Source organism: Caballeronia sp. INML1 (genome assembly GCF_023631085.1).
Classification (GTDB): domain Bacteria; phylum Pseudomonadota; class Gammaproteobacteria; order Burkholderiales; family Burkholderiaceae; genus Caballeronia; species Caballeronia turbans.
This window is the reverse complement of record NZ_JALQDT010000055.1, coordinates 1-114595: the sequence shown is the minus strand read 5'-3', so window position 1 is coordinate 114595 and position 114595 is coordinate 1. Positions and strand designations below refer to the sequence as shown.

The following is a 114595-nucleotide window of genomic DNA, read 5'->3' as shown; positions in this document are numbered from 1 at the left end:
TCATCCCCGGCATTGCCGCCATCGCAGCGCAATTCGTCGAAGTACGCCGGCGCATCCACGCGCATCCCGAGCTTGCGTACGAAGAAACGCAAACGAGCGATCTCGTGGCGGGACTGCTCACTCAATGGGGCTACGCCGTGCATCGCGGGCTCGGCAAGACGGGCGTCGTCGGCGTGTTGAAGGAGGGCGCGGGCAGCAAGCGCATCGGCCTGCGCGCGGACATGGATGCCTTGCCCATCGAAGAAGCGACCGGCCTGCCGTACGCCAGCAAGCACGCGCGAACGATGCACGCATGCGGCCACGACGGCCATACCGCGATGCTCCTGTGCGCGGCGCGCTATCTTGCCGAGAGCCGCCAGTTTTCCGGCACGCTGATCGTCATCTTCCAGCCCGCCGAGGAAGGCGAGGCGGGCGCGCGCGCGATGATCGAAGACGGCCTCTTCGAAAAGTTTCCGTGCGATGCCGTGTTCGGCCTGCACAACATGCCCGGCCTGCCCGCGGGCGACATGTTCTTCACGCCGGGCCCGGGCATGGCTTCGTCCGACCGCGTGAACATCACCGTGCGCGGCGTCGGCGGTCATGGCGCGATGCCGCATGTCGCATGCGATCCGATGCCGGCCGTCGCGTCGATCATGCTGGGCCTGAACAGCATCGTCGCGCGCGAAGTGGATGCGCAGAAGCCTGCCGTCGTCACCGTCGGCAGCGTGCAGGCAGGCGAGGCGTGCAACGTGATTCCCGAGACCGCGCTGATGAAGCTCTCGGTGCGCGCGCTCGACGCGGGCGTGCGCAAGCAGCTCCAGGAACGCATCACGGCGCTCGCAAATGCGCAGGCGCTTGCATTCGGCTGCACGGCGCAGATCGATTACGAACTCGGCTATCCGGTGCTCGTGAATCACGAAGAGCCGACCGCCTTCGCCACCGATGTCGCGACGAAGATGCTCGGCGCGCAGCGCGTCGAGCCGGCCGCGCGGCCGCTGATGGGCAGCGAGGACTTCGCGTTCATGCTCGAAGCCTGCCCCGGCACCTATGCGTGGATCGGCAACGGCGTCGGCTCGAAGGGCGGCTGCATGGTCCACAACCCGGCCTACGATTTCAACGACGACATCCTCGCTATCGGTGCGAGCTACTGGGTGCGCCTGGCCGAAGCCTGGCTCGCCGACTGATCCCTTCGGAGCACATCATGAACGCACCCACCATCGCCCGCGCGCCGGCGAATGTATCGACGCCCACGAGCCGCGCAGCGCGCACGCGGCTTGTCATGGCGGCGGCAGTCGGCAATGCGCTCGAGTTCTACGACTTCACGGTCTATGCGTTCTTCGCGCTCGTCATCGGCAAGCTGTTCTTTCCGGTGCACGATCCGGTCGGCCAGTTGCTCCTTGCCGTGGCGAGCTTCGGCGTCGGGTTCTTCACGCGGCCCGTGGGCGGCCTGTTGATCGGCATGTACGCCGACCGCGCCGGACGCAAGAAAGCGATGCTGCTCACGCTCGGCCTGATGGCGCTCGGCACCGCGATGATCGCGGCCGCGCCGACGTTCGCGCAGATCGGCATCGCCGCGCCCGTCATCCTCGTGATCGCGCGCCTGATACAAGGCTTCTCGGCGGGCGGCGAAGTGGGCGCATCGACCACGCTGCTGCTCGAACAGGCGCCGTCGAATCGACGCGGCTTCTACGCATCGTGGCAGTTCGCGAGTCAGGGACTCTCGGCGCTCGCGGGCGCGCTGACCGGCGTCGTGCTGACGGCATCGCTCACGTCCTCGCAACTGGAGAGCTGGGGCTGGCGCGTGCCGTTCATCATCGGCACCGCGATCGTGCCGGTCGGCTGGTGGCTGCGCCGCACGATGGAAGAAGCGCCGCGCGAAAGCGTGGCCGCCGCGCCGAAAGCGCCGAAGCTCCCGCTCGTCACCGTGCTTCGCGAGCATGGCCGCGCGGTGCTCAACGGTTTGGGTCTCACGATCGGCGGCACGTCGGCGCACTTCATCATCGTGTTCTATCTGTCGATCTACGGCGTGAAGACGCTCGGCCTGCCGGGCTGGACGTCGATGCTCTCCGGCTGCGTATCGGGCGCGATTCTCTTCATCGTTGCGCCGATCGGCGGGTATCTGTCGGATCGCATCGGCCGCAACAAGCTCGCGCAGACGACGCGCATCCTGCTCATGCTCGCGATCTGGCCGGCGTTCGCGCTCCTGAACATGTCGCCGACGACCGAAACGCTGCTCGCGGTCGTCACGGCGCTCTCGATCGTGCATTCGCTCAATGTCGGCCCGACCGGCGCGATGCTCGGCGAACTGTTCCCGCGTTCCGTGCGGGCGACGGGCGCGGCGATCGTCTACAGCCTGGGCGTCGCGATCTTCGGCGGCTTTGCGCAGTTTTTCGTGACTTCGCTCATCGTCATCACGAAGAGCGTGATGGCGCCCGCGTGGTACGTGATCGGCTGCGGCGTGTTCTCCGTGATCGCCGTGGCGTGCATGCGCGACAGATCGAAGGACGCGCTCGACTGATCGTCAAATCTTGCGCCTGACGCGCGCCGGATGCGAAGCGAGGTGTATAACTCGACGTATCCGGGTTTTGAAAAAGGCCGCTCGCGCGGTCTTTTTCACTGGATCCCACACTATGAAGAAAGCGCGATAAAGGGGACATCCATGCGCAAGCTACGCTCGCAAAGCTGGTTCGGCGGCAACGACAAAGACGCCTTCATCCACCGCTCGTGGATGAAAAATCAGGGCATCCCTCACGATCAGTTCGATGGCCGGCCGGTCATCGGCATCTGCAATACATGGTCGGAACTCACGCCTTGCAACGCGCATTTCCGCGAGCTCGCCGAGTATGTGAAGCGCGGCGTGCGCGAGGCGGGCGGCCTGCCGCTCGAATTCCCGGTGATGTCGCTCGGCGAATCGAATCTGCGGCCCACGGCGATGCTGTTTCGCAACCTCGCGTCGATGGACGTCGAAGAGTCGATCCGCGGCAATCCCATCGATGGCGTCATTCTTCTCGTCGGCTGCGACAAGACCACGCCGGCCCTGCTGATGGGCGCGGCGTCGTGCAATCTGCCCGCGCTCGCGGTATCGGGCGGACCGATGCTGAACGGGCGCTTTCGCGGCGGCACGATCGGTTCGGGCACGGGCGTATGGCAGATGTCGGAGGAAGTGCGCGCGGGCAAGATGACGCAGGAGGAATTCGTCGAAGCCGAATCGTGCATGAACCGCTCGCGCGGCCATTGCATGACGATGGGCACTGCGTCCACGATGGCGTCGATGGTCGAATCGCTCGGCATGGGCCTGCCGCACAACGCCGCGATTCCCGCCGTCGACGCGCGCCGTCAGGTGCTCGCGCATATGGCGGGGCGGCGCATCGTCGGGATGGTCAAGGAGGATCTCACGATGGACAAGATCCTCACGCGCGAAGCCTTCGAGAACGCGATCCGCACGAACGCGGCCATCGGCGGATCGACGAATGCGGTCGTGCATCTGATTGCGCTGGCGAAACGCATCGGCGTCGAACTGAAGCTCGAGGACTGGGAACTCGGGTCCGACGTGCCGTGCCTCGTGAACCTGCAACCATCGGGCGAGTATCTGATGGAAGACTTCTATTACGCGGGCGGCTTGCCCGCGGTCCTGCGTCAGCTCGGCGAGCAAGGCTTGCTGCATCGCGATGCGCTCACGGTGAACGGCCGGACGATCTGGGACAACGTGAGCGAAGCGCCCAACTACGACGATAAGGTCATCACCCGGTTCGAGAAGCCGTTCAAGCCGCACGCGGGCATCGCGGTGCTGAAGGGCAATCTCGCGCCGAACGGCGCGGTCATCAAGCCATCGGCGGCGACGCAATCCTTGCTGAAGCATCGCGGGCGCGCGGTCGTGTTCGAAAACGTCGAGGACTTGCACGCGAAAGTCGACGACGATTCGCTCGATATCGACGAGCACTGCATCATGGTCCTGAAGGGCGCGGGGCCGAAGGGTTATCCGGGTTTCGCCGAAGTCGGCAACATGCCGCTGCCGAAAAAAGTGCTGCAAAAGGGCATCACCGACATGGTCCGCATTTCCGATGGCCGCATGAGCGGCACCGCATACGGCGCGGTCGTGCTGCACGTGTCACCGGAGGCCGCGGCGGGCGGCCCGCTTGCGCTCGTGCAGACAGGCGACATGATCGAGCTCGACGTCGAGGCGCGCCGTCTGCATCTCGAAGTGTCGGACGAAGAACTGGCAAAGCGCCGCGCCGCATGGCAAGCGCCCGAGCTGCCGAGGCGGGGCTATTACCGCTTGTACGTGGAGCATGTCTTGCAGGCGGATCAGGGCGCGGACCTGGATTTCCTCGTCGGTTCGAGCGGCGCGCCGGTGCCGCGCGATTCACATTGAGCGGAGACGATCGATGTCACAACATCAAACGCCGCCGTCCGGCATGTGGCCGGTGCTCTACGCCTACTTCGACGCGCTGAACCGGCTCGACGGCGACGCCACGCGCAGACAGATCGACGCGACCATCGCGGCGGGCGCGCCCGCGATCGTCACGCTCGGTCTTGCAACTGAAGTGAATCGCCTGTCCGACGCCGAAAAGCGCACGATGATCGACGACTGTGCCGCGCACATCGCGGGCCGCGTGCCGCTCGCGGTCACGATCACCGGCGACAGCATCGAGCGCCAAGTCGCGCTCGCTGACTACGCGCTCGAACGCGGCGCATCATGGCTCATCCTTCAGCCGCCATCGATACGCGGCGAGCCCGAAGCCTTCTATTACGAGTTCTTCGCATCGGTGCTCGAACGAACCGGCGCGAACGCAGGCATTCAGAACGCGCCGGAATATCTCGGCGTTGGTCTGTCCGCCGAATCGATCGCCGCGCTCGCGGCCGAGCAGCCCAACTTTCGTTTGCTGAAAGGCGAAGGCCCGGCCGGGACGATCCGCGCGACCATCGAACGCCTGCGCGCGCTCGAACAGCCTCTCGCGGTGTTCAACGGACGCGGCGGTCAGGAACTCGTCGACAACCTGCGCGCGGGCTGCGACGGCCTGATCGTCGCGCCGGATGCGTTCGATCGCCAGGTGGCGATCCATCAGGCGTTCGTCGAAGGGCACGAGCACGACGCCGAATCGCTGTATGCACAAACGCTGCCGGAAATCGTCTTCGTGATGCAGTCCCTGGAAACGCTCACCTGTTACGGCAAGCGCATCGCGGCATGGCGCATGGGCTTCGATGTCGTGCACGATCGCGGCGCGCGACCGACCCCGTTCGGCATCGAATGCGCACGGCGGTTCGCGCAACGCCTCGGGCCGGCGTCGCGCGTTTTGCGTGGATGAATCATCGAACCGGGCGGCGCGCGAAGCGCTGCTCGATCACCGACGTCCCCCATTGCGTGCCTTCGGCTTCATCGGTCAAGGTGAAGCCGAAGGATTCGTACAGATGGCGCGCGGCGTCGAGGCTCTTGAAGGTCCAGAGATACGTCTCGTCGTAGTGGGCATCGACGAAATCCATCGCGCGCGCCATCAGTTGCCGGCCCACGCCGCTGCCGCGCAATGTATCGTCGATGATGAACCAGCGCAGATGCGCGACGCGCGTCTTCGCATCGCCGTCGATGGCGAGCGAGCCGAGCGTGCGTTCGCCGTCCATGACGAGCCACAGCGCCTTGCCGGGCGCGGGCAGGCTCTCGGCGAACGCGGCCAGTTCGGTGGCGACCTTGCGCTCGAAGTAGACGCCAAAGCCCGCATGATGCGCATAGAAGCGCGCGTGCAGGCTCGTTACATCGCCGATGCAGCCCGGCCGGTATCCCTCGACGACGCGCGCATTCGGCGCCTGCGCGGCGTGCGCCGTCTTGTGGTCGTGACCGTGCGCGAGCGCATCGGCGTAGAGCGCGAGCGAGCGCACGAGCGTCTGCTGATCCTCGGGCACCATGCGGCGCAGCGCATCGGAGACCTGATCGGTCGCGAACTTGTCGATCTTTCTGCGCAGCTTCTGGCCTGCCGCCGTGAGATAGAGCTCGGACGAGCGCGCATCATCGCTGGATGTTTGCCGCGTGACGAGCCCCGCCGCTTCGAGCCGCGCAATCTGCCGGCTCGCGTTGGACTTGTCCAGTCGCAAGATCTGCGCGATGTCGCGCGCCTGAATGCCGGGTGTCGCGCCGATCTCGATGATCGCGTGCACCGCTGACGGCGGCAGGCCGCTCTCGGCGAGCGTGTTGCGCATGAAGCCCAGTTCGCGCACGAGCTTGCGCGAGAACTCGCGCAATTCGAGGATCGTTTTATCGCGGGATTGAACGGGTGTGTCGATGAAATCCATGACGGCTCCATCGGTTGCAAAGCGCAACCATGTCCGTTCAATTTAGTTGCGGCATGCAACTTTCGCAAGAAAAATCGTGCTCCCGAAAATGCTCACCTTTAGCCGCGATCGCGTGCGAATGGATCTCCACAGTTGCCTTGCACAGCGCAGTGATTCGAATGCGTGTCGAGAACCGAAGCCTGCCTTCGCAAACCTTAAGAGATGCTTAGACAAGCGAACGCATGCGCATTGAAATTGCGATGAAAGGCATGTGTATCGTCGCGTGAGGAAACTACCGTGGACGAAAAAAAAACCCGGCGGAGAGGCCGGGCGAAGGTGGTCGGGCGAGTTCCGAGTTCACGCCCGACCGCGTGGCACTCTGCAGGACGCCGCGGCGCGCGGACAGGTCTGCGCGCCGCTGAGCCGGGAGCCGGCGGGATGAAGTTCCACATGAAGCTGCACGAGCCAGTCGCCCGGGCAGGCTCCGTCGATCACGAGCTTGTCCGAAGCCCAGGCGATGCGGCGTGCCGAACGGGCGGCATCGAATGCGAGCCTCGCAATGCGCCGCACGACGAGCACGATGCCCGCGGCGCTCGCGAGAGTCGCAAGGCGCACCGCGGTACTTCCGAGCGCATTCACGTGGCCCGCGCAGCCGCAGACCGTGAGCCACGCGGCATCCGACGCGGCGATGCACCAGGCGATCAGCACCGCATTCGCACGCAGGGAAGCAAGAGTGGACGATCGCATCGGCATCTCCGGGCCGCACGGCCGCGAATCGGCGCGCTCGACGGTATAGTGCGGGGACGAAGCTTATGCAATGCTTAAGCAGGACGCGCACGACGCCGATAACGGGGCCACGATGTGCGGCAGCGCGCAAAACTTAAGTGGCGCTTAAGCATGCAGGCCGGACAATCGGTGCGACCTGTTCGAGCCTGGAGAAAGCGCATGCGCCTGTTATTGGTGGAGGACGACGAGATGATCGCGGAAACCGTGCTCGCCGCGTTGCGTCGCGGGGGTTACACCGTCGACTGGGCGCAGGACGGCCGGGCGGCGGAGCTTTCGCTCGGCAACGGCGTCTACGACCTCGTACTGCTGGACCTGAATCTGCCCAAGCGCGACGGTCTCGACGTGCTCGCCACGTATCGCAAGAACGGCGGCGATGCGCCCGTGATGATCCTGACCGCGCGCGATGCCGTCGACGACCGCATCCGTGGCCTCGATGCCGGCGCGGACGACTACCTGATGAAGCCCTTCGATCTCGACGAGCTCGCCGCCCGCGTGCGCGCGCTTCTGAGACGCCGCACGGGCCACAAGCATCCGGTGTATTCGCACGGCGAGCTGACCCTCGATCCCGCCGCGCACGAAGCAGGCAAGGGCGGCGTCGCGCTCAACCTCGTGCCGCGCGAGTTCGCGCTGCTGCAGGCGCTGATCGAGGAGCCGTCGCGCGTGTTTCGCCGCTCGGAGCTCGAAGAAAAGCTGTACGGCTGGGGTGAGGAAGTCGGCAGCAACGCGATCGAAGTCCATGTGCACAGCTTGCGGCGCAAGATCGGCGCGGAGGAAATCGTGACGGTGCGCGGTGTCGGTTATCGCCTGAAGAGGATCGGATGACATCAATTCGCCGATGGCTGCTCGGATGGCTCTTATGCGGCCTCGGCGTCGCCTGTCTGATCGCGGGTATCGGCATTTTCAGCACGGCGCGGCTTGAAGCGGGCGAGCTCTTCGACTACGAGCTGCGCACCGTCGCGCTCTCGCTGCCGCACAACATCAACGCCGACGATGTCGCGCAAGGGCGCGATCACGAACTGCATGGCATTGCGGATGACAGGCTCGTCATCGACATTTGGGACCGGTCCGGCCGGCTCATCTATCACTCGCCTCACGAGCCCGCGCTGCCGCGTTTTGGCGTGGGTTTCGGCTCCGCCGAGCGCGAAGGCTATCGCTGGCGCGCGTTTGGCGTCGCGCAGCAAGACCGTTTCATCCAGGTGGCCCAGCCCTATTTCATTCGCGACGATCTCGCCATCTCGCTCGCGCTGCGCACGATCTGGCCGCTCGCCTTGCTCATTCCGGTGATCGTCGTGATCGTGCTCTTCGTCGTCGCGCGCGGGCTTTCGCCGGTGCGCTGGCTGTCGCACTCGCTCGCCGCGCGCTCGCCGGAATCGCTCAAACCCATTGCATTCGACAAGCCGATGCCCGACGAACTGCATCCCCTTGTCAACGCGTTGAATGATCTGCTCGGGCGCCTCGGTGACGCGTCGCAGGCGCAGCGCACGTTCGTCGCGGATGCGGCTCACGAGTTGCGCACGCCGCTCACGGCGCTCAAGCTGCAAATCCAGGGCGCGATCGGCGACGGTTCGCTTCAGGTCGATGCCGCGACGCTCGCGAAAATCGATGGCCGGCTGAATCGGCTCATCCATCTCGCGCAGCAACTGCTCAGCATGGCGCGCGAAGATGCCGCGCGCGAGGCGGCTATCGCGCCGATGAGCCTGCGCGCGCTGTGCGAACTCCGCGTGAGCGATTTCTCCTTGCTGGCCGAAGCGCGCTCGATCGATCTCGGCCTCGAGCTCGAACAGGCGCGGGACGAACACGACGCGTTCACCGTCATGGGCGACATGCACGCGCTCGCCGTGCTCGTGAACAACCTGCTCGACAACGCGATCCGTCATACGCCGCACGGCGGACGCGTCGACGTGACGTTGCGGCGCGAAGCGGAAGGCATCGCGCTGACCGTGCTCGATTCCGGTCCGGGCATTCCGGAAAGCGAGATCGATCGCGTCTGCGACCGCTTCTATCGCTGCGTGGGCACGTCGGGGCATGGCAGCGGGCTCGGCCTCGCGATCGCGCTGCGCGTCGCACAACGGCATCACGCGACGCTCGAAGTCACGAATCGCGACGATGCGAGCGGACTCATCGTCCGGGTGCGCGGCTTGCGCGCGGTTGCATCGGCGCCGCACGCGAAGGACATCGTCAGCGGAATGCATGTGTGAATGAAAGCGCAAGAAGCGGGGCGTCATCCGTTCCAGGCGCGACGATGCTTGTCGTTTCATCTCTCCATGCCGGGCCTATCATGAAGAAGCTCGTCCTTTGCGCATGTCTCGCATGGACCTGCGCCGTGCTTGCGGCCAATGTCGACGCGCCTGCTACCGCTTCGGCCGCGGCGTCCGAACCGAAGACGCTGAAAGAGCGCCTGGGCGACAAGGCAAGCGACGAGCAACGGGTCGACAATTGCCACGTCCCCGCCGATCAGCGCGGCACGAAGATTCGCCCCGACAGGTGCGCGCCCTGAAGCATGGGCGGATGTGTTACCTTTCGAGAATGAACCATTTGGTACAAACTCAAGGAGCCCGCCTTGTCTTCCACTCAAGCATCATCCGTCCTGCGCCTCGGCATTCTCGGCGGCGCGAACATCGCCAGGCAGTTCGCGCGTGACGTCAGGCCGAGCGAGCGCGTGCGCGTCGTGGCTGTCGCGAGCCGCAGCGACGAAAACGCGAAAGCCTTCGCGCAAGCGAACGGCATCGACACATGGTTCGGCAGCTATGATGCGCTGCTTGCGAGCCCGGATATCGACGCCGTCTATATTCCGCTGCCCAACAGCCTGCATGCCGAATGGGCGATCAAGGCCGCGGACCACGGCAAGCACATACTGTGCGAAAAGCCGCTTGCGCTCGACCGCGACGAAGCCGTGCGCATGTTCGAGGCCGCCGATCGCAACGGCGTGATGCTGCTCGAATCGTTCCCGTATTACTTCCAGCCGCAGACCGCCGCGATGATGGCGCTGATCGGCGAAGGCGCGATCGGCGAGGTGCGCGCGATTCAGGCGAGCTTCGGCTTCACGGTGGGCAATCCCGGCGCGAACATCCGCATGAAGCCCGAGCTCGGCGGCGGCGCGCTGCTCGACGCGGGCAGCTATCCGCTGAGCCTCATTCGCCTCGTGATGGGATGCGCCCCGCAACGCGTCGATGCAATCGCGACGTGGGCCGACAGCAAGGTCGACATCAGTCTCATGGCGACGCTCGTCTATGCCGATGGCCGCCGCGCGCAGGTCTCGTGCGCGATGGATGCGGCGAATCATCGTTACGCGACGATCATCGGCTCGCAAGGCACCATCGACACCGAGTATCTCAATCATACGAGCGCAGAAACGGCCGGCGACCAGTACGGCTATCTGCCGAGCCAGATGCGCGTGCGGCGCGGCATTCCGAATTCGGTGCCGTTCGAGCCGGTCGCATCCGATGTGGGCAGCGGCTTCTTCTTCGCGGCGGAAAGCTTCGCGCGCATGGTTGCGACGCGCGACGCCGCCGCGATCGAGTACTACGCGCAGGTGAGCCTCGACAATGCCGCGACGCTCGCGGCGATCAGCGAAAGCGCGCGCAGCGAGAAGCCCGTCACGCTTTGAGTGGCCGAAGCGATTCACGCGCCGGCCGGACGCGTGAATCGCGCGTCATGCGCCGCACATCAACGCTTGACGATCACCACTTCCATGTACTCGCTCGGCACCACGAGCGACGACGTTCCCGCCACATTGCAGCGTTCGAGCAGGCCGGTGATATCGCGTTCCAGTTCCGCCTGCTTCGCGGAATCGAGCGTGGCGAACGCGCGGTGCACCGGTCCGTAAAAATCGCGGAACACCTGAATCCAGTGCGCGCCCGATTCATAGCGCATGTTGAAGTGCTTGCGCACGCAACGAATGTCCGCCGCCTCCGACCCGAACAGCGCGACGAGATGCGGCTCGGTGCCCCAGAGCGCGGGCGATTGCAGGCCCGCGGGCGGCGGTACATAAGCGCCGATGATCTTGAACAACTGCCCGATGAAACCTTCGGGCGTCCAGTTCGCCATGCCGATGCGCCCGCCGCTCTTTGCCACACGAAGCATCTCGCTCGCGGGACGCTTGTGATCCGGCGTGAACATTGCGCCATAGGTGGACAGGACGACATCGAAGCTGCCGTCGTCAAAGGGCAGGTCTTCCGCATCGGCCACCTTGAAATCGACCGCGAGCCCTTCGGCCTGCGCGCGCGCCCGGCCCTTTTCCAGCAACGCGGGCACGTAGTCGGTCGATGTCACGTGAGCGAAGCGTCGTGCCGCGGCGAGCGTCGCGTTGCCGTTGCCGGCGGCGATATCGAGGACGCGTTCGCCGGCGCGCACGTCGACCGCTTCGGCAAGCATCTCGCCGACGATCTGCAACGTCGTGCCGATGACCGCAAAGTCTCCGCTTGCCCAGGTGGCCTGTTGCCGGGACTTGATCGCGGCGAAGTCGGGCTGCGGATTGATCGGCTCGTTGCGAACCGCGGATGTATTCAACGCATGCATGGTTCCTTCTCCAGATTCCAGATGATGTGTCGAGCAACGCCCTGATGGCGGGCAACGGCAGTATCCCGTTACCATCGCTTCGACGCCTGTCCGCGAGTCGCCGCGAATTGCCCATTCGTCCGCTTCGTCTTCGCGCCGCGTTCCGGCGATGCTTTCGAACGGCGGGAGCCGACATGAGCCACGACATCCTTTCCGATGTGCTGCGCACGGTGCGCCTGCGGGGCGCGCTCTTCTTTCACGTGAGCGGCAATCGAAGCTGGGCGGCGGAGGCGCCGCCCGCGCGCGACATCGCGAGCATCGTCATGCCGGAATGCGAGCACGTGATGGAATATCACGTCGTGACGCACGGCAACTGCTGGGGCGCGATCGTCGGGGAAGCGCCGGTGCGCCTCGCGAGCGGAGACATCATCGTGTTTCCGCATGGCGATGCGCATGTGATCTCCAGCGCGCCCGGCGTTCGCGCCGAAGTCGACGTGGCCGCGCTGTCGGCGAAGATCGATCAGTTGCCGTTCACGCTGACCTACGACGCGGTCGAAGCGCGCAACAATCCCTGTCCCGACGATCCATATGAAACGATGCTCGTATGCGGCTTTCTCGGCTGCGATCTGCGTCCGTTCAATCCGCTCATCGCCACGTTGCCGCGGCTTTTGCACCTGAAGGAGACGGGCACGCAGGGCTGGATCAATCACTTCATGCACCAGGCCGTGCTGGAATCGCGTCACAAGCGGCCAGGCGGCGAGGCGATGCTCGAACGCATGAGCGAAATGATGTTCGTCGATGCCGTGCGCCGCTACGTCGATGGACTGCCCGATGAAAGTCGCGGCTGGCTCGCGGGCTTGCGCGATCGTTTCGTCGGCCGCGCGCTCGCCGTCATGCACGACGCGCCCGCGCACGAGTGGACGGTCGAAGAGCTCGGCGAGCGGGTGGGTCTGTCGCGCTCGGCATTGCATGAGCGTTTCGTCGACATGATCGGGCTGCCGCCGATGCAATACCTCGTCAACTGGCGCATGCAGGTCGCGGCCGGACTGCTGCGCAACACGAACTCGACGATCGCGGCCGTGGCGCAGGAGGTGGGCTACGCATCCGAGGCGGCCTTCATTCGCGCGTTCAAGCGTCTCGTCGGCAAGCCGCCGGCAACATGGCGTCGTGAGAAGAGCCGCGCGGAAGCCGTGACCGAGGCCCCACACGCGAATTCGGATTGACGCGGCTGGAATCTCTGACTAACGTCAGAGATATGAACCCGACCGACATCAGCCAGATTCGCAGCTTCAATCGCACCGTTGCCGAGGGCATCGGCGCGCTCAACGATCATTTTCTCGGGCGCGGCCGTCCAATGGGCGAGTCTCGGCTGCTCTGGGAGATCGGAGCACAGGGCGTCGATCTTCGCGTGCTGCGCGAGCGCCTCGGTCTCGATTCGGGCTATCTGAGCCGCACGCTCACGGCGCTCGAGCGGCAGGGGCTCGTCACGGTCGAGTCTCGTCCCGAAGACCGCAGGGTGCGCCGCGCCAGTCTGACCGAAGCCGGTCGCGCCGAACGCGAGGAACTCGAACGGCTTTCCGATGCCGTCGCGGGCGGCATGCTGGCGCCTTTGAGCGAGGCGCAGCGCCGGCGGCTGATCGCAGCGATGGCCGAAGTCGAGCGCCTGCTGCTGCCTTCGCTGATCCGCTTCGCGATCGAAGATCCTGCGAGCGCCGATGCGCGATGGTGCATCGACCAATATTTCGCCGAGCTGAACGCCCGCTTCGATGCGGGCTTCGATCCGTCGATCAGCCTGTCCGCCGATGCGCGCGAATTGACCGCGCCGCAAGGCGCGCTGATCGTGGCGAGGCTTCGCGGTGCGGCGATAGGCTGTGTCGCCCTCAAGTTTCACGGCACGTCGCCGGCCGAGCTGAAACGGATGTGGGTGAGCGCCGACGCTCGCGGACTGGGCGTCGGACGGCGATTGCTCGAAGAGGCCGAAAGGCACGCGCGGCAAAGCGGCGCGAAGGTCGTGCGGCTCGAGACGAACAAGGCGCTCGCGGAAGCCGTCGGACTCTATCGGCGGTCGGGTTACGTCGAGGTCGCCGCGTTCAGCGACGAGCCTTATGCGGATCACTGGTTCGAGAAAGCATTGCGTTGACGCGTATCGTCAGCGCGTGCCCGTCAACGCGATGACGAGATCCAGGAACGCGCGCGTCTTCGCCGGCGGATGATGCCGCGACGGATAAAACGCATAGAGCGGAAAGCGCTCGTCGGGCCAGTCGGGAAAGAGGTCTACGAGCTTTCCATCGGCAAGCAGGTGCTCGTGGCCGAGCAGGAGTATCTGCGCGATGCCATAGCCCGAAAGAATCGTGCTCAGCATCGTGCCCGGATCGTTGAGTGTGAGGCGGCCGTGCGTCTGCACGCTCAGGCGCTTCTTCTTGCGATGAAACTCCCACGCGAACGGCCGTCCCGTTTCGGGATCGCGAAACTCGATGCACGTGTGCGTGTCGTCGGCGAGTGCCTGTGGCGTCGCGGGCTTGCCGTGCCGCTTGATATACGAAGGCGCGGCGACGGTGCGCACCGGCGTATCGAGCAGCTTGCGCGCGACGAGGCTCGAATCGCGCGGCTCGCCGAAGCGCACGGCGAGGTCGAACCCGTCCGCGATGATGTCGCCGAGACGATCGCTCGTGATGAGCTCCAGTTGCAGATCCGGATGCGCGTTCAGGAACGCATCGAGCTTCGGGCCGAGCAATAGCCGCGAGAAGATCGGATCGACGTTTACGCGCAGGCGGCCGCGCACGGCCGTTGCACCCTCCGATGCGGTGGCCGCGGCTTCCTCCAGTCCCGCGAGATGCGGCATGACGTGTTCGAAGAAACGGCGGCCGTCATCGGTGAGCGAGACGCTGCGCGTGGTGCGATCGAAAAGACGGATCTTCAGGCGCGCTTCGAGGCGCGCGATGGCGCGGCTCACGCCGGGCTGCGACATGCCGAGACGTTCGCCCGCCGCGGCGAAGGTGCCGGCATCGACGATCGCGGCGAACACGCTGATGCCGTTGAGGATGCGTTCGTTGAAGCCGGCCATTCATGCCTCCGCGTCATGGATAAAAGGGCATTCATGTTATCGCGATGCGGGGGAAGGAGCGAATGCCAGCCGGATCAGCAAAAAAAAAACGGGCCCCGAAGGGCCCGGCAAATCACTCCAATACGGTCAGCTTCATGCGTGGTGGGCCTTGGCGACCTTGTCCACGGACATCGAATCGGCGCGCAGACGCTCGTACTCTTGCTCGCTCATCGGCACGGCGTCCTTCTTGCCCAGATCGTTCAGACGGATGCGATACGTCTCACGCGCCGAGTACGCCGCAATCGCCGCGATGACCGTCACGCCGAAGGCAATGGCGCCGACCGTCAGCGGGATGTTGCTCGATCCCGGGGGCGCAACCGCCGCGAACAGGGCGGGCAGCAGCGCGGTGATCGTCGTGCCGATGTTCTGCGCAATCGCCATCGCCGAAACACGCGAGCGGGTCGGGAACAGTTCCGGATAGAAGCTCGGGAAGATCGCGTTGTAGCCCTGGTACACGACACCCCACATGAGCAGCGACATCAGGAATGCGAGCGGGACGCTGTGGATGCTGATCGCATAGAGATACGCGAAAGCCAGCAGACCCGAGATCAGCGAGCCGCCGATCATCATCGGGCGACGGCCGATCTTGTCCGACAGGTTGCCGACGAACGGAATCACCAGCACCGCGACGATGTTGCCGACCACCGGAATCCACAGATACACGCTCTTGTGGAAGCCGATGCCGTACGAAGACTGCACCGCATACGCCGCACCGAAGATCGTCGCGACGACGGGAATCACGTTCATCAGCGCCATGCAGACGACGCGGATCATGTCCGGCGTGCTGTTGGCGAACGCTTCCTTGATCGGCGACTTCGGCAGATCGCCGTGCGATTCTTCGGACGTGAACGCTGGCGTCTCATGCACTTCCTTCCGGATGATGTAGCCCGCAACCAGCACGAAGGCCGACAGCAGGAACGGCACGCGCCAGCCCCAGGAGTTGAACATGTCTTCCGGCATGAACGTGGCGAGCGGGAGGAACACGGCGGCCGCGAGAATCTGGCCGGCCTGCACGCCTTGCAGCGTGAAGCTCGCGTAATAGCCGCGACGTCCGAAGGGTGCATGCTCCAGAATCATCGAGCTGGCGCCGGAGATTTCACCCGCCACCGCGAAGCCCTGAATCAGGCGCAGCACGACGAGCAAGGCCGGTGCGAGCATGCCGACGCTGTGATACGTCGGCAGCAGACCAACGGCCATCGTCGAGAAACCCATCAGGAACATGCAGATGAGCAGCACGTTCTTGCGGCCGTGCGTGTCGCCCAGATGGCCGAGCACGAATGCGCCGATCGGACGGGCGACGTAACCCACGCCGTACGTTGCGAGCGACGCGATGATCGCCACCTTCGGATTGCCCGACGGGAAGAACAACTGCGGGAAAATGAGGGCTGCTGCCTGGGCGTAGATGAAGAAGTCGTAATACTCCAGCGCCGAGCCGATCCAGCCGCTCGCGGTCGCTTTTTTCGCCTGGCGGCCGCCGTGCGCGTCTTCCTTAGGGCTAGCCATAGAGATGTCTCCGAACAATGGGTTTATAGAGTTGAGCTTGATACCTGGTCGAGCGGCGGGGCATTCGGAAACAGCGGAATTGCGCGTCGCTCTGAAAGTGATTGGAGAATAAAAGCACAACCCCTTTGCATCAATGTTTTATGATTATTTTTGCGCGATTATCGCACGCAAGTGTCCGATAATCGGACGCTTTGGGGGTTAGCACTAGCAAATGGCTTTCGTCGAGCGCCGAAACATCACAATATCCATAACTAAACAGACATGTCAGCATGACTAAACCGGAACTCGACAAGCGCGACTGGATCGCCGGTCTCGAGAAGGGTCTCGCGATCCTCGAAGCCTTCGACGATCAGCACGCGCGCATGACGCCCACACAAGCCGCGATGCGCACCGGCCTCACGCGCACCGCGGCGCGCCGCTATCTGCTGACGCTCGCGCATCTGGGCTACGTCCAGACCGACGGCAAGCTCTTCAACCTCACGCCGCGCGTGCTGCGCATGGGCTGGTCATATTTCGAGTCGGCGCGGCTGCCGCGCATCGTGCAGCCCTACTTGCAGCAATTGAGCGCGTTGATCCACGAATCGGTGTACGTGAGCGTGCTCGACGACTGGGACCTCGTGATCATCGCGCGCAACGGTTCCACGCGCGTGATGACGACGGGCTTCGTGCTCGGCGCGCGCGTGCCGGCCGCGCTGATGTCGGGCGGTATCGCGATGCTCGCTTACATGGACGAGGCATCGGTGCGCGGATGGCTCGACGCGACCGAGTTCAAGCCCTTCACGCCGCTCACGATCACCAACAAGGAAAGGCTCTACGAGAAGATCCGGCAGGCGCGGATCGACGGCTACGTCGAGATCGAGCAGCAATTGCAGATGGGCGTGCGTGGCATCGCAGTGCCGATGAAGAACCGGCACGGCGAAGTGGTGGCGGCATTGTCGGCGAACATGCCGATCGGAAAGGAAACGGGCGAGGCCGCGCTCGCTCGCGTATTGCCGCCGTTGCAGGAGACCGCGTTGTCGATGTTGAACGTGATCTAGTTATGCCGTGCTGTGGGTAAAGGTGAGGGTTTTCGGGATCATGTGGTCTGGGCGCTCCCGAGGCCCGTATTCAAAGGCCTTTTTGCGAACGCGGACGGTTCAAAGGTGAGGGTTTTCGGGATCTTCGCTATTCGCCGTCGGCTGGAAGAGGACTACCGCTGATACGCGACGTGCGTGACTCGTCGGGCACACTCTCACTTCGGCTAATTCCGCGTCCCTACACGCCTTTCCATGGTTAATCGCCAAAGGAAAGGGGAACGAAATGACCCAGTTCAACGCATCGGCGAGCGCGCGCAAGGCACGGCGCAGCGGCTCGCTTCTCAGGCTTTCGGCGGTCACTGTCCAGAAGACCACCTTCAGCGATGCGATTCGCCCGCAGTTCGAGAACATCGCGCGTCATCCGGCGGGCCCCTATGATCCGAGGACGGGACTCTGACGCGCGCGGCTCAGGCTCACGCTCCGCCCGTGAAGATCGGCCCTTGTCCGCCCGGCATGAAAGCGCGCGGCGCATGATCGGCGTTCGCGCCTGACTGATCGCGCGTGGCCGCCGCCGGCGCGGGATCGCGCAGCGTGACGGCCGTCTCCGACGTAATCGGCACGCTCGGTTGCGCGAGCAGTTCGGTCTTGCGCATCGAGCCCGCCGACGTCCCGAAGTAATACCCGATGATGCTGATCCATGCGGTCCCGAGCGCGCCGACCACGACGTTTACGAGATCGCGATTCGCCTCGGGCAAGGCGCGCAGCGCCATCAACAGCAGGATGCCGAAGAAGCCGCCCGTGACGCACATCGCGAGGACCTTCGGCACCCAGTCCTTGTTCGCGATGCCCATTGCGCGCGCATCGGCGCGGTCGCCCGCCGCGATGCGCGCCATGTCCGCTTCGAACGACAGCCGCGCCTGCGCCGCCGCGACCACCAGTTGTTGCAACTGCAACGAGTTCGCGCTTTCCGCCTGCCTGATCTTGTCGAGCGCGGCGGGATCGTTGAGCGCGGTCTCGACGACATCCGGATCGCTCGGCGTGCCGAGCGCATGCGAGATGATCGCGGCGGCCGTCGTGACGCCGAGCCCGACCGGCCCGCCGATGAGACCCGCCAGAAGAGGCGCCTTCGCGCCGATCGCTGCCGCCACTTTGGTCCAGTCCATCATGCTGCTCCCAAGAGAAGATTCGTCGCCATGCGGTCGGTCCAGCCGCGGCTGAACGTCGGCCAGGCATGCAGGCCCTTCAGATAACGCAATCGATAGGCAATGAAACGCAGGACGAAGCGCATCGGATCGGCGGCTTTCACGGCATCGACGGTATCGGGGCCGAACTTGCCGTCTTCCTTCGCGCCCGATGCCTTCTGCATCCACAGCACGACGAGACCGCCGTTGTAGTTCGCATCGAAGATCTGGAAGGCGACGCGCGGATCGAATTCGTCGAGATGCAGCGGATCCCAGTACTTCTGCTTGGCGATGCGCTTGGCGAGTTCGAGCGGAAGGTCCTTCATCGCGCCGGCATAGCCGTAGCCACGCGCGACGCGCGCCGTCACGCCCCACATCGTTTCGCCGCCCGGGTCCGCCGGATGGAACGAGTAGCCGCCTTCGCTGCCGATCAGCGCTTCGAAGGCGTTATCGAAACTGTTCATGGTGATCTCCTTGGCGCCTGCGCGTGCCGCCGGTAGCTCGCGTGACGAACAGCGCGGCGCCGGAAGGAACGGGCCGGCGCACGAGGCGGCCGGCCCGGTCGCGTCAAACAGTGGCAGGCAGTCATGACGCGACGGCAATGCCATATGCATCGGCCGTGCCAGTCGATCGATGAAACGCGCCTAAGCCTTGTCCTGCAAGGCTCAGGTGGAGCACGAAGGCAAGCCGGGGAAAGTGAACTGTCGTGCGACGGCCAACGCTTTCAAGCGCAATTGTTCGGGCCGCTCAGACATCGGAAGTGCATACCGGCACGCTCATTCGATGCTCATTCTCCCTTCCTACGATGCAAAGCATCCAGGCGGCGCGGTCCCGATCGAACCTATCGCACTGCCTTTCGTTGACCACGTTTCATCGAGGAGAAATGCCATGCGTCACTATCCAACGGACAGTCCCCGCGCGGCCGCGCGCATCGTCGTGATGTCGCTGATCGCGGACGGCCATATCGGCAGTGCGGAAATCGAAGAGCTCGAACGGCGCGGATTCTATGCGCGGCTCGGGCTTCATGCAGGGGAGTTGCATGAAGTCGTGCGCGAGGTCTGCGAAGACCTCACGCGCTGTTCCTTTCTCACATGGGACGACGCGTGCCGGGTCGATCCACGCGTCATGCAACGGCTTGCGGAAGAAGTGCGCGACGAGCGCATGCGACGCGACGTGCTCACGCTCTGCGAATCGGCCGTCGTCGCGGACGGCGTGATGACCTGCACCGAAGCCGCCGTGATCGATGCGGTGAAGCACGCGTGGCGCGTGCATTGAAGCGCGCGAACCATCGAACGGAGACGACATCATGCAACAGCACATTCTCGTCGCAGTAGGCCCGGATAACAGCCATGCCGCGCTCGCGCTCGGCATCGCGCGGGCCCGCGAATGCAATGCGCGCCTCACGGCGCTTCATGTGGTGGACCGTACGCCATTCTGGGCGCTATCGTCCGCGCAGTACGACTTCGGCGCGGCGCTCGCGCACGTCGACGAACGCGCGCGAGAGATCGAGAAGCGCACGCTTCAGGCGATACGCGCGTCGAGCATCAACGGCGTGTGCGTGACGATGGACCTGCCCGCCGGCACGACGCTCGCGCGCGTGATCGCGCAGGCCGCGCGCGAGTTCGATGCGGACCTCGTCGTGATCGGCCGCACGAAGGCCACGCACTGGCGCTTCTGGGAAGAGCGCGTGTCGGATGCGGTGAGCCGTCACAGCAATCGTCGCGTGCTCATCGCATCGAACCGCGCGGACGATGAAGCGCCCGTTGAAACAAAAGCGACACCGTTACGCTTTACCATCGTCGATTCGACGCAGCGCGTCACCCCATCGTACAGCTCGAGAGGAAGCTCGCCATGCCGGATCGTATCGTCAAGCCGTCCCGACGCACCTTGCTGAAGGGTCTCGTTTCCGGCACGGGGCTCGCGCTCACGGGCGCGGGTCTCGCCGATGCCCTCGCGCAAGGCGTCGCGCCCGCCGTCGTCACCGCCGACAAGTTGCGTCCGCAACTACCCGGCGGCGTGATGAGCGGCGACGTCACGGCGACGAGCGGCATCGTATGGAGCCGCACGGACCGGCCGGCGCGCATGATCGTCGAGTACTCGACGAGCGAGCGCTTCGATACGTTCCAGCGCCGCATCGGGCCGGCCGCGCTCGACAGCAGCGACTTCACGGCACGCGTCGATCTGACCGGCCTGCCGCCGGGCGCCGACGTGTTCTATCGCGTACGCTTTCAGGATCTCGTCGATGGCAAGGCATACAGCGAGCCGATGACGGGACGCCTGCGCACGGCGTCGCTCGAGGCGAGCAAGCCGATCACCTTCGTCTTCTCCGGCGATGAAGCGGGGCAGGGCTGGGGCATCAACGAACGCTTCGGCGGCTATCGCATCTATGAGGCGATGCGCCGCGAAGCGCCGGACTTCTTCATCCATCAGGGCGATCAGATCTACGCGGACAGCGTGATCGAATCCGAAGTGAAGCTGCCCGACGGCACGCTGTGGACCAACATCGTCACCGAGGGCAAGTCGCATGTCGCGCAGACGCTCGACGACTATCGCGCGGCTTTCGCCTACAACCAGCTCGACAGGAACAAGCGCCGCTTTGCCGCGGAAGTACCGTTCCTCGTGCAATGGGACGATCACGAAGTGCGCAACAACTGGTATCCGGGCCAGAGAATCGGTGACGCGGAGAAGCGTTATCAGACGCGCGCGATCAACCTGCTCGAAGCGCGCGCGAGACAGGCGATGTTCGAGTACAACCCGTATCGCATCAATCAGCTCGATCCAGAGCAGGTCTATCGCGGCTTTCAGTTCGGTCCGCTGCTCGATGTCTTCATGCTCGACGAGCGATCGTATCGCGGCGCGAACTCGCCGAACCGGCAGACACGTCTCGATGCGGATTCCGCCTTTCTCGGCTCGCAGCAGACGGCGTGGCTGAAGGCATCGTTGAAGGCGTCGCGTGCGACGTGGAAGGTGATCGCGAGCGACATGCCGATCTCGCTCGTCGTCCCCGATGCCAACCCCGATGTGCCGAAAGGCACGTTCGAGGCATGGGCCAATGCGGAGAATGGTGCGCCGCTCGGGCGCGAACTGGAGCTCGCGGAGATCCTGCGCTTCATCAAGCAGGAAGACATCAGCAACGTCGTGTGGATCACGGCGGACGTGCATTACGCTCAGGCGACGCACTACGATCCCTCGCGCGCGAAGTTCGCCGAGTTCAAGCCGTTCTGGGAGTTCGTCGGTGGGCCGATCAACGCGGGCACGTTCGGGCCGAACGATCTCGACATGACGTTCGGTCCGGAACTGCGCTACGTGAGCGTGCCGAAGGACAACCCGCAGAACCGCTCGCCCGCGTCGCTGCAACAGTTCTATGGCCGCGCGAAGATCGACCCCGTCAGCCGCGCAATGACGGTCTCGCTGCACGATCTGGACGGCAAGTCGCTCTACGAAGTGAAACTCGAGGTCGAAGCCTGAACGCAGCGTCGATCGCGCGGCTATCCGGCGAGCTTCGTCGCCAGTCCGGCGACATGCTTGCCCTGATAGCGCGCAATGTCGAGTTCGTTCTGCGAAGGCTGGCGGCTGCCGTCGGCGGAGGCCATCGTGGTCGCGCCGTAGGGCGTGCCGCCTGAGATCTCGCTCATGTTCGTGAGCCCGGCGCATGCATACGGCACGCCGACGACCACCATGCCGTGGTGCAGCAGCGTGCTGTGAAACGACGTGATCGTGGTTTCCTGGCCGCCGTGCTGGGAAGCAGTCGACGAAAACACGCTGCCGATCTTGCCGACGAGCGCGCCTTTCACCCACAACCCGCCGGTCTGGTCGAGGAAGGTGCGCATCTGGCCCGCCATGTTGCCGAAGCGCGTCGGCGTGCCGAAGATGATCGCGTCGTAATCCGCGAGTTCGTCGACGGTGGCGACGCTCGCCTGCTGATCGAGCTTCACGCCGATCTTCGCGGCCTGGTCGGCGGGGATCGTTTCGGGCACGCGTTTGACCGTGACTTCCGCGCCCGCGACGCCACGCGCGCCTTCGGCTATCGCCTGCGCCATCGTTTCGACGTGGCCGTACATCGAATAGTAGAGAACCAGTACTTTCGCCATGATGTGTCCTTGTGTGAGGGTGCATCGGATGGAGACACGCGGCTGCCTGCGCGCACTCAAAGATAGCACCGCCGCGTCCATGCGCAATGAATTGGCCTGCCCGCGCGAGCGCCAGGCGTTCATGGACGTGCGCGGCTTTCTCCGCTCACAATGGCGGCAATTCAAACGGAGACACGACCGCCATGAACGGCCACGCCTTGCTCAGCGCGAATCTGCTCATCGCTTACTCGGCTTATTTCGTCGGCACGGCGAGCCCCGGGCCGAGCAATCTCGCGATCATGTCCATAGCCAGCACATCGGGCCGGCGCGCGGCATTCGCATTCGCGGCGGGTGTGATGTCCGGCTCGTTCTTCTGGGCGATGCTCGCGGCGCTCGGCCTTTCCGCCGCGCTGACCGCGTATTCGGGGTTTCTCATCGGCGTCAAAATCTGCGGCGGGTTATATCTGCTGTGGCTCGCGTTCAAATCGGGGCGCGCGGCGTTGAAGCCTCCGCTGCGGCGCTCGTCGGCGGATGCGCAGGGGCAAAGCGGCCGCAGGCTCTATGCGCGCGGCGCGCTCTTGCATCTCACCAATCCGAAGGCGATTCTCGTGTGGATGTCGGTGGCGGCGCTCGGCTCGTCGGCGGGGGAAGGGCCGGGGCATATGCTCGTGGTCGTCGCGGGATGTCTGTGCATCGGCGCGTGCGTGTTCGGCGGCTATGCCGCGCTCTTCTCGATGCCGTCCGCGCGGCGCATCTACATGCGCATCCAGCGCGGCCTCGATGCGTGCCTCGCGCTCGTGTTCGGCGCGGCGGGCATTCGCCTGCTGACTTCGCGGGTGTGATGCACGAACCGGCTCGCACGCGCAACGCTGCTTTCGGCCGAGTGGGCGTTCGTGTGGCTGACGCGTCTGCCGGCGCCCGTTCTCATCGCCGTCGAGCAGGAAAAGCGCGGCGCGCGGTTCCGGGTCGTGACGACCGTGCATGCGTTCTGACAACCTCATCGTGTCGTTCGCGCTCGCGCAGCGCGTGTAGCGGATTTGCCGCATCGCGCGCGGTTCGGCTTTGCATCCGGACGATCGGCGGCTACGCTCAAACCAGACGCCCCTATCGCCAGAACAATGCCGACCGACGATTCTTCCCGACGCGCCCGCCCGATTCCGCCCGAAAGCGCCGAAGCCGTGGTCGCGTATGTGCACATCATCCGCGACGCATTTGCCGCGCTCGGGCGCGAACTCGTCGCGATCAGACCGACGCCCGCCCGCGCGCTTTTCGCGACGCAGGCGATGCTGTCCGTCGGGCTCGCTGTGGCGCTCGCGTATGCGTTCCACCTGAGCAACATCTGGTGGGCGGCGATCAGCGGCTTCGCGGTGATGCAGTCGAAGTTTTCCGCGTGCGCGCAGCGCGGCGTGCAGCGGGTGGTCGGCACGGTCGCGGGCGCGATCATCGGCGCGGTGGCGGGCGTCATGGTCGGCGATGTGCCGTGGCTCTTCGTGCCGCTGCTCGGCGTGATCGTGGGCGTGTCGGTGTATCGCGCGCTCGTGTCGGATGCGGGCTACGCGTGGGTGCTGGGCGCGGTGACGTCGTTGATGGTGACGTTCGAGGCGCATCGGCTCGTCTCTGCCGCGGCGACGGCGTCGTTCGCGTTGCTGCGGGTCGCGGAAGTCGTCGTCGGGACGATGGCGTGCGTGGCCGTGTCGGCGCTTTTTCATGCGGGCGTGCAGCACTATCGCAAGTCGCGGGGCGCGCCGCCGGTGCCGCGCGCGCAGGCGGCATCCACGGTGGATCGCATCGATGGCGTCAACGCGCAAGCCGTCACCGTGATTCCGTCCGATGCCGCGCGGGCCGTGCAGGCGCTCGACGCGACGCACGTCGCCCGCGCCGAGCAGATCGCGCTCGCGATGCGCAAGCGCCTCGCATGGCAGGGCGCGTGGTCGGTGACGATCCTGGCATCGCTCGCGTACACATGGAATCTGAGCGGCTTCGCGCAGGCGATGGTGACGGCGGTCGCCGTGCTGATCCTGCCCGCATCGGCGCTCGGCAAGCCGACGCGCAAGCCGGTCGCCGAGCGCATGATCCAGCGCTTCATCGGCTGTCTGCTGGCGGGCGCGGTGAGTCTCGCGCTGCTGCCGTTAGTGGGCGATAACGCGCTCGCCTGCATGGTCGCGCTGTGCGCGGGCGTGTGGATGGGCTGTCACGTGCAGACCGGCACGCAAGGCGCGAGCTATGTCGGGCGGCAGTTCAGCATCGCGTTCATCATGGTGTTCGTGCAGGACCACCACTGGTCGTCCGACCCGATGCCGGCGCTGATGAGGCTCGTGGGGATTCTGGGCGGGATCGTGGTGTTGTCGGCGGTGATGGCGCTGGGCGCCGCGTGGGCCGCGAGACGAACGTCGCGCGTCGCGATGCGGTGACTCCAGCCAGCCGCATCGCGCGATGACTTAAGCCTCTTCCGCCCAGGCCTGATTTTCCCGCGCCATCAACGCGCTCGACGCCGCCGGTCCGAACGTCCCCGCCGTGTATCCGCGCGGCCGGTCGCCCAGTTCCTTCCAGCCGTTGAGAATTGGCTCGACCCACGTCCACGCGGCTTCCAGTTCATCGCGTCGCATGAAGTGCGTGAGCCTGCCGCGAATCACGTCGATCAGCAAGCGCTCGTAAGCCTCCGCGCGCCGTTGCGTCATGGCCTGTTGCAGATCGAGATTGAGCGTGACCGGCTGCATATGCATGCCGCTTCCCGGTTCCTTAGCCAGCATCTGCAACTGGATCGACTCTTCGGGCTGCAGTGTGATCGTCAGCCGGTTGCCGTAGTGACGCGGACCGTCCGGAATGATCGAGAACGGCAGATCCGCGAAATCGATGACGATCTCCGAGCGGCGATTCTGCATGCGCTTGCCGGTGCGCAGGAAGAACGGCACATTCGCCCAGCGCCAGTTGTTGATATGCGCGCGCAATGCGACGAACGTCTCCGCGCGGCTGTCGGGCGGCACGTTCTGTTCTTCGAGATAGCCCTTCACCGCCTCGCCGCCGACCGCGCCCGCCGTGTACTGGCCGCGCACCGTGTCGCGGGCGATATCGGCGACGGTCATCGGCCGCAGCGATTTCAGCACCTTCAGCTTTTCGTCGCGCACGGCGTCCGGATCGAGCGACACGGGCGGTTCCATCGCGACGATGCACAGCAGTTGCAGCAAGTGGTTCTGCACCATGTCGCGCAACGCGCCGGTGTGATCGTAGAAGCCCGCGCGGCTGCCCACGCCGACTGTCTCCGACACCGTGATCTGCACGCTCTTGATATACGGCGCCTGCCACAGCGGCCCGAAGATCGCATTGCCGAAGCGCAGCACCATCAGGTTCTGCACGGTTTCCTTGCCGAGATAATGGTCGATGCGATAAATCTGCTCTTCCTTGAAGTGCTTGCCGACGGCATCGTTGATCGCGCGCGCGGAGGCGAGATCGTGGCCGAGCGGCTTTTCCAGCACGACGCGCGCGTGATCGTCGAGAATGCCGGCGTTGTCGAGGTTTTCGCAGATGGTCACGAACAGTTCAGGCGACGTAGACAGGTAAAGCACGCGCTGCGAGCCGGGGCGCACCGCTTGCGCGAGACGCTCGAAATCGCCGGGATTCTCGATGTCGACGCGCACGTAGTCGAAGAGCGCGAGGAATTTGTCCCACGACTGCGCATCGAAGGCTTTGGCGTCGATGAACGGACGCGCCTGTTCTTCCATGAAATTCTTGAGGTAGTCCTCGCGCGTCCAGTCCTTGCGGCCAATCGCGAGAATGCGCGTGTCGGCGGGCAGGTTGCAGTGCATGTGCGCCATGTAGAGCGCCGGCAGCAGCTTGCGCGCCGCGAGGTCTCCGCCGCCGCCGAAGATGATCATGTCGAGCGGGCGTTCGTTTGAGGGAGAAGTTGGATTCGTCATGGTGCGTGAGCCGGTAAAGGTTCAGGAAAGCCGAAAGCGCGCCGATCGGTGCGATCGTTCGAGACAGCTATGTTGCATGTTTTGCCGGCACTTTGCACGGCAGTCGTGCTAACGGGCGTTCGATTCGCCGGCCGGTGGACGAAATGTCACCGACAGTGCGTAATGTTTAGCGCGGGTTAGCGCAACGAAACGTCCGCGCGCAGCGTCGTCACGGCGAGGTCGAGGAACGCACGCACCTTCTGCGTGACATGACGTCCTTCGCGATGCACGAGATGGATCGGCAAGGGCGGCGGCTCGAATTCCGGCAGCACGATCGCGAGACGCGCGTCGGCGACATGCCGTGCGACCTGATACGACAGGAGCCGCGCCATGCCGAAATCCGCGAGCGCGGCGGCGATCGCGGAATCATTGGTCGTCGTCGTGAAGCGCGGATGTGCGCGCACGAGAAACTGCCGCTCGCCGTCGTGCAGGCGCCATTCCGGCGGCGACGACGAGCCCGTCGACGCGATGATCACATGTTCAGCGAGATCGTCCGGATGACGCGGCGTGCCGTGCTTCTCGAGATAGGCGGGCGATGCGCACAGCACGCGCCGCACGCGCCCCACGTTGATCGCCTGCAACGATGAATCCGGCAATTGCGCGATGCGCACCGCCACGTCGATGCCCTCGTCGACGAGATTGACCACACGATCGACGAACCAGCAGCTCGCATCGGCTTCGGGATAACGGCGCAGATAGTCGAGCACGATCGGTGTGACGTGCAGCCGGCCGAACATCACCGGCGCGGTGATCGAGAGCAGGCCGCGCGGCGACGAATGCGTGCCCGTCGCGGAGAGCTCGGCGATATCGATCTCGCCGAGGATGCGCCGGCAATCCTCGAAATAGCCGCTGCCGGCATCGGTGAGACGCACGACGCGCGTCGTGCGCGTGAGCAGGCGCACGCCGAGACGCTCTTCGAGCTCGGTCACGACACGGCTCACGACCGACGGCGAGACATCGAGCTTGCGCGCCGCCGATGCGAAGCCGCCGGTCTCGACCACCGTGACGAAGGTCGTCATTGCCTGTAAACGGTCCATGAGAAAACACGAGGCACGCGAGCATGAAGATGCCGTGCATTCTCGGGGATATGTGCGCGGGGCACAATCCACGACCGCTTGACGTCCTGGTCAAAGGTCGAGTTCCAGCTTGCCGCCGTCGTCCGCGGCGGGCATTGCGCAGCAGATCAGCGCTTCGTCGTCGGCGACGCGGAAAGCCGGCTCGCTTTCATACGACACCGCGCCCTGCACGATGCGCGTTCTGCATGTGCCGCACGTTCCACCCCGGCAGTTGAATTCCGGCGAAAGGCCGTTCGCTTCCGCGAGTTCGAGCAAGGTGCCCGCACCGGGTTTCCATTGCGCGTCTTTGGCCGACTTCGAGAAACTGACTTTCACCGGCTCGGTCGCGGCGGGGCGCATCGGCTTCACGTCGGCGCCGCGATCCGCCGTGCGCTTGAGCGCCGAAGGACCGAACGCCTCCGCATGAATGCGCCCGTCGGAGACATTGAGCGCGCGCAGCCTGTCGTAGATCGACTGCATGAACGCGCCGGGGCCGCACAGATAGAAGTCGTAGTCGTTGAAGGGCATGCGGCTCGTCAGCAGGTCGATGTCGATGCGCCCCGATGCATCGTAGTCGCGCCCGAGCTCTGCGCCGTTCGTGTCGCTCAGCACGCGGATCACGTTCACCGCACCGCCCGCTGCTTGCGCGAGCGCTTCGATTTCCTGGGCGAACGCGCGGCTCGCGAGCGAATGCGCCGATACGATCATCCACACCGGACGAACGCGCCGCTTTCTCAGCCCTTCATACACCACGTGCCGGAGCATCGCGAGCATCGGCGTGATGCCGACGCCCGCCGCCATCAGCACGGCCGGACGATGCTCGAACGGGTCGATCGTGAAGTCGCCGGCGGGCGAGCGCGCTTCGATCACGTCGCCGACTTTAAGCGTGTCGTGCAGATGCCCGGATACGCGTCCCTCGCGCTTCACGCTGATGCGATACCGGCCGTCCGATGGCGCGACCGAAAGCGTGTACGTGCGGATCAGCGGTTTCGCCTCGCCCGGCGGCGTAACGCGAATCGGCAGATGCTGGCCGGCCTGGTGAGGAACGATGCCCGCGCCATCGGCCGGTTCGAGATGGAAGGAGCGGATCGCGTTGCTTTCATCGACGATCTTGCTCACGCGGAAGGTTCGCCACGCATTCGCGAGCGCGGCCGCCTTCAGGCGCTCGGCCGCCTGCTCCCAGTCGCCCGTCATCAACGAATTGGGCGACGCGCCCTCGCTGCGCGCCTTCCACCGCAACGGCAGCGCGCCCGCACGATACACGATGCGGCGCGGCGTGAAGCGCCACAGCCGCTCCGCGCCCTGGAACGCGGCGGTTTCGTGGGAATCGAGCAGTACTTCGGCGTCGCCCGCGAGCTGCAAGACGTCGCCGGTCTCGAAGTCGGCGAAGACGAGTCCCGCGCGGCCGTTCACGAGAATGTTGCCGAGCGTGTTGAAGAAGAGATTGCCCGCGAAATCCGGAATGGTGAGCGAGCCGTCGTCGGTCAGGCGCACGAATCCCGGCTTGCCGCCGCGATGCGACACGTCCACCTGCCGATGCCCGTCTTCGCGATCGAAATACGACGCGACGAAGAACGTGTCCGCGCCCGCGATCATCGCTTTGGCGCGCGGCGAAAGCGCGTCGGACATGACGGGCTGCACGGGCGAGGGCACGGCCGGATCGCGCACGAACTCGAAATCGCGCAACTGGATGTACTGCGGGCAATTGCCGAAGCTGTGCTCGACGGCCACATCGAACCCGACGTTCGCGCCGTCGCGACGGATCGCGCCGTTCATGCGGTTGCGGCGGCGCGTGTGCAACTCGATGCCGAGCAGGCCGATCGACGCGCCATCGTTCATGCCGGCATCGGCGGGATCGAGCGGATCGCGCGCGCGGCTCATCGACAAGGTTTTCGCATCGGGCGCGCGCATGAAGCCGGGCGGCCCCGCGAGCAGCGTTGCCCACGGATCGCCGCGCTCGTCGACCGCGCCCGCCACGACGAACGGCAACTGCGCGAAGAACTGGCGATGCTGCTCCGGCATGTGATCGCGCACGACGCGCCGCCCGACGCCGTCCATGCGCTCATCGACGCCGAAGGCTTTCTGAATGGCGATTTCGCCCGGATGCCACGGCGAAGGCGTGGCGGCAGATGGAACAGCGGAGAGCGCTGAAGCGGACATGATCGGATGCCTCTTCGATTCGGGCGCGGCGGCAGAGCGCAATGCAAGACGCGAAGCCGCCGCGCTCACTTTACGCCGCGAGACCCGCGGCTGTCTTCTGGAAGGGAACGAAGCCGGGCAACGCCTCGACGCGCGCGAGCCACGCATTCACATTCGCGTAGCCGGAGATATCGACATTGCCTTCGGGCGCGCTCGAGATGTAGCTGTAGAGCGCGACATCCGCGATGCTCGGGTGCGTCGCGCCGATATCCGCGATCCAGTCGCGCTGCGCCAGTTCCGAATCGATCACCTTGAGCACGTTGTGCGCGCGGGCGATGACTTCCTGCGCATCGAATTTCGCGCCGAACACGGTGATGAGACGCGCGGCGGCGGGTCCGAACGCGATCTGACCGGCCGCGACCGACAGCCAGCGCTGCACGGCGGCGGCTTCGGCGGGCGTGTCGGGCAGCCATTTCGTGTCGCCGGCTTTCATCGCGAGATAGACGAGGATCGCGTTCGAGTCGGCAATGACGATATCGCCGTCGACGAGCACGGGAATCTGGCCGAAGCGGTTCAGCTTCAGATAGTCGGGCGTCTTGTGCGCGGCGGCCGCGAGATCGACGAATTCTGCTTCGTGGTCGACTCCGAGCAGGTTCAGGAAGAGACGTGCGCGGTGCGCATGACCGGACAGCGGATGGTGATAGATCTTCACGGCAGATTTCCCTGATTCGGTTGATGGCCGGGAGAAGTCCCGTCCTGCGAATCAAGTATCGGTTCTTGCCGTGAGAAGGAGAATAGCGGCGGATTTCAAATCACTATTCTCGTATCGAGAACGGTGAGCGCGCGCGTCGTGCGTCCGCTCACGCAGCGCTCACTCGCCGCGCGGCACGTTCGCCTTGTTGCCCGCGAGCGGCGAGCCGTAGCCGCCGCTGTTGGCGTTGTTCGGAAGACCGTTGACGAGCTGCGCGCGCGGATCGCTCGGATTGAGATTGAGTTCGCCCGCCTGCGCGTTGCCGTGCGTCGGATATTGACTGCCGAGCGGCGCGTACATGTCGGTTTCGACGCTCGGATGCAACTGCGCGAAAGCCGATGTGGCGGCAAAGGCCGATGTGAAAACAAACGCGGCACAAGTCACTTTCATGGCTGACTCCCTGCAAAAGTCCCGTTCAGTGTAGTCCGCGAGCGGGACGAAAGACGCCATCACCCTTTCGCCGACCAGTCCAGCGTTTGTTCTCTCACAACGCCTACTTCTTGTGTTTTTTGAGCTTTGCTTTGCGCTTGGGCCGTTCATCGATGATGCGCGCTCGATGCTTGTCCTTCATCTTCTTCCATTGCTTGCATTCGTTCTTCGTGCGCAGACAACCGATGCACAGGTCGGTCTTTTCATCGAACTTGCAGATGCCGATGCAGGGTGAATCGACTGCCATGATGTCCTTTTCAATGAGCCGCGGCTTTCGCCGATGAACCGCGGCGAAACGTCAATGTCGCACGCGCGACGTTTGCGCATCCAACTGATTGTTCCGATCATGGCGATAGAGCACGGCGCGGCCCGCGCTGCTCCCGTATCTCCTCACCGTTGAACCGATTGCAGGGGAATTCGGCTCCCGAATAGACTCACCTCAATGGCGACGGGCGCGACGCGCACGGCACGCGCCTTGCTTGACCGTCGCTGCTCCCGCGCACAAGCCGGCGCGCCAGCAACACGCCGTGCGCCGCCCGACTTAAATACAGAAAGCGAGCCATTCCCCATGCCGCAAGCACCCGGGCCGCGCCGGCCACCCGCGAAGATCCTGCCGCCCGAAGCGCCCGGCGTGCGTGCGCTGGCGTCACTCGTGACGGGCGTCGTCATCATTTGCGCGCTGTATTTCGGCCGCGCGGTGATGATCCCGATCATCCTCGCGATCCTATTGAGCTTTTTGCTCGCGCCGTTCGTCGACTTCCTGCGGCGGCTGCGCTTCGGTCAGGTGCCGTCGGTGATCGTCGCGGTGGTGATCGCGCTGTCCGTGCTGACTGCGGTCGGCGCCTTGATCGGCGCGCAGGTCGCGCAGCTCGCGAGCGATCTGCCGAAGTATCAGGTCGCGGTCGAGCGCAAGATCGAAAACGTGCAGCGCATGACCGTCGGCCGCGCCGACGAGTTTCTCGGCCGCGCATCCCGTGCGTTGAAGCGCATTTCGCCCGCGCGCGAGCAGGAGCCGAAGAACGAGGACAACCCGGCCGCGTCGCCGATCGATCAGCCGATGCCCGTCGAAGTTCACGAGCCCACGCCGACGCCGCTGGAGCTGGCGCAGCGCTTTCTGTCGCCGATCATCAGTCCTCTGGAAACCACGGGCATCGTGCTCGTCGTCGCGGTGTTCATCCTGTTGCAGCGTGAGGATCTGCGCGACCGGCTGATACGGCTTTTCGGCTCGCGCGACCTGCATCGCGCGACCACGGCGATGGACGAGGCCGCCCGGCGTCTGTCGCGCTACTTCCTCGCGCAGCTCGGCATCAACGCGAGCGTGGGGATCGTCATCGCGATCGGGCTTGCGATCATCGGCGTGCCGGGCGCGCTGCTGTTCGGCGTGATGACCGCACTCCTGCGCTTCGTGCCTTACGTCGGGACGTGGATCGCGGCGATCGTCGCGGTCGTGTTCGCGGCGGCGGTCGGCCCCGGCTGGGCGATGCTCGTGTGGACCATCGTCCTGTTCGGCGTGACGGATATTCTCGCGGGTCAGGTCGTCGAGCCGCTGCTGTACGGGCACAGCACGGGATTGTCGCCGTTCGCGGTGATCGTCGCGGCGATCTTCTGGAGCTGGATCTGGGGGCCGATCGGCCTCGTGCTCTCGACGCCGCTTACTCTGTGCCTCGTGATTCTCGGCCGCCACGTCGATCGGCTCGAATTTCTCGATGTGCTCTTCGGCGACCGCCCCGCGCTCACGCCCGCCGAGAACTTCTATCAGCGCCTGCTCGCGAACGATCCCGACGAGGCGCTCGTGCAGGCCGAGACGCTGCTCAAGGAGCGCTCGCTGATCGCGTATTACGACGAGGTCGCGCTGGAAGGCCTGCGCTACGCCCACAACGACGTGCTGCGCGGTGTCGTGACCGCGGATCAGCTGCGGCGCATCAACGAATCCGCGCTCGACATCATCGAAGGACTGGAGGACGCAGAAGATACCGCCGTGACCGTCGAGCGCAAGGAAGAGCTGCCCGCGAGCTTCGATTCTGTCGACAATGCGCAAGGCCTGGCGCACGAAACCCCGCCCGCGCGCTTCGATGCCGAGAAAGAAGGCCACACGGCGTCGGTGCTGTGCATCGCGGGGAGAAGCGAGCTGGACGATCTCGCGGCGACCATCGCCGTGCAGCTCTTTCGCAAGCACGGCCTGTACGCGGATCTCGCGGGCTACGAGCGCTTCTCGCGCGGACGTTTCGGTGAAGTCGATCTCGCGGGCGTGTCGATCATCTGCGTGGTGTCGTTCGATGCAGCCGAGTCGCCGCCATATTTGCGCAATCTGCTGCGGCGCCTGCATCAGCGTGCGCCATCGGCCGAGCTGATTGTCGGGCTGGTGTTCCCCGAAAGCCCGTTGCAAGGTGAAGTGCTTGTGCGCACGAGCTCGGCGGCGGTGTCGTTCCGGGAACTGGTCGAGGCATGCGTGGCAGCCGCGCGCCGCCAGTCGAGCGACGGCGTGCCGTGGGCCGGTCTCGGCGACACGGGCGGCGAAGCCGCTTTGAGCGGGCCGGGCGAGGACGTGCCTGAATTGCGGAACGCGTGACGCGTGACGCGCTTACCGGTTCCCGTCGAACAGATCGTTGAGCATGGTATCGAAGGCGGCTTGCGCGTCTTCGAGTTCCTGAAGCGCGGCATCGAACGTCTGCAGCGCCATCTGCGACGGCCGGCCGTCGCCTTCGGGCGGAAACTGCGTTTGCAGCGCCAGGAAGGCGGACTGAACCTGACGCGTCGCGTTGACGATACGTTCCATCGCTCGCGCTTCTTCCGCGCGATTGTTCTCAGCGGTCATCGGACACACTCCTCGTTGGCAATGTCCCGATAGTACCAAGCGATGCGCTCTTCGACGCTGCCCGATCTCAAGCTTTCGCGACCGTGAAGAGCCGCACGGCTTCGTCGAGCACCACGGCGCGTTGCGCGAGGCGCTGCGCGGTAGCCGCCGCCTGCTCGACGAGCGCGGCGTTCTGCTGGGTCGAGTCGTCGAGATGCGCGACCGCCTGATTCACCTGCGCGATGCCCTCGGCCTGCTCGCTGCTCGCCTTCGCCACTTCCATGATGATCGTCGACACGCGGTTCACCGCTTCGTCGATGGCGCGCATCTGGCTCGTCGTGCGCGTGACGAGGCTCGTGCCTTCCGCGATTTGCGCGACGCTCGTCGCCACCACGCCTTCGATTTCCTTCGCCGATGCCGCGCAGCGCTGCGCCAGATTGCGCACTTCGGTCGCGACGACCGCGAACGAGCGGCCCGCTTCGCCCGCGCGCGCCGCCTCGACGGCCGCGTTCAGCGCGAGGATGTTGGTCTGGAACGCGATGCCGTCGATGACATCGGTGATGTCCGCGATGCGCCGCGACGCCGCCGTGATGCCCGCCATCGTCTGCTCGACCTGGCTCGCGATGCGCCCGCCGTCATCCGCCGCGGCCTGCGCTTCCCTGACGAGTTCGAGGGCGCGCACGGTGGCGTCGGCGTTGCCTTGAACGGTGGTGGTCAGCTGATCCATCGTCGCGGCGGTCTGTTCGAGCGACGCCGCCTGCATTTCCGTGCGGCGCGACAGGTCCGTGTTGCCGCTCGAAATCTCGGTGGCGGCTTCGAGCATGCCGCCGATCTGCCCGCGCACGTCGAAGACGATCGCCGCGAGATTCGCCTTCAGCTGGCCGAGCGCGCGCTGCACATCGCCCAGATCGTCGTGGCGCGCGTCGGGCATGTCGACGGTCAGATCGCCCGCCGCCATGCGCGCGGCGAAACCGGACATCGTCCGCACGGGTGCATCCACCTGACGCGACAGCGCGAGCCAGCCCGCGAAGCTCGCCGCCGCGCCGACGGCGAGCGCGATCCAGAACGGCAACGGCGGCGCGCCGCGCCAGCCGGCCAGTGCGGCGATCGACATGCTGACGGGCACTGCCGCGAAAGCCGTACCCAGACGCGCGCTGACCGGCATGTTCGCGATCGCGGCGAGCTTGCCGGCGATGCCGTGTTTCACGAGCGCGCCGCGCACGAGCTTGTGCGACGCGTTGCCGGTCTTGATCTGCGCATAGAGCGCCGTTGCCTCGCGCACTTCGTCCAGCGTCGGCTTCACGCGCACGGAGAGATAACCGACGACCTTGCCGTGCTCCATCACCGGCGTCACGTTCGCGCGTACCCAATAATGATCGCCGTTCTTGCGCCGGTTCTTGACGAGCGCGGTCCACGAGCGGCCGGCGCGGACCGTCGCCCAGAGATCGGCGAAAGCTTCGCGCGGCATGTCGGGGTGACGAATGATGTTGTGCGGCTCGCCGATCAGCTCCTCGCGCGAGAAGCCTGACACTGACACGAACGCCGGATTGCAGTACTGGATGTTGCCGGAGAGATCGGTGGCGGAGACGAGCATCTCCGAGGCGGGGAATTCGAACGCTTGCTGGGTGACGGGCTGGTTGTTGCGCATGATGTCCTTGCTTCTTCCGATTCGCGCGCCGCCTTCGGGAAGGCGGCGCACGCCTGATTACAAGGACATAACGGCCAGAACCCCCACGATCTTTAGGGGATTCCGAGTGAAACACTCAAGTGTGGCGGAATGTCGCCGATAGACGCGCGTCGCTCACTGCGCGCTCCATCCTCCATCGATCTGCAGCGCCGAGCCGCGCATCTCGCTTGCGGCATCGGAGCAGAGAAACACCGCCATGTCGCCGATCTGCTGCGCGGTCACGAACTGCGCGGACGGCTGTTTGTCGCCGAGCAGCTTTGCGCGGGCGGCATCGGGCGTGAGCGAGTCGCGCGCGGCGAGATCGTCGATTTGCTTCTGCACGAGCGGCGTGAGCACGAAGCCCGGGCAGATCGCGTTGACGGTCACGCCGGTGCGGGCGTTTTCGAGCGCGGCGACTTTCGTCAGCCCGAGAATGCCATGCTTGGCGGCGACATAAGCCGACTTGCCCGCCGAGCCGACGAGCCCATGCACCGACGCGATGTTGATCACGCGGCCCCAGTTGCGGGCGCGCATCTGCGGCAGCGCGACGCGCATCGTGTGGAACGCCGAGCTCAGATTGATCGCGATGATGGCGTCCCAGCGGTCGACCGGGAATTCGTCGATGGTCGCGACGTGCTGGATGCCGGCATTGTTCACGAGGACGTCGACGGCGCCGAATGTTTCGTTCGCGAAGGCGATCATCGACTCGATTTCTTCGGGCTTCGTCATGTCGGCTGCGTGGTGGACGGCCTTCGCGCCGGTCGCTTCGATTTGCTTCAGGGTGCCTTCGATATCGCCGAAGCCGTTTAGCACGAGATTCGCACCGGCTTGCGCGAGCGCCGTGGCGATGGCGAGGCCGATGCCGCTCGTCGAACCGGTGACGAGGGCCGTTTTGCCGGCGAGCGATTTGTTCGATGCGGTTTGGATCATATGCGGTGCGTTCCTTTGGCTTGGGTTTTTTATGGCCTTTGAATGGCCGGCGCTTTTTTGTCCTGCTTCTGGGGCTTGCGTAGAGTTTGGCGTGCTGTCGCCATTGGCGGAATTGGGGTTGGCGCTGGCTTTCGGTTTGTTTTTGCTTTGGCTTTCGCTTTTGTTTTCGCCGGATCCCGTTTTCTTTTTGGTTTATTAGCGTTGCCCCCGCGTGGGGCAGTGCCAGTAGACCGACACGAAATCAGGATTCCGCGCGAAAAGAAGGCCCACCGGCACCGCCTCAAGCAAGACGGATCAAACGATCCCCGTCAGGTAATACACCGCGATAACAAAGAACACAGCGAGCGTCTTGATAACCGTCACCGCGAAAATATCGCGATACGACTCCCGATGCGTAAGCCCGGTCACCGCGAGCAGCGTAATGACCGCGCCGTTGTGCGGCAGCGTATCCATACCGCCGGAGGCCATCGCCACCACCCGATGCAGCACTTCGAGCGGAATATGCGCCGCCTGCGCCCCAGCGATAAACGTATCGGACATCGCGGCGAGCGCGATACTCATGCCGCCCGACGCCGAACCGGTGATCCCCGCGAGCGCACTCACGGAAATAGCCGCATTGACGAGCGGATTCGGAATGCTCTTCAGCGCATCGCTGACCACGATAAAGCCCGGCAAAGCCGCGATCACACCGCCGAAGCCATACTCGGAAGCCGTGTTCATCGCCGCGAGCAACGCGCCCGCGACAGCCGCACGTGTGCCGACCGCGAACCGCTCCTTCACACGCGGGAACGCCGTCAGCAAGACGAGCACGATACCCAGCAACAACGCACCCTCGACCGCCCAGATCGCCACGACGGTCTTCACAGCCGTGGTCACCGGCGCATGCACGCCCGGCAGCACCTCCGGCGGCACCGTGTAACTCGCGCCGTACCACGTCGGAATCCACTTCGTCAGCGCGAAGTTCGCCACGCCGACGAGAATCAGCGGCGCAATCGCGAGCACCGGATTCGGCAGCGACGTCGATTCCACGCGCTCCGGCTCGTTCACGAGCGAGGTGCCGTAGCCTTCACCCTTGGCCATCGCCGAGCGGCGGCGCCATTCGAGGAACGTCAGGCCGACCACGATGATGAACACCGAGCCGATCACGCCGAGCCACGGCGCGGCCCAGCCGGTCGTCTTGAAGAACGTCGTCGGGATGATGTTCTGGATTTGCGGCGTGCCCGGCAGCGAATCCATCGTGAACGAGAACGCGCCCAGCGCAATCGCGCCCGGCATCAGGCGCTTCGGGATATTGCTCTGCCGGTACATCTCCGCCGCGAACGGATACACCGCGAACACGACGACGAACAGCGACACGCCGCCATAGGTGAGCAGAGCGCACACCGCGACGATCACCGCATTGACGCGCGACTTGCCGATATAGCGAATGGCGGCAGCGACGATCGACTCCGAGAAGCCCGACAGCTCGATGACTTTCCCGAACACCGCGCCGAGCAGGAACACCGGAAAGTACAGCTTCACGAAGCCGACCATCTTCTCCATGAAGATGCCGGAGAACACGGGCGCGACGGCGGCGGGATCGGTGAGGAGCACGGCGGCGAGCGCCGCGATCGGGGCGAAAAGAATGACGCTGTAGCCGCGATAGGCGGCAAGCATCAGGAACGCCAGGGCGGCGAGCACGATGAGGAACGACATTGAGTCTCCGTGAGTGGTTGTTCTTTGAAACGTTGTGCGCGTCTTCTGGAAGCGCCACCGGCGCGTCGATAACGCACCGCGCGGGCACAATGCAGGTTCCGTGCCAAGAAGCCGAAACGCAACGCTGACGGGCATCGGGCCAGCATGCCATCGCAACGTTTCAGTCCGATGTCTCCGGATCGAGACATTGCAAAGGCATCGCGCAGCCATGCAACTCGTCAAGACTAGTACAGATGCGGATTGCCGGCGCGTCTCCGAATGGAGATATTTGTCTCGGTTTAGAGAATTGGAGACCTGGGCGCCATGCGCAACGACTGGATCAACGTGCCCCTCGACTATAGCGACGTCATGCGTCGCGCGATGGAGTCGCTTTTCAAAACCTTCGAGAATCTGAGCGAGGGCACTTTCATCGTCGATGCCGATGCGCGCGTCGTGTGGATCAACAAGCGCTATGCGGCGCGTTTCGGATTCGACGATCCGCTCGACGCGATCGGCCTCGACTGCGAAGCGGTGATTCCAAACAGCCTGATGCGCGAAGTCGTCGCTACAGGCAAGCCGATTCTGCTCGACGTGCTGGAAACCGATCGCGAGCCGCTCGTGGTCACGCGCCTGCCGCTCAGGGACGAGTCCGGCGCGATCATCGGCGCGATCGGTTTTGCGCTGTTCGACGAGATGAAGGCGCTCACGCCGCTTTTCGCGCATTACTCGCGCGTGCAGCAGGAACTCATCGCGACGCGTCAGTCGCTCGCGCAGGCGCGACGCGCGAAATACACGTTTTCGAGCTTCGTCGGCACGAGTCCGGCCAGTCTCGAAGTGAAGCGCCAGGCGCGGCGGGCGGCGCTCGTCGATTCGCCGGTGCTCCTGCTCGGCGAGACCGGCACCGGCAAGGAACTGCTCGCGCATTCGATCCACGGCGCATCGACGCGCGCCGGCAAGCCGCTTGTAACGGTCAATGTCGCGGCCATTCCCGACACGCTGCTCGAAGTCGAATTTTTCGGCGCGGCGGCGGGCGCATACACCGGCGCCGAGCGAAAGGGCCGCGTCGGCAAGTTCGAGCTGGCCGACGGCGGCACGCTCTTTCTCGACGAAATCGGCGACATGCCGCTGCCGTTGCAGGGCAAGCTCCTGCGCGTGCTGCAGGACAAGGAGTTCGAGCCGCTCGGCTCGAATCGCATCGTGCGCGCGGATGTGCGCATCATCGCGGCGACGTCCGCCGATCTGCCCGCGCTCGTCGCGGCGGGCCGCTTTCGCGCGGACCTGTTCTATCGCCTGAACGTGCTCACGATTCACGCGCCGCCGTTGCGCGACCGGCTCGGCGATATCGAGGCGCTTGCCTACGCGATTCTCGAAGATCTGTCCGCCGACACGCGACCAGGGCATGTCGGCCATTTCGTGCTGCATAAGGACGGGCTGCAACTTCTCGAGGCGTATTCCTGGCCGGGCAATGTCCGTGAGTTGCGCAACACGCTCGAGCGCGCGCTGATGCTTTCGGAAACCGAGCACATCGACGCCCGCGCGTTGAGCGCGTTCATCGACGCGGGGCGCGTTGCGATCGCGGCCCAGGCGGAACCGGCGGCGCAGGAAGCGGGCGGCCCGCCGAGCCTGTCCTATGCGGACGCGATGACCGATTTCGAACGGCGCTTTCTCTCCGATGCCTTGCGCGCAAGCGGCGGACGCGTCGCGGATGCGGCGGAGAAAATCGGTATCGGGCGGGCGACGCTGTACAAGAAGATCGCGGCGCTCGGCATCGCCGTCTGAAGGGCTTTTGCGCACCGGCCAAACGGCGCGAAAGCTTCGCGTGGCATACTCCCGAAATCGAAAATAACGACCAGAATCAAAGGGGTACGGGATGAAGCGCGGGATGAGAATCGGCAGGGCAATCGGCCTTTCAGTCATGCTTGCGGGCAGCGCGTGGGCGCTTGCCGGATGCAGCAGCGCACCGCCGCTTTTTTCCGCCGATGGTCGCCCGACACAGCAGATTCAGTGCCCCACTTACAGCGGCTGGAGCAACTGCACCGACAACGCGAAGGCGCTCTGCCCGAGCGGTTATGACGTGCTCGGGCAGTCGACCGAGAACAATCAGAACGCGCTGCTCATCGCCTGCAAGGGAAGTTGACCGCTCAGCCTTGCTGCGTCTCGCGCAGCATCGTGACGTCGTACCCGAGCGCGCGCGTGCGCTCGATGAGCGTGCGGCGCAACTCGGCCGAAGGCTTCGCCTCGCGCGTCAGGATCCAGAGATAACGCCCGGTGGGCTCGCCGACGATGGACCACGTGTAATCGTCGGCGTGATCGAGGATCCAGTAGTCGCCGACATAGAACGGGCCGAAGAACGACACCTTCAACTTCGTCCCGTTCGATCCCGGGACGATCTTCGCGCGCCCCTCCGCCGAGCGGTACGGACCGTTCACGTCGCCTTGCCTGCACGCGTTGACGACGGATATGAGCCCGTCCTCGCGACGCGCGTAATTCGCCGTGACGGCTTCGCAGTTGCGTTCGAAGCGGTTCTCGTAGCGCGCGAACTCGTGCCACTGACCGAGATAGCGGTCGAGATCGACGGCCTTCGACGGTTCGGGCACATCGTCGTTGCCGCTCTTGCGCGCTCCGTTCGATGCGCACGCAGCGAGCGTGACGATGCCGCCGATCAAAGCCAGCGCCGCCGCGCCGTATGCCCAGGGTCTTCCGATTTTCATGTCGCCGATGAGTGAGAAGTGCGAGGGCAGAACGAGCAGCAAGCTTCGTTCCGTCCATATGTGACTCCCGAATTTCCTCACCGTCCGCCGCGTATCGTGTCGTGGGCGAACATCGGCGCGAGGCGCAAGTGGCTGTCCTGATTGGGTTTTATTCGATAGCCGCGACCCAGCGATAACGCATTGGCGCGGCTCCCGAATCACCTCACCTTTGGCAAAGCATGCCGATATCTCTGCAAGCTACGCCGGTTTTTGAAGACCGGCCGCACGGTGCGCCGGATACAGACCGCTGCGACCTAGAGAAAAGCCGAATGCGTTAAAGAACAATGACTTGCATCGTCCACTTGATACTGTGAATGAGCTGCTGGAAATGCTTCGCGGTCCGGATGATCCGGCCAAGAGTGAGCCACGCGTTCACACAGCGGCTCACCGTCGCCACACTCCCGAAACCTCTCACCTTTTTGTCCCGGGGTATCCTCTCGCTCTTCATACGCCCAAAGCAGCCGCCTCATGTCTTCGACGGTTTCCTTGCCTCAAGCATTCGTATCACTGCCTTCGCTGCTTACTCCTCTCGTCACGATCATCCTGCCGGTCTTCGGTCTCATCTTCGCGGGCTACGCCTGCCGCAAGCTGAACAAACTCGGGCCGGGCGCCGCATCCGAACTGAATCGCTTCGTCGTCTATCTGGCGTTGCCCGCGCTGCTCTTCGACACCATGGCGAAGACGCCGTGGAGCATGCTCGATCAGCCTGCGTTCATCGCCGCATTCGGCATCGGCTCAGCGGTCATCTTTCTGCTGACGCTCGTCGTGCGGCTGATGCAGTCGCGTCATCTCGCCGATGCGAGCATCGACGGATTGAACGCGGCGTATCCGAACACCGGTTTCGTCGGCTTGCCGCTTTGCCTGCTCGCGTTCGGCAAGGAGAGTCTCGCGCCGGCCGTGATCGCGACGATCATCACCGTCTGCGTGCTGTTCTCGGTGGCGATCGTGCTGATCGAGCTCGGACTGCAAAAAGAGAAGCACATCGGCGCAACGCTCGCGCATGTGGCGAAGTCGCTGGGGAAGAATCCGTTGTTGATCGCGCCGGTCGCTGGCGCGTTGTTGAGCGGTTCGGGCGCGCAGGTGCCCGAAGGCGCAGAAGCGCTGCTCAAGTTGTTGGGCGGCGCGGCGAGTCCTTGCGCGCTCGTCGCGCTCGGTCTTTTTCTCGGCGCGAAAGGCGAGGCGCGCGCCGTCGGCACGACGAGCGCGCTCGTGGCGCTCAAGCTCGTCGCGCAGCCGCTTTTGACATGGTGGCTGGCCTTCCATGTATTCAACTTGCCGCCGCTCTGGGCGAAGACCGCCGTGATTCTGAGCGCCCTGCCGACCGGCACCGGCCCATTCATGCTCGCCGAGTTTTATCGACGCGAAGGCGGGGTGACGTCGAGCGCGATTCTCTTCTCGACCGTGGCTTCGCTCGTCACGGTGACGCTTTGTTTGACTCTGATGCTCTGAGCATGCAAAAAAACGCCCGGCGCGGGGCACCGGGCGTAACCACCTTCTGTTCGACGGTGGAGGAGGACCAGTTCAGACTGCTTCCTCTGATTCCTTCAAGTTGCCGCTGGTTACCGCGTGTTGCTGCCGCCGTGAGCGTCGGCGCGCAGTTGTGCATGCCGTTCCTGATACGGACGCAACTGCGGGTAGCTCAGCGAATTCACGGCGTCGAGATCGCCCGCACGACGCGCGCTCGCGAGTTCCGCCTTCACTTCCGCGCGAGACTTGCCCACCGATGTCGTCTGAGCGAAAGCGGGTGCGGTAGGGAGAAGCGCGGACAGAACCAGACCGCCGAGCAATGCGTTTTTCATTTGAAGCCTCCTGAATGCTTGCGCGTCGACCCCGACGCTTGAAGGGCAGTCTAGGAGCATTCCTATTGGACAAAAATACCGATTGAGCCAACACATTGTTGTCAAGAGTGGATGAATGCTGGTCCTTAACACCAATTAAACGTTGGCTTCACACGGCGGATTGTTACGATATCGACAAGAAAGCCGCCACGATGCCTGCTTTTACGGACATTTGGCGCGCACCATGTTTCGTGTACGAATCAAAAACTGAACGGAATGGGAGTTACTCTCGACTTATCCACAATTTCTGTGGATAACCGTGGGGATAGGTCACCGCGAACCGCATGGCGTCGCGGCGAAAGGTAGATTGCTCGATTCGTCGCAAAAATAGTCCGTAACGTGTCGGCGGGCGTCGAAGACTGTAACCTTGCGATGCGCCTGACATGTGCACGCGTGTCGTTTCGAGAGCGGCGCTTCCGGACCGTTCATCGTCCGGTCCGTCTATTTTTCATCCTTTCACGGGGAAGATTTCATGGCCTTGAAGATTGCGGTGGTCGTTGGCAGCCTGCGGCGGGAGTCGTTCAACAAGCAGCTCGCGCATGCGCTCGTCTCGCTTGCGCCGAGCGATTTTTCCTTCGAGTTTCTCGACATCGGCACGTTGCCGCTCTACAGCCAGGACTACGACAGTGACTTCCCGGAAGTCGCGCGCGCGTTCAAGCAGAAAATCGCCGATGCCAACGGCTTGCTGATCGTGACGCCCGAGTACAACCGCTCGATTCCCGGGGTCTTGAAGAACGCGCTCGACTGGGCCTCGCGTCCGTGGGGGCAAAGCGTCTGGGGCGGCAAGCCGGGCGCGATCATCGGGACGTCGGTCGGGGCCATCGGCACGGCCATCGCACAGTCGCATTTGCGCGGCGTGTGCGCGTATCTGGACATCGTGCTGATGAATCAGCCGGAGATGTACATCAAGCACGATGAGAAGCGCATCGACGCGAGCGGCAATATCGTGAGCGAGGACACGCGCAAGTATCTGCAGACGTTCATGGACAAGTACGCCGCATGGGTGCGTGATCGGGCGGCGTAAGCGCTCACCTTTCCCGATGCGACTACGGCCCGCTGAGAGCGGGCCGTAGTCGTTTGCTGCTGTTTCACATGACGAGACTCAGACGTGATGATGTCCCGTCACGCGATCCCATCCGTGGCGGATGGCGGCCTTGAAGCGGTCCCACGTATCGCCTTCGGGATGCTTGCTTTCCCAGTCGCGACGCGTTTCATATTCCATCTGCTCATCCCACGCGCGGCTGCGGAAGCGATCGTCGTTGCCGAGCGTCGCGCCGTAGCGATACGCACCCTGATAGTCCTCATAAGGCTCGCCCGTCGCCGAGTACTTTGATTCGTAATCGGCGCGGAAGTCTTCTTCGTACTCCATGTACTCGTTGGGCACCGTTGCCGGACCGGCTGTGGGCGCACCCACCGGACCGGCGGCTTGCGTGCCCGCCGAAGCGACCACCGGATCAGGCGACGATCCCGCCGCGCGCGCCGCACCGGGCTGATAGGGCGCCGCCGGTTCGTCGAGCGGTCCGAGCGGTTCGACCGAGCGCCATTCCGAAGCCGTGTCGGTGCGCACGCCGGGTAGCGGGTCACGTTCGGACGCAGCCGCGCCCGTCGTGCGAAGCGGATCACGGCCGGCAAGCGCGTCGCGTTCCGATAGCGATTCGCCCGTGAGTCCGTCGCGCGCCGCGAGCGGATCGGCGGGCGTGCCGGCGAGCGGATCGGCAAGCGGGTCGATGCCGGTCGTCGCGTACGGATCGCGGCCCGTTACGGGATCGCGTCCGGCGAGCGGATCGCGCGTGGTGCCCGCGGCTTCGCTCATCGTCGACTGGGACTGCGACTGTGACTGCGATTGCATGCCGCTGCGCGGCATCAGCGGATCGTCGGCGGGATCGCTGACGTAATCGCGCGGCGTCAGGGCAGCCGGATCGCCGACGTCCGCGTGCGGATAGGCGCGCGCGCGCATCGGCGTCGTGTCCGGACCATTCACCGGCTCGCGTCCCGGCACGGCGCTGCCGCGTCCTAGGCCGAGCTCGTCGAGCACCGAATGGTCGCGGTCGTCGGCGGCCGTCGCGGACATGCCCGGCGTGCCGTGTTCGAGCGTCGTCCAGCTCGCCGCGCGTTCGTCGATATCGATCGCGCCCTGGTCGCTCAGTGTCGCGCGCGCGACGTCGGCCTGCTCGGCGCTCGGTGTATCGACGGCAACGAGGATCGCGCCGCGCCGCACGGCCTCCGAATAGTGCGCGACTTCCGGCGGGTGATCGCGCCCGCCGAAGAGCATGCTGAAGAAACGCTCGATGTTCGCGAGCATGCCTGGTTCCCGATGCGTGACGGCGTCGGGCATGTCGGATTGCGCGGCTGCGTCGTCGCGTTTGGGATTGGCCTGCAGTTCGATATCCGCGCGCGGGAAGCCAGCGGCGATCAAAGCCGAGCGTGCGTCCTCGGCTTGCGCAAAGGTATCAAAAACTCCGATGACGGTGTGTCGCATGTACGCCTCCTGCGGTGGGCGGATTCCGGAAATCGGCGACGTCGTCGCCGCGCCTGGAGGCAATTACGCAACTCGCGTGCCGGATGCGTGCGGGCCGTCGGGCGCTGGAGAGCATGTGACCGGATGGCGGCGCTTTTACAAACGGGCGTGCAAAAGTCGATCGGATTGCGGGCGCTTCAACGATCGGAGGAACGCGCCGCATGCATATCGCGCGTGGCGTCCACGCGCTCGCGGATCGCGCGCAGGAGCGAGTCGAGCAGCGCGATATCGAATGGCTTCGACAGCACGCGCGCGCCCATTTGCCGCGCGCGGTCGAGTTCTTCCGCGTAACCCGTGACGAGAATCACCGGAATGTGCGGCTCGAAGCGCTGCAACATCTCGGCGAGATCGATGCCGTTCATCTGCCCCGGCATGTGGATGTCGGACAGCACGACGTCGAAGGGGAAGTCGGTGGCGGCGTCGGCGCGCGCGGCTTCGAGCACGGTGGCGGCGGTATCGGCGTTGAAGACATAGGTGACGTGGTGGCCCATCATCGTGAGCAGGGCCTCGGTGCCGGCGGCGACTTCCTCATTGTCTTCGACGAGCAGCACGCGCAAGCCGTCCGCCTCTCCCGCCGCGGCCTGTTCTTCCGCCACGGCCGCGCCCGGTGCGCCCGCCGCGCGCGGCAGATACAGGCGCACCGCCGTGCCGGCGCCGATCGCGCTGTCGATGGTCGCGAGCCCGCCCGCACGTTCGCAGAACGCAAAGACCTGCGGCAGGCCGAGGCCCGTGCCCATGCCCTTCGGCTTGGTCGTGAAGAGCGGTTCGAACGCGCGCCCGAGCACGTCGGAACTCATGCCGGAGCCGTTGTCCTCCAGCATGATCTGCACGAATTCGCCGGTGATCGGAAAGCCGTCTTCGTGGCGAAAGCGCACGTTGTCGGCGCGCACGGTGAAGGTGCCGCCGTTGGGCATCGCGTCGCGCGCATTCACCGCGATGTTGATGAGCGCGAGTTCCAGTTCCGCCGGATCGACGCGGATCGCCCACACGTCCGGCGCGACCTCGACGTTGAGCGCCACCTTCGCACCGAGCGACGCGCGCAGCAGCTCGCGTCCCGCCGGCACCCATCTGCCGATAGCGATGATCTCGCTTCTCAACGGCTGCTTGCGCGCGACGCCGAGCAACTGCCGCGTCAACGACTGGCCGCTCTTCAACGCGCGTTCCATCGCCGTCAGCTCGCGGTCGAGGCCGGGCGCGCCGCGCCGCCGCGCGATCTGCACATTGGTCGAGACGATCATCAGGAGATTGTTGAAATCGTGCGCTACGCTGCCCACGAGATTGCCGAGCGCTTCCATCTTGCGCGCCTGGCGATACGCGGATTCGATCGAACGGCGCATCGACGCTTCCGCCTGCCAGCGCTCCCACGCGTCTTCTTCGGTCGCGAGCCGCCGCAACGATTGCGCGATCACGCCCCACAGCACGACGCACGGCGCGAATATCGAGAGCGCCAGCACGCTCAGATGCTTCCACCAGGCGGACCAGATCGTCGCGATCGGATAGCCGCTCGACACGTAGACCGGATAGGCGCCGACGCGCCGGAACGCGACGATCTTCAATTGATTGTCGAGCCCGGACACCATCTTCACGACGCCGCTGCGGCGCCCCTCGACGTACGCTTCGCGCAACGGCGAGCTGGCGGCGAGCGCCATGCGCTCGGGCGGGCGCGGCGGATACCAGGCGAGCACTTCGCCATCCGAGCGTGATAATCCGAGCGAGACGCTCGGGTTGTCGCCGATGAGCTCGCGGTAGAACGCGCCGAAGTACGCGGGCCGCAACGCGATCGACACGATGCCGTCGAACTTGCCCGACGCCGTGCGGCGCGCGACCGCCGTGTTGAACACCTGCTCGCCGGCGACCCGTCCCACCATCACGCGGGAAATCTGTTCGATCTGCTGGCCGGCGCGCAAGCCGCCGAAATCGTCCCGGTCCGCGACCGAAATGTCGGGCGCCGGCCAGGTGCGGCTCGTCGCGAGCAGCCTGCCGTCGGAACCGAACACCGAAGCCGCCGCGACCTGCTGATAGCTGCTGCTGATCGTCCTGAGACGTTGATGAATCGTGGCGCTCTCGCGACGGATGGCGGCGGCGTCGAGGTCGTCGAGCAGATCGACGATGCGCTCGTTGAGCGTCACGTTCAGATCGAAGACCTTGAGGGCGTGCTCCTCGGCGACGCGGGCATTGCGCGCGACGAGATCGGAGGCATCCGCGACGCGCGCGTGGTAATCGGTGAAGGCGGTGACCACGACGTATACGCACGGCAGCACGATCGCGGCGACGAGGAGCGCGTAGAGCGTAAGCCGCTGCGCGGCGAAGTTGCGTTCGGGAACGACCGGAAACGGCGGTTCTTCCTGCCATGATTCCCCGGCAGGATCGGCGTTGGACTCCTCACGTTGCAGCGTCATTTTTGGCAGCGAATTGGAAAACTTACTCGACGCCTGCGCCAGGCGCCCGTCGTGACGGGCGCGTGGTAGGAAGTTGCCGAGCCTGACCGGTGCAACCGCAAGTAGAACGCATGAAGCATGCCGATCGGGGAGTCAAGCTGCACGCGACACGTGGAGGAAAACCTCGGTCACGCGCGAAGTTAGCGAGATTATCGGAAGCGCAAACGTACACAAAAGCAAGAGAACGTATCACAACAGAAGGTGGGGCGTAGAATCTTCCTGATTAACGACTGTTTTAATCATATTAATTCTCGCTTCGCACTCTCGCGAGTTGCTTTGACATTCTGATGGGCAGACAATGCAATCCTCCGACCTGATACGCCACTTAGAAGCGTCGGCCGGAGGATACAAGCAGCCTTGCGGCGCGCGCCGGGGAGCAGTACCGCTTGTCCGGCCAGTCGCCGGCGGGCAGCGCGACCAAGCGAGGATAAGAAGGCCACGGTCCGGAACTTTTTTCGGACCACGCACGGGGCAGTCAACATGACGCCGATCGAGAGCCAGCATGCATCGCGCGGAGTGCGCACGCTGATCACCCAGCGCTCGCCCGCGGGTTGGCGCGCCTTCGTCCACAAGCGCCGCGCCTGGCTCATCGCCGCCGAGCTGCATCTCCGACAGCGCCCGCATTCCCGCCGGGCGAGAGGGCTCGTACCGGTTCTGCCGTGAAGATCGCTTTAAAGATCGCCGCGCGGATGCCGTAATCAAATACGAGAGCCTGCCGTGTCTGCCGACGCGCCGCCGCCCTCAGCCCGAAAACAGCCCAAAAAGATCCTGCCGACCATGCCGTTGCCGATTGTCATTGCCGATGATTCCCTGCTCGCGCGCAAGGTGCTGACGCGCGCGCTGCCCCCGGACTGGGACGTCGAGATCTCCTATGCGACCAACGGGCGCGAGGCGCTCGAGCATTACCGGGCCGGCCGCGCCTCGGTGATGTTCCTCGATCTCACGATGCCCGACATGACGGGCTATCAGGTGCTCGACGCCTTGCAACACGAGGACCTGAACACGTTCGTGATCGTCGTGTCGGCCGACGTGCAGCCGATGGCCCAGGAGCGGGTGCGCGCGCTCGGCGCGATCGCGTTCCTGCCGAAGCCGGTGACGCCCGAAGCGCTGCGTCCTGTTTTGAAGGAGTACGGACTCCATGGTTGAACCCGCCCTGAACGAAGATCAGCGCGACGCGCTGCAGGAAGTCGCCAACATGGCGATGGGCCAGGCCGCGACCCGACTCTCGAAGCTGCTCGGCACATTCATCGAGCTGTCGGTGCCGCGCGTGCGCGTCGTGAGCGTGGCCGAGGCATCCGCGGCGCTCGCCGAGATGACCGGCATCACCGATACCGTGACGGCCGTGCGCCAGGGCTTTCGTTCCGACATCAAGGGCGAGGCGATCGTGCTGTGCAAGAGCGGCAGCGTCGATCAGCTGTGCGCGCTCGTTGACGATCCGTACACGAAATCCACCTACGAGGCGACGACGCGCACCGAACTCGTCTTCGACGTCGCGACCGTGCTGATGGGCGCGTGCGTGTCGTGCATCCTCGACCGACTCGGCCGCTCGCCCATCTTCTCGCCGCCTGGCATGCTCGGCTCGGAAATCGGGCTCGACGAGGTGTTTCAGCCGGCGATGCTCGCCTGGAAGACCGCACTCCTGCTCGAAGTGAATTTCGCGCTCGAGGACCACAGCTTCCGCGCGCATCTCGTGATGCTGATGGCCGAAGACGCCATCCCGCATCTGAACGAAGCGCTCGACGCGCTTCTGTCGAGCCTCTGAACGGGACGCCATCGTGAGCATGGACGAACTGCGCCACGCGCTCTCCGAACTCGTGATCGAGCGCGTGGGTTTCGGCATTTTCGTGCTCGATCGCGATCTGAACGTGCTGATGTGGAACCGGTTCATGCAGGACCACAGCGGCAGGACGGCCGAACAGGTGATCGGCAAATCCATCTTCGCGAGCTTCCCCGAACTGCCGCGCGTCTGGTTCACGCGCAAGGTCGAGAGCGTGTTCCAGCTCGGCAGCTTCGCGTTCAGCTCGTGGGAGCAGCGGCCGTATCTCTTCAAGTTCGACCACGATCGGCCGATTACCGGCGGCGTCGATTTCATGCAGCAGGACTGCACCTTCATGCCGCTCATGCTCGAGCGCGAGGTGCGCGCCGTCTGCGTGACGATTTCCGACGCGACGCACGCGAGCATGATGCAGCGCGCCCGCGACGAAGCGGTGGCGAAGCTGCAGGAATTCGCGGACCGCGATGGTTTGACCGGCATCGCCAACCGGCGCTACTTCGAATTGCGCCTGCGCGACGAATTCTCGCGCTGGCAGCGCTACGGCGGCGAGCTGTCGATGCTCCTCTTCGATCTCGACCACTTCAAGCGCATCAACGACGACCTCGGCCACCTCGTCGGCGACACGGTTTTGCGCGTGATGGCCGAGCGCGTCGCGAAGAGCGTGCGCGTGCAGGACGTGTTCGGGCGCTTCGGCGGCGAGGAATTCGCGCTGCTTCTGCCGTGCACGAATTTCGAGGACGCGATGATCGTCGCGGAGAAGGTGCGCCGCGAGATCGGCGAGACGCCCATCGACGTGCAGGGCGCACGCGTGCCGGTCACGGCGAGCGTCGGGGCGGCGCGTGCGCGGACCGGCGTGACGTCCTCGTACGAGGCGCTCATCAACGAGGCCGATGCGGCGCTTTATACGGCCAAGCGTGAGGGGCGGAATCGGGCAGTGGGCTTCGCCTGAATCGCCGCTCGATACGCCGGGCCTTGCCCCGCGCGGCTCCGGCGCAATCGGGCAAAGTATTGATATACTCTTTGCCGCTTCCGGCGCAGTCACAGCCGGCTCGCGCGCCGCCTTTCCTCCTCGGTCGTCCCGCTCAGCGCCACGTGGTTCCGCGCGCACCGGCGGCATCGGGACCGGCGCCCGATCTCTTACAAATTTGCCCTTGGGGGCGCCACAGCGGAGTTCGTCTTGGCTGTTTCCAATATCATCGCTGACGATCCTGCTCCAGACGCCGCCAAGGCGTCGTCGGGAAGTTCGTTTTATCTCGCGATGCGCATCCTTCCCGCCGAGCAGCGGGACGCGATGTACCAGATCTACGCGTTCTGCCGGGCGGTCGACGATATCGCCGACGAAGGCACCCTGCCGCGCCGCGAGCGCGCGCTCGCGCTCGATCAGTGGCGCGAGGACATCGACGCGTGCTACGCCGGCAAGCCGAAGAAATCGCTCGAAGCGCTCACCCGCCACATCCAGGCTTTCCAGCTTTCACGCGACGACTTCCAGGCCGTGATCGACGGCATGGCGATGGACGCCGCCGGCGATATCGTCGCCCCCGACGAAGCCACGCTCGACCTCTATTGCGACCGGGTGGCGAGCGCGGTCGGGCGGCTGTCGGTGAGAATATTCGGGATGCACGAGGACGCCGGACGGCGGCTCGCGCACCATCTCGGCCGCGCGCTGCAACTGACCAACATCCTGCGCGACATCGACGAAGACGCGGAAATCGGCCGCGTGTACCTGCCGCGCGAACTGCTCGCGCGCGAAGGCATTTCTACGAGCGATCCGGCGAGCATCGTCGGCGATGCCCGCCTGCCGCGCGTGTGCGCCGTGCTCGCCGAGCGCGCGAAAGGCCATTACGCCCAGTCCGATGCGATCATGGCGGCGTCGCCGCGCGCCCAGGTGCGCGCCCCGCGCATCATGTCGGCGGCGTATCGCACCGTGCTCGACGCCAACCTGAAACGCGGCTTCGACCTGCCACGCACGCGCGGGCGCACGCCGCGTGCGCGCCTGCTGTGGATCGTGGCGCGCAACCTGATCTGATGTCCCGGCGTGTCTTCGTCGTCGGTGCGGGCGTCGCCGGCCTCGCCGCCGCGGTCGAGGCGCAGCGCCGCGGCGCGCGCGTCGTGCTGCACGAGGCGGCGCCTCACGCGGGCGGCCGTTGCCGCTCCTTCTTCGATGCAAAGCTCGGTGTCACGCTCGATAACGGCAATCATCTGCTGCTATCAGGCAATCAATCGACGATGGCCTATCTGCGTGCGATCGGCGCAACCGGCACGCTGATCGGTCCGACGCAGCCCGAGTATCCGTTCTTCGATGTCGCGACCGGCGACGCCTGGACCGTCCGCATGTCGCCGGGGCGCTTGCCGCGCTGGATCTTCGACGCCGAGACGCGTGTGCCGGGCACGCAGCCCGCCGACTACCTGCCGTACCTGCCGCTCTTCTGGGCTAAGCCGGGCCGCACGATCGAGGAATCGGTGCGCCGGAAGGATCGCGTATGGAGTCTTCTCGTGCGTCCGCTCCTGCGTGCGATGCTCAACGCCGATCCGTCCGAAGCGAGCGCGGAGCTCGCGGCCGGTTTGCTGCGCGAGACGGTCGCGCAGGGCGGTCAGGCGTGCCGTCCGCTGATCGCGAGAAGCGGGCTGTCGCATGCGTTCGTCGAGCCGGCGTTGCGGCTTTTGCAGTATGGCGGCGCGGAGATCCGGCTCGGTTCGCGCGTCGCGGGCATCGGGGTTTCGGGCACGGATTCGAAGGAGCGTGTAAGCTCGCTGGCTTTCGAAGGCGCGGCGGAGCCCGTCACGCTCGGCACGGGCGATGGCGTCGTGCTCGCCGTGCCGCCCGACGCGGCGCGCCGGCTGGTGCCGGACCTGACCGCGCCGGATGCATCGCGCGCGATCATGACCGTGCACTTCGCTGTGGACGCGCCGACGGGCTTTCAGCCGCTGACCTGCGTCGTCAACGGCATGTCGGACTGGATCTTCGCCGCCGACGGCCGGCTCTCGGTCACGCTCGCAAGCGCCGGCCGATGGCTCGCGACGCCGCACGAAGAACTCGCGCAGGCGGTATGGCTGGAGACGGCGAAGGCGGTGCGCATGCCCGCGGTGCCGACGCCGCCGTGGCAAGTCGTCGCCGAGGAGCACGCGACGTTTGCCGCCGTGCCGTCGCAGGAAGGCCTGCGGGCCGCCACGCGCACGCGCTGGCACAATTTCACACTCGCGGGCGACTGGACGGCGACCGGCCTGCCCGCGACGATCGAAGGCGCAATCCGCTCCGGCCAGAAGGCGGCGGACGCGCTGTTGAACCCATCGATGGAACGCTGATGAACGATTTATCCCTGTCGGCCGTGGGCGTGCAGGTTTCGGGCGCCTCGCTCGACGCTGCCGTCCACCGCGCCACCGATGCGCTGCTCGCGGCGCAACATCCGGAAGGCTACTGGCTCTACGAACTCGAAGCGGACGCAACCATCCCGGCTGAATACGTGCTGCTCGTCCACTATCTCGGCGAGACCGCCGACGAGAAGCTCGAAGCGAAGATCGGCCGGTATCTGCGCCGCATTCAACGCGCGGACGGCGGCTGGCCGCTCTTCACCGACGGCGCGATGGACGTCTCCGCGACCGTGAAGGCGTATTTCGCGCTGAAGATGATCGGCGATTCGGCCGACGCCGAACACATGCAGCGCGCCCGCCGCGCGATCCTCGCCGCGGGCGGTGCCGAGAAGGTGAACGTGTTCACGCGCATCCTGCTCGCGCTTTTCGGCGTCGTGTCGTGGCGCGCGGTGCCGATGATGCCCGTCGAAATCATGCGCCTGCCGATGTGGTTCCCGTTCCATCTGTCGAAGGTGTCGTACTGGGCGCGCACGGTGATCGTGCCGATGCTCGTGCTCAACGCGAAGCGCCCGCGCGCGCGCAATCCGCGCGGCGTGCGCATCGACGAGGTGTTCACGAATCCGCCGGTCAATACCGGCATGCCGTCGCGTTCGGGGCATCAGAGCCGCGGCTGGTTCGCGTTCTTCCGCGTCGTCGATTCGATCCTGCGCGTCGCCGATCCGCTGCTGCCCAAAGCCGGCCGCGAACGCGCGATCGATGAAGCGGTGCGCTTCGTCGACGAGCGCCTGAACGGCGAAGACGGCCTTGGCGCGATTTTTCCGGCGATGGCCAACTCGGTGATGATGTACGACGTCCTCGGCTATCCGCCCGAACATCCGAATCGCGCGATTGCGCGCAAGTCGCTCGACAAGCTCCTGATCGTCGACGACGCCGACGATGGCGAGGCGTATTGCCAGCCGTGCCTGTCGCCGGTGTGGGATACATCGCTCGCGGCGCATGCGCTGCTCGAAACCGGCATGCCAAAGGCGCGCTCGGCGGTGGCGCGCGGCCTCGAATGGCTCGTGCCGCTGCAGATTCTCGACGTGCGCGGCGACTGGATCTCCCGCCGTCCTGACGTGCGGCCGGGCGGGTGGGCATTCCAGTTCGCGAACCCGCATTATCCCGATGTCGATGACACGGCCGTCGTCGCGATGGCGATGGAGCGTGCCGATCGCGAGAACGGCACGGCGATGTACGGCGAGTCGATCGCGCGCGCGCGTGAGTGGGTCGTCGGCATGCAGAGCAGCGACGGCGGATGGGGCGCGTTCGAGCCGGAAAACACGCAGTACTACCTGAACAACATCCCGTTCTCGGATCACGGCGCGCTGCTCGACCCGCCGACGGTCGATGTCTCCGCGCGCTGCCTTTCGATGCTCGCGCAACTCGGCGAGACGTCGCTCAACAGCGAGCCCGCGCGTCGCGCGTTCGACTACATCGTGCGAGGCCAGGAGCGCGATGGAAGCTGGTACGGCCGCTGGGGCCTGAATTACATCTACGGCACCTGGTCGGCGATGTGCGCGCTGAACGCCGCCGGCGTCGCACCGACGGACCCGCGCATGAAGCGCGCGGCGGACTGGCTCGTCGGCATCCAGAACAGCGACGGCGGCTGGGGCGAGGACGGCGAGAGCTACAAGCTCGACTATCGCGGTTACGAACAGGCGCCGAGCACCGCGTCGCAGACGGCGTGGGCGCTGCTCGGACTGATGGCGGCGGGTCTGGTCGAGCATCCGGCGGTCGCGCGAGGCGTCGATTATTTGCTCAGGACGCAGCAGGCGCACGGCCTGTGGGACGAGACGCGCTTCACGGCGACAGGCTTCCCGCGCGTGTTCTACCTGCGCTACCACGGCTATCGCAAGTTCTTCCCGCTGTGGGCGCTCGCGCGCTATCGAAACCTGACACGCGACGGCCTCACGCGCGTGACGGCGGCAATGTGAACGCGCCCGTCGTCGCCGTGACCGGCATGGCGTTCGAGGCGAAGATCGTGCGCGGGCGGGGCGTCGATGTGGTGTTCGCGGCGCGCGCCGACTGGCTGGAGCGCGCGTTGTCCGATGCGATCGCGCGCGGCTGCTCGGGCATCATCAGCTTCGGCACGGCGGGCGGACTCGCGCCGGATATCGAGCCGGGCGAGTTGATCGTCGCCGAGAGCGTGTGCGGTCCGTTCGGCGAGTTGCATACCGATGCGGCGTGGTCGGCGCGCATCGTCGATGCGTTCGCGGGCACGCCTGTCGGGCGCGTCGTGCGGCGCGGCAGGATGGCGGGCGTCACCGCGCCCGTCAAGACCGAGGCGGAGAAGCGCTCGCTGCATTCGTCGACCGACGCGCTGGCCGTCGATATGGAATCGCATATTGCCGGGGCGATCGCGACGGCGCGCGGCTTGCCGTTCGCGGTGTGCCGGGCGGTCGTCGATCCGGCCTGGCGAACATTGCCGCCTGCCGCGACGGCCGGTTTGCGCGACGACGGCACGACGGCCATCGGTTCGATTCTGCGGGAATTGCTGCGCGATCCGGCGCAACTGGGCGCGCTGTTGCGGCTCGCGTCCGACGCTCGCGCGGCCCGCGCGACGCTCGTCCAGGCGCGGCATGCGCTGGGATCGGCGCGGGCTCTGGCGTTTGGCTGATCATTTTGTTCTCCCCTTGCTTTCTGCGGGTTAACCCTCACTTCGTTATAATCAGGGAAAACCCTTACCCAGCGCGCGTCTCTTCTCTGCACTTCGACGCGCGGTAAAGAAAGCGAGGTACCGCAAATGAATTTCCACACCCGTAAGTGGGTCAAGCCCGAAGATCTGAATCCGAACGGCAGCCTGTTCGGCGGGAGCCTTCTGCGCTGGATCGACGAAGAAGCCGCGATTTACGCGATTTCGCAGCTGGGCAATCAGCGCGTCGTGACCAAGTTCATGTCCGAAATCAACTTTGTGAGCTCGGCGCGTCAGGGCGACATCATCGAGCTGGGCATCACCGCGACGCATTTCGGCCGCACGTCGATCACGCTGCGCGCGGAAGTCCGCAACAAGATCACGCGCAAGAGCATTCTGACCGTCGAGAAGATGGTGTTCGTGAACCTCAACGAGCAGGGCGAGCCCGTGCCGCATGGCCGCACGAAGATTCGCTACGCCGACGAACTGTTCGAGGCGTATCGCCGTGATCAGGGCGGGGTGGAAGCGCCGAAAGTTTCCGACGACGATCTGATGGAGGAAGTGGCGGAAGAGGCCGCGCATTGATAGCGCACCCGCACACTAAAGACAAAACGGGCGCTCGGGCGCCCGTTTCCTTTCCGGCTTCGAGACCTGCCTACTTCCCCGCTGGCTGCGCCGCCGGATCGTCATACTGCGGCAATCCCTGAGCCTTGCTCGAGCTCGGCGACGGCTGCGCCTTCGGCGCGTTCTCCTCGGGCGCAGGCGACTTTCCGCCGACCCCACCCGCAGGCGATGCCGCCGCGCCCGGATCGACATACGTCGGCAAGCCTTGCTCCCTGCTGCCGCCGCCGCTTGAGCCTTCCGGCGCGCTGGCTCCCTCCGGCGCGCTCGCGCCTTCGGGCGCCGATGCGCCTTCATCGCCGTAATCGGGCAGCGAGCTCGCGCCGCCGCCGGTCAGCAAATATTGACGCCGCTGCGTGTATGCGTCGCGCACAAACGCGTATTTGTCGAGCGCGGCGGCCGAAAGCAGGTCGGTCGCGCCGATCAGGTCCGCACGCGCGCTCACGAAGTTCACGCCATAGAGCGGCCAGCGGATGCCCGCATCGGCATAACTGACGGGATTCACGCGCCAGTCGACGAGCCAGGTCGTCGAATCGCGAAACGAGCTCGGGCCGAGCAGCGGCAGCACCAGATACGGCCCCGACGGCATGCCGTAGTGCCCGAGCGTCAGGCCGAAGTCCTGATGGTGCTTCGGCAAGCCGGCGGGCGACGCGATATCGATCAGGCCGCCGATGCCGAACAGCGAGTTCATCGCGATGCGCATCAGATCCTGCGTCGCATCGGTGATCTTCAACTGCAGCAGGTTGTTCGCGAAGTTCGAGAAATCGCCCAGATTCGAGAAGAAATTGCTGACCGCGGTGCGGAACGGGCTCGGCGTGTAATCGACATAGAACTGCGCGACGGGCTTGGCGACGTAGGTATCGAGCGTGTCGTTGAACGTGAAGATCTTGCGGTTCATTGGCTCGAGCGGGTCTTTCGCATTGCGGTCCGGGCCGGTCGCGCAGCCCGTTGTTGCGAGCGCGCCCGCAATCGCCAGGCTCATCCCAAATCTGCGCAGTGCACGAGCGGTCACAGCCGTCGATCCCCACTTCATTCTTCAATTCCTCTTAGGTTGTCATGTCGTTGCGCCGCCCTGAGCTTCGCGCGGGCGGCCGCGCGCACCTTGCGCGGTTTGCCCATCAGGACGGGCTGGAAGACCACCGCGCCGATGAGCGTGCAAAAGAGCGACAGCGCCAGCAGCCGCCCCATGCTGGACGTGCCCGGATGATGAGAGAACCACAGGCTTCCGAACGCCGTCGCCGTCGTGGCCGCACTGAACATAACGGCATGCGTGAGGCTGGACTGAAGCAACCGCGTCTGCCCGGAACGCCACGCCATCACGAAATAGATCTTGAACGCCACGCCGACGCCCAGCATCAGCGGCAGCGCGATGATGTTCGCGAAGTTGAGCGGCATCCTGAAGACGACGCACAGTTCCAGCGTGACGATCGCGGAGACGAGCAACGGTACCAAAGTTCTCAAAACGTCGCCAAAACGGCGCAGCGCGATCCACAGCAGCACGGCGATCGCGATGAGCGAGTAGAGCGCCGCCTGCTCGAACGCCTTGATGATCGTCTCCGCCGAATGGCGCACGGAAATCGGCCCGCCGATCGCGTCGGGCGCGGCCTTCTGCACTGCGTCGGCGAAGCGGGCGAGGAGCGCGTCGTCGTTGGGATCGACCCCGGGCGGGATCCTCGGCGCGATGTCGACGAGCGCTTCGCCCTGCGGCGTCACGAACGACGCGACCATCTGCGGCGGCAGCGTGTCGCGCGTGATTTCCGCAGGCGTCAGGAGCGCGCGCAACTGCGCGAGCGCGAGGCGCAGCGGCTCGGCCATCGCGTGCTCGGCGCGGTCGCGCGTCGCGGCGTCGGCTTGCGCCAGCTTTGCGAGCGTCTCCGAAAGATGCTTCGCTTCCTTGTCGCCGGGGCCGGGATGCTCGTCGGCGGCGAGCGAAAGCTGGTTCGACACGCGTTTGAGCGCCGCGACGCGCACGGCGTCCGTCACGGGCGCTGCCGTCTGCTGATCGAGCGCGGGCAGCAGTTGATCGGCGGCGGCCTTGATGAGCTCGAGTTTCTTCGGCTGATCGGACGGGATGAGCGAGGAGAGCGTCGTCGCGCTCCCGACTTCCGGCAGTTTCCGCAGTTTCGCCGCGATGCCGTCGGCGTCGGCGAGCGAGGGCGCGAGCACCGCGACATCGTTCACCGCGCCTTCCGGCGAGTCCTTGAGCGCGATGAGCGTCGCCATCGACTCGGTATGCGGGTCTTTCAGATGCAGCGGATTGAAGTCGAAGCGCAGATCGAAGAGCAGCGGCAGCGCGCCGATGACGACCACGAGCGTGCCGATGAGCACCGGCTTGCGATGCCGGTCGAGGAACTCGTCGACGGGCGCGAGCACCGGAAAGCCCGGTGACTGCGCTTCGCCCGGCGGCGCGAACACTTTGATGAGCGCGGGCAACAGCGTCATGTTGGTCGCGTAGGCCACGAACATGCCGACGCCCGCGATCAGCCCCAGCTCCGAGACGCCGCGATACGCGGTCGGCAGAAACGAGAAGAAGCTCGCGGCGGTCGCGGCGGCGGCGAGCGTGAGCGGCACGGCGACATGGCGCGCGGTTTCCGCGAGCGAGACGTCGAGCCGCTTGTGCCGGTAACGCTCCTCGCGATACTTCACGCCGAACTGGATGCCGAAGTCCACGCCCAGGCCGACGAACAGCACCATGAACGCGACCGAGATCATGTTGAGCGCGTGGACCATCATGAGGCCGAGCGCGGCGGTGATCGCGAGCCCGACGAAGAGCGTGATGAACACCGCGAGGATCATGCGCTTCGAGCGCAGCGCGACCCAGAGGATCATCAGCACGACGAGGAAGGTCAGGGCGCCATTGAGCACGGCGCCGTCCTGCACGGATGCGAATTCCTCGTCGGCGAGCGGCTGTGCGCCCGTCAGATGCAGCGTCGCCCCATACTTTTTGTCGATGCCGAGCTCGGCGGCCTTCGCGCGAATCTCTTCCGATGTCCCCGCCGCCGCCTTCAGCGCATTGAAGTTCAGTTCCGGCAACACGGTGACGAACGCACGCCCGGGCGCCGCGCTGTTTGGCGAATCCGCGAGGCCGCGCCAGGAGAATGCGGCGGGCTGATTCGCGAGCACGCGGTCGAGCACGGCCGCGCTCCTGCCGAGCAGACCCGCCATCTGGCCGAGGCTGACCTGTCCGAGCGTCAGCGGCAGATTGAGCGTCGTGTTGAGGGTCTGCGCGAGGCCGGTGAGCGTCGGGTCGTGCGCGAGCGTGTTGATGAGCGGGCGCGCCTCTACGAGCTGCTTCGTGACCTGTTCGACCTTGTCCGTCGGCAGATAGAGCAGGCCGTTGTGCTCGAAGAACGCGCCGCCCTCGGGCTGCGACACCGACCTGAAGCGCTCCGGCTCTTTCGCGAGCGCGGCGGCGAGCTCGTTCGCGGCGGCATCGGCGAATTCCTGCGCCGGCGCCTGAACGACGATCAGCAGCGCCGCGCCGCGCTGCGGAAACGCCGCGTCGATCGCCTTGCTGCGCGCAGCCCACTCGGGCTCCGTCTCGATCAGCTGGCTGACATCGGTGCTGATTCTGAAGTGATGGACGACATAAATCGTGGAGAGCACGCCGAGCAGCAGCGAAACGGCGATAATCCACGCCGGCCGGCGGATGGCGAGGGTGACGAAGCGAGTAATGTTGGACGTCAGCATGAAGACGCTACCTGGTGTGCCCTGTTATCTTTTGTGCGTGCGAACGCGCGAATTGCATGATGCCGACCGCCGGGATCCGGATCACTCCATGAAACGACGTGGGAAGCCGCGCAAGTATACCGGGCGCACCGCAACACTCCATGCTTGAACTGTTGCGGCGCGGCGGTGTCGATATACTGACCTCGCAGCCAGCTGGCCGCCGCTGCAATGTCCGAAGGCCGCACAACCCGCGCCACCAAACCTGATTAGAGAACGGGTGCCATGAAACGCTATCTGTCTATTTGCTTCGCTTTCCTCCTAGCCTCGCTGTCCTTCGCGGGCGAGGCACTCGCACAAACGAGTCCCGATGCCGTCGTGAAGAGCGCCGTCGAAGGCACTGTCAACGCGATGAAGGCCGACCCGCAGGCGCGCGGCGGCGACATGGCGAAGATCACGCAGCTCGTCGAAACGCGCTTCCTGCCCGCTACCGACTTCCAGCGCACCACGCGCATCGCGGTGGGCAAGGCCTGGGCGAGCGCCACGCCCGAGCAGCAAAAGCAGCTTTACGACCAGTTCCAAACGCTTCTGGTTCGCACGTATGCGGCCTCGCTCTCGCAATTGCGCGATCAGGACGTGAAGTTCAAGTTCGATGCGCCCAACATCGATGCCAACACGAAAGACACAGTGGTCGAATCGCACGTCATTTCCACGGGCGGCGACAACCCCGTGCGCTATCGTCTGGAGAAGACGCCGCAGGGCTGGAAAATCTACGACATCGACATGATGGGCGCGTGGCTCATCCAGGTCTACCAGCAACAATTCGCCGGCCAGTTGCAAAAGGGCGGCGTCGACGGCCTCATCAAATTCCTTTCCGAGCACAACGCCCGGTCCGCAGGCTGAGTCGCGTCTCGTCGCGCTTCGTGTCTTCCGCCGAGGCCGGGCGTCACGTTCGGCGGTGCTCCACCGCGAACTTGATCAGCTCGGCCTGTCCGTCGATATCCAGTTTGCGCTTCAAATTCAGGCGATGCGTTTCCACCGTGCGCACCGACAGCCCGTGCTGCTGCGCGATCTGCTTGCTCGATAAGCCCTCGGCCAGCGCGTCGAGGACGTCGCGCTCACGCGGCGTCAGGCGTTCGAGCGGCGTCTGCATCGACTGTGCCTGAATCATGCGTGCGGCGAGCCCGGCGCTGAAAAAGGTCTTTCCGGCGAGCACCGCGTCGATCGCCTGAAGGATCTCCGCGGCGGGCGAATCCTTCAGCACGTAGCCGCTCGCGCCCGCGCGCACCGCCTGCTTCACGTACTCCACGTTGTCGTGCATCGACAGCATCAGCACGCGGATGCCCGGATGCCGCTCGTGAAAAAGCGCCGCCAGCTCGATGCCGCTCATGCCCGCCATGCCGACGTCCATCAGCGCGAGATCGGGCGGATTCGATTCGTCGGCGGCGAGCGCGAGCGCTTCTTTTGCGTTGCCCGCCTCGCCGGTCACGCAAAGACGCGGCACGGAGTCGAGTCGGGCGCGCAAGCCGTCGCGCACGAGCGGGTGATCGTCCACGAGAATGATGCGGGCGGGTTCAGCGCTCATCGGTAAGTCCTTGAAGATTGGGTGCGGCGAGCGGCAGCGGCACGCTCGCGGTGATCGACGTGCGGCCGAGTTGCGAGCCGATCGCCAGCGTGCCGCCGAGCGTGTCGAGCCGCTCGCGCATGTTGCGCAGTCCGACGCCGCTCGCCGGATCGGAGAGCGCGCCATGCGCGTCGAAGCCGCGGCCGTTGTCGGTGATGTCGAGCGTGACGGCGTGCGCGGCGATATCGAGCGTGATCACCGCGCGCGATGCCTGCGCGTGCCGCGCGATGTTGGTCAGCGCTTCCTGCGCGATGCGAAAGAGCACGGTGTTGACGGGATCGGGCAGCGTCGTGCGCTGCGTCGCACAGGGCTTGCCGTCGTCCATCGATTCGAAGCGCGCCTCGATGCCGTCCTGGCCGTCGAATTCGCGCACGAGCTGCTCCAGCGCCGCGGCGAGACCGAGGTCGTCGAGCATCGCGGGGCGCAGCGCATGCGAGATGCGGCGCACTTCGCGCAGCGTGCCCGAGAGACGTCCGAGGCTCGTCGCGAGCGCGGCCTCCGCGGTCGGCTCGCGCGCCGTGCCATACTCGAAACGCGCGAGCGCCGATTCGAGCAGCAGCTTCACCGAGACGAGCATCTGGCTGATGCCGTCGTGCAACTCGCGCGAGAGCCGCGCGCGTTCCTGTTCCTGCGAATCCACCACTTGCCGCGCGAGGCGCTTCAGCTTCGCATCGGCGCTTCGATGCTCGCTGATGTTGAGCACCGCGCCGCACACCGCGATGATCGCGAGCCCGGCGAGCGCGATCGCGCCGATCCACATCAGCGTGCGCTCGATATTCGTGGCCGCCTGCGAGTCGATGCGCGCAAGCGTCGTCTCGACATCCTCCAGATAGATGCCCGTGCCCATCATCCAGCCCCAGCGCTCGAGCGGCACCACGTAACCGAGCTTGGGCGCGATCAGTCCGGTGGACGGCCGCCGCCAGACGTACCGGACGTAGCCGCCGCCTTTCGATGCCTGTTCGATGAGTTCCTGAATGGTCAGCGCGCCGTTCGGGTCGCGCATCAGCCAGAGGTCGCGTCCGACGAGATCCGGCTGGCGCGGATGCATGAGCGATGTGCCGTGCATCGTGTAGACGAAAAAGTAGCCGTCCTGTCCGAAATCGAGCCGCTGCAGCGCGTCGAGCGCGAGGCGGCGGCGTTCGTCGTCGCTGCGCGGGTCGGTCGCGGGAGCATCATAGTATGGCGCGATCGCGCTCTTCGCGATCTCGACGTAATGCCGCAGCTCGATCTCCTTGCTCGCCATGTAGGCGGCCTGCGTCGTCTCGTGCTGCGCCTGCGCGAGCGACTGCGCCTGCTGGCGTACACCGTAGGTGATTCCACCGATCGCCAGCGCGAACGGCACGATCGCAAGCAGGAAGATCTTTGCCTTGAGATTCATTGATACAGGGTTTTCCGCTACGTGAAGCCACGTAGTACGCATACGTAGTTATGCGCTTGTAAGCGCCCGGGCGAAAGCGAATACTACCGCCCAATGCGCTATCACGGCGCATCCATCGACCTGACGGGTCAATAACTAAGGAGACGCCATGAATCGGGCTTCCGGATTCCTGGTCTGGATCGCGCTCGCGCTATTGGGCGCGTTCGCATTCGGCACCATTGCACTCGCGCACGGCGAGCGTATCAGCGCACTGTGGATCGTCATCGCGGCGGTCTGCGTCTATCTCATCGCTTATCGGTTCTATTCGCGCTTCGTTGCGGCGAAAGTGCTGCAACTCGACGGCCTGCGCATGACGCCGGCCGTTCGTCATAACGATGGCCTCGACTACGTGCCGACGAACAAGTACGTGCTCTTCGGCCATCACTTCGCCGCGATCGCGGGCGCGGGCCCGCTGGTAGGCCCTGTGCTGGCCGCGCAGATGGGCTACACGCCCGGCATGCTGTGGATACTCGCCGGTGTGGTGTTCGCGGGCGCGGTGCAGGATTTCGTCATCCTGTTCATCTCGACGCGACGCGACGGCCGCTCGCTCGGCGATCTCATCAAGATGGAGCTGGGCACCGTGCCCGGCGTGATCGCGCTTTTCGGCGCGTTCCTCATCATGGTGATCATTCTCGCGGTGCTCGCGCTGATCGTCGTCAAAGCGCTGACCAATTCGCCGTGGGGCACGTTCACCGTCGCGGCGACCATTCCGATCGCGCTCTTCATGGGCGTCTATACGCGCTACATCCGTCCGGGGCGCATCGGCGAGGTGTCGATCATCGGTTTCATCGGCCTGATGCTCGCGATCGTGTACGGCGGCCAGGTCGCGGAATCGGCGACGTTCGCGCCGTATTTCACGTTCACCGGCGTGCAGCTCGTGTGGATCCTGATCGGCTACGGTTTCGTCGCGTCGGTGCTGCCGGTGTGGCTGCTGCTCGCGCCGCGCGATTATCTGTCGACTTTCCTCAAGATCGGCACGATTCTGGGTCTCGCGGTCGGCATTCTGATCGTCGCGCCCGAACTGAAGATGCCGGCGTTCACCAAGTTTGTCGATGGCAGCGGGCCGGTGTGGTCGGGCAACCTGTTCCCGTTCCTGTTCATCACGATCGCGTGCGGCGCGGTGTCGGGCTTCCATGCGCTCATCTCGTCGGGCACGACGCCCAAGATGATCGATAACGAAGTCAACATGCGCTTCATCGGTTATGGCGCGATGCTGATGGAGTCGTTCGTCGCGATCATGGCGCTCGTCGCCGCCTGCGTGATCGAGCCGGGCGTGTACTTCGCGATGAACAGCCCCGCCGCGCTGCTCGGCTCGACGCCCGAAGCGGTCGCGCAGACCGTCTCGAGCTGGGGCTTCGCGCTGACGCCGGACATGCTGACGGCGACGGCGAAGGCGGTCGGCGAGACGACCATCGTGGCGCGTGCCGGCGGCGCGCCGACGCTCGCGGTCGGCATGGCGCAAATTCTTCATCAGGTGATCGGCGGCCCGGCGATGATGGCGTTCTGGTATCACTTCGCCATTCTGTTCGAAGCGCTCTTCATCCTGACCGCGGTCGATGCGGGCACGCGCGCCGGCCGCTTCATGCTGCAGGATCTGCTCGGCACGTTCCATCCGGCGCTGCGCCGCACGGAGTCGCTTCCGGCCAACCTCATCGCGACGGGCCTGTGCGTCGCCGCGTGGGGCTACTTCCTGTATCAGGGCGTGGTCGATCCGTTCGGCGGCATCAACACGCTGTGGCCGCTCTTCGGCATCTCGAATCAGATGCTCGCGGGCATCGCGCTGATGCTCGGCACCGTCGTGCTGTTCAAGATGAAGCGCGAGCGCTACGCGTGGGTCACGCTCGTGCCGACGATCTGGCTGCTCATCTGCACGTTGACGGCCGGCTGGCAGAAGATTTTCGACGCGAATCCGAAGGTCGGCTTCCTCGCGCACGCGGGCAAGCTGAAGGACGCGTACGACGCGGGCAAGGTGATGGCGCCGGCGAAGTCGCTCGCGGAGATGCAGCGCATCATCTTCAACGATTACGTCGATGCGGCGCTTGCCGGGTTGTTCATCTTCGTGGTGGTGAGCATCGCGGTGTACGGCGTGCTGGCCGTGTTGCGCGCGCGTCGCGAAACGAAGCCGACGGTGCGCGAGACGCCATTCGAGGCGATGCCCGCCGGCGCGGGCGCAGCGGTTCGTTCGGGCCACTAGGAGCGCACGATGTTCACCGATCTTCGGCAAGCAGGACGCTATCTCGGCCAGACGATGCGTCTGATGGTCGGAATGCCTGATTACGACGCTTATGTCACGCACATGCAGACGACGCATCCCGACAAGCCGATGATGAGCTATGCGGAGTTTTTCCGTGAGCGTCAGGAGGCGAGGTACGGATCGGGAGCGGGGAAGTGCTGCTGAGCTGATGCGGCTTAGCAGTGGTTGACGAGAACGCGACGGCGAGAGCCGTCGCGTTTTTTGTGCGTGTAGAAATGGCAATGTTCGATCTCGCCGCTCGAAGCGTTGCCGATCCGATGGAACCCGTCGCCGTAGATGATCGGGAGGCCCTCAAAGATCAAGGGCGGCGAACATGAAAGCAAAAAGGGCGGGTGACCCAAGTCACCCGCCCTTCGCATTTCCAAACGTCCGATAAGCGCCTCAGTTCACCGCCGCCGCCGTCTTCGAACCCTTGTTCTTCTGCATGCGGCCGATCTCTTCCAGCTTGATTTCGACGTGCTTCGAGAACACGTATTCGGCCGGACGCTGCTTGTCGATCGGCAGGTCCTTGGCGAATGCGCCCGTCGTGCGCGGACCCGAAAGGGCGATCTTCGCGGCCTTGAGCGGATGCGCCACCGTATCCATCACGGCCGTCGCCTCGAAGCCGCAGTGGACCATGCAGTCCGCGCACTTTTCGTACTTGCCGGTGCCGTACTTGTCCCAGTCGGTGGTTTCCATCAGTTCCTTGAAGGTCTTCACGTAACCTTCGCCGACCAGATAGCAGGGCTTTTGCCAACCGAACACCGTGCGTGCCGGGTTGCCCCACGGCGTGCACTGATACGTCTGGTTGCCCGCGAGGAAGTCGAGGAACAGCGTGGACTGGCTGAACGACCAGTTCTTGCCGTTGTTGCCGCGCTTGAAGATTTCGCGGAACAGATTCTTGGTCTTTTCGCGATTCAGGAAGTGCTGCTGATCCGGCGCGCGCTCATACGCGTAGCCCGGCGAGACGGTGATGCCATCGACGCCGATCGGGCCGAGCGTGTCGAAGAACTTCGCGACGCGCTCGGGTTCGGCATCGTTGAACAGCGTGCAGTTGATGTTTACGCGAAAGCCGCGGCGCTTCGCTTCCTTGATGGCGGCGACGGCCTTGTCGTAGGTGCCCGGCTGCGAAACCGAGTGATCGTGCGCCTCGCGGTCGCCGTCGAGGTGCACCGACCAGACGAAGTACGGGCTCGGCTCGTAATCGTCCATCTTCTTTTCCATCAGCAGCGCGTTCGTGCAGAGATACACGAACTTCTTGCGCGCCATGATGCCCTTCACGATCTGCGGCATTTCCTTGTGCAGCAAAGGCTCGCCCCCCGCGATCGACACGACCGGCGCCCCGCATTCGTCGACGGCGCCGAGACACTCTTCCAGCGACAGGCGCTGGTTCAGGATCGGATCCGGATAGTCGATCTTGCCGCAGCCGTTACAGGCGAGATTGCAGCGGAAGAGCGGTTCCAGCATCAGCGCGAGCGGGTAACGCTTGTTGCCCGTCAGGTGCTGCTTGAAGATGTAGGCGCCTACGCGGGCCTTCTGGAGCATCGGGATAGACAATTGCGTCCTCTCCTTATTCTTCGCGAATCGCGGTTGCCGCAACGGCGGCGACCGGCTGAGTGAGCTTCGCGGGAAGTTTGAATTCGACCTTCTCCTCGCGGCCGTTCATCGTCGTGACTTCGACGTTTCCGAACGCGCGCAGGGCATCGATCACATGTTTGACCATTTCCTCGGGCGCCGAAGCGCCCGCGGTGATGCCGACCGTCTGCACATTGGCAAACCACTCCGGCTTGATCTCTGAACCGTCCGCGACGAGGTAGCTCGGAACGCCGGTCTCGGCGCCGATTTCCCGCAGGCGGTTGGAATTGGAACTGTTGGTCGCGCCGACCACGAGCAGCACGTCCACCTGGCTCGACAGCTCGCGCACGGCGGCCTGGCGGTTTTGCGTCGCGTAGCAGATGTCGCGCGTGTCCGGGCCGACGATATCCGTGAAGCGGCGCTGCAAGGCATCGATGATGCCGCGCGTGTCATCGACCGAAAGCGTGGTCTGCGTGACGTAGGCGACGGGCGTGTCCGGCGCGAGCGTCATCTTTTCCACTTCGGCCTCGCTCTGCACCAGCACGACTTCGGCCGGAATCTGCCCGATCGTGCCCTCGACTTCCGGATGACCCGCGTGGCCGATCAGAATGAGCGTGCGTCCCTGCGATACGTACTGCCGCCCCTGCACATGAACTTTCGTGACGAGCGGGCAAGTGGCGTCCAGCACGTCGAGCCCGCGCGTCTGCGCATCCTTTTCGACGCTCTGCGCGACGCCGTGCGCACTGAAGATCGCGACCGCGCCGTGCGGCACTTCATCCAGTTCCTCGACGAAACGCGCACCCTTGCTGCGCAGGTTGTCGACGACATGACGGTTGTGAACGATCTCGTGACGCACATAGACAGGCGCGCCATGCCGTTCGAGGGCCCGATCGACGATTTCGATCGCACGGACCACGCCCGCACAAAAGCCGCGGGGTTGAGCAAGGATGATACGCATATTCGAACGAACTCCGACTGACGCGGGTTTCGGGATAGCCGGCGCGAAGCTCGCGCTTTCCGTTGATTCGGCGTTCGTGACGTCTCGGAAACGTCAGGAGAGCGCCAGGAAAGCAGACCGGAAAAAAAGACACGGTGATTGTGGTCTGCGCGCCGAAGTTGACCGCGTATTCTAACCCGTTCCCTTTTTGGGTGCTCAATGGCCGCTTCACTGCACAGCCCGTCGCGCGCGTCAGTACGACAATTTTGAGAAGCCAGTAAACTGTCGCGTCTTGCCGTCATGCGGTCCGGGGCGTTCGCCCTACGGCGTTCATCCGTGTCTATTTCCCGCAACGCGCCGTCGACCGCACCTTCCGGCTGCGCCACCGTTTCCAAGCTAATCGTTTATTTCATGCTACTGATCGCCTGGCTGTCTTTTTTGATCTGGATTGTGCTGCTGTTCGCACGCGGCGGCTTCTGGCGCGCGGAACCCGCGCCGGCGCTGTCCGATACGACGGTCCACGCCGTCGGCAACGCGGAGATCGCGCGCCGCGGCGCATGGCCCGCGCTCGTGGCCGTCGTACCGGCGCGCAACGAGGCCGACGTCATCGGGCGGGCGGTTGGCTCGCTGCTGAAGCAGGACTACGCGGGCGCGTTTCATGTGATCGTCGTCGATGACCACAGCACCGACGGCACCGCGAGCGTCGCGCTCGCCGCCGCCCGCGATCTCGGGCTCGAAGATCGTCTGACCGTGCTGACCGCGCAGCCGCTGCCGCCGGGCTGGTCGGGCAAGGTGTGGGCGCAGTCGCAGGGCATCGGCGCGATCGATTCGCTTGGCCTGCCCGCCGAGTTCCTGCTCCTGACCGACGCCGACATCCATCATCCGGCCGATGCCGCGACGCAACTCGTCGCGCGCACGATTCTCGAAGACCGCGATCTGGTCTCGCTGATGGTGCGTCTGCGTTGCGATTCGCTCTGGGAGAAGGTGCTGATTCCGGCATTCGTGTTTTTCTTCGCGAAGCTCTATCCGTTCGCCTGGGTCAACGACGTGAAGAAGCCGACGTCCGGCGCGGCGGGCGGCTGCATGCTCGTGCGCCGCTCGGCGCTCGTGGAGGCGGGCGGGATCGAATCGATCCGTCAGGAACTGATCGACGATTGCAGTCTCGCCGCGCGCATCAAGCATCGCGCGGGCCGCAACGACGCGCGACCCATCCGGCTCGATCTCGCCGCGCGCAGCGAATCGCTGCGTCCTTACGAAAGCTGGCGCGATATCTGGAACATGATCGCCCGCACGGCGTTCACGCAACTGCGCTATTCGCCGCTGCTGCTGGCCGGCACGGTGCTCGGCATGGCGCTGATCTATCTCGCGCCGCCGGTGCTCGCGCTCGTCTACGGCGCGCGCGCCTGGCCCGCATGCGCCGCGTGGGCGATCATGTGCATCGCCTATGGTCCGATGCTGCGCTATTACGGCAGGTCGCTCTTATGGGCGCCGCTCCTGCCGCTCGTCGCGTTGTTCTACGTGAGCGCGACGATCGGCTCGGCCGTGCGTTACTGGAGCGGGAAGGGCGGGCAATGGAAGGCGCGCGTGCAGGCGCCGACTCAGGAGGGTTCGTAAGCGGCAGTTCGCGCTTATTTCTTCGTCAACATGGCATACAGCTCGATGACCATGTTCGGCGAAAACGTGAACGGCACCCAGCCGTGGCCGCTGTGACGCAGGACCAGCAGCCGGTCGCCGTTCGCGTGTTTCTGCGTCGCCATGACCGGATTTTTGGTGGCCGCGAAGCGCCATCCGGGCGGGATGCCCGTCGGCTGCTCCACCGTCATCGACGCGCGCACGTTCGACAATTGCTCGATCAGCTCCGACACGCCTTCCGGGCTCAGCTTCACCGTCTTGCCCGCAATCGTCATTTCGACCGCGTTGCGCTCCGGTCGCGAGACGACGAGCGTGGGCGGCTCGTTCAGGCCGGGCGGTTCGGCGGGCGCAGCGGAACCGTCCGGTTCGCGCACGTTGCCCAGCGCGGGCGGTTCGTCCGGCGAAACTTCACTGGACGGCGTCGCGGCTTCGGTCGATTCAACGGATGTTCGGACAGATGCGGCTGCGGTCTGGAGGAGCGTGTCGAGGCTCGACTCCAGCGCGCCGAGCTGGTCTTGTAGATTCATGCGAGTGTGTCTGTGTCTGGCAAGCGGGCGGCGAGGCAACGATTCTACCCGCTCGAATTTGGCGAGGTCGGCACAGGTTGTAACCAATTGCACCGAGCGTGCGGATTACACGACAGATTTCTTCGATGCCGATGGCGGCATCGTGCGATGCGGCGGCTCAAAAACAAAACCGGCATCCCCGAAGAGATGCCGGTCGATCGGGGCGCGCATGACGCGCCCGTACCGCGCTTTACTGCGCGCGCACTTGCGCGAGCGCGGCGTTGAACGTCTTGCTCGGACGCATCACCGCTTCGAGCTTCTTCTCGTCCGGCTTGTAATAGCCGCCGATGTCGGCCGCATTGCCCTGCACGGCGGCGAGTTCGTCGACGATCTTCTGCTCGTTCTCGGCGAGCGTCTTCGCGAGCGGCGCGAACAGTCCGGCGAGTTCCTTGTCGTCCGTCTGCGATGCGAGCTCTTGCGCCCAGTACATCGCGAGATAGAACTGGCTGCCGCGATTGTCGAGCTGGCCGGTCTTCGGCGACGGGCTCTTGTTGTTGTCGAGCAGCTTGCCGGTGGCGGCGTCGAGCGCCTTCGCGACGAGCTTCGCACGCGCGTTGTCGTTCTTGATGCCGAGCTCTTCGAGCGACACCGCCAGCGCGAGGAATTCGCCAAGCGAGTCCCAGCGCAGGTGGTTCTCCTGCACGAGCTGCTGCACGTGCTTCGGCGCCGAGCCGCCCGCGCCGGTCTCGTACAGGCCGCCGCCCGCCATCAGCGGAACGATCGACAGCATCTTCGCGCTCGTGCCGAGTTCCATGATCGGGAACAGGTCGGTCAGATAGTCGCGCAGGATGTTGCCGGTGACCGAGATCGTGTCCATGCCGCGAATCACGCGCTCGAGCGTGTAACGCATCGCGCGCACCTGCGACATGATCTGGATGTCGAGGCCCGTGGTGTCGTAATCCTTCAGGTACGTCTCGACCTTCTTGATGAGTTCGGCTTCGTGCGGACGATACGGGTCGAGCCAGAACACCGCCGGCGTGCCCGAGTTCTTCACGCGCGTGACGGCGAGCTTCACCCAGTCCCGGATCGGCGCGTCCTTCACGAGGCACATGCGCCAGATGTCACCCTTCTCGACTTCCTGCGTGAGCCCTTCGATGACTTCGTTCGTCGCGTTATCGACGATACGCGCCGTGCCGTCTTCCGCGATCTCGAACGTCTTGTCGTGCGAGCCGTACTCCTCGGCCTTCTGCGCCATCAGGCCGACGTTCGGCACCGTGCCCATGGTCTTGGGATCGAACGCGCCGTTCGTCTTGCAGAAATTGATGATTTCCTGATAGATGCGCGCGAACGTGCTTTCCGGAATCAGGCACTTCGTGTCTTGCGGACGGCCGTCGGCGCCCCACATCTTGCCGCCGGCGCGGATCATCGCGGGCATGGAAGCGTCGACGATCACGTCGTTCGGCGCGTGCAGGTTCGAGATGCCCTTGGCCGAATCGACCATCGCGAGCGCCGGGCGGTGCTCGTGGCACGCGTGCATGTCGCGGATGACTTCGTCGCGCTGCGATTCCGGCAGCGCCTCGATCTTCGTGTACAGATCGACGAGGCCGTTGTTCACATTGATGCCGAGCTCTTCGAAGAGCTTCGCGTGCTTCGCGAACGCGTCCTTGTAGAACACCTTCACGGCGTGGCCGAAGACGATCGGGTGCGAGACCTTCATCATGGTCGCCTTCACGTGCAGCGACAGCATGACGCCGGTCTTGCGCGCGTCTTCCATCTGCTCTTCGTAGAATTCGACGAGCGCCTTCTTGCTCATGAACATGCTGTCGACGATCTCGCCTTCCTGCAGCTTGACCTTCGGCTTGAGCACGATGGTTTCGCCGCGCTTCGTGACGAGTTCCATGCGCACTTCGCGGGCGCGGTCGTTCGTGATCGACTTTTCGCCGTGATAGAAGTCGCCGTGCTTCATGTGCGCGACGTGCGTGCGCGAGGCCATGCTCCACTCGCCCATGCTGTGCGGATGCTTCTTCGCGTAGTTTTTCACGGCGAGCGGCGCGCGGCGGTCCGAGTTGCCTTCGCGCAGCACCGGGTTCACGGCCGAGCCGAGGCACTTTCCATAGCGCGCGCGAATGGCTTTCTCTTCGTCGTTCTTCGGCTCTTCGGGATAGTCGGGCAGTTTGTAGCCCTTCGACTGGAGTTCCTTGATCGCGCTCGTCAACTGGTGCAAGGACGCGCTGATGTTCGGCAGCTTGATGATGTTGGTGTCGTCGAGCTGCGTGAGGCGGCCGAGCTCGGCGAGGTTGTCGGGGACCTTCTGCTCGTCGGTCAGGAATTCGGGGAATTCGCCCAGAATGCGCGCGGCGACGGAGATGTCGCTCGTCGCGACATTGACGCCCGCCGGCGCGGTGAATGCACGGATGATCGGCAGAAAGGCGCTGGTCGCGAGCAGCGGAGCTTCGTCGGTCAGGGTGTAGATGATGGTGGGTTGCTGATTACTCATCGCTTGTCTCGACATCCGAAAACAGGTTGGAAAAAACCGCCGGCCTCGGCACCCCTCCGGCAACAAAGCGCTATTCTGCCTGATTTTGCGAGGCGCGCGTGTGAATTTCGCCATGCGCGAACGGCCAAAACGGACGTTTATCGTGCTATATCAATAACTTAACTTTTTTCAAGTCTTATACAAGAGTTGCGCGCCGGCGCGCCATTGCGCCGCGCGGAACGTTTCACGAAATGATTTGGTGCTTCACGTGACGAGATACCCGTTTGCCCGGAACCAGTCGAGCGCATCCTTCAATCCTTCCCGATACGGCCGCGCGCTGTAGCCCAGCACGCGTTCGGCCTTGGCCGATGTGAAGTACATCTTGTTCTTCGACATGCGCAGTGCATCGACGGTCACGAACGGCTCCTTGCCGCTCACCTTGGCGAACAGTTCGGCGCCGACCGCGAGCGGATAGAGCGGCCCGCGCGGCAGCCTGATGGTCGGCGGCTTGCGCCCGACGAATCCGGCGATGTCCGCGAGCATCTGCTGCAAGGGCAGGTTCTCGCCGCCGAGGATGTACCGCTCGCCGGTCTTGCCACGTTCCAGCGCGAGGAAGTGTCCGTTCGCGACGTCGTCGACATGGACGAGATTCAGGCCCGTATCGACGAAGGCGGGAATCTTGCCCGTCGCCGCTTCGACGATGATGCGCCCGGTCGGTGTCGGACGCACGTCGCGCGGGCCGATCGGCGTCGACGGATTGACGATCACCGCGGGCAGCGCGTTCCGCGCGACCATGCGCTCCACGGCGCGCTCGGCGAGCACCTTGCTGCGCTTGTACGCGCCGATCGTGCTTGCCGCGTCCGACGGCTTCGTCTCGTCGACGATCACGCCCGAACTCGTCACCTTCAGGGTCGCGACGCTGCTGGTATAAACGATGCGCTCGACGCCTTCGGCCAGCGCCGCGCGCATCGTCGCCTCGGTGCCTTCGAGATTCGCGCGCTCGATTTCGCTCGGGTCGGGCGCCCAGATGCGGTAATCGGCCGCGACGTGGAACAGGAAGCGCACGCCCTTGAGCGCCGCGCGCATCGACGCTTCGTCGCGCATGTCGCCGACGACGATCTCCGCATTCAGCGATTCGACGTTCTTGCGCGGGCTGGTCTTGCGCACGAGCACGCGCACGTCGAAACCGCGTTCGATGGCGAGCCGTGCGACCGCGGACCCGACGAACCCCGAGGCGCCCGTGACGAGCACGCGAGAGCCGGAAAAATCAGTCATTCTTACCTCGTTAAAAACGCTGGCGCGGCCGTGTTTCGTAACAACTGCCGCGCGGGAAAGCATGCGCCGATCGGCTGCAAAGCCCGATGTGACAAGGGCTTGCGGCTCATGCTAAGGTCCGTGCCTGCTGCCGGCGCGAGACCCGCGCAAAACATGAACAGACCCGGTGGACGATGCCTCAAGACTCTAAAACACTACGCTCCTGGATTTATCTCGCCATCGCGCTCGCGCTCGCCGTCGTATTCAGCATCGATGTGCTCACGCCGATGCGCGTCGCGATCTGGGTCTTTTACGTGCTGCCGGTCGTGCTGTGCGTCTGGGCCGACCGGCCGTCGGTGCCGATCGTCACCGCGGGTGCATCGGCCGCGCTGATGATCGCAGGCTACGCACTCGCCACAGGCGATCCCGGCACGAGCAGTGCGGTGCTCCAGGTCAACCGCGTGATGGGCATCGTCGTGCTGATCGTGCTCGCGGCGGTGGCGCATCTGTATATCAAATCGCGGCTCGCCATACAACGCACGACCTGGCTGCAGCAGGGCATCGTGCAGGCGGGCGTCAAGCTGCGCGGCGAGCAGTCAGTGGCTTCGATCGGCGTGAGCATTCTGCGTTCGATCATTCCGTATGTGGACGCGAAAGTCGGCGTCGTCTACGCGCTCGAAGGCGATGTGCTCGTGCGCGTCGCGGCCTGGGCGCTGCCGGACGAGGGCGGCGCGCCGGCCAGGATCGGGCGCGGCGAAGGGCTCATCGGCCAGGCGATCGAGGAAGCGCGTGTGCTCGAACTGCGCGACGCATCTTCGCATTATCTGAAAGTCGGCTCCGCGCTCGGATCGGCGACGGCGTCGCGCGTCCTGATTGCGCCGCTTTCTGCCGATGGCGATATCGTCGGCGCGATCGAGCTCGGCTTCGTCGGCAGCGAGGGACGTTTCGGCGATGCCCGCGCGCTGCTCGAGCAGGCGTCGGAACCGATCGGCATGGCGCTGCGTTCGGCGCGTTATCGCGCGCGTCTCGTCGAGCTGCTCGAAGAAACGCAGCGCCAGAGCGAGGAATTACAGGTGCAGCAGGAAGAGCTGCGCGTCTCGAACGAGGAGCTCGAAGAGCGCGGCCGCGCGCTGCAGGATTCGCAGGCGCGTCTCGAACAGCAGCAGGCGGAACTCGAACAAACCAATGTCCAGCTCGAAGAGCACACGCAGCATCTGGAGCGGCAGAAGGCCGAGCTTCTGCAGGCGCAGCAGGAGCTGACCGCGAACGCACTGGAAATGGAGCGCGCGAGCCAGTACAAGTCGGAGTTCCTCGCGAACATGTCGCACGAACTGCGCACGCCGCTCAACAGTTCGCTGATCCTCGCGAAGCTCCTGCAGGACAACAAGCAAGGCAACCTGACCGACGAACAGGTGCGCTACGCGGCGACGATCCATTCGTCGAACAGCGATCTGCTTTCGCTCATCAACGACATCCTCGATTTGTCGAAGGTCGAGGCGGGGCAGATGGACGTGCAGTTCGCGCCCACGTCCGTCGATTCGATTTTGCAGACGCTGCGGCAGTCCTTCGCGCCCATCGCCGGGAGCAAGGGTGTGGAATTCGTCACGGAGCATGGCGAGAACGTGCCGCAGTATTTCGTCACCGACAGCCAGCGGCTGCTGCAAGTGCTGCGCAATCTGCTGTCCAACGCGTTCAAGTTCACCGAGCGCGGCCGGGTGACCGTCGCGGTCGAGCGCGCGGGCGACAATGCGCTGCGCTTCGATGTGCGCGACACGGGCATCGGCATCGCGCGCGAGAAGCAGGACATGATTTTCCAGGCCTTCCAGCAAGCCGACGGCACGACGAGCCGCAAGTACGGCGGCAGCGGCCTCGGGCTGTCGATCTCGCGCGAGTTCTCGCGCCTGCTCGGCGGCTCGGTGTCCGTGTCGAGCGAACTCGGCCAGGGCAGCGTATTTTCGGTGACGCTGCCTATCGCCGTGCGCGAAGGCACCGTCACCGCGAAGCTCGATACGATCGGCACGATGAGCGAGCCGGCGCCGGCCGCCGCGCCCGCGTCCGTACCCGCACCCGCACCCGCGCCGCCGCCCGTGCAGCCGTCGCCCGTTCAGGCACCGGTCGCGATGCCCGAGCCGATGGCCATCGCCGATGATCGCGCCGACCGCAAGCGTCCGGATCGCGTGATTCTCGTCATCGAGGACGATCAGCCGTTCGCCGGCATTCTCTACGATCTCGCCCACGAACTCGACTTCGACTGCGTGCACGCTGCCACCGCCACGCAGGGCGTCGAGCTCGCGCGTTCGCTTCAGCCGAACGGGATTCTGCTCGACATCGGCTTGCCGGATCAGTCGGGTCTCACGGTGCTCGAATGGCTGAAGCACGATCCGCTCACGCGCCACATCCCGATTCACGTCGTCTCCGCGACCGATCACGCCGACGTCGCGCTGCACCTGGGCGCGATCGGCTACACGCTGAAGCCGGGCGCGCGCGACGATCTCGCCCGCGCCATCCGCAAGCTCGAAGCGCGCTCGGCGCAAGGCATGCGCCGCGTGCTCGTCGTGGAGGACGATCCGGCGCTGCGCCAGAGCATTCATGCGCTGCTCGCGAGCGAGACGGTCGGGATCGTGGAGGCGGGATCGATCGCGGAGGCCATCGAGGAGATGCAGCGCGCGCCGTTCGATTGCGTCGTGATGGATCTCGCGCTGCCCGACGGCTCCGGCTACGAACTGCTCGAACGCGTGTCGGCGGGCGGAGGGCAGGCGTCGCCGCCCGTCATCGTCTATACCGGACGGCTGCTGTCGCAGGAAGAGGAGCAGCGCCTGCGCCGATACTCGAAATCGATCATCATCAAGGGAGCGAAATCGCCGGAGCGCCTGCTCGACGAAGTCACGCTGTTCCTGCATAGCGTGGAAAGCGCGCTGCCGCCCGAGCAGCAGCGCATGCTGCGCGCGGCGCGTCAGCGCGACGACGTGTTCGAGGGCCGCACGATCCTGCTCGCGGAAGACGACGTGCGCAACATCTTCGCGCTCTCGCGCGTGATCGAGCCGCTCGGCGCCACGCTCGAAATCGCGCGCAACGGACGCGAGGCGCTCGAAGCGCTCGCGCGGCGCAGCGATATCGACCTCGTGCTGATGGACGTCATGATGCCCGAGATGGACGGCCTCACCGCGATGACCGAAATCCGCAAGCGCGCGGAATTTGCGCGCCTGCCGATCATCGCGCTGACGGCGAAGGCGATGCCGAGCGATCGCCAGAAATGTCTCGAAGCGGGTGCGGACGACTACATATCCAAACCCATCGATGTGGATAAGCTCGTGTCGCTGTGCCGCGTATGGCTGCGCCAGCGATGAACGGACCCATCTCCCAGATGAATGACGCCCGGCACGACGAAGAAGCGACGTTCGACATCGAACTGAAGCTGATACTCGAAGCGATCTACCTGCGCTATCAGCACGACTTCCGGCATTACTCCGTGAGTTCGCTGAGGCGCAGGCTCGCGCAGGCCGTGCACGATTTCGGCCTGCCGACGCTCTCGCATCTTCAGGAGCGCATTCTGCGAGACCCGGCGCTGTTCGCCCGGCTCTTTCAGTACCTCACGGTGCAGGTGAGCGAGATGTTCCGCGACCCGCAGTATTTCCGCGCGATCCGCGAGCAGGTCGTGCCTATTCTGCAGACTTATCCGTCGATCAAGGTGTGGGTCGCGGGATGCAGCAGCGGCGAGGAGCTGTGGTCGCTCGCGGTGCTCTTTGCCGAAGAAAAGATCGCGGACCGCACGGTGTTCTACGCGACCGACATCAACGCCGAGGCATTGCGTCAGGCAGAAAGCGGCATTTATCCGCTGGAGCGCATGGCGGGTTTCAGCCAGAACTATCTGGCGGCGGGCGGCAAGCGTTCGCTGTCGGACTACTATCACGCGGCCTACGGCGCGGCGAAGTTCTCGCAGACGCTCAAGTCGCGCGTGGTGTTCGCGGATCACAGTCTCGCGACGGACAGCGTGTTTCTCGAAGCGCATCTGGTGTCGTGCCGCAATGTGCTGATCTATTTCGATCGCGCGCTACAGGATCGTGCCCTCGGCCTCTTCAGCGATTCGCTCGTGCGGCGCGGGTTCCTCGGTCTCGGCAGCAAGGAGAGCCTGCGCTTTTCCACGTATGCAGACCGTTTCGCGGACTTCAATCCGCGCGAGCGGCTTTATCAGAAGGTGTGACGATGTTCGACGCGGACCGCATCGGGGCAGTCGTGATCGGCGCATCGGCGGGCGGCGTCGAGGCGCTCAATCAGTTGCTGCCCGGCTTGCCGAAGGCGTTCGCGCCGCCGGTGCTCGTCGTGGTGCATGTGCGGCACGGACAGCCGAGCCTCTTGCCCGGATTGTTCGCTTCGCGCTGCGAGCTTGCCATCGAGGAGCCTTTCGACAAGGACGAGATCGCGCCGGGCACCGTATATTTCGCGCCGCCGGGCTATCACATGCTCGTCGAGGCCGAAGGCGGCGCGACGCCGGCGATCGCGCTGTCCGTCGATCCGCCCGTGCGCTTTTCGCGGCCATCGGTGGATGTGCTGTTCGAATCGGCGGCGCATGCTTACGGCGAGCGCCTGCTCGGCATCGTGCTGTCGGGCGCGAACGACGACGGCGCGCGCGGCGCACGCGCGATCCGCGATGCGGGCGGCGCGTGCTGGGCGCAGGACCCGGCGACGGCGACCGCGCCCGCGATGCCGCTCGCGGCCATCGCGCAAGGCGCGGTGAACGAAGTGCTCACGCTGGATCACATGGCGATGCGGCTCACCCAATGCATCGGCTACAGGCAATGAAAGAAGCAAGGCAAGGAGTCACCAGATGACGCAACCCATCCACGTGCTGATCGTCGACGACATCCGCAATAACATCACCGCGCTCGAAGCGTCGCTCGCGCGGCCGGATCTGTCGGTGCTGAAAGCCGAATCGGGACCGGCCGCGCTCGAGCTTCTGCTCAAGCACGAGGTCGCGCTCGCGATTCTCGACGTCAACATGCCCGGCATGGACGGGTTCGAACTCGCCGAGCTGATGCGTGGCAGCCCCCGCACCGCGCACGTGCCGATCATCTTTCTGACGGCGACGGCGCAGGACGCGAGCCGCACCTTTCGCGGCTATGAAGCGGGCGCGGTGGATTTTCTCTACAAGCCCTTCGATTCGCGCATCCTCAATTCGAAGGTCGATGTATTCATCCAGATGGAGCGCCAGAAGCAGCAGCTCGCGACGCAACTCGCGACCGTGCAGCAACTGCTCGATGCGAACGAGATGCTGATGGCCGTGCTCGGCCACGATCTGCGCACGCCGCTGTCGGCGGTGATCGCATCGGCGGAGTATCTCGCGCGCTTCGTGCAGGACGAGAACGTCGCGAACATCGGCACGCGCATCAAGTCGAGCGGCATGCGCATGGTGCGCATGGTCGATCAGTTGCTCAATCTCGCGCGTCTGCGTGGCGGGCGCGTCACCTTGCAGCCGCGTGCGGTCGAGTTGATGACGCTCGCGAAGAATATCGTCGATGAATACGAGGCGCGTTTCGGCAAAGGGCGCATCTTCGTGCTGCGTCAGGGCGATACGCTCTTGCAAGGCGACGGCGATCTGCTCTCGCAAGTGTTCTCGAATCTCATCGGCAATGCGCTGCAGCACGGGCTGGAAGGCTCGGCGATCCAGGTGCGCCTCGACGGCAACGCCGACCATGTGACCATCACCGTGCAAAACGCGGGCGAGATTCCCGCCGACGTCCTGCCGACGATCTTCGCGCCGTATCGCTCGGGCCAGCGCCAGCATGAATCGAGCGGCCTGGGGCTCGGGCTCTACATCACGCGCGAGATCGCGCAGATGCACGGCGGCGACGTCACGGTACGCTCGGCAGCCGAATCCGGCACGGTGTTCGAAGTGACGCTGCCGCGCGTGCCGCATCCGCGTTCGGGCGAGCGCGCCGACATGGCGCAACCTTTCCGTCTGAGTTGAAGCGCGTGTCTACAATGCGGCGTATGGACGTCTGAAAGGAGAAAGCACGATGCCGGGCCCGGATCTGGATACGAGAATCGAAACCTATTACGTGCGTGTGCGCGGCGTCGTGCAGGGCGTCGGCTTCAGGCACTACACGGTGAGAAAGGCGCATGCGCTCGGCGTGCGCGGCTGGGTCGCCAATCTCGATGACGGCTCCGTCGAAGCCATCGTGCAGGGCGCGGCCAATCAGGTCGACCTGATGCTCGAATGGCTGCGACGCGGGCCGCCGCATGCCCGCGTCACCGAGTTTCACAGCGAAGAGCGCCACATCGAGAAGCGCTACGAGCGCTTCGAGCAGCACTAGCTAGTTCATCGCGCGACCAGCAGGCTCTCCGCGAACTGCCATTCCTCGTCGCGCCACTGATGCGTGCATTCGAAGCCCGCATCGGCGGCGATCGGCGCGACTTCATCGGCCGCGTATTTGTGGCTGCTTTCCGTCCAGATCGTCTCGCCTTCGCGGAAGTCCACGCGCAGGTCCGCGCCGCGCACGCGCACGGACAGCGCGCGCTTCGCCCGCAAGTGCATTTCGATGCTGCGCGCATCCGGATTGAAACGCGCGACGTGCTCGAAGGCTTCGAGCGGAAAGTCGCCGGCGAGTTCGCGATTGATGCGCGCGAGCATGTTCAGATTGAACGCGGCCGTGACGCCGATCGGGTCGTCATACGCCGCGATGAGCACCGGCAGCGGCTTGATGAGATCGGTGCCGAGCAACAGCGCGTCGCCGGGCTGGAGCATGCCGCGAATCGAGCGCAGGAACTTCGTCGCCGCGAGCCGCGCGAAATTGCCGATGGTGCTGCCGAGAAACAGCACGAGCAGTCGTTCGCCGTCCTTGCGCTTCGAACTGACTTCCGACAATCCCGCGAGGTAATCGCGCTCGTGTCCGACGATCGACACGCGCTCGATATCGCTCAATTCGCGACGGCACAACTGCAAGGCGGTGCGCGAAATTTCAATCGGATGGTAAGCAGTGGGCTGCTTTTTACACAGCGCCTCAAGAATGCGGCGCGTCTTGCGGCCACTGCCGCTGCCGAGTTCGGCGACCTGGATGTCGCCCGGCATGGCCGCGACGATGTCCGCCGCGTGATCCTTCAGCACGCGCTCCTCGGCGCGCGTCACGCCGTATTCGGGCAGCGCGGTGATCACTTCGAAGAGGGCCGAGCCCACTTCGTCATACAGATACATCGAAGGCAGTTCTTTTTGCGGACGCTTGCTGAGTCCTACGTGCACGGCCTCTGCAAAGGCGTTGGAAAAGCGGGGCGACAGGGCTGGTTGAGTCATGACGTCTCCATCGATGCGGCGTTTTCTTCGCGTGCCATCGTCGACGTGACGGCACGGCGCGTGTTGCTGCGGATGCAATGACGTGAGCGGCAGGTGTTCGTACGGGGCGCCGCCCGGACTTCAGGACCGGACCGGCAGTAATGCCGGACCGACAAGGGTCGCCGATCATCGTGACCGGCAAAAGACAACCGCAAGTGACAGCGATCATGCGGTGGAGTTCACGCCGAAATGCGAAGCATGAACGAAGCAAAAAGCGGGCACGTCCGGGGAAACTGATTGAAGCGGGTTTTGAAAATGGTGCGCGCTGCGCGTTTAGAATGCGCGTTCCACGTTTCATTCGGCTTGCACTCACCTACCGCGCGCAGCGCCTCTTTCGATGAATCAGCATGACCTGGGACGCGGCATTGCGCTGTCCGTCGCCGCATCCGCGCTATTCGCGCTCATGTCCGGCTATACGAAATGGCTCGCGCCGCTCGACGGGCTCGACATCTTCGCGTGGCGTATCGTATGGACATTGCCGGGTGCGCTCGCGCTCGTCGCGCTGCGCAAACGCTGGCCGCAATTATGCGCGCTCATCGCGAGGCTCGCCAAAACGCCGCATCTGCTGCTGATGTCCGCTGCCGCCGCCGCGCTGCTCGGCGTGCAGTTGTGGATCTTTCTCTGGGCGCCGCTGCACGGGCGCGCGCTCGAAGTATCGCTCGGCTATTTCCTCCTGCCTCTTGCGATGGTGCTGCTCGGCCGCTTCCACTACGACGAGCGTCTCGACGGTTTCCAGTGGGCGGGTGTCGCCGCGGCGGCCGTGGGCGTGGCGCATGAGCTCGTCATCACGCATGCGTTCGCGTGGCCGACGCTCGTCGTGATGCTCGGCTATCCGCCTTACTTCGTGTTGCGTCGCCGGCTGAATGCCGATCCGCTCGTGTCCTTCGCCGTTGAAATCATGCTGATCGCGCCTGTCGCCGTGATGATGCTGATCGTGCGCGGTTCGTTCGCGGATGTCGTCGGCGAGCCGCGTCTCGCGCTGCTGCTTCTGCCCGGACTCGGCGCGTTGAGCACGATCGCGCTGGCGTCGTATCTGCGTGCGAGCCGTCATCTGCCGCTCGCGCTCTTCGGCATTCTCGGCTACGTGGAACCGGTGCTGCTCGTCGGCGTCGCTGTCCTGTTGCTCGGCGAGCCGTTTTCAGCGCGGCAACTCGGCACTTATGTGCCGATCTGGATGGCCGTCGTGCTGACCGGCGTGCACAGCGCGCGTCTTCTGATGCGCGAACGCTCGGAGAAGCAGGCATTGCCGACGAGCGAACATCACGCGAGCATCGAGCATGAAACGGTCGCGGAGGAAATCGAGCGCGTGGACTGATCAGCGCGCGGCGCGCGTTTCGATAGCGTCGTGCAGTTCGCGCATGAGACCGAGGCCGAACAAGAGTTCGACGAGAATGAAGAGCGGCCCGATCAGCAAGCCGATGATATCGTCGGCGAAAGCGGGCTTGCGACGTTCATAACGCATATGCCCGATGAACTGAAACACCCACCCGATCACGAACATGCCGACGCCGATCGCGAGCCAGCTCCACGTAGTGTGCGATGCAGCCCACTGCCCGAACGCCGCGCTGAGCGCGGACACGATACCCATGCCGATGCCGAGCGGCACGTCGAGCCAGAGATAGTAGAGCGTAGCGAGCGCGAACAGCACCCATGCGGGCGTGAGCAGACATGCGCCCGATAACACGGGCCATGCGGGACGGCTCAGCAATGCGGCGATCGCGAGGACGATGAGCGGAATGCCTACGAAGTGCGTGGCGATATTGCGCCTGTCGCGATGATAGTCGGCGTACTGCGACAACTGATCGGTCAGTGTGCGCATGTCGGGCGTCTCCTTTCGTGTTTTTTGTTTCACGAATGATAAGCCGCACAACGATATCGGCAAGTGGAACATGTCCTTTAGCGGGCGCAAATCATTCGATCAAAGGACATGCAAAAAGGACATGCAAAAAGGCGAGCCCGAAGGCTCGCCTGAATTGAACGCACTGGTTTGTTTATATGCAACGCCCAGTGCGCGATGCGATGACGCTGGCCTCCCTTACTTCTTCGCCGCGTCCACCTTCGCATCGGCGGCCGTCTTGTTTGCGTCGCTTTGCGCCTCGACTTTTTCCTTGTCGGCCTTCGCTTGCGCCACGTTGGCATCCTTCGCTGCGTCCTGCTTCTTTTGATCGGCCTTGGATTGTGCAGCATGCTTCTTCTTGTTGGCTTTCGCCTGTGCCTTCGTGGCGTCACCGCGAGCGTCGGAAGCCTGTTCCGGCGTGGTCGCCTGCGCTACCTTCGCGGCTTCCTTGTTGGCGTCGGCTTGCGCCGATGCCTTGTCCTCGTTCGCCGATGCCTGCGCCTTCGCGGCATCGTGCTGCGCTTCCGCCTTCTTCTTGTTGGCGGTCGCCTGAGCCTCGGCTTTTTCGTTGTTGGCCTTCAATTGCGCTTTGCCGGCATCGGTTGCGGCCGTTTGCGCGAATGCGGTGGTGACGAGCATGGCGGATGCGAGAGCAGCGACGTTCTTCTTCATGGTTTGAATCTCCCTTGATTCTTTCTTCGAGGACACGTGGCGCGCAATGCGCCGCGTTGACGATGAAAACGCCCCGCCCGTCGATATAGTTGACGTCGATCTGGTGACAAACAGTAACCAGTGGCGAGCAAATGAAACCGCGTGCGGTAAAACCGGCGGCGTTGACCGATAGCGAAGAGACGCTTTACCGGACAAGTCGCTAAATCTGTTACGGACGAGCGAAATCAATTCTGTTTGTAACCGCGCTCAGGGTAATTCGTTATCCGAATCGAAGGACGACTTTGAAGAAACGTGTAGCGGGCGATTTGTAATCGTTGAAATGCGCGGTTACCAACTACTGCAGTTATTTCTTAGCTGTCTGCTTAAGATGATCTCCATGAACCCGGCAAACGGGAAATGGAGAAGCTCATGAAACGCGCAGCACTTGTCTTGTTGATGATCGGTAGTTTGACGGCGGCGGGCCAGGCATCGGCGCATGGGCATGGCGGCGGTCATCGCGGCGGTGGCGGGGATGGCGGAGCGATCGTCGGCGCGCTGATCGGCGGCGCGGTGCTCGGCGCGCTGGTGACGTCCGTCGCGAGTGCACAGCCGACGTATGCGCAACCCGTCTATCAACAACCCGAGTACGCGCAGCCGGTCTACGCACAACCGGCGCCGCCGCCTGGCTACTGCTACGACAACTACCGTGGCGCGTATGTGCCTTGCGGTTACTGATTGCGCGTGACTCGCGGCACGCCCCTTGCGCTGATGCGGACACGGTCGTTGCATCCAATGCGCGACGACCGACACGCAAACTTGGGAGACTCGCAATGAACGCAACGACGAAGAAGCTGGTGATTTCCGCGCTGGTGCTGGGCCTGTCCGGCGGTGTCTATGCGCAAGCAGGCGGCGGCGGTGGTGGCGGCGCAGGCGGTGCAGGCGGCGGCGCTGCTGCGGGCGGTTCGGCAGGCGCAGGCGGCAATGGTTCGGCGGGCGCCGGCTCGGCGGCCGGCGGTAAGGGCGGCGGCGTAGGCATGGGCGGCGCCGGGATGGGCGGCTCGGCGGACGGCTCGACCGGCACCGGCGCGAAGAGCGGCATGAGCAACGACGCGACCAACGGCATGAGCCAGGATCAGGGTACCGCCACGCGCAGCGCGCCGAATAACGGCAACATGAATTCGGGCGGCATGAAGTCGGACGGCACCGGGACCAAGAAGGCATATTGAACGATGCCAGCGCGCTTTGCGGGTGCGATCGCCGCGGCGTCATCGAGACGCGAGAGCGGCATCCGCCTGGCGGCGGTGCGCGTTATCAAAGAAACTCCGCCCGGACGGGCGAGTGAAAAGTGACTGTTATTGCCCGCCCGCCGATGCCGCATCCGCCGATGCGGCCGGCTCGAACGTCTTTACGCGCAAGCTGACCTTCTCGGCGTAGGCGCGCGATCCGCCGTAGTTCTTCAGCGCGGCGTCAACATCGCCCTGAGCGGATTTCACATAGCCGTGAAGGATCGCGGAGCCGGTTTCGATGTTGTCTTCCGGGTCCGTCAGGTCTACGTTGCGCACGAGCTTCTTGTGCGCCGACGGCACCACCTGCATCAGACCCGTCGCATTGTTCGGCCCTCTGGCCGTTTCCTTGAAGCGCGATTCGATCGAAATGATGGCGAGCAAAAGCGCCGGTGGAAGCGAATACTTCGATGCCGACGACATGACTGCCGCCGCGATGGTCTGCGCCTTTTCACGCGCCACGCCGAATTTTCGCGTGAGCATGTCCGAAATCTTGTGACTCGCCTGCTCCGTCTTCGGGTCTGGCTGCGCGGCGGACTGCGCGGCCGCCTCGCTTGCTGCGAGCGGGTTTTCCTGCGCGAGCGCGGTCTGCGCTGCGCTCAGTGAGACGGAAAGGGCGACAAGGATAGGGAGGAAACGACGCATCGGACAGAGAGATCAAAGCGGAATCGCATTATAGCCACATAAAAAGTCCTTGTGGATCATGTACTTGTCTTAAATATGATGTTTTCTTTTCACAAATCGGAACGAATTACGTGCGTTCGGCGCGCTTCGCGGAGCGCGCTGAAATGCCCTCGCCGGCGTCATCCGAGAGGCGCGCGAACATCGGCAGCGAGGCCAGGACGACGAGCGCCGTCACGATGAATCCGCAGGCGAGTTGCCAGCGCTCGGTGTGCGCGCTTCCGGAAACGAGCATCGTCGCCTGGATCGTGCCGGCCGCGACCGTGACGCCGACCGCCTTCATCAACTGCTGCGCGGTGCCCTGAAACGAGGTCGCGGCGGCGAGGCGCGGCTTGGGCACATCGGCGAATGCGAGCGCGCCCATCGTCGCGAAACTGAGCGAGCGGCCGAGTCCGCCCAGCAGTAAAAGCAGAAAGATCGCGACGGCGGGCCATGCTTGCGACATCGTCGAGCAGACGAGCAGCACGGCCGCGAACACGACGCTGCCCGTGCACAGGACGTTGCGGACCGAGAAGCGCCGCAGCGCGAGCGCCGTCATCGGACGCATGCAGAAGGAGCCGAGCGCGCTCGCGAATGTGACGAGACCGCTCGCCGTCGCGCTGTAGCCGAAGCCCGTCTGAAGCGTGAGCGGCACGAGAAACGGCAGTGCGCCCGCGCCGGCGCGAAACAGGCTGCCCGCGACAGTCGCCGCATGAAAAGTGGGAATCGACAGGAGCGAGAAGTCGATGGCGGGATTCGGCACGCGGCGGCAGTGCAGCACCGTCACGCGAAAGAGGAGCAGGCCGGCCGCCACGCAGATCCACGGCACGCCGATGGGCAGCACGCCGCGCCCCGCGCTCTCGATGCCGATCATGAACAGACTGAGCGAGGCGCCCGACAGCAGCATGCCGCGCAGATCGGGCGACGTCCGGTCCTCGGGCGGCGACGGCGGCAGCAGCTTCCACGTGAGCCACAGGCCCACGATGCCCACCGGCACGTTGACCCAGAAGATGCTGCGCCACGAGAGCGTGTCGGTGAGAAAGCCGCCGAGCGGCGGTCCGAGCAAGGGACCGACGAGCGCGGGCATCGTGAGCCACGTCGTCGCCTGGAGGAGTTCTTCGCGCTTGACGCCGCGAAACAGGATCAGGCGACCGACGGGCACCATCATCGCGCCGCCGAGACCCTGGACGACGCGCGCAGCCAGCAATTGCGGCAGATTCATCGCGGCGGCGCACGCGACGGACGCGAGCGTGAACGTCGTGATCGCCCACATGAACACGCGGCGCGCGCCGAAGCGGTCGGCGACCCACCCGCTCGCGGGAATGAACACGGTCAGCGCGACGAGATAAGCGGTGATCGCGCTGGATAGATGGACGGGGTCGACCTGGAGGTCGCGGGCCATCGTAGGGATGGCGGTGGCGACGATCGTGCCGTCCATGTTCTGCATGAAGAGCGCGCTCGCCACGACGGCGGCGGTGATGCGAAAGTTGCCGCCTTTCACGATGCGTCGCTCGCTCGCGCGGTGAAGGCTTGCTGCAAGGCGTATCGAAATGGGAAGGATTGCATGGCGCACAGTCTAGCGCGATACGCCAGTCGGCGTTTCCGTTCGCGGCATGAATGTTCATCCGAGCGGCATGTTCGGTTCGAGACCCACCTGACGCTCAATCCGCGCTTATCGGCCATAGCGGACGGTGGTCAACCGCGACGCCAGCGCGCCTCTTCCGGCAATTGGCCGACAACTCGCTTGTGCAGATCCATTTGGAGGATGCGGCGATGGAGAGCTTGTCGATCTTCGCGGTGATGCCCGAGCAGGCCATACGTTCCGAATAGGGTGAATGCCTGTTTGCGCGCGCTTCAAAGCGACGAATTCTGGCCGAAACCGGGTCGAATCCGGCCGCAACATTTTTGTCTGATCAATGAGCGGAAACGCACTTCTGCGACGCCATCAAATCCGTAAATTGTCGAAAAACTAAGCAGGCTCATCACTGTGGGCCTTACGGACGACGGGGAAGATCGACATGGCGCTTGTCAGAATCGCGGAAAAGGATTTGAGGGTGGGTGCGCCACTAGACTTCGCTGTCTACACCGCAACAGGGAAACTGCTGATCAACCAGGGTGGCTGCATTCGGTCCGAAAACCAGCGCGACAGGCTCGTTGCGATGGGCGGTTTTCGAGACGCCGAATCTGCTCAGCCCGGCAAGCGAGCGCCCGCACAGGAAAGCCTCATTGTCTCCACCGCGAGCCATGATCGAGCCATTGCCGATGCCCGGCCCGTGGCAGCGCCGTCAGAGATCCTTCCAAAGAATCTTGAGAGGTTGCAGCTAACCGTTGTCGCCAGGCCGGACGCCGCGTTGCAAGTCGAGTTCGTGGGTTCGATCTCCGGGACTGCACTGGTCGTCGCGGTCTTGACCGGGTTTGAGTTCCTCGAGCCGGAAGTCGAGGTCGAGTGCAAGGCTCTCCTCGGTCGGAAGATTTATCGCTTTCACACAGTCGTCACCGGACGCAACCAGTCACCGGCGCAGGTTGTCTATCTCGCGCATCCCGATGCCGTCACGGCCCACGTCGTACGCAAACACCCGCGCATCGCAACAAGCATGGCCGCGCGGCTCATCAGAAACGACTGTATCGCTGCGGGCTTCGATGTCACGGTGGTCAACGTCAGCATGGGCGGGGCCTCTTTGCGCGCCTCCGATCGGTATCTGAAAATTGGCGAGCACTTCAAGCTGGCCCTGCGTGTTCGCGCCGAAGGCAAGGTGCACGCCGTTATGTTCAACTGCATTGCAAGGAACTCGCGGCCTACGGACGGCGGCGTATTGATCGGCGTCGAGTTCAGCGGCTTTCCCAACGACGCCCGCTCATTGCTCAAGACGCACATGTTCGAGACAGCGACGAGCAGCCACCTGTGACGAGCGCCGGCTAGTTTGTGCGCGGCCTGCTACCCGAGTTCCTGGAGGCCAACCCTGGCGCACAAGTCGAATTGATCATCAGCAATCAATCGATCGACCTCGGCAAGAGCGAGGCGGACGGGGCACTGCGCCTCGGATCGCCCGGCCAGGACTCTCTATATGCGACCAGAGTAGCGAGCGTTGGATTTGGGCTGTACGCGTCGAAGGAGTACGTCCGTCTATACGGGCTACCCGAGAATGACGCAGATCTGCTGAAGCATCGCTTCATAGGGATGTCCGGCAAGCTTGCCAGATTCGAGCCATCTGTCTGGTTGAATGATTTCGCGCCGCACGAATGTATGGCGATATCGTCCGACAGCCTGGGCTTCGGCTATCTCGCGGCTGAGAATGGGCTCGGTATTGCACTTCTGGCCTGTATCGTAGGTAACAGCTCGGCCAACCTTGTGCGTGTACCGATTACGACCAAAGTGCCCGTGCTGCCTCTATGGCTGGTCATGCACGAAGCTACCCGAAAGTTGCCCGGCGTCAAGGCACTGGCGCAGTACATTCGAACACAGGCGCACCATAAGGCCGCTGACTTCGGCGGCAGCCACTGAGTATGGCGTGGGGAAAGTCGGAATCGGTCGGCATGATTCGCATTGGCGTAGTGCCGGCATCGATCGATTAACGCACGCGTGCAGCGATCTCGTCGCGCTGTCGTGCGAGACGCATCGGCGGCGACGCGGGCGCTGATCTCTTAACGAAGGGCAGGCGTAGTCCTGCGGATTCGACGACCGCCTCTTCATCGCGCAAGTAACGCGTCGCGCACGAGCGTCTGGTCCTCGTTTACCGCCTCATCGCACGAGTCACCTCAACCGCTGCGCTGTTGCCCAGGAAAATCATGCTTTCCTGCACGTGCGTCGGCAAAGTAGCGCTGGGTTCAGCCAGTCTATTCACAGGTCGAAGTTAGCGAGCGCGTCACGAGCGCAACGCTTGCGGCCATATCCATGAAATGCGGCAGCGCGGGCGTGACGCGATGCGCGTCCTTCGCTTCGTCGTCCCAGCGGCGCAGAGCGATCGCGTCGTGTGCATAGGGCTTCGCCAGAAACGCTTGCGCGGCTTCATCGTCGAATATGCCGCCTTGCAGTTGCAGGCTTCGCACCGAATCCGCGGACAGTCGCGCGTGATACGACGTGTCGATCGCGCACAGGCAGCGCTTCGCATCGACGTGCAGGCGGATCGGCTCGAGCACGGCGTCGGAGAAGAGCGGGCGCAGGAACGGCAGCGCGAAGTACTGGTGCAGATCGTCGATGCCGCGCTCGGTCGGCGTCTCGCCCTGCAGATTCAGCAAGTGCCCGAGGTCATGCAGTAATGCCGCGACGATCAGCTCGGGGCGCGCGCCCGCCGCCTCGGCCAGCGTGGCGCTTTGCAATGCGTGCTGCAATTGGGTGACCGGCTCGCCGCTGTAGGCGAGCGAGCCGTGCGTGTCGAAGAGATGCCGGATGTCGGCGAGTGTCAGCGCCATCGTAAGGAAAGGGTCGAGCGGGTATGCTGGAGCGCGAAAACGCGCAATGGTCGCAGGCTTTTGTGACGCGACGATGGCCGCGCGCAGAATGGAACCGACGCTCATGCCCTTCTTCTTCAGCCGACGCCCCGAACTCGCCGGACTCGATCGCTCCGCACGCCGCGACGTGCGCCGCCTCGCGTGGCATTTCGCGCAGCGACACTGGACGCTGCACGCGCCGGCGTTCGCGTGGGTCGTGTTCGTGCTGCTGCACACGCGCTATCACATCGTCCCGGAGCGGCGCGATTATCTCTTGATCACGCTCGCGATTTTCGTGCTGGCGGTGGTCAATATCCGGCTTCATATCTCGCGCTATTTGAAACCCTCCCGCGCCATTTTCGACGCGCTCGGGAGCGCGGCCGCACGCAGGATCACGGGCCGCTAGGCGCGTGTTGCGATGCCGCATCTTGCGAAAAGACCCCGTTTTTCGCGTGTTACGATGCTCGGCGACCCGTATCCAACCGAAGGCAAGATGGCGACGCTATACCAGACCCTCGGCGTGGACGAGCACGCCACCGAAGAAGAAATCAAACGCGCGTATCGCAAAGCCGCGATGCGCTGCCACCCCGATCGCAATGTAGGCAACGAAGACACTGCGCGCGCGAAGTTTCTGGAGATCAAGGAAGCCTACGCGATTCTCTCCGATCCCGCGCAGCGCGAAGTGTACGACCGTATTTACGCTGAAGAGATGCGTCGCTTCGAAGAGCGCGTGCGCCGGGAAGAAGCCGAACGCGAGGCGCGTGAGGCGAAGGAGCGCGAGGCGCGCGAGGCGCTCTATGCGAAGCGCGTATCGCTCGCGATGCGCTTCGCATCGAAAGGCCATAACCGCGATGTCGTGTTCGGCGTGCTGCTCGGTGCGCAATGCGGCGAGCCTGAGGCACGTCAGATCGCGGACAGCGCAATTGCGCTGCATGAATCCAGACAGGCCAGCAAAGACAGAAAAGAGCGAGAGGAAGCACGCGCCAAGGACGAGAGAGAAGAGCAGGAGCCTGTCAGCGACAGCGCCGGCGCGGCGAATCCGCTCGGCGCAATGTGGTTCCAGTTCCTCAACAACCTTCGTTTCTGATTGCCACCCCGGGGCGGTGAAACAAGACTGGCTCAGGCGACCAGTCTTTCACCGCGCATGTTGCTTTGCTTCGGTGCGGGCGGATAGACGCACCAGTGACCGTCGTCGTGACGAAAGAAGAACAGCGCTCTCGCCGCCGCGCCGTGCAGCGCCTCGACACAAACATATCGGCGCCTGTCGGAACGCGTGCGGCTGAACTGCCGTACATGCACGGGCATGCTGCCCGGCGCGAGCCATTTTTCGACCTGATAACGAAGGGACCGCTCGTTCACGCATTTCATTTTCAGTCTCCTGCGGCATTCATGATCGGGTTTACGGTCGAGGCTGCCGATCTTTAAGTCCCGCTCAATGAAAACCCTGCCGCAATGCACCACGTTCTTGATAAAACACTTGAACTCTACGCCCGGAATTACTGGCAGTGCCCGTTTTTGCGAAATAGCAACAGCGAGCAACAGCGAGCTTTTACGCGTCTTCCCCATGCCCCGTTCATTCAAAACGCGTACGCCGATGAGTTCATCGTCGTGCAACGTGATGCAGGGGTATGTGCGCGATCGGTCATATGAAATGGCCGATGCGTACGCTACCCGTCACTGGATGTTAAGCGAATGTCGTGCCTGAGACGCACGAATCATAGCGGACGCGCAAAACTCAGCTCGTGGCCGTCCGGATCGGTGAGATGGAAATAGCGCTCGTTCCAGGGCGCATCGCGCGGCGCGAATTGCGGCTCGATGCCGTGCGCCTGCGCTTTCCGGTAGAACGCGTCCACATCGGACACGTAGATGATCACGCGGCCCCAAAACTGAATCGGGCCGTGCGTCTCGCTGGTGAGATTGAGAAATGAACTGCCGAGCGCGAACGAAGTGAAGGCCTCGTTTGCGCCGCCATACAGGAGGCGAAAGCCGAGCGCTTCATAGAAGCGCACCGCGCGCGGCATGTCGTGCGTCGCGAGCGTGATCGCGCTCAGGCCTTCGACATGCGCGTCGTCTTCTCGCGATCCCATGCTCTCGTTCGTCATCCCGGATGATGCTGATGCGACACCAGCGGCAGCACCGAAAGATCCGGATGCGTGCCATCGACGATGCTCTTGCCGATATGCCGCGCATCGTCCACGGCGTCCTGTGCGCTCTTGTATGCGTCTTCGCCGTCGGCGTGAAAATGCACCGCTTCGCCGGGTATCTCCGCGTTCGCGCCGGGCCTGCACACATGTCCGATATACACGTAGCGATCCGCCTTGCCGGGCGCCGCGTGTTCGGGCGTCGGCTTCAATTGCGGCTGCACGTGGATCTCGAAACCTTCGTAGTCGAAAACGTGCCACTGAGCGGGATCGTCGGGCATGATCGCCTCCTTGGTGTAGTGTTCGCTCGCAAGTCAACGTTACTCCAGTTGACGCGATGAATCCACCGCGAAGGGTATTCACGTCAGATGAAAGCCGCGCTCGCATCGGCGCGTGCGGCAGGTCACGGGAAAATTGACATCGTTCTCGCGCGCAGCGGATACTTTTCGGCGCGCTTTGCGTTCGAGCGGGTTCGAGCGGGTTCGAGCGGTTCGAGCGCATACGTCTGCCGTTTTCCCGCATCGGGAGGCGCCGTGAAGCCAGCCACGACACATCGCACGGTTCTCGCGCGCGCCATGCCGCGCGCCGCCGCGCTCGTCGGCGATATCACCGCCGGCACCGTGTCCACGCTCATGATGCTCTGCTACGCGATGAGCCTCGGCACGCTCATCTTCAGCGCCGATCTTGCGCGCTATGCCGAGCTCGGCGTCCCGACCGCGCTCGTGAGCTGCATCGTCACCGCGTTCGTCATCGCGCTGACGAGCTCGATGCGCATGAACATCGGCGGCCCGGACAGCAATGCGACTGCGTTTCTCGTCGGCGTCGCGGCGGGCGTCGCGAGCAGCGTGCGCGCGAACGGCGGATCGCCGACGGAAATCCTGCTGACGGTGCTCGTCGCCATCGCGCTGTGCTCGCTCGTCACGGGAGTCATTCTCTTCGCGATCGGTTCATCCAGACGCAGCCGCTCGCTGCAATTCCTGCCATATCCCGTGATGGGCGGCTTTCTCGCCGGGACCGGCTATCTGCTGATCGCGGGCGCGTTTCGCGTGCTGACGGGCGTCGCACTCGACTGGCACACGCTGCCGCGGCTCGTGCAACTGCACTGGCTCGCATGGGCGCCCGCGCTCTTCGTCGGCGCGCTCGCGACGATCCTCGCGCGCACATGGCGGCACGCGGCCGCATTGCCGATCACGCTCGCCATCGGCATCGCGCTCTTCTATGCGCTGCTGCACGTCGCCGGCATTTCGCCCGATGACGCGCGCAACATGGGCCTCCTGCTTCAGCATGTGCCGATGCACGCGCTGCACATCCCCGAGCTGCACTTGCCGTCGTCGCTCGCGCACGGCGAGGTCGACTGGCGTGCGATCGTCGCGCACCTGCCCGAGACGCTTATCGTCACGTCGGTGTCGGCGATCACGATCATCATGAACTCGACCGCGATGGGCGCGGCCACCGGGCAGGACATCGACCTGAACCGCGAGATGCGCGCTGCGGGCCTCGCGAATATCGCGAGCGGTCTCTTCGGCGGGATGGTCGGCTATCAGTCGTACAACCGCTCGATGCTCAACGCGCGCGCCGGCGCGACGAGCCGCGCGGCAGGTGTGTTCGCCGCGCTCGCGTGCCTCTTCGTGCTGATCGCCTCGCCCGATCTCGTCTCGCTGTTCCCGGTGCCGGTGCTCGTCGGCATGCAGATCTACATGGGGCTGCGGCTCATGATGGACTGGCTCGTCGGCGCGTATCGCAAGCTCACGTGGCACGAATATTTGCTCGTGCCGCTGATTCTCGCGGTGATCGCGTTCTATGGCGTGATCGCGGGCGTCGTCGCGGGCGTGGTCGCGGCATGCGTGACGTTTGCGCTGCTCTACGGACGCGCCGGCTGCGTGCGCATGGAGTTCGACGGCCGCACCCGCACGTCGAACGTCGAACGCAGCATCGAGGAGACACGCTTTCTGATGGATCGCGGCGATGAAATCTGCGGCGTCTGCCTGCAAGGTTTCCTCTTCTTCGGCTCCGCGAACTCGATGCTCCAGCGGGTGCGTGAACGCATTCGCTCGCATGGTCCGCGACCGGTGCGTCACGTCGTGCTCGATTTCGCCTGGACCAACGGCATGGACGCGTCCGTGTCGCTCGCGTTCGTGAAGCTGCGCCAGGCGTGCGCGGCGATCGGCGCGGATCTCGTGCTGACCGCGCTGCCGCGCAACTCGCGCGTGCTGCTCGAGCGCACGGGCGCGCTCGCGCTCGGTATCCGCGAGTTCGACACGCTCGACGCGGGCCTCGAATGGATTGAAGCGCAGCAGCTCGCCGCATCGACGCGCACGCGCGAACCGCGCGTGCCGGCCGGCGATTTTCGGGCGATGCTCGCGCCGCACTTCACGCCGCGCGCGCTGGAAGGGCTGGCTAATCTGCTCGACGTATGCGCTATCGGCGCGGGCGAGGCGCTCTTTCGCCGGGGCGATGCGGGCGATGCGCTCTATATCGTCGAGGAAGGGCGCGTGACCGTGTCGCTTCCGCTCGCGAACGGCCGCTCGGTGCGGCTGCGCTCGTTCGGGCCGGGGACGATCATCGGCGAAATGGCGGTGTATACGAATGCGCCGCGAAGCGCGGATGTCTTCGCCGACGAGCCCGCGCGCCTGCGGCGTCTCACGCTCGCGGCGTTGCGCAAGCTCGAACTCGACGATCCGCTGACCGCGCAGGAATGGCATCGCTTCGTCGTGAAGATGATGGCGTCGCGGCTCGCGGTAGCGGACGAAGCGTTGCGCGCGTCGTCGTGAGCACGTGTCGCTTGCCCGTCTGCGCGATCACCGGTATGGTCGCGTGCAGATGCTCATCATCGAGGCCGACGCCATGATCCACTCGCTTCGCGCGCTGCTCGCGATCACGCTCGCCATCGTCATGAGCGGCGCGCTCGCGCAGTCCGCGCCGCAATCCATCGCGATGCTCGATTGCACGCTCATCGACGACAACGCAGCCTACAACGATGCCGAGATCAATCGCATTCAGACGGAGCGCCTCGCGATGGTGAGCGGCGCCTTGCGCGATGACCTGCGCGAACGCGCGCTCTTTCGCGTCGCCGACAACGCGCAGGCGGGCGATCTGATCGCGTCGCTGAAAAGTGCGCAGGACATGAGCGCGTGCAACGGCTGCGAACTGCGTGTCGCAAAAGAGCTGGGCGCGTCGCGGGTCGGCGTGTGCTGGGTGCAGAAGATCAGCAATCTCATTCTCAACATGAACTTGCGTGTCGAAGATGCCGACAGCGGCGCGATGCGCTTTCAGCGCTCGGTGGACATACGCGGGAACACCGATTTGTCGTGGAAGCGGGGGGCGAAGGCGCTCGTCGATCTGCTTGCAAGCGATCCCTCCGCGACGCGCTGACTCCGCGCGACGCGTCTTTCCCGTCGAATTCGGGAATTTCTCCCGGCCGATGCCGTTGCCACTGCGCCGACGATTGCGCTAAGTTGGACTTGCAGGCACGCGCGACGTGCGATTTCGCCGCGCGCGTGCGTCAAACGAACTCGAACAAGCCAACGAAACCGCTGGAGACGACCATGCAAGTCAGATTCAAGGCGGCGCGCATCGCCTGCGCGTCGGTGTTCGCGCCATCGCTCGCACTCGCCGCGAGCTTCGCGCACGCCGCCGCGCCGACCGCCTACGTGACGACCGAGAGCGCCGGCGTCGGCGTGATCGATCTCGACAATCTCTCGCTCGCGAAGACGTGGGATGTCGGCAAGGACGGCCCGCGCGGCCTTTCGCTGAACAAGGATGGCACGCGTCTCTATGTGGCGAACAAGACGACGGGCGACCTGTCCGAGATCGACACATCGTCGGGCAAGGTCGTGCGGCGCGTGAAGATCGGCAAGAATCCGGAATTCGTGCGCGTGTTCGGCGGCTATGCCTATGTGACGTACGAGCCGGGGGAAAGCGGCGGCCCGCCGAAACCTGGCCAGCCGGAAAAGGATGACGACGACGCCAACTCGCCGCCCGCCGAAATTGCCATCATCGATTTGAAGACGATGAAGGTCACGCATTCGGTCAAGAGCGGCCACGAGACGGAAGGCGTCGAGTTTTCCCCCGATGGCAAGCTGATCCTCGTGACCAACGAAGGCGACGACACGGTGTCGGTGTATCGCGTCGGGACGGGCAAGCCGGTGCGCACGGTGAAGCTCGACAAGGGTTCGCGTCCGCGCGGCATCAAGGCGTCGCCGGACGGCAAGCAATATGTCGTCACGCTCGAGAACGCGAACAAGTTCGTCGTGCTCGATGGCACGAGCCTGAAGACCATGAAGACCGTTGATACGAAGACGGGCCCGTATGGCGTCTCGTTCGATCCGTCGGGCAAGCGGCTGCTGATCGCGGCATCGCGCGACAAGACCTTGCAGGTGTTCGATGGCGCGACCTACGAGCACATGCAGGACGTGCCCGTGGGTCAGCGCTGCTGGCACTTCAGCTTCACCCCCGACGGCTCGAAGCTGCTGCTCGCGTGCGGGCGCTCGAACGCGGTCTATGTGCTCGACGGCGCCGATTACAAGGAGATCAAGCAGATCGGCGATCTGCCGCTCGCGTGGGGCATCGTCACGTATCCGGCGAGCGCGGGGTCGATCGTCGGGCGTTGAACGGAACGTTGTTCTCGTTCGGCAGACGGCCGCCTTGCGCGGCCGTTTCGTTCTGCGCGGTCCGTCGTTGCGCAAGCCAGAACGCTTCGCCGTTTCGATGCCTGATAGCATCGGGGAAAGACGTTCTATGACATCTCGCCCGGGCAGCTGGCGGACAATGCACGGCTTCATCCGCCCGGAGAGGCTGACGCCATGCCGAAAATTTCCGTAGTCGTGCCGACTTACAACGCGCAAAAATACATCGTCGAGACCTTGCACTCGTTGCTGCGTCAGGACGCGGACTTCGAGCTTCTCGTTCTGGACGACGCCAGCACCGACGCGACACTCGATCTCGTGCGCGGTCTGAACGATTCACGAATCCGCGTATTCGCGCTCGAACACAATCAGGGGCGGCCCGCCAACGCGAATCGGGCGTTCAACCTGTGCCGCGGCGAATACATCGCGCGCATCGATCACGACGACATCGCCGAGCCGGACCGGTTGAGAAAGCAGAGTGTGTTTCTCGATGCGCATCCGGATATCACTGTCGTCGGCACGCAAATCCGGCATTTCGACGAAGACCATTTCACGAGCGACTTTCCGCTCGACGACGCGAACATCAAGGCGCGCTTTACGGTCGGTGGAGCGTACCTGGCCAATCCGAGCACCATGTTCCGGCGTGAGTTCGTGCAGCAGCATGGCATCCGCTACGATCCCAACCTCGACATCGTCGACGATCTCGGCTTCTGGTTCGACTGCATGCTTCATGGCGCGCGTTTCGCGAATCTGCCGGAAGCGCTCACGCTGTATCGCGTGCATAGCGGCATGACGTCGCTCAACCTGGATAGCGCGAAGCTGTATGAAGCGAAGATCCGGCTCTACGCGCGCATGCTCCCGGCGTTCTACCCGCGCATGACAGGACACGACGTCGCCAACATAAACAAGCTGTACGCCCATCCGATCGAGATCGAGATGAGCATGGACGATGTGCTTGCATTGCATCGCTCCGTGGGCGTGGCGCTCTCCGAAATCGATCTGCGTTGGGGTGCGGACCCGGCGCAACTCGAAGGCGGGCTTCTCGGCATGCTCGGTCACAGGATGAACCTGCGCAATCAAAAGCATCCGCGCAGCGAGGAAGATCTGCATCGCTGCAACGTCGCGCTTTGGGAGGGCCTCGAGTCGCGCGGCATTCCGTGGAAGTCGTATCAGGAATAGGCCGCGCGCATTCGCGCCGCGTCACTTCCACGCATACCGCATCCCCACCCACACGCCGCGCGGCGCACCCACGCCGAGGAACTGCTCGTTGACGGTGTCGCCGCCGTTGAACGTATGGTTCGGCCCGTTGAAGAAGTTCTCGCCGAGAATCGCGAAGTTCGCATAGCGCTTGTTCAACAGGTTCTTCACCGTCGCATAGACCTGCAGTTGCTTGGTCACGTTGTAGGTCGTGTCGAGGTCGATCAGGAAATAACCCGCGACGCTGCCGTTCACGTCCTGATTGTTCTCGTCGCCCCGCGCGAAGATGCTGCTGCGATACGTAAGATTCGCGCCGATGTTCCAGCGCGAAATCGGGTTGTAGTCGAGGCGCATCTTCACCGTGTTCGCCGGAATGCCCGGAATGCGGTCGCCCGAATGCACGGTGATGTTGCCGTCGTCGGCGCTCGAATTGCTTGCGCTGCTTTCGCTCCACGTCGAGCGATACGTCGCGTTCACATAGCTATAGCTCGCCGCGACGCCCAGCGGCCCCCATTGCGTGCGGCCCGCGAGTTCGAAGCCTTGCCGCCGCGTCTTGCCGACGTTCTGGAAATACCCGAGCGTGCTCGCCGCGCCCTGACTGCTGACGAACTGGATATCGTCGGTAAGCGTCGTGCTGTAGGCCGCCGCGCTCCACGTCGTATGGTTGCCGATGCGCCCGCGCGCGCCGATTTCGAATGTCTTCGAGATCACGGGCTTCAGATCCGGGTCCGCGATGAAGTCGTTGGGCAGCGAGCAGGGCGCGGCCGGGTCCGCGCACGCGAGCTCGATGGCGGTCGGCGAGCGCATGCCTTCGTTATACGTCGCGTACGCCGTGAAGTAAGGCGTCGGATTCCAGTTGAAGCCGATGGCCGGATTGAAGCGCGAGAACGTGTGATTCCCGTCGAGCAGCGGCTGCACGCCGCTTTCATCGCCGATGGTCGCCTTCGCCCAGTTGTAGCGGCCTGCTAGCGTCATCGACCATTGCTCGTTGAAGGAGAACGTGTTTTCGAAGTAGATGCCCAGATTCGCATTGTGCGTCTTCGCGTCCGTGGTCGGCGCGAAAGGACCGGTGCCGATGGTCGCGCGGTTGTCCTCGAAGACGGCCGGCTGCTCGGCTTGATTGAAATGCGAATTCGCGAAGTCGCCCGCCGCGCCGATGATCAGCTGATTGTCATGGCCGAACAGCCTGTTGAGCAGCGTGAGTTGCAGACTCGCGCCGTAGCTGTCCGTCACGATGACCGACTGATCGTTGAAGGCTTGCGTGAGTTCGTCGGCATCGTCGCCGTTCGGATCGAAATCTTCGTTCACGTTGGAACTCACGTTCTTGTTGCGATAGTGGCGGTAATACACGTTGCCGCTCAACTGCACGTTCGGCGTGATGTAGTGCTCCGCGTTGATCGTCAGATAGCCGACCTGGTTCTCGTTCGTATCGGGGAACGTGTAGGCCTGACGGAAGTTGTCCATGAACGAGCGCGGGATCGTCTGCGAGCCGTTCAGCGTGTTGTCCGCGCCGCCCATCGATACGGAGATCGTCGTATCGGCATCGGTATAGCGGATCTTGCCGAACGCCTGTCGCAACTTGCTCGCGTTGTGATCGGCCCAGCCGTTGTCGTTCGTGATGTTGGCGGTGAAGTAGTAATCCAGATGATCGCCGATCAAGCCGCCTTGCTCGATTTGCGCATACTTGCGCCCGAACGAGCCGAAGCCGACATCCACATTGCCGCCGGGATTGCTGCGGCCGTTCTTGGTGGTTACGGCGACCGCGCCGCCGAGCGTGTTCAGGCCGAAGGTCGGGTTCGAGCCGGGGATGATCTGCATCGTCTGGATCGCGGCCTGCGGAATCAGGTCCCAGTTGACGACATCGCCGAAGGGCTCGTTGATGCGCACGCCGTCCATGAACACCGACAGCCCTTGCGGCGTGCCGAGCAGCGGCGAAGCGGTAAAGCCGCGATAGTTGATGTCGGTCTGCCACGGATTGCCCTGGGCATCGTTGGTATCGACGCTGACGACGTTCTTTTCCAGGTAGTTGGCGATCGTGGGCGTATGCTGCGCCTCGATCTCCGAGCCCTTGATGGTCTGCACGTTCGCGGGCACCTTTTCGAGCGGTGTGCCGACGCCGACGAGCGGCGTGGTGCCGACCACGACGATCGTGGGCAACTCCGTGTCCGGCGGCGTTTGCGCCTGCGCTGCCGAGGCAGCGGGCGGCGCTTCGGCCGCATTGGTCGATGGAGGCGTTTGCGCCCACGCAGCCACGGTGATGCTCGCGAACGCGCCGCCGAAGATGAGCCGCAGCCCTGCTCGGGGTTTGAACGGATGCGCGGGCGCGGGCAGGCGCGGCATGCTCCTCATCGGTCGTCTCCTCTTATCGTTCGATCCACGCGTCGGGATTGTTCTCTCAATGAAAGCGTCGCATAAGAATGAACGGATGGACCGGGAGGTTTTCCCGATCGCGCAGGGAAGCGTTCCCAAATGCGTTCCCGCTACCGCACCGCGCGATGACGCCGTGCGTAGAATGCATTCCGTGATGCCATCCGAATCCTTGCCCTCTCTCGCGAAAGACGCCGACCGTCGCGCGCCGGGCTCGCCGGCATGGCGCGATCTGGCCTGCGTGATCGCGAACACGCTCGTCGCCGCCGCGCTCTTCGCACGCTTTGACTTCAGCGAGTACGCGTTTCGCCTGACGCGCAGCGCCGAGCGCTTCCAGCTCGACGAATTGCCGCCGACGCTCGTCGTGCTCGCGATCGGCTTCGCGTGGTTCGCGTGGCGCCGCTATCGCGAGGCGCAGTCGGAAGTGCGCCGGCGACGCGTGCTGGAAGAAGAGGCCGAGCATCTGCTCGCGGAGAACCGGCGGCTCGCGAGTCAGGCGATCGCGGCACAGGAAACCGAGCGTCGCCATCTCGCGCGCGAATTGCACGACGAGCTCGGCCAGTATCTCAACGCCATGTCGCTCGATGCCGGGCGTATCCGCGACCTGTCGGCGGGGCGCGAGGCGGAGGTGCATCGGCTGTCGCTGTCGCTGATGCACAGCGCGACGCACGTGTATCGCGAGATCGGCGGGATGATTCGCAGGCTGCGTCCCATCGGGCTCGATGAATTCGGTTTGCCGACCGCGCTCGAACATTGCGTCGATGGCTGGCGCGAGCGCTTGCCCGATGCGACATTTACGCTCGCCGTCGAAGGCGACTTCGACAATCTGAGCGATGCGCTCAACATCACGCTGTACCGGCTCGTGCAGGAAGGGCTTACGAACGTGTCGAAGTTCGCGCGGCGCTCACGCGTGGAGATTTATCTGGCGCGCGCGCCGCAGGAAATCGTCGTGACGATGGCCGACGACGGGCCGGGCGTTGATCTCGCGAAGCCGCGCAACGGGCTCGGTCTGATCGGCATGCGCGAGCGTGTCGAAGCGCTCGGCGGGACGCTTCAGATCGCGAGCGAGCCGGGCGGCGGCTTCCTTTTTTGCGCGCGCGTGCCGGCTCAGGCAGGACTGCCGTTGCCGACTTCGGGGCCGAACGACGCAGCGGCGGACGAAGCGAAATCGGCGAAGTGAAGGCCCAGGCGATTCGCGATCTGCGCAAGTTGCACGCCGTTGTCCGCGCCGAACTTTTGGCGGATCACCGATTGATGATTCGCGACCGTCTTCTGACTCAGGCCCAGCTTCTCCGCGATGCTCGGCAGCGTATAACCCTGCACGAGCAGACGCAGCACTTCGAACTCGCGCGCGGATAACTGCCGTCCCGGGGGGCCTTCCTGAATCGTCGCGCGCAAGGCCAGCGCCTGCGAAATATCCGGACTCAGATAGCACGCGCGGCGCGCGACGGATCGCACCGCTTCGACGAGCACGTCAGGGGCGCTCGCCTTCGTGACATAGCCGCGCGCTCCGGCATCGAGCGCGCGCCGCACGAAGATCGCTTCCTCATGCACGCTGAAGATCAGCACATGCGCATGCGGCTCGCGCGCCAGCATGCGCCGCATCGCCTCGATGCCGCTCGCGCCGGGCAGCGCGAGATCCATCACCACGACATCCGGCTGCAACGCGCAAAACTTCTGGTAAGCCTCGGCCGCATCCGCCGCTTCGCCCGCGACGCTCACGTCGGGACTCAGTTCGAGCAGACGCTTGTAGCCTTCACGCACGACGGCGTGATCGTCCACGAGCAGCACGGAGATGTCGGCAATCATGGCTTGTCTTCTCCTTCTTCTGAACCATTATCGCGAGCAAGCGCCGCGATGCGTTTCGAGTTCGCATCGTTGCGAAAGACGATGGGTTGCTCCTGCGGTTCCTGCCTCGCCGATGCCGCGCGCACCACTTCGATCACGCGCTCGTGATGCGGGGACTTGTCGCACACCGGGTCCGCATTCGCGGGGTCCTGCGTCAACAGATACGCCTGACAGCGGCAGCCACCCATGTCGATGGCTTTCTCGTCGCAACTGCGGCACGGCTCCTTCATCCAGCCGAAGCCGCGAAAGCGATTGAACGCATCGCTCTCGTACCAGATGTCCTTGAGCGGCATCTCGGTGACGTTCGGAAACGTGAGGCCCGGCAGCGAGCGCGCGGTGTGGCACGGCAGCGCGGCGCCATCGGGCGCGATGCCGAGAAACACCGAGCCCCAGCCGTTCATGCAGCGCTTGGGCCGGCGTTCGTAGTAATCGGGCACGACGAAAAAGATCTTGCACCTGTCGCCGATCTCCTTGCGATAGCGCTCGACCACGGCCTCCGCTTCGTCGAGTTGCTCTTTCGTCGGCATGAGCTGCGCGCGGTTCGCATGCGCCCAGCCGTAGTACTGCGTGTTCGCGAGCTCGAGATATTCGGCGCCCATCGCGAGCGCCATGTCGATGATGCGTCCGATATGCGGCAGGTTATAACGATGCAGCACGCAGTTGAGCACCATCGGAAAGCCATACGCCTTGATGAGCGTCGCGACGCGCTTCTTGTAGTCGAAGGTCTTCGTGCTGGAGAGAAAGTCGTTGAGTTCCTGCGATGAATCCTGAAACGAAAGCTGGATGTGATCGAGCCCGGCTTCCTGCAGCGCGCTGATGCGCTTCTCCGTCAGGCCAATGCCCGACGTGATGAGATTCGTATAGAAACCCAGCTTGCGTGCTTCACCGACGAGCGTTTCGAGATCGTCGCGCAAGAGCGGCTCGCCGCCGGAGAAGCCGAGTTGCGCCGCGCCCAACGCGCGCGCCTGACGCAATACGTCGATCCATTGAGCGGTATCGAGCTCGCGCGTATGGTCGGCGTAATTCACGGGGTTGTAGCAGAACACGCAATGCAGCGGACAGCGATACGTCAGCTCCGCGAGCAGCCACAGCGGCGGCGCAATCGGCGCGCCTTCGTGCTCGGGTTTCGCGATCGGTTCGGACAAGTCGGTCATGACGCTACTCCAGCCAGCCGCGCGCACGCGCCCCGGCGATGAACGCGCGCACGTCGTCGCCGAGGCCGGACGCGTTGAACGCCTGTTCCAGATCCGCGACGAGCGCGGGGATATCGCGCGTGCCGTCGCAACGCAGAAGAATCTGCGCGGCGCTTTGATTGAGCTTCACCATGCCTTCGGGATAAAGCAGCACATGCGCATCCTGCGCCGGCTCCCATTGCAGTCGAAAGAGGCGTTTTAGCTTCGGATGCAACGAATCGTCGGGCGCTTCGACGGCTTCTTGCTTGCGTTGCGTCGGATTGATGTCGCTCATTGCGGGAAAGCCTTTTCGATCGAATCGAGCATGGTCCAGAGAATGTCGAGCTTGAATTGCAGGATATCGAGCGCGCGTTGCTGCGCCTGACGCGTCGTGAAATGCGCGAGCGTCACTTCGAGACCGTGCTCGACGTCGCGCTGGGCAAGCGACACGCGCGAGCGGAAATACAAAAGCCCTTCCGGCTCGATCCACTTGTAATGCTCGGGCCACGTCGCGAGACGATCCTTGTGAATCTGCGGCGCGAACATCTCGGTGAGCGACGAGCACACCGATTCCTGCCACGGCGCGCGCCGCGCGAAGTTCACGTACGCATCGACGGCGAAGCGCACGCCCGGCGTCACGAGCTTCAGCGACCATAGATCGTCGCGGGACAGGCCCACTGCGTCGCCGAGACGCGCCCATGCCTCGATGCCGCCCGGCTGATCGCCGTAGCCGTCGTGATCGAGAATGCGCAACACCCAGCGTCGGCGCGTTTCGCGATCGGGACAATTCGACATCACCGCCGCATCCTTCAGCGGAATGTTGATCTGGTAGTAGAAGCGGTTCGCGACCCAGCCGCGAATCTGTTCCTTCGAAGAGCCGCCGCTATTCATCGTCACGTTGAATGGATGATGAATGTGATACGCCGTGCCCTTCGCGCGCAACTGCGCTTCGAATTCCTCGCGCGTCCACGCGGGCCCGTCGTCCTTCACCGCGGTGAAGATCGGGCCTGTGGTCGGGTTGAGCATCGGATCGAACATCGGGCGGTCTCCAGTATCCAGTGCGAGTGTCATAGCTCGAAGCTCATGCCGTCGTGCGCGACTTCGATGCCGTGCTCCGACAGAATGCGTCGTTCGGGTCCATCCTCGACGAGGATAGGGTTCGTGTTGTTGATGTGGATCAGCACCTTGCGGACGTCCGCGCGATCGATCGAATCCAGCACTTCGATCATGCCGCCCGCGCCGCTCTGCGCGAGATGGCCCATGTCCCTGCCGGTCTTCTTCGTGAGCTTCAGCGCGATCATTTCGTCGTCGGTCCACACGGTGCCGTCGACGAGCAGCAGGTCCGCTTCGCGCATCGCATCGAGCACGTGCGGTTCCAGTGCGCCGAGACCCGGTGCATAGAACGCGCGCCTGCCTGTGGCCGTATTCGTGAACATGAGGCCGATGTTATCGCCCGTTTCCGGCGCATCGCGATGCGGCGAATAAGGCGGCGCCTTGCTCGACAAAGGCAACGCGTCGATGGCGACGCGCGGCAGTTCGGGTACGGAGAACGATGCGCCATCGAGCGCGATGCGCCTGTGCTCCACACCGCAGTAATGCGACAGAATCGACGTGACCGGAAAGCCCGTCGAGAGGTCTTGCCACACGGCGTCGGTCGTATAAAGCGGCAAGGGCGCGCCGCGCTCGCGCAGCATCAGCAGGCCCGTGACGTGATCGATCTGCGCATCCATCGTGACGACGGCCGCGATGCCGGTATCGCGCACACGGCGCGCGGGCTGCAGTTCGGGATTCGCCGCGATCTGCGCCAGGATATCCGGCGATGCGTTGACGAGCAGCCAGTCCTCGCCGTTATCGGTGACGGCAATGGACGACTGCGTGCGCGCGCGCGCCGCGATCGTCCCGCGCCGCACGCCGTCGCAATTGCGGCAGTTGCAGTTCCATTGCGGAAAGCCGCCGCCCGCCGATGAACCGAGCACGCGTATTTTCAAGGCAACATCCTCCGCAAGAGACCGTCGCGGTCGATCAGTTGATGCTTCATCGCGCCGAGAAAATGCAGGATGACCAGCGCGGCCATGATCCACGCGAGATATCCGTGGATGCCGAAAAAAATCTCCCGAAGGTGCTTGTCGTCCCAGCCCCATTGCGGCAGCGCAATGCCCCAGAGCTTCGTGCCGAACTTGTTGAACGACGAGCCGAGATATCCGGTGAGCGGCATCGCCACCATGCCTGCATATAAAAGAGCCTGCGTAATGCTCGCGGCGGCGCGTTGCCACGTTCGCATCGGCGGCAGAGGCGGCCGGCCATAAGCCAGGCGTACCAGGATGCGGATCAGCACCAGCAGGAAAGCGGTGATTCCAAGCGACTTGTGGAAGTTTATGAGGTCCGACTTGAACGGCAGCCCGCGCGGCAGACCGACCATATAGAAGCCGATGCACAGCATCGCGATGATCGCAATCGCCATGAGCCAGTGCAATGCGATCATCGGGCGCGCGTAACGCTCGCCAGCGGCATCGATGCTGCCGTCGCGCGAGGTCGCGGTTGTCCGCGCGGTGCTCATGCCCTGCCTCCCGTGAAAATGGTTTTCGTTTCCGACGATTCAATCTGCATTTTTCTCGCCTGTCTAAGAATTGGCGATCAGCAATTCCCCCCGTCCATCCACGGCGAGGTCGCCGGCGTAGCGTCGCGGCAACACATCGCCGGCCAATGCCGCGAATGACGCAAGCCCGCGTGTGCGCTCGCGCGCGAGCATCCGCGTGAAGAGCAGCCAGAACACGTCGAAGCCGCGCCCGCCCTCGGTGAAAGTCGGCGGAATGCGAGATGGCGCATGTGTCAGTAACACCGTGCCGCGCCGCATGCCGTATCCCAAGTGTGCGCCCACTTCCCCTCCGACGCAGACCGATCCCGCGATCAGCCGCGACGCCGCGAAATCGCCTGCATCGCCCGCGACGAGCACCGTCCCGCGCCGCATGCGGTCCGCGAGGCGCGCGCCCGCGTTGCCGTGAATCGCGAGTGTGCCGCCCGCCATGCCTTCCATGTCGCCGGGCAGCGCGCCCGCCGCGAAATCGCCCGCGTCGCCGTGAATCGACAGACGGCCGCCTTGCATCTCGCACGCGGCGAAAGCACCTGCATCGCCCTCAATGTGCAACTCGCCGCCGGACATCTTCAAGCCCGCGTAATCGCCTGCGTTGCCCTGCACCGTGAGCGTGCCTTCGGTCATGTTCGCGCCGATGCGATCGAGCCAGCACGCGTCGCCTTCGATCGTGAGCGAGGGCTTGTCATCCTGCGTCAGCGCGATATCGAAGAGATCGCCGAGCGCGCACGTTTCGCCGGCGCCTTGCAGGACGACGCGAGGCAAGTCGGCCCGCGAAGCAGCCGCAAGTTCGACAGGCAGTAATTTCGACCCGTCGACGCGAAAGCCCGGCGCATTTTTTACGCGCAACGTGATCGCGTTCATGCGCGGCTCCCGTCGATATCTTTAGACAGCTCGTGCAGCTTGAAGTGATAGGGCCCGAGCTTGCCGCCGTAATTGCCTGCGGAAATGCGCAGGACGCCGCCCGCGCGGCCGATGTTCGTTGCGGCCGCGATGCCGGCTGTCATCGCGGCGCCGACATCGGCGTCGGTGAGGCCGTCGATCACGATTTCGAGCACGCACGCGACGTCCGGCGTCAGCTCGCTTTTCTTCGACAAACCGACGAGCGTCGGACAGAACGCATCATTGGTCGATGCGGCCGCGCCCGCGTATTTCGAGCCGATCTTGGAGCCCGAGCGCACGACGCCGCCCGGAAACGGGGTGATGACGTTCGGCAACCGATGCATCGCGGCGACGGCGGACTCCGCAGCTTGCAAGGCGCTGTCGATATCGCGCGCAAGAAACAGCAGGTTGCCGCCGCCGACCGCCTTCACGGTCGCGGTAAATTCCTCGCAGACGAACTCGCCGTCCATCACCGGCACGCGCCAGTAACGCGTGCCGTCGAGGACTTTCGAGATCTGATGGCCGTCGCCGAAAAAGCGCAGGCCAGCGCCGAGCGGCGCATTGTCGGAGAGCGGTGCGCGCGTGTTGGCGGGATCGATGCCGCCATAGACCGCCGTCGTCGGGCATGTCAGCACGCATTGGCCGACACGCCGCGCGATCTGCTTGGCCAATTCCTTCGACGATATCGCGAAGATCAGGACCGAGATGCCCGGCCTGCCATCGGGCGTTTCATCGCCCGTGAGATCGCGTTCGATGCCCGCCTCGCAGCCGCAATCGATGACGGACGTAGCGAACCCCGTCAGCGAATTGGCCGCATGGCGCGCCCACGTCGGCGTATGCGCGGTGATGACGAGGCGGGTCGCCTTCATCGGGAAGGCTTCGGCAAAGGTGTCGTCGATCTGCGTATCGTTGATGCGCATGCGTCAACTCCCGCTCGCCGCGAAGCACGCGACGGGCAAGAGCCGCCCGCCGTTGCAGCATGCGCAGATTTCGTCGTCGCCGATCGCGATATTTTCGAAGCGTGTCGCGAGATTCTTCTGCGCGAAATCTCGCACGCGCTTTTCGATCGCGCGGTCGTAGTCCGGGCTCACGTAATGAATGCCGCCGGTCGGCGTCGCGAGCAGCGTGCCGTCGCGCGCGATCAGTTCGCCATCCTTGAACACATAAGCGGGCGATGTGAACATGCGCTCGCGATCGGCGTCGTCGCGATATACGGCGATATCCGCCGCCGCGCCTGCGCCGAGATGACCGCGATCTTTCAAACCGAGCAGTTTCGCGGGACCGGCGCGCGTAATGATCGCGATCTCGTAGAGCGAGAATTCGCGCGTGATTTCGGCGAGCGCGGTCGTGGTCTTCGCATCGGCGTGCAGCGTGTCGAGTTGCGCGTCGCGAAAGGACTTGTCCATCAGCAAGCGGATCAGATGCGGATAGCTTGTGAAGGGCGCGCCGTTCGGATGATCGGTGGTCATCGATACGCGCCACGGATCGTCGACGAGCAGAAAGATTTCCAGCCCGATGATCCATTGCAGCGCGTTCACAAAGCTCTCTTCGCGATACTTGAACGGCACGACGCCGCAGCCCGCATCGCATTCGATATCGCCGAGGACCCATTTTCGCGGCCGGGCCATCGGTGCGTTCTTGAACTGCATCATCGTGTCGCCTGATGCCGTGACCGTCTGACCGAAGATGATCTGGCCGACATCGATCGTCACATTGGGCCGCGCGTTCACCGCTTCGGCGATCGCCCGCGCGCCCGACGAGAACTTGCGCGGGCCTTCGGTGCCATAGCTATGGAACTGGATATGCGTCAGATGAATGGGCAGGCCTTCGGCGGTATCCATCGTTCGGATCGTCGATTCGATATTGCCCGGCACGCCGAGATTGCTTGCATGCACATGCAGCGGATGCGGCACGCGCAGATCGGTCAGCGCGCGTGTGAGCGTCTTCAATACATCGCGCGGCGTGATGCCGTAGTGCACGTGTTTTTCATCGACATCGAGCGAACGCTGATTGAATTTGAACGCCGAAATGCCGCCGGGATTCACGACCTTCACGCCGAGCGCCTTGCTCGAATTGATCGTCCAGCCGACGTAATCGCGCAGGCGCTCGAAATCTTCGTTGGCGGCGAGCATCTGAAGGAAGAGCTCGTCATTGCCCATCATCACGTAGGCGCCGTGATCGATGATCGGCGTGTCGCCCATTTCCAGATGCGCATGCCGCGCGTTCGAGGCGATCATCGCCGGTTCGAACGCGGCCGTATAGCCCATTTCCGCATAGCGATAACCTGCGGCGAGCGTGCCCGGCGCGCACACACCGCATGAAGGCAGGCGCATGTAGCGGCCTTCGTTCGGGCGATCGGGCACGGCGCGCGGATCGTCGCGATGATCTTCCGGCAGCAACAGGCGCGACAGATTAGTCTTGCCGCCGCCGATATGCGAATGCAGGTCGATGCCGCCCGCCATCACGATCATGCCGTTGGCATCGAAATCACGTTCGATGCTTTCTGCTTGCGCATGATCGACGATGCGTCCGTCGCGGATATAGATGTCGCGCTTCTCGCCATTCACGCCGTTCGCCGGATCGTAGAGCGTGCCGCCCTTGAGACGCGCGAGGCTCATGATGGCCTCCGTGCCTGCGCGAGTTGCGAAGCGATCGAAGCGACCGTCGGCAAGACGACACTGCGCGCGGCGGCGAGCGGCGCGACCACGGACGTATCGACGCGAAACAGATGTCCGCCGCTGTCGATGCCGGGCGTCGCGACCGGAATGAACACGGTCGGGCCTTTGCGCGCGGGCGTTTGCGTCGATGGATGGCCGAGGATGATCGCGGGCACGTCGTCGGCGAGGGAGGCGGGCAGCGGCTCGGGCGCGAAGCTCGAGACCCAGAGCAGCGCATCGATTTCACCGCGGCGCAGGAGCGTTTCAGTGCGATAGCGATGCGTATCGTGATCCAGCGGCATGCCGTATGCGACGCGCGTGCGCAGCGGAAAGCCCGAGAGCCATGTGATCGCCTGATTGACGGAGGCGGCGCCGTCGTCGCCGGTCAGCGCGAGCGCGCCGGCGCGCGCGGTGCGGTTGATTGCTTTCACGATGCGTTGCAGCGCTTCGATTGCAAGCGCCGCATGAGGGCCGGCGAATGCCGATGGCTCGTAGACGAAGGCCGTATAGTGCGCCGTCTTGATGCGCTCGGTCAGCGCGACGAGATCGGGTGTCGGAATCGGGCGGCCGCCTTCGACATGCGCGGACCACAGCGCGAGCGTATCGAAGGGATCGGTGTCGCGCAGAATCGCTTCGGCGCGTGCATGCGCTGCTTCATCGATGTCGCATCCGACGAATACGATGTTCACGTCGCGTCCTTCGCCGATGGCGCGTTCGTAGAAGCGCGGATAGCGTTGCGAGGGCCTGCATGCGAACACGATGACGAGATCGGCGCGTGAGCGCACTTCCGATAGCGTCGTGAAGAAGGAACCGCGGTCTTGCAGGGCGCGGTTGCTATCCGCGAGCGTATCGCCGTGCAGATGATCGAGGATCGCGCCGCACTGCGCGCAGAGTTCATAGAGCGCGCGTGCGCCGGCCACGTCGGTCGCGAGTCCGCCGAAGAGCGGCCGACGTGCGCTCGATAGGATCGCCGCGGCCTGCGAGAGCGCCGACGCGAGATCGGTGGGTTGCCCGTCGATCGCGGGGTGGCGGTTTGCGTCCTGCGGACCGAAGTGGGCAAGCGACGCCTCGAGCCTGGTGCAGGCGGTGTGCGGCGCTGCGAGCCGCTGGTCGCCGGTTGGTGCGAGCGTGATGTCGTCGCATAGCAATGGGCAGAATGGACAGGTCCAAAGGTTTGCGCCTGCGGCCTGGGCGTTCGATGTTGTGGGGGAATCGGGCATGGTCGTGCTTTGGAGCAAGGTTTATGCCGGTTTTCTTTTTGCTTTTTGCGGTTTTTTTCGCTGGATCCCGTATTCTTTTTGGTTTATTAGCGTTGCCCCTATGCGGGGCGGCAGTCACTTTCTTTGCTGCTGCAAAGAAAGTAACCAAAGAAAGCAGCTCGAGACGCCCGCGGTCACACGCAGATTGGCCACGCGTGCCAGGCGATCGTGGGCTGCCTAAGTGTCGCCCTCATAGGACTAACCCGGCTTGGATCGCGCACGGTCTGTCGCCTCGCACCGCTTGACTCACTGGCTCAGCGCCAAATGGCTCCGGCCCGCTTCGCGGCCGATGGGTCAATCGGGTCTGCTCGTGCTTCCTTACTAGCGCCTCGATCTCACTGCATTGGTTATCCGTTGGTTTCCCTTGTTGACCCGGCGGCAGCGCGTAGCGCTGTGCCGGAGCTATTTGGTGCTGAACCAGCTTCTTTTGAGTACTAGCTAGTCAGACCGTGCGCGATCCAAGCCCGGCGGGTCCTTTGAGGGCGACACTTAGGCAGCCCACGGTCACATGGCAAGCATGGCTAAACTGCGTGTGACCGCGGGCGTCTCGAGCTGCTTTCTTTGGTTACTTTCTTTGCAGCAGCAAAGAAAGTGACTGCCGCCCCGCATAGGGGCAGTGCTAATAGACCAACACGAATACGGGATCCAGCGAAAGCAAAAAAACAAGAGAAACAAAAACCTGCTCCGCAATGCAACACACTGTCACCCATGCACCACGTGATGCAACAGCTTCTTGCCAAAGGATTACAGCCCCACCAAAGCCGCCAAGCCCTTGGCATAGATATTGAGTTCATCGCCCGAAAGCCCTGCGATGCACATCGCACCGCGCCACGGTGCCATCGTGAATCGCGGAAGCGACGAGCCACGCATGGGCGCCGCTGCCAGAAGCAAGAGCGAGGTCATCGACGTGACGGATGCCGCCCGCGCCGATCACTTCCCGCGCGCCGGCGAGCGCACGCACGGAAGCGAAAGTGTCGAGATCAGGCCCGGCATGCGCGCCAACGTGATCGAGCGTCATCACGATCACCCGCGACGGCCAGAAAGCACTTTCGGCATGCACGGAACCGAGCGCGCGCCCGCCGCGATAGTCGAGCGAGAGGATCGGCTCCAGGCCGCACGCCGAGGCCTCAGCGATCGCGCCGATGTCGAGCAGCGTCTCGGTGCCGAACACGGGCACGATCGCGGCGGGCGTCGAAGACCGCGTCAGCCCCGCGATGCGTTCGACGAGCGCACGCATCGGCGCGAATGCGGTGAAGCCCGCATCGAGCCAGATGCGCACGCCGTCGCCGAGGGCGTCGCATATGGCGGCGAGCGCACGGTCGTGCGCGCCGCGCTGCAGGATCGCGCCCAGATCGGCGACGTACACGGTGCGCGCGTCGGTGGCGGCGACGAGCGCCCGGGCGATCGCGACAGGATCGCTCGTGGCGCACAACGAGGACTGGATCGGCCGGTAACGCGAACGCTCGCCGCGCACCGCGCGTACCGCGTGGCCGTCGAGCAGATCGAGAACGGGTATCACCTGCATGGATGGCTTTCCTTTGACCAAGATCTTTGTATTCGAGTATCTCACCGGCGGCGGCATCGATCCGGACGCGGCAGGCGCAGGCAGCCTCGCCGACCTCTCCGCGCTGATCGTCGAGGGCCGCGTGATGCGCGACGCCATCGCCGCCGATCTGCGTGCACTTCCGGGCATCGAGGTGACCGTCGCCAGCTCGCGCTTCGAGCAGATCGACGACGCGCAAGGTTACGTGCGCGCCCAGCCCGGCGAGCCGGTCATTCGCTTCGTCGCCCGCGTGGCGCGCGAGCACGACTATGCCTGCATCGTCGCGCCCGAGTGCGACGGGCTGCTGCTCAAACTCTACGACGCCGTCGGCCAGGCGCGCTGGCTCGGCTGCGCGAAGGAAGCGATCCGCGCGGCATCGAGCAAGAGCGCAACCGCCGCGTGCCTCGCCGCGCGCAGCATCCACGCGACGCCCGCGCTCGAACCGGAGAACGCAGCCGCCGCAATCGGGCGACGCTGGGTCGTCAAACCCGACGACGGCGCGGGCGGCCTCGACACCTACGTCTATGACGATCTCGCCGCCGCGCGCGCCGAATACGAAGCGCGCGCGGAAGCGGGGCGCAATCCCGTATTGCAGGAATGGGTCGACGGCGAGCCGCTGAGCCTTTCGCTGATTTGCCGCGAACGGCTGTCGCGGCTCGTGAGCATCAATCGTCAGCGCATCGGTTTGTCGGATGCGGCGGGATCGGGACGCCGCGCGCGCATCGTGCAGTTCGATGGCGTCGATGTCGATCGCATCGACCGGCATGGTCCGCAAGGGCGCGCGCTCGAGCGGCTCGCGCTGCGGGTCGCCGAAGCGCTTCCGGGTTTGCGCGGTTTCGCAGGCATCGACGTCGTCTGGCATCCGGAGCGCGGGCCGGTCGTGATTGAAGTGAATCCGCGTCTCACGGTCGCGTATGCGGAATTGAGCCGGCGCGGCGGCAGGAATCTCGCGGCGGAACTGCTCGCGGCGCATCGCGTGCCCGGTTTCGATGGCGATGCCGGATTGCTGCGCGCGTGCGGCGGAGCGGCGTCATGACGGCGTCGACATCAGCGGATGCGCCGGTGTTCGGCTGGGACGTGGGCGGCGCGCACGTCAAGGTGTCGATGGCGACGCGCGCGGGCGTGCTCGCCGATGTCGCGCAATGGGCATGTCCGCTCTGGCAGGGCATCGCGCATCTGGAACGCGTGATCGACGCCATGTTCGAGCGCTGGCCCGCCGCCGCCGATGCCGCCGCGCGTCACGCCGTCACGATGACGGGCGAAATGGTCGATCTCTTCGCCGACCGCGCCGAAGGCGTGCGCACATTGACGCGCACGCTCGCGCAGCGGCTCGGGCCGCGCACGATGTTTTTCGCCGGCGACGCCGGCTGGCTCGCGCGTTCGGCATGCGCCGACGGCTGGCGCAAGGTCGCATCGGCGAACTGGCTCGCGACCGCGCGATGGGTCGCGACGTGCATCCCGGATGCGGTGCTGATCGATATCGGCAGCACGACGACGGACATCATCCCGATCGTCGGCGGCCGTGTCTTGGCGCGCGGCGCGAACGACGCCGAGCGGCTCGTCAGCGGCGAGCTGGTTTATCAGGGCATCGTGCGTACGCCGTTGTGCGGGGTCGCGCATCGCATCGCGTTTCGCGGCGAAACGACCGGCGTGATGAACGAATGGTTCGCGACGACCGCGGATGTCTATCGTCTGACGGGCGAGTTGTGGCCCGAGCACGACCAGCATCCGAGCGCCGACAACGGACCGAAGACGGAAGCCGCGAGCCGCGCGCGTATCGCGCGGATGATCGGCCGCGACGCCGCCGATGCGAGCGATTCCGAATGGCGGCGTTTCGCGCAGAACTGGCGGCACGAACAGTTGCGCGCGCTCGAAACGAATCTCGCGCGCGTGATCGCGCGGGATGCGGCGCTGGCCGCTGCACCGATCGTCGGCGCGGGCTGCGGGCGCTTTCTGGCGGCGGCGCTGGCGCGGCAGGAGGCGCGCAGTTATATCGATTTCGCGCGGCTCGCGGGCGTCGCGGACGACGACGCGACGCGTGCCGAATGGGTATCGACGTGCGCGCCGAGCGTGGCGGTCGCGCTTTTGGCGTCGATGGCGGCGAAGGGCGCGGCAGGCAACGAAGCCCGTTCCCACGCCGATGCGGCGCCGCGCGCGGCGTAAGAGCGTGCGGAATATAGCGGAGTAAGGATGGGGTATCGGAGCGGGTGCGTGGCCCGGCGGCATCATCGAACGAGGACAGGAATATGTGGGTGGTGAAGATCGGGGGTAGCCTGAGCCACGATCCGGCGCTGCGCGAGTGGCTGACGCGGCTCTGGGAAGTGGGCGGCGGGCGTGTCGTGATCGTGCCGGGCGGCGGCGATTTTGCGGACGCGGTGCGGCAGTATCAGCACGAATGGCATTTCGACGATCTCGCGGCTCACAACATGTGCCTGCTCGCGATGGCGCAATACGCGATTCTGATGCAGGGCGTGGTGCCGGAGCTCGTGCTCGCGTCGAACGAGCATCGGATTCGCGGGGCATTGCGCGATGGGCGCGTCGCGGTGTGGGTGCCGACGGATCTGATGCGGGCGACGCCCGATTCGATGACGAACTGGGATACCACTTCCGATAGCCTTGCCGCGTGGCTTTCTTCCTTGCTCAATGCGGAGCGGTTGATGATCGTGAAGTCTTGCGATGTCGATGCAAGTGCCCCGTTGGAGGCGCTGGCCGCGCGAGGCATTTTGGACCGGCGGTTTCCCGCTTATGTGCGGGATGCCAATTATATTGTTGAGATTTTTAGTAAAGGAGATGCTGATGTTATGCGGGATCGGTTGTTGAATGTTGCGGTTTGAGGTTGCGGTTTTTTCGCTGGATCCCATTTTGTTATTGGTCTATTAGCGTTGCCCCTATGCGGGGCGGCAGTCACTTTCTTTGCTGCTGCAAAGAAAGTAACCAAAGAAAGCAGCTCGTTAGGCCCGCGGTCACACGCAGTTTGGCCATGCTTGCCAGGCGATCGTGGGCTGCCTAAGTGTCACCCTCAAAGGTTTGACCGGGCTTGGCTCGCGCACGGTCTGTCGCCTCGCGCCACACAACAAACTGGTTCAGCACCAAATGGCTCCGGCC

106 protein-coding genes (1 of these 106 cut by a window edge) are annotated in these 114595 nt (G+C 64.6%); 54 read left to right on the top strand and 52 right to left on the bottom strand.

From position 1 onward, the window contains the following. The 4 genes from NCR38_RS20545 to NCR38_RS20530 form a co-directional block, all read left to right on the top strand. Positions 1–1163, top strand: the 3' portion of a protein-coding gene (locus NCR38_RS20545; protein ID WP_061120404.1) for a M20 aminoacylase family protein. The gene continues 19 nt to the left of window position 1, outside the view; only the last 1163 of its 1182 coding nucleotides appear in the window; its start codon lies off the left edge, out of view; the stop codon is at positions 1161–1163. Between the two features lie 17 nt (positions 1164–1180). Next, positions 1181–2497 (top strand): MFS transporter, encoded by a 1317-nt coding sequence (locus NCR38_RS20540; RefSeq protein ID WP_061120403.1) that lies wholly within the window; start codon positions 1181–1183, stop codon positions 2495–2497. A 141-nt stretch (positions 2498–2638) separates the two neighbouring features. Then, complete coding sequence (locus NCR38_RS20535; RefSeq protein WP_061120037.1) at positions 2639–4351, top strand: IlvD/Edd family dehydratase; 1713 nt, start codon at positions 2639–2641, stop codon at positions 4349–4351. A 13-nt stretch (positions 4352–4364) separates the two neighbouring features. Continuing rightward, positions 4365–5285 carry a dihydrodipicolinate synthase family protein gene (locus tag NCR38_RS20530; protein WP_250477530.1) on the top strand — a complete coding sequence of 307 codons (921 nt, stop codon included), beginning with the start codon at positions 4365–4367 and terminating at the stop codon, positions 5283–5285. 1 nt (position 5286) lies between these two features. Here NCR38_RS20530 and NCR38_RS20525 read toward each other — a convergent pair whose 3' ends face one another. Beyond that, positions 5287–6261, bottom strand: a complete 975-nt coding sequence (locus tag NCR38_RS20525; protein WP_061120036.1) for a helix-turn-helix domain-containing GNAT family N-acetyltransferase — start codon at positions 6259–6261, stop codon at positions 5287–5289. Positions 6262–6597: 336 nt separating this feature from the next. Further along, on the bottom strand, positions 6598–6987 hold the full coding sequence (locus tag NCR38_RS20520) for a hypothetical protein (protein ID WP_143756383.1): 390 nt from the start codon (positions 6985–6987) through the stop codon (positions 6598–6600). Between the two features lie 198 nt (positions 6988–7185). Here NCR38_RS20520 and NCR38_RS20515 point away from each other — a divergent pair, with 198 nt between their 5' ends. The 4 genes from NCR38_RS20515 (at position 7186) to NCR38_RS20500 (ending at position 10633) form a co-directional block, all read left to right on the top strand. Then, entirely contained in the window at positions 7186–7848 is a 663-nt protein-coding gene (locus tag NCR38_RS20515) for a response regulator (protein ID WP_061120034.1), read from the top strand. Further along, positions 7845–9224: an ATP-binding protein gene (locus NCR38_RS20510; RefSeq protein ID WP_061120033.1), complete on the top strand. Its 1380-nt coding sequence runs from the start codon at positions 7845–7847 to the stop codon at positions 9222–9224. Before NCR38_RS20515 ends, NCR38_RS20510 begins: the two co-directional genes overlap by 4 nt. A gap of 80 nt (positions 9225–9304) precedes the next feature. Beyond that, positions 9305–9523 (top strand): hypothetical protein, encoded by a 219-nt coding sequence (locus tag NCR38_RS20505; RefSeq protein WP_061120032.1) that lies wholly within the window; start codon positions 9305–9307, stop codon positions 9521–9523. Positions 9524–9586: 63 nt separating this feature from the next. Then, positions 9587–10633, top strand: coding sequence for a Gfo/Idh/MocA family protein (locus NCR38_RS20500; RefSeq protein WP_061120031.1), 1047 nt, complete (start codon positions 9587–9589; stop codon positions 10631–10633). A gap of 59 nt (positions 10634–10692) precedes the next feature. On the opposite strand, the gene NCR38_RS20495 is transcribed toward NCR38_RS20500, so the two are convergent. Further along, on the bottom strand, positions 10693–11544 hold the full coding sequence (locus NCR38_RS20495) for a class I SAM-dependent methyltransferase (RefSeq protein ID WP_061120030.1): 852 nt from the start codon (positions 11542–11544) through the stop codon (positions 10693–10695). 173 nt (positions 11545–11717) lie between these two features. Between NCR38_RS20495 and NCR38_RS20490 the strand changes: the two genes are divergently transcribed. Then, positions 11718–12746 carry an AraC family transcriptional regulator gene (locus NCR38_RS20490; RefSeq protein WP_061120029.1) on the top strand — a complete coding sequence of 343 codons (1029 nt, stop codon included), beginning with the start codon at positions 11718–11720 and terminating at the stop codon, positions 12744–12746. A gap of 32 nt (positions 12747–12778) precedes the next feature. Then, positions 12779–13663, top strand: a complete 885-nt coding sequence (locus NCR38_RS20485) for a helix-turn-helix domain-containing GNAT family N-acetyltransferase (RefSeq protein ID WP_061120028.1) — start codon at positions 12779–12781, stop codon at positions 13661–13663. Between the two features lie 9 nt (positions 13664–13672). Here NCR38_RS20485 and NCR38_RS20480 read toward each other — a convergent pair whose 3' ends face one another. Together NCR38_RS20480 and NCR38_RS20475 are read right to left on the bottom strand one after the other, a co-directional pair. Further along, the gene (locus NCR38_RS20480; protein ID WP_061120027.1) at positions 13673–14587 is read right to left on the bottom strand and encodes a LysR family transcriptional regulator; all 915 of its coding nucleotides are present in this window, start codon (positions 14585–14587) and stop codon (positions 13673–13675) included. Positions 14588–14719: 132 nt separating this feature from the next. Continuing rightward, complete coding sequence (locus NCR38_RS20475; protein WP_061120026.1) at positions 14720–16129, bottom strand: MFS transporter; 1410 nt, start codon at positions 16127–16129, stop codon at positions 14720–14722. Positions 16130–16398: 269 nt separating this feature from the next. Between NCR38_RS20475 and NCR38_RS20470 the strand changes: the two genes are divergently transcribed. Together NCR38_RS20470 and NCR38_RS20465 are read left to right on the top strand one after the other, a co-directional pair. Continuing rightward, positions 16399–17166 carry an IclR family transcriptional regulator C-terminal domain-containing protein gene (locus NCR38_RS20470; RefSeq protein ID WP_061120025.1) on the top strand — a complete coding sequence of 256 codons (768 nt, stop codon included), beginning with the start codon at positions 16399–16401 and terminating at the stop codon, positions 17164–17166. Positions 17167–17428: 262 nt separating this feature from the next. Continuing rightward, positions 17429–17602, top strand: a complete 174-nt coding sequence (locus NCR38_RS20465) for a hypothetical protein (RefSeq protein WP_250477529.1) — start codon at positions 17429–17431, stop codon at positions 17600–17602. Between the two features lie 16 nt (positions 17603–17618). Here NCR38_RS20465 and NCR38_RS20460 read toward each other — a convergent pair whose 3' ends face one another. Both NCR38_RS20460 and NCR38_RS20455 read right to left on the bottom strand, forming a co-directional pair. Beyond that, complete coding sequence (locus NCR38_RS20460) at positions 17619–18308, bottom strand: hypothetical protein (RefSeq protein ID WP_061120024.1); 690 nt, start codon at positions 18306–18308, stop codon at positions 17619–17621. Continuing rightward, positions 18308–18790 carry a glycoside hydrolase family 108 protein gene (locus tag NCR38_RS20455; RefSeq protein WP_061120055.1) on the bottom strand — a complete coding sequence of 161 codons (483 nt, stop codon included), beginning with the start codon at positions 18788–18790 and terminating at the stop codon, positions 18308–18310. The genes NCR38_RS20460 and NCR38_RS20455 overlap by 1 nt, the downstream gene beginning before the upstream one ends. Positions 18791–19214: 424 nt before the next feature. Between NCR38_RS20455 and NCR38_RS20450 the strand changes: the two genes are divergently transcribed. The 3 genes from NCR38_RS20450 to NCR38_RS20440 are packed head-to-tail and all read left to right on the top strand — an operon-like array spanning position 19215 to position 21794. Continuing rightward, entirely contained in the window at positions 19215–19601 is a 387-nt protein-coding gene (locus NCR38_RS20450) for a TerB family tellurite resistance protein (RefSeq protein ID WP_061120023.1), read from the top strand. A 31-nt stretch (positions 19602–19632) separates the two neighbouring features. Continuing rightward, complete coding sequence (locus NCR38_RS20445) at positions 19633–20220, top strand: universal stress protein (protein ID WP_061120022.1); 588 nt, start codon at positions 19633–19635, stop codon at positions 20218–20220. Then, on the top strand, positions 20178–21794 hold the full coding sequence (locus NCR38_RS20440; protein WP_061120021.1) for an alkaline phosphatase: 1617 nt from the start codon (positions 20178–20180) through the stop codon (positions 21792–21794). The genes NCR38_RS20445 and NCR38_RS20440 overlap by 43 nt, the downstream gene beginning before the upstream one ends. Before the next feature lie 20 nt (positions 21795–21814). Here NCR38_RS20440 and wrbA read toward each other — a convergent pair whose 3' ends face one another. Next, a complete protein-coding gene (gene wrbA / locus NCR38_RS20435) occupies positions 21815–22417 on the bottom strand; it encodes an NAD(P)H:quinone oxidoreductase (RefSeq protein WP_061120020.1) in 603 nt (200 codons plus the stop codon). 182 nt (positions 22418–22599) lie between these two features. On the opposite strand from wrbA, the gene NCR38_RS20430 reads away from it, so the two are divergent. Together NCR38_RS20430 and NCR38_RS20425 are read left to right on the top strand one after the other, a co-directional pair. Further along, positions 22600–23238: a LysE family translocator gene (locus NCR38_RS20430; protein ID WP_061120019.1), complete on the top strand. Its 639-nt coding sequence runs from the start codon at positions 22600–22602 to the stop codon at positions 23236–23238. A gap of 276 nt (positions 23239–23514) precedes the next feature. Continuing rightward, a complete protein-coding gene (locus NCR38_RS20425) occupies positions 23515–24807 on the top strand; it encodes an FUSC family protein (RefSeq protein WP_250477528.1) in 1293 nt (430 codons plus the stop codon). A 27-nt stretch (positions 24808–24834) separates the two neighbouring features. Here NCR38_RS20425 and zwf read toward each other — a convergent pair whose 3' ends face one another. From zwf to NCR38_RS20395, 6 genes are all read right to left on the bottom strand, one after another. After that, a complete protein-coding gene (gene zwf / locus NCR38_RS20420) occupies positions 24835–26310 on the bottom strand; it encodes a glucose-6-phosphate dehydrogenase (protein WP_061120017.1) in 1476 nt (491 codons plus the stop codon). Between the two features lie 176 nt (positions 26311–26486). Next, entirely contained in the window at positions 26487–27386 is a 900-nt protein-coding gene (locus NCR38_RS20415) for a LysR family transcriptional regulator (protein WP_061120016.1), read from the bottom strand. Positions 27387–27476: 90 nt separating this feature from the next. Further along, on the bottom strand, positions 27477–29564 hold the full coding sequence (locus NCR38_RS20410; protein ID WP_061120054.1) for a pyridoxamine 5'-phosphate oxidase family protein: 2088 nt from the start codon (positions 29562–29564) through the stop codon (positions 27477–27479). 70 nt (positions 29565–29634) lie between these two features. Continuing rightward, complete coding sequence (locus tag NCR38_RS20405) at positions 29635–30255, bottom strand: glutathione S-transferase family protein (protein ID WP_061120015.1); 621 nt, start codon at positions 30253–30255, stop codon at positions 29635–29637. 159 nt (positions 30256–30414) lie between these two features. Beyond that, positions 30415–30684 carry a hypothetical protein gene (locus tag NCR38_RS20400; protein WP_250477527.1) on the bottom strand — a complete coding sequence of 90 codons (270 nt, stop codon included), beginning with the start codon at positions 30682–30684 and terminating at the stop codon, positions 30415–30417. Positions 30685–30787: 103 nt separating this feature from the next. Further along, a complete protein-coding gene (locus tag NCR38_RS20395) occupies positions 30788–30970 on the bottom strand; it encodes a DUF1289 domain-containing protein (RefSeq protein ID WP_061120013.1) in 183 nt (60 codons plus the stop codon). Between the two features lie 321 nt (positions 30971–31291). Between NCR38_RS20395 and NCR38_RS20390 the strand changes: the two genes are divergently transcribed. Then, the gene (locus NCR38_RS20390) at positions 31292–33292 is read left to right on the top strand and encodes an AI-2E family transporter (RefSeq protein ID WP_061120012.1); all 2001 of its coding nucleotides are present in this window, start codon (positions 31292–31294) and stop codon (positions 33290–33292) included. Between the two features lie 12 nt (positions 33293–33304). Here the strand turns inward: NCR38_RS20390 and NCR38_RS20385 are convergent, their stop codons facing one another. From NCR38_RS20385 to NCR38_RS20370, 4 genes are all read right to left on the bottom strand, one after another. Beyond that, positions 33305–33538 carry a hypothetical protein gene (locus NCR38_RS20385; RefSeq protein WP_061120011.1) on the bottom strand — a complete coding sequence of 78 codons (234 nt, stop codon included), beginning with the start codon at positions 33536–33538 and terminating at the stop codon, positions 33305–33307. A 67-nt stretch (positions 33539–33605) separates the two neighbouring features. Continuing rightward, positions 33606–35165 (bottom strand): PAS domain-containing methyl-accepting chemotaxis protein, encoded by a 1560-nt coding sequence (locus tag NCR38_RS20380; RefSeq protein WP_061120053.1) that lies wholly within the window; start codon positions 35163–35165, stop codon positions 33606–33608. Positions 35166–35318: 153 nt separating this feature from the next. Continuing rightward, positions 35319–36113, bottom strand: coding sequence for a 3-hydroxybutyrate dehydrogenase (locus NCR38_RS20375; protein WP_250477526.1), 795 nt, complete (start codon positions 36111–36113; stop codon positions 35319–35321). A gap of 294 nt (positions 36114–36407) precedes the next feature. Further along, positions 36408–37808: a GntP family permease gene (locus NCR38_RS20370; RefSeq protein WP_061120009.1), complete on the bottom strand. Its 1401-nt coding sequence runs from the start codon at positions 37806–37808 to the stop codon at positions 36408–36410. A 303-nt stretch (positions 37809–38111) separates the two neighbouring features. Between NCR38_RS20370 and NCR38_RS20365 the strand changes: the two genes are divergently transcribed. Continuing rightward, positions 38112–39566: a sigma-54-dependent Fis family transcriptional regulator gene (locus NCR38_RS20365; RefSeq protein ID WP_061120008.1), complete on the top strand. Its 1455-nt coding sequence runs from the start codon at positions 38112–38114 to the stop codon at positions 39564–39566. A gap of 103 nt (positions 39567–39669) precedes the next feature. Continuing rightward, positions 39670–39924, top strand: a complete 255-nt coding sequence (locus tag NCR38_RS20360) for a hypothetical protein (RefSeq protein WP_061120052.1) — start codon at positions 39670–39672, stop codon at positions 39922–39924. Between the two features lie 4 nt (positions 39925–39928). Here NCR38_RS20360 and NCR38_RS20355 read toward each other — a convergent pair whose 3' ends face one another. Beyond that, a complete protein-coding gene (locus tag NCR38_RS20355) occupies positions 39929–40498 on the bottom strand; it encodes a lipocalin family protein (protein WP_061120051.1) in 570 nt (189 codons plus the stop codon). A 507-nt stretch (positions 40499–41005) separates the two neighbouring features. Between NCR38_RS20355 and NCR38_RS20350 the strand changes: the two genes are divergently transcribed. Next, positions 41006–41986: an AEC family transporter gene (locus tag NCR38_RS20350; protein ID WP_086961371.1), complete on the top strand. Its 981-nt coding sequence runs from the start codon at positions 41006–41008 to the stop codon at positions 41984–41986. Positions 41987–42096: 110 nt separating this feature from the next. Here NCR38_RS20350 and NCR38_RS20345 read toward each other — a convergent pair whose 3' ends face one another. Then, positions 42097–42336, bottom strand: a complete 240-nt coding sequence (locus tag NCR38_RS20345) for a DUF4148 domain-containing protein (RefSeq protein ID WP_061120007.1) — start codon at positions 42334–42336, stop codon at positions 42097–42099. A 511-nt stretch (positions 42337–42847) separates the two neighbouring features. On the opposite strand from NCR38_RS20345, the gene NCR38_RS20340 reads away from it, so the two are divergent. After that, positions 42848–43399 (top strand): NADPH-dependent FMN reductase, encoded by a 552-nt coding sequence (locus tag NCR38_RS20340; RefSeq protein ID WP_061120006.1) that lies wholly within the window; start codon positions 42848–42850, stop codon positions 43397–43399. Between the two features lie 78 nt (positions 43400–43477). Here the strand turns inward: NCR38_RS20340 and NCR38_RS20335 are convergent, their stop codons facing one another. Beyond that, positions 43478–44854 carry a hypothetical protein gene (locus NCR38_RS20335; protein ID WP_061120005.1) on the bottom strand — a complete coding sequence of 459 codons (1377 nt, stop codon included), beginning with the start codon at positions 44852–44854 and terminating at the stop codon, positions 43478–43480. A gap of 176 nt (positions 44855–45030) precedes the next feature. Continuing rightward, entirely contained in the window at positions 45031–47292 is a 2262-nt protein-coding gene (locus tag NCR38_RS20330; RefSeq protein WP_061120004.1) for a hybrid sensor histidine kinase/response regulator, read from the bottom strand. 816 nt (positions 47293–48108) lie between these two features. Here NCR38_RS20330 and NCR38_RS20325 point away from each other — a divergent pair. The 8 genes from NCR38_RS20325 to NCR38_RS20290 all read left to right on the top strand — a co-directional run bounded on the left by NCR38_RS20325 (position 48109) and on the right by NCR38_RS20290 (position 55670). Next, positions 48109–48477 (top strand): response regulator, encoded by a 369-nt coding sequence (locus NCR38_RS20325; protein ID WP_014251608.1) that lies wholly within the window; start codon positions 48109–48111, stop codon positions 48475–48477. After that, positions 48470–49093 carry a chemotaxis protein CheC gene (locus NCR38_RS20320; protein ID WP_061120002.1) on the top strand — a complete coding sequence of 208 codons (624 nt, stop codon included), beginning with the start codon at positions 48470–48472 and terminating at the stop codon, positions 49091–49093. The genes NCR38_RS20325 and NCR38_RS20320 overlap by 8 nt, the downstream gene beginning before the upstream one ends. 19 nt (positions 49094–49112) lie before the next feature. Further along, positions 49113–50054, top strand: coding sequence for a GGDEF domain-containing protein (locus NCR38_RS20315; protein ID WP_061120001.1), 942 nt, complete (start codon positions 49113–49115; stop codon positions 50052–50054). Between the two features lie 228 nt (positions 50055–50282). After that, entirely contained in the window at positions 50283–51131 is an 849-nt protein-coding gene (hpnD, locus tag NCR38_RS20310; protein ID WP_250477525.1) for a presqualene diphosphate synthase HpnD, read from the top strand. Beyond that, on the top strand, positions 51131–52408 hold the full coding sequence (hpnE, locus tag NCR38_RS20305; protein ID WP_250477524.1) for a hydroxysqualene dehydroxylase HpnE: 1278 nt from the start codon (positions 51131–51133) through the stop codon (positions 52406–52408). The genes hpnD and hpnE overlap by 1 nt, the downstream gene beginning before the upstream one ends. Further along, positions 52408–54387, top strand: a complete 1980-nt coding sequence (gene shc / locus NCR38_RS20300; RefSeq protein ID WP_061119998.1) for a squalene--hopene cyclase — start codon at positions 52408–52410, stop codon at positions 54385–54387. The genes hpnE and shc overlap by 1 nt, the downstream gene beginning before the upstream one ends. Continuing rightward, positions 54384–55070 (top strand): phosphorylase, encoded by a 687-nt coding sequence (locus NCR38_RS20295; protein WP_409241435.1) that lies wholly within the window; start codon positions 54384–54386, stop codon positions 55068–55070. Before shc ends, NCR38_RS20295 begins: the two co-directional genes overlap by 4 nt. Positions 55071–55196: 126 nt before the next feature. Next, positions 55197–55670, top strand: a complete 474-nt coding sequence (locus NCR38_RS20290) for an acyl-CoA thioesterase (RefSeq protein WP_061119997.1) — start codon at positions 55197–55199, stop codon at positions 55668–55670. A gap of 70 nt (positions 55671–55740) precedes the next feature. Here NCR38_RS20290 and NCR38_RS20285 read toward each other — a convergent pair whose 3' ends face one another. Together NCR38_RS20285 and NCR38_RS20280 are read right to left on the bottom strand one after the other, a co-directional pair. Beyond that, a complete protein-coding gene (locus NCR38_RS20285) occupies positions 55741–56688 on the bottom strand; it encodes a VacJ family lipoprotein (protein WP_061119996.1) in 948 nt (315 codons plus the stop codon). 47 nt (positions 56689–56735) lie between these two features. After that, positions 56736–59396 (bottom strand): MMPL family transporter, encoded by a 2661-nt coding sequence (locus NCR38_RS20280; protein ID WP_061119995.1) that lies wholly within the window; start codon positions 59394–59396, stop codon positions 56736–56738. Positions 59397–59657: 261 nt separating this feature from the next. On the opposite strand from NCR38_RS20280, the gene NCR38_RS20275 reads away from it, so the two are divergent. Continuing rightward, on the top strand, positions 59658–60275 hold the full coding sequence (locus tag NCR38_RS20275; RefSeq protein ID WP_061119994.1) for a phospholipid-binding protein MlaC: 618 nt from the start codon (positions 59658–59660) through the stop codon (positions 60273–60275). Between the two features lie 43 nt (positions 60276–60318). Here NCR38_RS20275 and NCR38_RS20270 read toward each other — a convergent pair whose 3' ends face one another. Beyond that, on the bottom strand, positions 60319–60957 hold the full coding sequence (locus NCR38_RS20270; protein WP_061119993.1) for a response regulator transcription factor: 639 nt from the start codon (positions 60955–60957) through the stop codon (positions 60319–60321). Beyond that, positions 60947–62374: a cache domain-containing protein gene (locus NCR38_RS20265; RefSeq protein WP_250477523.1), complete on the bottom strand. Its 1428-nt coding sequence runs from the start codon at positions 62372–62374 to the stop codon at positions 60947–60949. Before NCR38_RS20265 ends, NCR38_RS20270 begins: the two co-directional genes overlap by 11 nt. A 148-nt stretch (positions 62375–62522) precedes the next feature. Here NCR38_RS20265 and NCR38_RS20260 point away from each other — a divergent pair, with 148 nt between their 5' ends. Both NCR38_RS20260 and NCR38_RS20255 read left to right on the top strand, forming a co-directional pair. Then, the gene (locus NCR38_RS20260) at positions 62523–64607 is read left to right on the top strand and encodes a carbon starvation CstA family protein (RefSeq protein WP_061119991.1); all 2085 of its coding nucleotides are present in this window, start codon (positions 62523–62525) and stop codon (positions 64605–64607) included. Positions 64608–64616: 9 nt separating this feature from the next. Further along, on the top strand, positions 64617–64811 hold the full coding sequence (locus NCR38_RS20255; RefSeq protein WP_061119990.1) for a YbdD/YjiX family protein: 195 nt from the start codon (positions 64617–64619) through the stop codon (positions 64809–64811). A 237-nt stretch (positions 64812–65048) separates the two neighbouring features. Here NCR38_RS20255 and hpnH read toward each other — a convergent pair whose 3' ends face one another. Together hpnH and ispH are read right to left on the bottom strand one after the other, a co-directional pair. After that, positions 65049–66203 carry an adenosyl-hopene transferase HpnH gene (gene hpnH / locus NCR38_RS20250; RefSeq protein ID WP_061119989.1) on the bottom strand — a complete coding sequence of 385 codons (1155 nt, stop codon included), beginning with the start codon at positions 66201–66203 and terminating at the stop codon, positions 65049–65051. A 13-nt stretch (positions 66204–66216) separates the two neighbouring features. Then, the gene (gene ispH / locus NCR38_RS20245; protein WP_061119988.1) at positions 66217–67179 is read right to left on the bottom strand and encodes a 4-hydroxy-3-methylbut-2-enyl diphosphate reductase; all 963 of its coding nucleotides are present in this window, start codon (positions 67177–67179) and stop codon (positions 66217–66219) included. A 390-nt stretch (positions 67180–67569) separates the two neighbouring features. On the opposite strand from ispH, the gene NCR38_RS20240 reads away from it, so the two are divergent. After that, on the top strand, positions 67570–68772 hold the full coding sequence (locus NCR38_RS20240; protein ID WP_061119987.1) for a glycosyltransferase: 1203 nt from the start codon (positions 67570–67572) through the stop codon (positions 68770–68772). A 14-nt stretch (positions 68773–68786) separates the two neighbouring features. On the opposite strand, the gene NCR38_RS20235 is transcribed toward NCR38_RS20240, so the two are convergent. The 3 genes from NCR38_RS20235 to hpnA form a co-directional block, all read right to left on the bottom strand. Next, positions 68787–69317 carry a hypothetical protein gene (locus NCR38_RS20235; protein WP_061119986.1) on the bottom strand — a complete coding sequence of 177 codons (531 nt, stop codon included), beginning with the start codon at positions 69315–69317 and terminating at the stop codon, positions 68787–68789. 229 nt (positions 69318–69546) lie between these two features. Continuing rightward, positions 69547–71793, bottom strand: coding sequence for an NADP-dependent isocitrate dehydrogenase (locus tag NCR38_RS20230; RefSeq protein ID WP_061120048.1), 2247 nt, complete (start codon positions 71791–71793; stop codon positions 69547–69549). A gap of 243 nt (positions 71794–72036) precedes the next feature. Beyond that, positions 72037–73047: a hopanoid-associated sugar epimerase gene (hpnA, locus tag NCR38_RS20225; protein ID WP_061119985.1), complete on the bottom strand. Its 1011-nt coding sequence runs from the start codon at positions 73045–73047 to the stop codon at positions 72037–72039. A gap of 173 nt (positions 73048–73220) precedes the next feature. Between hpnA and NCR38_RS20220 the strand changes: the two genes are divergently transcribed. The 5 genes from NCR38_RS20220 to NCR38_RS20200 are packed head-to-tail and all read left to right on the top strand — an operon-like array spanning position 73221 to position 79337. Next, on the top strand, positions 73221–76373 hold the full coding sequence (locus NCR38_RS20220; RefSeq protein WP_250477522.1) for a response regulator: 3153 nt from the start codon (positions 73221–73223) through the stop codon (positions 76371–76373). Between the two features lie 17 nt (positions 76374–76390). Next, on the top strand, positions 76391–77227 hold the full coding sequence (locus NCR38_RS20215; protein ID WP_061120047.1) for a protein-glutamate O-methyltransferase CheR: 837 nt from the start codon (positions 76391–76393) through the stop codon (positions 77225–77227). Between the two features lie 2 nt (positions 77228–77229). Beyond that, positions 77230–77826: a chemotaxis protein CheB gene (locus NCR38_RS20210; RefSeq protein WP_061119983.1), complete on the top strand. Its 597-nt coding sequence runs from the start codon at positions 77230–77232 to the stop codon at positions 77824–77826. A gap of 25 nt (positions 77827–77851) precedes the next feature. Further along, positions 77852–78991 (top strand): hybrid sensor histidine kinase/response regulator, encoded by a 1140-nt coding sequence (locus NCR38_RS20205; RefSeq protein WP_061119982.1) that lies wholly within the window; start codon positions 77852–77854, stop codon positions 78989–78991. Positions 78992–79040: 49 nt separating this feature from the next. Continuing rightward, positions 79041–79337: an acylphosphatase gene (locus NCR38_RS20200; protein ID WP_061119981.1), complete on the top strand. Its 297-nt coding sequence runs from the start codon at positions 79041–79043 to the stop codon at positions 79335–79337. A 5-nt stretch (positions 79338–79342) separates the two neighbouring features. On the opposite strand, the gene egtD is transcribed toward NCR38_RS20200, so the two are convergent. Further along, positions 79343–80311, bottom strand: a complete 969-nt coding sequence (egtD, locus tag NCR38_RS20195) for an L-histidine N(alpha)-methyltransferase (protein ID WP_061119980.1) — start codon at positions 80309–80311, stop codon at positions 79343–79345. Positions 80312–80687: 376 nt separating this feature from the next. Between egtD and rarD the strand changes: the two genes are divergently transcribed. Continuing rightward, complete coding sequence (rarD, locus tag NCR38_RS20190; RefSeq protein ID WP_061119979.1) at positions 80688–81665, top strand: EamA family transporter RarD; 978 nt, start codon at positions 80688–80690, stop codon at positions 81663–81665. Here rarD and NCR38_RS20185 read toward each other — a convergent pair whose 3' ends face one another. Then, positions 81666–82169 (bottom strand): DUF962 domain-containing protein, encoded by a 504-nt coding sequence (locus NCR38_RS20185; RefSeq protein ID WP_061119978.1) that lies wholly within the window; start codon positions 82167–82169, stop codon positions 81666–81668. A 216-nt stretch (positions 82170–82385) separates the two neighbouring features. Continuing rightward, on the bottom strand, positions 82386–83087 hold the full coding sequence (locus tag NCR38_RS20180; protein ID WP_250477521.1) for a hypothetical protein: 702 nt from the start codon (positions 83085–83087) through the stop codon (positions 82386–82388). 180 nt (positions 83088–83267) lie between these two features. Here NCR38_RS20180 and NCR38_RS20175 point away from each other — a divergent pair, with 180 nt between their 5' ends. Together NCR38_RS20175 and NCR38_RS20170 are read left to right on the top strand one after the other, a co-directional pair. Next, entirely contained in the window at positions 83268–83573 is a 306-nt protein-coding gene (locus tag NCR38_RS20175; protein ID WP_061120046.1) for a hypothetical protein, read from the top strand. 95 nt (positions 83574–83668) lie between these two features. Beyond that, on the top strand, positions 83669–84064 hold the full coding sequence (locus NCR38_RS20170) for a hypothetical protein (RefSeq protein WP_061119976.1): 396 nt from the start codon (positions 83669–83671) through the stop codon (positions 84062–84064). Between the two features lie 126 nt (positions 84065–84190). Here NCR38_RS20170 and NCR38_RS20165 read toward each other — a convergent pair whose 3' ends face one another. Next, positions 84191–84766, bottom strand: coding sequence for a transglycosylase SLT domain-containing protein (locus tag NCR38_RS20165; RefSeq protein WP_061119975.1), 576 nt, complete (start codon positions 84764–84766; stop codon positions 84191–84193). 106 nt (positions 84767–84872) lie between these two features. Continuing rightward, positions 84873–86282 carry an MFS transporter gene (locus NCR38_RS20160; RefSeq protein WP_061119974.1) on the bottom strand — a complete coding sequence of 470 codons (1410 nt, stop codon included), beginning with the start codon at positions 86280–86282 and terminating at the stop codon, positions 84873–84875. Positions 86283–86799: 517 nt separating this feature from the next. Here NCR38_RS20160 and NCR38_RS20155 point away from each other — a divergent pair. Beyond that, complete coding sequence (locus tag NCR38_RS20155; protein WP_061119972.1) at positions 86800–87687, top strand: PilZ domain-containing protein; 888 nt, start codon at positions 86800–86802, stop codon at positions 87685–87687. A 17-nt stretch (positions 87688–87704) separates the two neighbouring features. Beyond that, complete coding sequence (locus NCR38_RS20150) at positions 87705–88283, top strand: LysR substrate-binding domain-containing protein (RefSeq protein WP_061119971.1); 579 nt, start codon at positions 87705–87707, stop codon at positions 88281–88283. 332 nt (positions 88284–88615) lie between these two features. On the opposite strand, the gene NCR38_RS20145 is transcribed toward NCR38_RS20150, so the two are convergent. Further along, positions 88616–89191 carry a phosphonate degradation HD-domain oxygenase gene (locus NCR38_RS20145; RefSeq protein ID WP_061119970.1) on the bottom strand — a complete coding sequence of 192 codons (576 nt, stop codon included), beginning with the start codon at positions 89189–89191 and terminating at the stop codon, positions 88616–88618. A 103-nt stretch (positions 89192–89294) separates the two neighbouring features. Between NCR38_RS20145 and NCR38_RS20140 the strand changes: the two genes are divergently transcribed. Together NCR38_RS20140 and NCR38_RS20135 are read left to right on the top strand one after the other, a co-directional pair. Then, positions 89295–89615 carry a hypothetical protein gene (locus NCR38_RS20140; protein ID WP_250477520.1) on the top strand — a complete coding sequence of 107 codons (321 nt, stop codon included), beginning with the start codon at positions 89295–89297 and terminating at the stop codon, positions 89613–89615. 87 nt (positions 89616–89702) lie between these two features. Beyond that, positions 89703–90296: a J domain-containing protein gene (locus tag NCR38_RS20135; RefSeq protein WP_061120045.1), complete on the top strand. Its 594-nt coding sequence runs from the start codon at positions 89703–89705 to the stop codon at positions 90294–90296. A gap of 32 nt (positions 90297–90328) precedes the next feature. On the opposite strand, the gene NCR38_RS20130 is transcribed toward NCR38_RS20135, so the two are convergent. From NCR38_RS20130 to NCR38_RS20120, 3 genes are all read right to left on the bottom strand, one after another. Further along, on the bottom strand, positions 90329–90577 hold the full coding sequence (locus tag NCR38_RS20130; protein WP_061119968.1) for a hypothetical protein: 249 nt from the start codon (positions 90575–90577) through the stop codon (positions 90329–90331). Between the two features lie 347 nt (positions 90578–90924). After that, positions 90925–91296 (bottom strand): glyoxalase/bleomycin resistance/extradiol dioxygenase family protein, encoded by a 372-nt coding sequence (locus NCR38_RS20125; protein WP_250477519.1) that lies wholly within the window; start codon positions 91294–91296, stop codon positions 90925–90927. A gap of 11 nt (positions 91297–91307) precedes the next feature. After that, positions 91308–91631: a hypothetical protein gene (locus NCR38_RS20120; RefSeq protein ID WP_061119966.1), complete on the bottom strand. Its 324-nt coding sequence runs from the start codon at positions 91629–91631 to the stop codon at positions 91308–91310. A 294-nt stretch (positions 91632–91925) separates the two neighbouring features. On the opposite strand from NCR38_RS20120, the gene NCR38_RS20115 reads away from it, so the two are divergent. The 4 genes from NCR38_RS20115 to NCR38_RS20100 all read left to right on the top strand — a co-directional run bounded on the left by NCR38_RS20115 (position 91926) and on the right by NCR38_RS20100 (position 97154). After that, positions 91926–94121 carry a SulP family inorganic anion transporter gene (locus tag NCR38_RS20115; RefSeq protein WP_086961373.1) on the top strand — a complete coding sequence of 732 codons (2196 nt, stop codon included), beginning with the start codon at positions 91926–91928 and terminating at the stop codon, positions 94119–94121. A 4-nt stretch (positions 94122–94125) separates the two neighbouring features. Continuing rightward, entirely contained in the window at positions 94126–94722 is a 597-nt protein-coding gene (locus NCR38_RS20110) for a DUF3280 domain-containing protein (protein WP_409219299.1), read from the top strand. 173 nt (positions 94723–94895) lie between these two features. Continuing rightward, the gene (locus NCR38_RS20105; protein WP_061120043.1) at positions 94896–95960 is read left to right on the top strand and encodes a beta-propeller fold lactonase family protein; all 1065 of its coding nucleotides are present in this window, start codon (positions 94896–94898) and stop codon (positions 95958–95960) included. Between the two features lie 192 nt (positions 95961–96152). Beyond that, positions 96153–97154, top strand: a complete 1002-nt coding sequence (locus NCR38_RS20100; protein ID WP_061119964.1) for a glycosyltransferase — start codon at positions 96153–96155, stop codon at positions 97152–97154. 21 nt (positions 97155–97175) lie between these two features. On the opposite strand, the gene NCR38_RS20095 is transcribed toward NCR38_RS20100, so the two are convergent. Further along, on the bottom strand, positions 97176–99521 hold the full coding sequence (locus NCR38_RS20095) for a TonB-dependent receptor (protein WP_061119963.1): 2346 nt from the start codon (positions 99519–99521) through the stop codon (positions 97176–97178). Between the two features lie 175 nt (positions 99522–99696). Between NCR38_RS20095 and NCR38_RS20090 the strand changes: the two genes are divergently transcribed. After that, entirely contained in the window at positions 99697–100719 is a 1023-nt protein-coding gene (locus tag NCR38_RS20090) for an ATP-binding protein (protein WP_250477518.1), read from the top strand. On the opposite strand, the gene NCR38_RS20085 is transcribed toward NCR38_RS20090, so the two are convergent. The 11 genes from NCR38_RS20085 to NCR38_RS20035 form a co-directional block, all read right to left on the bottom strand. Further along, positions 100647–101348, bottom strand: coding sequence for a response regulator transcription factor (locus NCR38_RS20085; protein ID WP_061119962.1), 702 nt, complete (start codon positions 101346–101348; stop codon positions 100647–100649). The two genes, NCR38_RS20090 and NCR38_RS20085, sit on opposite strands and share 73 nt — an antisense overlap. After that, positions 101345–102541: a pyrroloquinoline quinone biosynthesis protein PqqE gene (gene pqqE, locus NCR38_RS20080; RefSeq protein WP_061119961.1), complete on the bottom strand. Its 1197-nt coding sequence runs from the start codon at positions 102539–102541 to the stop codon at positions 101345–101347. Before pqqE ends, NCR38_RS20085 begins: the two co-directional genes overlap by 4 nt. A gap of 4 nt (positions 102542–102545) precedes the next feature. After that, on the bottom strand, positions 102546–102854 hold the full coding sequence (gene pqqD, locus NCR38_RS20075) for a pyrroloquinoline quinone biosynthesis peptide chaperone PqqD (RefSeq protein WP_250477517.1): 309 nt from the start codon (positions 102852–102854) through the stop codon (positions 102546–102548). Next, entirely contained in the window at positions 102851–103597 is a 747-nt protein-coding gene (gene pqqC, locus NCR38_RS20070) for a pyrroloquinoline-quinone synthase PqqC (protein ID WP_061120040.1), read from the bottom strand. Before pqqC ends, pqqD begins: the two co-directional genes overlap by 4 nt. A 29-nt stretch (positions 103598–103626) precedes the next feature. Next, the gene (gene pqqB / locus NCR38_RS20065; RefSeq protein ID WP_061119960.1) at positions 103627–104547 is read right to left on the bottom strand and encodes a pyrroloquinoline quinone biosynthesis protein PqqB; all 921 of its coding nucleotides are present in this window, start codon (positions 104545–104547) and stop codon (positions 103627–103629) included. After that, the gene (locus tag NCR38_RS20060) at positions 104544–105116 is read right to left on the bottom strand and encodes a cytochrome b (RefSeq protein ID WP_061119959.1); all 573 of its coding nucleotides are present in this window, start codon (positions 105114–105116) and stop codon (positions 104544–104546) included. The genes pqqB and NCR38_RS20060 overlap by 4 nt, the downstream gene beginning before the upstream one ends. A gap of 63 nt (positions 105117–105179) precedes the next feature. Further along, complete coding sequence (locus NCR38_RS20055; protein WP_061119958.1) at positions 105180–106013, bottom strand: formylmethanofuran dehydrogenase subunit C; 834 nt, start codon at positions 106011–106013, stop codon at positions 105180–105182. After that, positions 106010–106951, bottom strand: a complete 942-nt coding sequence (gene fhcD / locus NCR38_RS20050) for a formylmethanofuran--tetrahydromethanopterin N-formyltransferase (protein ID WP_061119957.1) — start codon at positions 106949–106951, stop codon at positions 106010–106012. Before fhcD ends, NCR38_RS20055 begins: the two co-directional genes overlap by 4 nt. A 3-nt stretch (positions 106952–106954) precedes the next feature. Further along, on the bottom strand, positions 106955–108649 hold the full coding sequence (locus NCR38_RS20045; RefSeq protein ID WP_061119956.1) for a formylmethanofuran dehydrogenase subunit A: 1695 nt from the start codon (positions 108647–108649) through the stop codon (positions 106955–106957). Further along, a complete protein-coding gene (locus tag NCR38_RS20040) occupies positions 108646–109908 on the bottom strand; it encodes a hypothetical protein (protein WP_061119955.1) in 1263 nt (420 codons plus the stop codon). Before NCR38_RS20040 ends, NCR38_RS20045 begins: the two co-directional genes overlap by 4 nt. A gap of 829 nt (positions 109909–110737) precedes the next feature. Further along, positions 110738–111472 carry a HisA/HisF-related TIM barrel protein gene (locus NCR38_RS20035; RefSeq protein WP_061119954.1) on the bottom strand — a complete coding sequence of 245 codons (735 nt, stop codon included), beginning with the start codon at positions 111470–111472 and terminating at the stop codon, positions 110738–110740. 13 nt (positions 111473–111485) lie between these two features. Between NCR38_RS20035 and NCR38_RS20030 the strand changes: the two genes are divergently transcribed. From NCR38_RS20030 to NCR38_RS20020, 3 genes are all read left to right on the top strand, one after another. Continuing rightward, on the top strand, positions 111486–112526 hold the full coding sequence (locus tag NCR38_RS20030) for an ATP-grasp domain-containing protein (RefSeq protein WP_061120038.1): 1041 nt from the start codon (positions 111486–111488) through the stop codon (positions 112524–112526). After that, the gene (locus tag NCR38_RS20025; protein WP_061120039.1) at positions 112523–113653 is read left to right on the top strand and encodes a hydantoinase/oxoprolinase family protein; all 1131 of its coding nucleotides are present in this window, start codon (positions 112523–112525) and stop codon (positions 113651–113653) included. Before NCR38_RS20030 ends, NCR38_RS20025 begins: the two co-directional genes overlap by 4 nt. A gap of 83 nt (positions 113654–113736) precedes the next feature. Then, positions 113737–114324, top strand: a complete 588-nt coding sequence (locus NCR38_RS20020; RefSeq protein WP_061119953.1) for an aspartate kinase — start codon at positions 113737–113739, stop codon at positions 114322–114324. Positions 114325–114595: the final 271 nt, after the last annotated feature.

Bases quoted from the DNA above. Each gene is read 5' to 3' on its own strand.
- fhcD (WP_061119957.1), bottom strand. From the start codon at position 106,951: ATGCGCATCAACGATACGCAGATCGACGACACCTTTGCCGAAGCCTTC.
- NCR38_RS20385 (WP_061120011.1), bottom strand. From the start codon at position 33,538: ATGACCGCTGAGAACAATCGCGCGGAAGAAGCGCGAGCGATGGAACGT.
- NCR38_RS20290 (WP_061119997.1), top strand. From the start codon at position 55,197: ATGAATTTCCACACCCGTAAGTGGGTCAAGCCCGAAGATCTGAATCCG.
- NCR38_RS20400 (WP_250477527.1), bottom strand. From the start codon at position 30,684: ATGAAAGTGACTTGTGCCGCGTTTGTTTTCACATCGGCCTTTGCCGCC.
- NCR38_RS20135 (WP_061120045.1), top strand. From the start codon at position 89,703: ATGGCGACGCTATACCAGACCCTCGGCGTGGACGAGCACGCCACCGAA.
- NCR38_RS20100 (WP_061119964.1), top strand. From the start codon at position 96,153: ATGCCGAAAATTTCCGTAGTCGTGCCGACTTACAACGCGCAAAAATAC.
- NCR38_RS20120 (WP_061119966.1), bottom strand. From the start codon at position 91,631: ATGCCCGACGATCCCGCTCAGTGGCACGTTTTCGACTACGAAGGTTTC.
- NCR38_RS20200 (WP_061119981.1), top strand. From the start codon at position 79,041: ATGCCGGGCCCGGATCTGGATACGAGAATCGAAACCTATTACGTGCGT.
- NCR38_RS20130 (WP_061119968.1), bottom strand. From the start codon at position 90,577: ATGAAATGCGTGAACGAGCGGTCCCTTCGTTATCAGGTCGAAAAATGG.
- NCR38_RS20240 (WP_061119987.1), top strand. From the start codon at position 67,570: ATGCTACTGATCGCCTGGCTGTCTTTTTTGATCTGGATTGTGCTGCTG.
- NCR38_RS20215 (WP_061120047.1), top strand. From the start codon at position 76,391: ATGAATGACGCCCGGCACGACGAAGAAGCGACGTTCGACATCGAACTG.
- NCR38_RS20055 (WP_061119958.1), bottom strand. From the start codon at position 106,013: ATGAACGCGATCACGTTGCGCGTAAAAAATGCGCCGGGCTTTCGCGTC.
- NCR38_RS20470 (WP_061120025.1), top strand. From the start codon at position 16,399: ATGACTAAACCGGAACTCGACAAGCGCGACTGGATCGCCGGTCTCGAG.
- NCR38_RS20035 (WP_061119954.1), bottom strand. From the start codon at position 111,472: ATGCAGGTGATACCCGTTCTCGATCTGCTCGACGGCCACGCGGTACGC.
- NCR38_RS20365 (WP_061120008.1), top strand. From the start codon at position 38,112: ATGCGCAACGACTGGATCAACGTGCCCCTCGACTATAGCGACGTCATG.
- NCR38_RS20060 (WP_061119959.1), bottom strand. From the start codon at position 105,116: ATGAGCACCGCGCGGACAACCGCGACCTCGCGCGACGGCAGCATCGAT.
- NCR38_RS20155 (WP_061119972.1), top strand. From the start codon at position 86,800: ATGGCGCTTGTCAGAATCGCGGAAAAGGATTTGAGGGTGGGTGCGCCA.
- NCR38_RS20095 (WP_061119963.1), bottom strand. From the start codon at position 99,521: ATGAGGAGCATGCCGCGCCTGCCCGCGCCCGCGCATCCGTTCAAACCC.
- NCR38_RS20430 (WP_061120019.1), top strand. From the start codon at position 22,600: ATGAACGGCCACGCCTTGCTCAGCGCGAATCTGCTCATCGCTTACTCG.
- NCR38_RS20040 (WP_061119955.1), bottom strand. From the start codon at position 109,908: ATGCCCGATTCCCCCACAACATCGAACGCCCAGGCCGCAGGCGCAAAC.
- NCR38_RS20330 (WP_061120004.1), bottom strand. From the start codon at position 47,292: ATGACGCTGCAACGTGAGGAGTCCAACGCCGATCCTGCCGGGGAATCA.
- NCR38_RS20125 (WP_250477519.1), bottom strand. From the start codon at position 91,296: ATGGGATCGCGAGAAGACGACGCGCATGTCGAAGGCCTGAGCGCGATC.
- NCR38_RS20525 (WP_061120036.1), bottom strand. From the start codon at position 6,261: ATGGATTTCATCGACACACCCGTTCAATCCCGCGATAAAACGATCCTC.
- NCR38_RS20230 (WP_061120048.1), bottom strand. From the start codon at position 71,793: ATGAGTAATCAGCAACCCACCATCATCTACACCCTGACCGACGAAGCT.
- NCR38_RS20220 (WP_250477522.1), top strand. From the start codon at position 73,221: ATGCCTCAAGACTCTAAAACACTACGCTCCTGGATTTATCTCGCCATC.
- NCR38_RS20370 (WP_061120009.1), bottom strand. From the start codon at position 37,808: ATGTCGTTCCTCATCGTGCTCGCCGCCCTGGCGTTCCTGATGCTTGCC.
- NCR38_RS20170 (WP_061119976.1), top strand. From the start codon at position 83,669: ATGAACGCAACGACGAAGAAGCTGGTGATTTCCGCGCTGGTGCTGGGC.
- NCR38_RS20455 (WP_061120055.1), bottom strand. From the start codon at position 18,790: ATGAACAGTTTCGATAACGCCTTCGAAGCGCTGATCGGCAGCGAAGGC.
- NCR38_RS20380 (WP_061120053.1), bottom strand. From the start codon at position 35,165: ATGCGCAACAACCAGCCCGTCACCCAGCAAGCGTTCGAATTCCCCGCC.
- NCR38_RS20325 (WP_014251608.1), top strand. From the start codon at position 48,109: ATGCCGTTGCCGATTGTCATTGCCGATGATTCCCTGCTCGCGCGCAAG.
- NCR38_RS20375 (WP_250477526.1), bottom strand. From the start codon at position 36,113: ATGATCCAAACCGCATCGAACAAATCGCTCGCCGGCAAAACGGCCCTC.
- NCR38_RS20265 (WP_250477523.1), bottom strand. From the start codon at position 62,374: ATGAATCTCAAGGCAAAGATCTTCCTGCTTGCGATCGTGCCGTTCGCG.
- NCR38_RS20270 (WP_061119993.1), bottom strand. From the start codon at position 60,957: ATGAGCGCTGAACCCGCCCGCATCATTCTCGTGGACGATCACCCGCTC.
- NCR38_RS20475 (WP_061120026.1), bottom strand. From the start codon at position 16,129: ATGGCTAGCCCTAAGGAAGACGCGCACGGCGGCCGCCAGGCGAAAAAA.
- NCR38_RS20115 (WP_086961373.1), top strand. From the start codon at position 91,926: ATGCCGCGCGCCGCCGCGCTCGTCGGCGATATCACCGCCGGCACCGTG.
- NCR38_RS20535 (WP_061120037.1), top strand. From the start codon at position 2,639: ATGCGCAAGCTACGCTCGCAAAGCTGGTTCGGCGGCAACGACAAAGAC.
- NCR38_RS20515 (WP_061120034.1), top strand. From the start codon at position 7,186: ATGCGCCTGTTATTGGTGGAGGACGACGAGATGATCGCGGAAACCGTG.
- NCR38_RS20495 (WP_061120030.1), bottom strand. From the start codon at position 11,544: ATGCATGCGTTGAATACATCCGCGGTTCGCAACGAGCCGATCAATCCG.
- NCR38_RS20510 (WP_061120033.1), top strand. From the start codon at position 7,845: ATGACATCAATTCGCCGATGGCTGCTCGGATGGCTCTTATGCGGCCTC.
- NCR38_RS20355 (WP_061120051.1), bottom strand. From the start codon at position 40,498: ATGAAAATCGGAAGACCCTGGGCATACGGCGCGGCGGCGCTGGCTTTG.
- NCR38_RS20205 (WP_061119982.1), top strand. From the start codon at position 77,852: ATGACGCAACCCATCCACGTGCTGATCGTCGACGACATCCGCAATAAC.
- NCR38_RS20425 (WP_250477528.1), top strand. From the start codon at position 23,515: ATGCCGACCGACGATTCTTCCCGACGCGCCCGCCCGATTCCGCCCGAA.
- NCR38_RS20335 (WP_061120005.1), bottom strand. From the start codon at position 44,854: ATGCGACACACCGTCATCGGAGTTTTTGATACCTTTGCGCAAGCCGAG.
- NCR38_RS20480 (WP_061120027.1), bottom strand. From the start codon at position 14,587: ATGGCCGGCTTCAACGAACGCATCCTCAACGGCATCAGCGTGTTCGCC.
- NCR38_RS20390 (WP_061120012.1), top strand. From the start codon at position 31,292: ATGCCGCAAGCACCCGGGCCGCGCCGGCCACCCGCGAAGATCCTGCCG.
- NCR38_RS20490 (WP_061120029.1), top strand. From the start codon at position 11,718: ATGAGCCACGACATCCTTTCCGATGTGCTGCGCACGGTGCGCCTGCGG.
- hpnE (WP_250477524.1), top strand. From the start codon at position 51,131: ATGTCCCGGCGTGTCTTCGTCGTCGGTGCGGGCGTCGCCGGCCTCGCC.
- NCR38_RS20165 (WP_061119975.1), bottom strand. From the start codon at position 84,766: ATGCGTCGTTTCCTCCCTATCCTTGTCGCCCTTTCCGTCTCACTGAGC.
- hpnA (WP_061119985.1), bottom strand. From the start codon at position 73,047: ATGACTGATTTTTCCGGCTCTCGCGTGCTCGTCACGGGCGCCTCGGGG.
- NCR38_RS20315 (WP_061120001.1), top strand. From the start codon at position 49,113: ATGGACGAACTGCGCCACGCGCTCTCCGAACTCGTGATCGAGCGCGTG.
- shc (WP_061119998.1), top strand. From the start codon at position 52,408: ATGAACGATTTATCCCTGTCGGCCGTGGGCGTGCAGGTTTCGGGCGCC.
- NCR38_RS20090 (WP_250477518.1), top strand. From the start codon at position 99,697: ATGCCATCCGAATCCTTGCCCTCTCTCGCGAAAGACGCCGACCGTCGC.
- NCR38_RS20445 (WP_061120022.1), top strand. From the start codon at position 19,633: ATGCAACAGCACATTCTCGTCGCAGTAGGCCCGGATAACAGCCATGCC.
- NCR38_RS20285 (WP_061119996.1), bottom strand. From the start codon at position 56,688: ATGAGCCTGGCGATTGCGGGCGCGCTCGCAACAACGGGCTGCGCGACC.
- NCR38_RS20255 (WP_061119990.1), top strand. From the start codon at position 64,617: ATGTTCACCGATCTTCGGCAAGCAGGACGCTATCTCGGCCAGACGATG.
- NCR38_RS20360 (WP_061120052.1), top strand. From the start codon at position 39,670: ATGAGAATCGGCAGGGCAATCGGCCTTTCAGTCATGCTTGCGGGCAGC.
- NCR38_RS20275 (WP_061119994.1), top strand. From the start codon at position 59,658: ATGAAACGCTATCTGTCTATTTGCTTCGCTTTCCTCCTAGCCTCGCTG.
- NCR38_RS20320 (WP_061120002.1), top strand. From the start codon at position 48,470: ATGGTTGAACCCGCCCTGAACGAAGATCAGCGCGACGCGCTGCAGGAA.
- NCR38_RS20280 (WP_061119995.1), bottom strand. From the start codon at position 59,396: ATGCTGACGTCCAACATTACTCGCTTCGTCACCCTCGCCATCCGCCGG.
- NCR38_RS20465 (WP_250477529.1), top strand. From the start codon at position 17,429: ATGACCCAGTTCAACGCATCGGCGAGCGCGCGCAAGGCACGGCGCAGC.
- NCR38_RS20210 (WP_061119983.1), top strand. From the start codon at position 77,230: ATGTTCGACGCGGACCGCATCGGGGCAGTCGTGATCGGCGCATCGGCG.
- NCR38_RS20520 (WP_143756383.1), bottom strand. From the start codon at position 6,987: ATGCGATCGTCCACTCTTGCTTCCCTGCGTGCGAATGCGGTGCTGATC.
- NCR38_RS20460 (WP_061120024.1), bottom strand. From the start codon at position 18,308: ATGGACTGGACCAAAGTGGCGGCAGCGATCGGCGCGAAGGCGCCTCTT.
- NCR38_RS20045 (WP_061119956.1), bottom strand. From the start codon at position 108,649: ATGAGCCTCGCGCGTCTCAAGGGCGGCACGCTCTACGATCCGGCGAAC.
- NCR38_RS20345 (WP_061120007.1), bottom strand. From the start codon at position 42,336: ATGAAAAACGCATTGCTCGGCGGTCTGGTTCTGTCCGCGCTTCTCCCT.
- pqqD (WP_250477517.1), bottom strand. From the start codon at position 102,854: ATGAGCGACATCAATCCGACGCAACGCAAGCAAGAAGCCGTCGAAGCG.
- NCR38_RS20415 (WP_061120016.1), bottom strand. From the start codon at position 27,386: ATGGACCGTTTACAGGCAATGACGACCTTCGTCACGGTGGTCGAGACC.
- NCR38_RS20395 (WP_061120013.1), bottom strand. From the start codon at position 30,970: ATGGCAGTCGATTCACCCTGCATCGGCATCTGCAAGTTCGATGAAAAG.
- NCR38_RS20145 (WP_061119970.1), bottom strand. From the start codon at position 89,191: ATGGCGCTGACACTCGCCGACATCCGGCATCTCTTCGACACGCACGGC.
- NCR38_RS20020 (WP_061119953.1), top strand. From the start codon at position 113,737: ATGTGGGTGGTGAAGATCGGGGGTAGCCTGAGCCACGATCCGGCGCTG.
- wrbA (WP_061120020.1), bottom strand. From the start codon at position 22,417: ATGGCGAAAGTACTGGTTCTCTACTATTCGATGTACGGCCACGTCGAA.
- NCR38_RS20485 (WP_061120028.1), top strand. From the start codon at position 12,779: ATGAACCCGACCGACATCAGCCAGATTCGCAGCTTCAATCGCACCGTT.
- NCR38_RS20540 (WP_061120403.1), top strand. From the start codon at position 1,181: ATGAACGCACCCACCATCGCCCGCGCGCCGGCGAATGTATCGACGCCC.
- rarD (WP_061119979.1), top strand. From the start codon at position 80,688: ATGAATCAGCATGACCTGGGACGCGGCATTGCGCTGTCCGTCGCCGCA.
- NCR38_RS20260 (WP_061119991.1), top strand. From the start codon at position 62,523: ATGAATCGGGCTTCCGGATTCCTGGTCTGGATCGCGCTCGCGCTATTG.
- ispH (WP_061119988.1), bottom strand. From the start codon at position 67,179: ATGCGTATCATCCTTGCTCAACCCCGCGGCTTTTGTGCGGGCGTGGTC.
- pqqE (WP_061119961.1), bottom strand. From the start codon at position 102,541: ATGACCGACTTGTCCGAACCGATCGCGAAACCCGAGCACGAAGGCGCG.
- NCR38_RS20185 (WP_061119978.1), bottom strand. From the start codon at position 82,169: ATGCGCACACTGACCGATCAGTTGTCGCAGTACGCCGACTATCATCGC.
- NCR38_RS20440 (WP_061120021.1), top strand. From the start codon at position 20,178: ATGCCGGATCGTATCGTCAAGCCGTCCCGACGCACCTTGCTGAAGGGT.
- zwf (WP_061120017.1), bottom strand. From the start codon at position 26,310: ATGACGAATCCAACTTCTCCCTCAAACGAACGCCCGCTCGACATGATC.
- NCR38_RS20105 (WP_061120043.1), top strand. From the start codon at position 94,896: ATGCAAGTCAGATTCAAGGCGGCGCGCATCGCCTGCGCGTCGGTGTTC.
- NCR38_RS20175 (WP_061120046.1), top strand. From the start codon at position 83,268: ATGAAACGCGCAGCACTTGTCTTGTTGATGATCGGTAGTTTGACGGCG.
- NCR38_RS20450 (WP_061120023.1), top strand. From the start codon at position 19,215: ATGCGTCACTATCCAACGGACAGTCCCCGCGCGGCCGCGCGCATCGTC.
- NCR38_RS20410 (WP_061120054.1), bottom strand. From the start codon at position 29,564: ATGTCCGCTTCAGCGCTCTCCGCTGTTCCATCTGCCGCCACGCCTTCG.
- NCR38_RS20505 (WP_061120032.1), top strand. From the start codon at position 9,305: ATGAAGAAGCTCGTCCTTTGCGCATGTCTCGCATGGACCTGCGCCGTG.
- pqqC (WP_061120040.1), bottom strand. From the start codon at position 103,597: ATGTTCGATCCGATGCTCAACCCGACCACAGGCCCGATCTTCACCGCG.
- NCR38_RS20235 (WP_061119986.1), bottom strand. From the start codon at position 69,317: ATGAATCTACAAGACCAGCTCGGCGCGCTGGAGTCGAGCCTCGACACG.
- NCR38_RS20340 (WP_061120006.1), top strand. From the start codon at position 42,848: ATGGCCTTGAAGATTGCGGTGGTCGTTGGCAGCCTGCGGCGGGAGTCG.
- NCR38_RS20085 (WP_061119962.1), bottom strand. From the start codon at position 101,348: ATGATTGCCGACATCTCCGTGCTGCTCGTGGACGATCACGCCGTCGTG.
- NCR38_RS20530 (WP_250477530.1), top strand. From the start codon at position 4,365: ATGTCACAACATCAAACGCCGCCGTCCGGCATGTGGCCGGTGCTCTAC.
- NCR38_RS20350 (WP_086961371.1), top strand. From the start codon at position 41,006: ATGTCTTCGACGGTTTCCTTGCCTCAAGCATTCGTATCACTGCCTTCG.
- NCR38_RS20025 (WP_061120039.1), top strand. From the start codon at position 112,523: ATGACGGCGTCGACATCAGCGGATGCGCCGGTGTTCGGCTGGGACGTG.
- NCR38_RS20140 (WP_250477520.1), top strand. From the start codon at position 89,295: ATGCCCTTCTTCTTCAGCCGACGCCCCGAACTCGCCGGACTCGATCGC.
- egtD (WP_061119980.1), bottom strand. From the start codon at position 80,311: ATGACTCAACCAGCCCTGTCGCCCCGCTTTTCCAACGCCTTTGCAGAG.